Origin of the sequence: Streptosporangium sp. OZ121, from assembly GCF_051918885.1 — a bacterium.
GTDB lineage: Bacteria > Actinomycetota > Actinomycetes > Streptosporangiales > Streptosporangiaceae > Streptosporangium.
Genome location: NZ_JBPXMC010000004.1, coordinates 1 through 115343, shown reverse-complemented (window position 1 = coordinate 115343; position 115343 = coordinate 1). Strand labels below are relative to the sequence as shown.

The window sequence follows — 115343 nt, the reverse complement described above, 5'->3', positions numbered from 1 at the left end:
CCGCCCAGCACGACCGCCTCCAGCTCGCCCACGTGCGGGCCCAGGACGCGCAGCGCCACCTCGGCCGCCGCCTCGTGCGCCTGGTCCACCTGCTTCTCCCTGCGCCGGGCGAAGCGCCGCTGGGACCAGCCGCCCGCCGCGCTGCGCCCGTGGACCTGCCGCGAGCCCACCTTGGAGGAGAGCAGCTCCGCGCCCTGGAAGATCCCCGCCGCGTGGCCGCCCAGCCGTACCAGCAGCACGCCGATCCTGCGCTCGGTGCGCACGTGGGTGACCAGGCGCGCCATCGGGCCGCCCCCCGAGGAGGTCAGCGGCGGGAACGGCACCTGGCACTCGGCGACCGCGCCGTCCGCGCCCTCCAGGCGTACGACGGAGGCCGAGGCCGTCACGCTCGGCGGGCCGTGCCGGTCGACGAAGCCGTCGATCCAGCGGTTCAGGCGCTCGGGCGCCACGGAGACCCAGCGGCCTCCCCCCTTGGCCGGTCGCGACGTCATGGAACGCGACACTACCGGCTGACCTCGCCGGACACACGATCTCACTGGTCAAGCCCAACGAATGGCGAAATATCGGTGAACAGCACAGCGCGTTACTTCTGTGACGGTAGAGAATGCCCCATGCTCGGAATGTGACGACCAGAGCGCGAGCCGTCCCGCAGGCCTCCGCGGCAGGCGTGGGTGTCACGCCTGTCGTCGATCTCGACACCGGGGGCGTCATCGCCTTCCAGGCCGACGGCGAGGGACGCGGGAACATCTCCTCCACCGTCCAGACGGTGCGCGACGTCGCCGCGGGCGAGGTCCTCCTGCCCCTGGTGCTCACCCTGCCGACGGCCGCGGTGATCGGCGGCTCGGCCGCGCTCGCACCGCTGCACGAGGCCCTGCGCGCGTCAGGCCGGCGGCCTCGCGAGGTGATCCTCACCGTACGAGGCGACTTCGCCCAGTTCGAGCGCCGCTCCCTGCTCACCGGGCTGGACGGCCTGCGCGCCATCGGCTACCTCATCGCGGTCGGCGACCTGGGCACCGGGCACGTCCCGCTGGACCTGCTCGCCGACGCGGCACCGTACCTGGCGGTGATCTCGCGGGACCTGATCGACCAGGTGCCCGGCGACCCGCGCCGCGCCGCGATCGGGGAGGGCCTGGCGCGGCTCGCGCGGGGAACGGGGGCGCACGTGCTCGCCCCGGGGGTGAGGGACGAGGCGCAGCTCGCCGTGATCCGCGGCTGGGGAGTGCGGCTGGCCCAGGGCCCGCTGCTGGTCCCCGGCCCGTCGGGACGCGTGCACGTGCCGCTCCCGGTCGTCGAGCAGGAGCCCTCGCGGCTCCTGCTCGGTCCCCGCGTCCACGAGTTCCTACTGCCCGCGGTGACCCTCCCCTACGAGGCCACCGCCGAGGCCGCGATCGACGCCTTCGGCAGCGAGCCGTCCATCACCAGCGTGATCCTCGTCGACGAGTACCAGCGTCCCAGGGGCAGCCTCGACCGCAGCCGCTTCCTGCTGTCGATCGCCGGGCGCTTCGGTCACGCCCTGCACGGCAAGAAGGCCGCCGGGCGGCTGGCCGACCCCGCGCGCACGGTTCCCAAGACCACCCCCGCCATAGCGGCCATGCAGGTCGCGGGCCGCGACGCCGAGCGCGTCTACGACGACCTGGTCGTCACCGACGAGGTCGGCCGCTGCATGGGCGTCGTCCGGGTCGCCGACCTGATCCGCCAGGTGGCGGCCATGCAGCGCTGAGGGCCCCTTCGCCCGCCGCCTTCGCCCTTCGGCGGACGGTCCGTTTCATCCTGCCGGACGCCGTCGCCTTTACGTTGTAGATTCGAATATCCGCCGCGCCGGCACCGCACCCCTTGGCAGGCGCGCATGATCACGGTAGGAAGGGCACAGGGGCGAGACGACGAGGGGCGACAAGGGGCACGGAATGGACGATCGCGGACCTCGGGTCGGGCGGCGGGGGCTGCTCGGGGCGGGGCTCCTGGCCGGGGCCGGAGCCGCGCTGTCCGGATGCACCCCCGCCGACACCCCTGCCACCCCCGCCACTCCGGCCGCCCCGCAGCCTCCGCCGTTCGACCCCGCCAGCTGGGAGTCGGTGCGGGCCCAGTTCCCGCTCGACCCCTCCTACGCGCAGTTCGCCGCCTACGTCCTCGCCTCCCACCCGGCCCAGGTGCGCCGGGCGATCGAGGAGCACCGGCGCGGCCTCGACACCGACACCGACGCCTACCTGCACGGCGAGGACAGGGAGGGGACGGTGCGCGAGGCCGCCGCCGCCTACCTGGGCGCCGACGCCCCCGACGTCGCCCTCACCGACAGCACCACGATGGGCCTGGGCCTGCTCTACAGCGGCATGCGACTGCTCCCCGGCCAGGACGTGCTCACCACCGAGCACGACTTCTTCGCCACCCACGAGAGCCTGCGGCTGCTCGCCGCCAGGACCGGCGCCAAGGTCCGCAGGGTCGGCCTGTACGACGACCCGGCCAAGGCCTCCGCCGACGAGATCGTCTCCCGGCTGAAGGCCGCGCTCACGCCGAGGACCCGGGTGGTGGCGATCACCTGGGTGCACTCGGGCACCGGGGTGCGGATGCCGGTCAGGGCGATCGCCGACATGGTCGCCGAGGCCAACCGCTCCAGGGACGCCGGGGACCGGGCGCTGCTGTGCGTGGACGGGGTGCACGGTTTCGGCGCGATGGCCGACGGGGTGGAGGAGCTGGGCTGCGACTTCCTGGCCAGCGGCACCCACAAGTGGCTGTTCGGCCCCCGGGGCACCGGCATCCTGTGGGGCAGGGGTCAGGCCTGGGGCGCGCTGCTGCCGGTGATCGCGAGCTTCTCCAACGTGACCGTCGATCCGGGGACCGGCGACGAGCCGTACGGCCCCGGCGGGCTGCTGCACACCCCCGGCGGCTACCACAGCTTCGAGCACCGCTGGGCGCTGAGCGAGGCGTTCGCCTTCCACCGGGCGATCGGCAAGGAGCGGGTGGCGGCCAGGATCACCGAGCAGGCCACCCGGCTCAAGGCGGGGCTCGCGGGCCTGCCCAACGTGCGGCTGATCACCCCGGTCTCCGCCGAGCTGTCGGCCGGGCTGGTCTGCTGCGTGGTCGACGGCATGGACGCCCCCACCGCGGTGGGCAGGCTCCGCCGCGACCACCGGATCGTCACCAGCGCCACCCCGTACCAGGACGTCTACCTGCGCTTCGGTACCGGGATCGTCACCACCCCCGAACAGGTGGACCAGGCGGTGAAGGCCGTCGCCGCCCTCAGGTGACGTATGGTACGAGTTAGGTTTACCTAACTTGGACCCCCACGGAGTGACACATGGCAGACGAGAAGGCCGGGCGCCGCGCACCGAAGGTGACGAGCGGCCTGGTCCGGCGGGTCGAGCGGCTCACCCCCCACATGATCCGGGTGGTGCTCGGCGGCGAGGGTCTCGCCGGTTTCCGCGCGGACGAGTACACCGACCACTACGTCAAGCTGCTGTTCGCCCCGGCCGGGGTGAGCTACCCCCGGCCGTTCGACATGGAGGCGATCCGCCGCGACCTGCCCCGCGAGCAGTGGCCCACCACCCGCACCTACACCGTCCGCCGCTGGGACGCCGACGCGGGCGAGCTGACGATCGACTTCGTCCACCACGGCGACAGCGGTCTGGCGGGGCCGTGGGCCGACCGGGTCCGGCCGGGCGAGGAGGTCCACTTCTTCGGCCCCGGCGGCGCGTACGCGCCCGACCCCGAGGCCGGCTGGCACCTGTTCGCGGGAGACGAGAGCGCGCTGCCCGCCATCGCCGTCGCCCTGGAGAACCTCCCCGCCGGGGCACCGGCCTGGGCCTTCATCGAGGTCGAGGGCCCCGAGGAGGAGCAGAAGATCGACTCCCCCGGTGACGCGCGGATCGTCTGGCTGCACCGCGGGGGCGCCCCGTACGGCGAGCTGCTGGTCAGGGCGGTCCGCGAGCTCGACTTCCCCGACGGCGACGTGCACGCCTTCGTCCACGGCGAGGCGGGCTTCGTCCGCGACCTCAGGCGCCACCTGCGCGCCGAGCGCGGCATCCCGCTGGCGAGACTCTCCATCTCGGGCTACTGGCGCCTGGGCCGCGACGACGAGGCCTGGCGCTCCTCCAAGCGCGAGTGGAACGAGCAGATCGAGGCCGAGGAGGCCGCGACGCTCTCCTCCTGACCGCGGGTCCGGCCGGGCGGGCAGGTCCGCTCCTTCGGCCTCGGCGGCGAGCCGCCCCGGCGCCACGGGAACGCGGGGCGGGCCCGCAGGGGCACCCGGGGCACCCGGGACGCCGGGGGCTACGGGCCGGGGCGGCGGGCGAGGGCGCGGCTCAGAGACGGCAGGCGAAGATGGCGGTCACCAGGATGGCCTTGGCCCCCATCTCCCAGAGCTGGTCCATGATCTGCTGGTGTCCCTTGCGCGGGACCATGGCCCGGACCGCGACCCAGCCCTCCCGGTGCAGCGGGGAGACCGTCGGCCCCTCCATGCCGGGGGTGAGGGCGATGGCCTCCTCGATCCGCTCGGCGCGGATGTCGTAGTCCATCATCACGTAGTCGCGCGCCACCAGCACGCCCTGCAGGCGGCGGATGAGCTGCCGCAGGCCCGGGGTCTCCTCGGCGCCGACCCCCTTGATCAGCACACCCTCGGAGCGGGTGATCGGCTCGCCGAACACCTCCAGGCCGATGTTGCGCAGCGTGGTGCCGGTCTCCACGACGTCGGCCACGGCGTCGGCCACGCCCAGCCGGATGGCGGTCTCGACCGCGCCGTCCAGCTTGATCACCCGGGCCTCGACGCCCTGCTCGGCGAGGTAGGTCTCCAGCAGCCCCGCGTAGGCGGTGGCGACGCGCCTGCCCTTGAGGTCGGCGACGGAGTCGAAGTCGCCGGGGTTGGCGGCGAAGCGGAAGGTGGAGCGGCCGAAGCCGAGCGGGATGATCTCCTCGACCCGTGCCCCGGAGTCGTGGAGCATGTCGCGGCCGGTGATCCCGGCGTCCAGGGTGCCCTCGCCGACGTAGACGGCGATGTCCTTGGGCCGCAGGAAGAACAGCTCGCAGGAGTTCTCCGGGTCGGCGACCACGAGCTCCTTGCTGTCCTTGCGGACGCGGTATCCGGCTTCCTTGAGGATCGTCTGGGCACCCTCGGTGAGGGCGCCCTTGTTGGGTACGGCGAGACGGAGCATGGCGGGCTTCCTTACAGGTGGACGGGATTGCCTACGAGAACCGGAGCCGGGCGCACCGGCTCACAGATGCTTGTAGACCTCGTCCAGTCCGATCCCCTTGGCGATCATGAGGACCTGCACGTGGTAGAGGAGCTGGGAGATCTCCTCGGCCGCCCGCTCGTTCGACTCGTGCTCGGCCGCCATCCAGCTCTCGGCGGCCTCCTCCACGACCTTCTTGCCGATGGCATGGACCCCGGCGTCCAGCGCGGCCACGGTGCCCGAGCCCTCGGGCCGGGTGCGCGCCTTGTCGGACAGCTCGGCGTACAGCTCTTCGAAGGTCTTCATGATCTCTCTCGGCGTCGTCGGATGTGCCCGTCAAGCCTAACGGGCCGTCGGCCCCCGGCGCGTGCAGGTCCACGCTCTGGGACGCGCGCCGCCCGGTCGTCGTCCCCTTTCCAGCGGAGGGCCGGAAACCTTCCCGGGGCGTTCAGTCGTTGACGCAGCGCAGCACCGGGCGGCTGACGAGGGCGGCGGGGTCGGGCGAGCCGGTGACGTGCAGGGTGACGCTCTCGCCGGGCAGCAGGGTGATGAGCATGTCGTCGACCGAGGAGGCCGGGTCGAGGCGGTCGGGGAACAGGGCCAGGTCGCGCAGGAGGGTGCGGGCGGTGACGGTGACGTCCAGGCCGCCGCCCTGTGCCTCGGCCACCTCGGTGTCGTAGGCGGCGGCGGGGAAGGCGACGCGGGTGTCCTCGGCGAAGAAGTGGAGCGCGCGGTGCCCGTCCAGCCGTACCGACAGCAGCTCGGCCGACGGGTCTCCCGGGACGGCCACCGGGTCCGGGAGCGGCACGCTCGTCACCGAGCGGGGGGCCACGTCGATCCGGACGCTCTCCTTGGCCAGCGGTTCCCCGCTCAGGGCGAGCCGCTGGAGTTCCAGCTCGCCCGTCCAGGGTTCCGGGCCGTCGTTGACCACGGCCACGGCGCCGTCCTGGACGCTCAGGAGGCGGTCGGCGTAGACGCGGCGCAGCGCGTACCACAGCGGTTTGCGCCGGCCGCGGCCGTCGACGGCCGACCAGGAGGTGACCGGCCAGCAGTCGTTGAGCTGCCAGACGATGGTGCCGGCGCAGTAGGGGGCCAGGGCGCGGAAGCGCTCGATGCCGAAGGTGACCGCCCTGGCCTGGTTGAGCTGGGTCAGGTAGTGCCAGTCGTCGTAGGTCTCCGGGGCCGGCAGGTGCTCGCCCAGGCCGCGCAGGAGCTTGGCGTTGCCCTCGTGGGCCTTCTGGTGGTGCAGCACCAGGGGCGCGTCGGGGGTCAGCTCGCCGCTGACGGCGTCGCGCAGCGTGGTGTGGGCCGGCGGGCCCTGGAAGCCGAACTCGGCGGCGAAGCGGGGGGCGTAGGTGGCGTAGTGGGTGTAGTCCTCACGGTTCCACACGTCCCAGATGTGGGTGGTGCCGTGGGCGGGGGCGTTGGGCGGCAGGCCGGGGTGGCCGGAGTACGGGCTGCCCGGCCAGTAGGGGCGGGTGGGGTCGAGTTCGGCCACCAGGGCCGGGAACAGCCCGTGGTAGAAGCCCGCGCCCCAGGTGCGCCCGTCCAGCTCGTCCTGCCAGCCCCAGTCGGCGTGGCCTTCGAGGGCCTCGTTGTTGCCGCACCACAGCGCCAGGGAGGGGCGCCAGGACAGCCGGGCGAGGTTCTCGCGGACCTCGGCCTCGACCTCGGTGGCGAAGGGTTCCTCCTCGGGGTAGGCGGCGCAGGCGAAGGGGAGGTCCTGCCAGACGAGCAGGCCGAGCTCGTCGGCCAGGTCGTAGAAGTCCTCGCTCTCGTACAGGCCGCCGCCCCAGACGCGCAGCAGGTTGACGTTCGCGTCCAGGGCCTGGCCGAAGCGTTCGGCCAGGCGTTCGCGGGTGACGCGGGCCGGGAAGCAGTCGTCGGGGATCCAGTTGACGCCGCGCACGAACACCGGCACGTCGTTGACGACCACGGTGAAGCCCTCGCCGGTCCGGTCCAGGCGCACGTCGCGGAAGCCGATCCGCCGCGTCCAGGTGTCCCCCCGCGCCTCGCTGCCCTGTCCGGACAGGCCCACGGTGAGCTCGTAGCGGTCCTGCGCGCCGTAGCCGCGCGGCCACCACCTCCGGGGCTCGGGCACCCGTACCTCCAGGACGGCCTCGCGCTCGCCGGGGGCCAGCACCGTCTCCGCCACCGCCCCGGCCACCTTCACGGTCACGGTGAGGGGCGCGGCCGAGGTGTCGCCGGCGCGCTCGACCGTGACGTGCGCCTCGACCCGCCCGTCGGATCCGTCGGTGCTCACCAGCGGCCGAACCGACGCCAGCCTGGCCCCGCTCCAGCCGTCCAGGCCGATGGGCCGCCAGATGCCGGAGGTGACCACCGCCGGGCCCCAGTCCCAGCCGAAGTTGCAGGCCATCTTGCGGATGAACTGGTAGGGCGCCTCGTAGCTGCCGGGCCGGTCGCCCAGCGCGGCCCGCTGCGCCTCGGCGTACTCCACCGGGGAGGCGAAGCGCACCCGCAGCGTGTTCTCGCCCTCGCGCAGCAGCTCCCGTACGGGAAAGCGGTAGGAGCGGTGCTGGTTGGCCGTGCTCGCGACCCGGACGCCGTTGAGCTCGACCGTGGCGACCGTGTCGAGGCCCTCGCAGACCAGGTCGGTGCGGTCGTGCCCGTCGGCGTGCCAGACGAAGACCGTCTCGTAGTCCCAGCCGGAGCGGCCTATCCAGGTCAGCCGGTTCTCGTTGTCGTCCAGGTACGGGTCCTCGATGAGCCCGGCGGCCAGCAGGTCGGTGTGCGCGCACCCCGGCACCGTGGCCGGGACGCGGGAGATGTCCCCGCCCACCTGGTGAAGGGTCCAGCCGTCGTGTAGCGCCCTCAATTCACACTCCCCATGGATGCGGTGTCGCCCCGCCGGACGAGATGACCCGGTTCGGCCTCCACCAGTGTGGAGGGTCCTTCCCGCACGTCTTCGGCGGGGGCGGCGGGCTCGCCGTCCCACCGGGCGGTGAGCCTGGGCACCGACGACAGCAGCCTGGCCGTGTACGGGTGGAGGGGGTTGCCGAACACCATGCCGGTGGGACCGGACTCGACCACCTGCCCCCGGTACAGGACCACGGCCCGCTCGCTGATGTAGTTGCCCAGCGACAGGTCGTGGGTGACGAACAGCACCCCGAGGCCGCGCGACTTCAGGTCGGCGAGCAGGTTGAGGACGTCGATCCTGGTGGACGCGTCGAGCATGCTGGTGATCTCGTCGGCGACGAGGTACCTGAGGTCGAGCAGGAGCGCCCTGGCGATCAGCAGGCGCTGCAGCTGGCCGCCGCTGAGCTGGTGCGGGTAGCGGCCCAGGATCTGCCCGGGGTCGAGGCCGACGTCCTTGAGCGACGCGTCGATCCTGCCGTCCCACTCGGAGGCGGCGACGCCGGGGAAGTACTCGTCCTTGATCATCTGCAGCACCCGGTCGGCCTTGAAGATCGGGTTGTAGCAGCTGAACGGGTCCTGGAACACGCCCTGCACGTGCCGGTAGTACGCCTTGCCCGGCCTGGCGGGGGCGCCGTCGAGGGTGATCACGCCCTTCGTCGGGCGGATCAGCCCGAGGACGGTCTTGCCGAGGGTCGTCTTGCCGCTGCCGCTCTCGCCGATGAGGGAGACCACCTCCCCCGGCGCCAGGTCCAGGCTCACGTCGTCGACGGCGGTGAGGGTCGCGGTGCCGAAGGCACCCACCCTGTAGGTCTTGGTGACCCCTTCGAGTCTCAGCATCGTCCGAAATCCTTCGGGTCAGGCCTTCCAGCAGGCGACGTGGTGGCCGGGGGCGACCTCGACCGGCGGAGGGTCCTCCGCGCATCTTTCGAAGGCGAGCGGGCAGCGGTCCCTGAACCGGCAGCCGGAGGGCGGGTCGAGCAGCGAGGGAGGCCTCCCGGGGATGCCCGACAGCCTGCGCTCGGCGTGGCGGACGCCGACCTCGGGCAGCGAGGAGATCAGCATCCGCGTGTACGGATGGCGCGGCTCGTTGACGATCACCCCCGCCGGAGCCTTCTCGGCCAGCCTCCCCGCGTACATGACCATGATCGTGTCGGCGATCTGGTAGGTCAGCGAGATGTCGTGGGTGATGAAGATCATGCTGCGCACGAAACCCCGGTCCCTGAACTCCACCAGAGTCCTGGCCACGGCCTTCTGGGTCGACACGTCGAGCGCGGAGGTGATCTCGTCGGCGATGAGCAGGGACGGGTCGAGCAGGGTGGAGACGACCATGACCATCCGCTGCTTCATCCCGCCCGACAGCTCGATCGGGTAGCGGTCCAGGACGTCGCGGGGCAGCTCGACCAGGTCGAGACGACGTTCCAGCTCGGTGACGTCGAGGCGCTCGCCCCGGGAGGCGAGCAGCTCGGCGACCATCCGGCCGATCTTCCTGGTCGGGTTCAGCGCGCTCATGGAGTACTGCGGGATGAGGGAGACCCGCTTGAAGCGGAAGGGGTTCATCCGGCGGTCGTCGCCGATCGGCAGCTCCTCGCCGTCCAGCTCGGCACCGCCCCCGGCCAGCCGCATCCGGCCGTCCATCCTGATGAGGCTCTTGCCGAGGGTCGTCTTGCCGCAGCCGGACTCGCCCGCCAGGCCGAGGATCTCGCCGTCGCCGACGTCGAAGCCGACGCCGTCGAGCGCCCGCACCTCGCCGCGCAGGGTCCGGTAGTGGACCCGCAGGTCGTTCACGCGCAGAGTCATTCACAGCTCCCGCAGTTTCGGGTTGAACACCTCGTCGAGGCCGACGTTCATCACGTAGAGGGCGCCGACGATGGCGGTGATCCCGGCCCCCGGCGGGACGAACCACCACCACATGCCCAGGTGGAGGGCGCTCCAGCGGGCCGCGTTGTTGAGCATCAGGCCGAGCGAGACGCCCTCGCTGGGGCCGAGGCCGATGAAGTCGAGCGAGGCGGCGATCAGGACCGACCCGCCGAACAGCAGGATGAAGGTCATGAAGAGGTACGAGCTCATGTTGGGCGCGATCTCCCTGGCGATGATCTTCCAGGTGCGCACCCCGCTGAGCCTGGCCAGGTCCACGAAGTCGCGCGAGCGCAGCGAGAACGTCTGGGCCCTGATGGCCCTGGCCGCCCAGGGCCAGGAGGTGAGCCCGATGAAGAGCGCCTGCACGCCGACGCTGCGGACCCCGAGGTAGGCGTTGACGATCAGCAGCACCGCGAGCGCGGGCAGGACCAGGACGATGTTGGTGAGCATGTTCAGCACCTCGTCGACCAGCCCGCCCCGGTATCCGGCGGTGAAGCCGACCGTCATGCCGATGATCGCGGCCAGCCCTCCGCCGAGCACCCCCACCTGGAAGGTGAGACTCAGGCCGTAGACGAACTGGGCGAAGATGTCCTGGCCGAACATGGTGGTGCCGAACCAGTGCTCCGCCGAGGGCGGCGAGGCGGGGGTGGCGACGTAGGCGTTGGGGTCGCCTCCGGCGATCACGGGAGCGGCGACGGCCAGGACGAGCAGCGGGACCAGCACGGCCAGCCCCGCCAGCAGCTTCCCGTTGCGCATCGCGAAATACAGACCCTCGCGGCGCCTCGCGGGCACGGCCGTCACGGCGGCCTTCCCCTCCGGGCGCGGGTCCGCGGGCACGGCGGTCACGCGGCATCCCCTCCCATCCCGGTCCTGGTACGCGGATCGACCAGGACGTAGACGATGTCGATGATGAAGTTGGCGATCAGCACGCCCACGACGATGAACAGGAAGGCCCCCTGCAGCAGGAAGAAGTCCTGGTTCTGGATCGCCTTGAGGATCAGGTGACCCAGCCCCGGATAGGAGAAGACGATCTCGGTGACCAGGGCTCCGGCCACGAGCACGCCGAGCTGCAGGGCCAGGCCGGTGATCTGCGGCAGGACCGCGTTCCTGAACGCGTAGCGCCGGATGAGCCGCTGCGAGGCCCCGAGCGAGGACAGGTAGGTGGAGTAGTCGGCCTCCAGCTCGTAGATGATCATGTTGCGCATGCCGATCGCCCAGCCGCCGAACGCGACGAGGAAGAGCGAGACGAACGGCAGGAACCAGTGCAGCGCCAGGTCCCCGAGGAACTCCCACGACCAGTCGGGCCGCATGGAGAAGCTGTAGCCGCCGGATACGGGGAAGATCCCCGCGACGACGCCCAGCCCCCAGGCCATCAGGATGGCCAGCCACATGTAGGGCGTGGCGGTGAGCACGTACCCGATCGGCAGGGCCGTGTTGTCCAGCCACTTCCGCCTGGCCGCGAAGGCGCCGAACCTGTTGCCCGCCCACCAGCTGAGCAGGATGGACGGGATGAGCAGCGCCAGCGTGTACGGCACCGCCCGCACGATGACGTCGGTCACCGGGGTGGGGAACAGCCAGATGCTGGTGCCCAGGTCGCCCCGGAAGAGCGCGGCCCAGAAGTTGGCGTACTGCTCCCAGAGCGGCAGGTCGAGCCCGAACAGGTTCGTGTAGTGGGCGCGCATCGCCTCCACGGCGGCGGGCTGTGACACGTTGGCCCTGGCCAGCATGCTCTGGACCGGGTCACCGGGCATGAAGCGCGGGATCATCCAGTTGATCGTGACGGCCACGAGGAAGGTGAGCCCGTACACGAGCAGCTTCCGGCCGAAGTAGCGTCGCACGCGATCCTCCAGAATCGGCGAGATGAGCCCCTCCCCCGCGCGGCCCCGGAACGGGGCCCGGCGGGTCCGCCCGGAGTCCGGGCGGACGGTCCGGTCGGGAGTCCGGGCGGGACGTCCGGGCGGCGCGCGGGGAGAGGGATGAGGATCGCGGGGTCAGCCGCCGGCGGGCTTCAGCTCGGTCAGGGTCAGCACCCCGCCCAGCTCCAGCCAGTTGCGCCACATGGTCGGCGGGGTCTTGGGGGTGCCCGCGGCCGAGGACGGCCAGTTGGTCCAGACCGCGTTGCTGGTCTGCGCCCACAGGCCGTTGTACCAGAGCGGGATCACCGGCAGATCGTCCAGGTGGATCTTCTGGATCTCCGAGGCGACCTGCTTCATGCCCTCGGCGTCGTCGGCCTTCTTGCCGTCGAGCTCCTGGACGAGGTCCCAGACCTTCTTGTTCTCGTAGCGGCCGAAGTTGACGGTGTTCTGCTGCTTGTTGATCGGCAGCCGGAACATGTAGTCGTAGTACATCCAGGGGGTGTTGGACAGCTGCCGCTCGTTGTTGAGCAGCAGGTCGAACTTGCCGGACGTGCGCTGGTCGACCAGCGCGTTGTAGTCGGGGAAGTCGGGGGTGAGGTCGATCCCGGCCGCCTTGGCGCCCTCGGCGATGACCCGGCTCGCCTCCATCCAGTCGGTCCACCCGGCCGGCACGATGATCTTCAGCGAGGCCTTGGAGCCGTCCTTGTTCTCCACGAACCCGTCGCCGTCGCCGTCCTTGTACCCGGCGTCGGCCAGCAGCTTCTTCGCCTTCTTGGTGTCGAAGGAGAAGCCCTTCTCGCTCACCACGGCCTGGTCGACGTACTTGTCCCACTGCGGCAGCAGGCCGGTCGGGCTCGCCGCCTTGACCAGGTTGCCGTAGACGCCTTCGACGATCTTCTTGGTGTCGATGGAGTTGGCGAGCGCCTTGCGGAAGGCGGGGTCGTTCATCGGCTTCTTCGTGGTGTTGGGCACCAGGAAGGCGGTGTTGGCCGAGAGCATGTAGGGCGGTTCCGGATAGTACGTCTGGACGCCGAAGTTGCCCTTGACGAGGTTGGCCACCCCGGGCAGGAAGTTGTTGCTGAGGTCCAGGCCCTTCTGCAGCAGCAGGCCCATCGCGACCTCGTTGCTGGAGTTGACGATGTCGACGACGTACTTGGGCTTGACGTCCTTGCCCAGCGCGGCGGTGGCCCACCAGCCGTCCCGCTTGACCAGGGCCATCCGGTCCTGGTCGTGGCTGTGGTAGGCGTACGGCCCGGTGCCGACCGGCTTCTCGTTGACGCCGTTCAGCACCTCCTCCTCGGAGAGACCTTCCCAGATGTGCTTGGGGACGATCGCGTTGCCGTAGACCCAGTTGGCCCACTGCTGGTAGTTGGCCTTGGAGAAGGTGAACTTGACCGTGCCCGGATCGACCGCCTCCGCCTTCTCCAGCCAGTCCCACAGGTTGGCGTAGGGGACGGTCTTCATCTTGCCGAGCTCGACCGTGAAGACGACGTCGTCGGCGGTGAAGGGCTTGCCGTCGGCCCAGGTGATCCCCTGCCGGAGCTTGAGCTCGTAGGTCTTGTCGTCCGTCCAGGTGCCGCTCTCGGCCAGCCAGGGGGTGAACTTGTCCGTCTGGGGGTCGTACAGGAACAGGGTCTCGTAGATGAGCCCCTTGGTGCCGACGGCCGAGTCCCAGGTCCGCAGCGGGTTCCAGTTGGCCGGGGGACCCCACTGGGTGCCGCTGGTGTACAGGGTCTCGTTGCGGGGGAACGCGGCGTTCGCGTCGCCCGCCCCGCCCGCTCCGGCCGACGGGGCCGCTCCGCCGGAACCCTGCGGCGCCGCGCTCGGAGCGGACGGTGTGGTGGACCCGCCGGTGCAACCCGCCGCGGCCATGCAGGCCACGCAGGCCGCCGCCCCGAGGATCGCGAACCTTCGTCGAATCCGCATCGACAGTCTCCTCTCCAGCATGGGAGCGCTCCCAACCGATTTAAACGCGACCGCATGCGCTTGCTGAACCGGATAAGTAACGCGACCGTAAAGTCAATGTGTCTGCACTGTCAATAGGCGGCTAGACCGGTTCAGCTACAATCACCGCAGTCAGGAGGGGAGCGGCCGGGGAGAGAGGATCATGAGGAGACCGACGATCTCGGACGTCGCCAGGCGGGCCGGGGTCTCGAAGGGCGCCGTCTCGTACGCACTCAACGGGCAGCCCGGCGTCTCGGAAGGCACCCGCGCCAGGATCCTGGCGATCGCCGAGGAGATCGGCTGGCGTCCCAGCAGCGCGGCCCGCGCCCTGAACGGCGCGCGGTCCCGCACCGTCGGCCTGGCCCTGTGCCGCCCGGCGCGCACCCTCGGCGTGGACCCCTTCTTCATGGAGCTCGTCAGCGGCATCGAGGGCGAGCTGTCGGCGCGCTCGTACGCGCTCATGCTGCAGGTGGTCGCCGACCACGGGCAGGAGGTCGCGGTCTACCGCCGCTGGTGGGGAGAGGGCCGCGTCGACGGCGCCATCCTGGTCGACCTGCACGTGGACGACCCCCGGATCCCCGCCTTCGAGGCGCTGGGCCTGCCGGCCGTGGTGATCGGCGATCCGTCGGGGGCGGGGTCGCTGGTCCCCGTCTGGTCCGACGTCGGCGGCGCCGTGCGCGAGACGGTGGAGTATCTCGCCGCGCTCGGCCACCGCAGGATCGCCAGGGTCGCCGGGCCGCCGCACCTGGTGCACACCGTGCTTCGCGACCGCGCCTTCGCCGAGGCCTGCGACGGCGTCGCCGAGCACGTGACCGTGCACACCGACCACACCGGCGAGGAGGGCGCCCGCGCCACCCGGCGCCTGCTCAGCTCCCCCGTCCGGCCCACCGCGATCGTCTACGACAACGACATCATGGCCGTCGCCGGACTGTCGGCCGCCCAGGACCTGCGCCTGGACGTCCCGCGCGACCTGTCCCTCGTCGCCTGGGACGACTCCCCGCTCTCCCGGGTCGTCCGCCCGCCGCTCACCGCGCTGAGCCGCGACATCTCCGCCTATGGCGCCCACGCCGCTCGCAGGCTCCTCTCCCTCGTCGCCGGGGAGGAGGCCGGCCCGTACCAGGACGAGGCCGCCCGCCTCACCCCCAGGGGCAGCACCGCTCCCCCGCCCCCGCCGGCCGGGTCCCGGCCAGGGGCCTGACCGGCAGTACCTCGTCACGGCCTCGTCACGGCCCCGTCATGGCTTGGTCAGGGTGACGAGCAGCGCGGGGTGGTCGGTGTACCTCATGGAGATGACGTCGGTGCGTTCGAAGCCCATGCTCGCCGCGAAGACGTGCTGCACGGCCCCGTCCCCCTTCCTGAAGAAGGGAGCGGAGTTGCAGTTCTGGACGTTCTGCCCGAACAGCGGCGCGTACCTCATGTTGAAGTCACCGGCCAGGAAGGTGGGCCTGGTAGCGGCGCCCCGGTCGCGCAGCATGGCGATGGCGGCCTTGCACTGCGCCATGGCGACGCTCCCCGTGGTCGACAGGTGGGTGGTGCAACCGGTGAGGTCGGGGAACTCGGCGCACACGTAGACGCGCCTCTCGCTCCCGCCGTCCTGGGTGGCGTAGACGCCGGAGAAGTTCGTCGCCCCGGTGGCGCGGAAGAGCAGCCCGTTGCCGTACTCGTCCCCGTTGACGCAGCGCACCGGCGTGCCGTCGGGCCGCAGCGCCGGGGCGAACGCCTGGTGGCCGTTCCCCATCGAGGGGGCCAGCTGGGCCAGGTCGTCGCGGCAGATCTCGTTGAGCGTGACAGCCTGCGGCTGCCTGGCGCCGATGATGTCGCGCGCCTCCTGGATGACGTTGGCCCCGTTGAAACAGGAGGTGTTGACGCCGCTGTGGCAGAGGTTGAGCTGCAGGACGCGGTAACTCTGCGCGGCGGACGCCGAGGACGCTGGGGACGCTGGGGACGCGGCGTGGGGAACGGCGGACGTGGCGTGGGACGCGGGGGGAACGGCGGCGACGGCCCCGGCCGTGGCCGTCAGGACGACGAGGGAAAGGCGAGCGAGAACACGGAGGCTGGACCACAAAAGGCGCATTTATCCTCTTATCTCGGAGATCCCGGACGCATCAATTGATCATGCGGGCAGCCCGGCGGAGAGTGCCCGGCCCCCAGGGCATTCGAAGCTGAACGGAAATAGCGGGATATACAGCCATAATGACGGCTGAAGCTAGATCGTCAACCACGGGATCCGGCAGCCACCGGCATCGACCCCGGTCACCGTTGTCCCACCGGCCACCGGGGAGGTCCGGCCAGGACGACATGCCGCCGGCGAGCGGGCGCCAGGCGGGCACCGGCTCGGCATCGGCACGCTCGCGCGAAGCCCCGGGCAAAGCACCGGAAAACCTCGGAAGCCCCGGAGAACCTCGAAAAATCCCGGAAAGCCGAAGGGCCGGTACGGCGGATGCCGTACCGGCCCTTCAGGGTGTCGCGGTAGGACCCTCGGGCCCTACGAGGTGATCAGCGTGATCAGCGGCCGTAGCGGCTGCCGCCACCGCGCGGGGCGGAGCCGCGGCCGTCGGCGCGGAACTCCCCGCCGCGGAAGCCGCCGCCCTGGCGCTCGCCGCGGAACGGCTCGCGCTCGCCCCCGGGACGCTCGGAGCGGTACCCGCCGCCAGCCGGGGCCGGACGGTCGGCGCGGAACGGCTCGCGCCGCTCGCCACCGCGGTAGCCACCGGTGGGACGCTCGGAGCGGAAGCCACCGCCCGCCGGGCGCTCGGAACGGTAACCGCCGCCGGCCGGGCGCTCGGAGCGGTACTGACCGCCACCGGAGGCACCGCCGCCGCGGTTGTCGTCACCGAAGGAACGCTCGCGGGGCTGGGAGCCCTCACCGGCGCCGTGAGCGGGACGGTCGGAGCGGAAGCGGCGCGGGCCACGCCCGCCGCCACCGTTGCCGCCGAAGCCGCCACGGCCCTGACGCTGCTTGGCGGCCGGCGCCGAGGGCTCCCAGACCGGGATCGGCTCGCCGCTGGGCGTACGCGCTCCGGCGACCTCCTCCAGGCGCGGGTGGCCCGGGGTGGCCTTGATGCGGAACGGCTTGATGCCCGCGCGGCGGGTCATCGAGTCGGTGGAGCGGCGCTCGTTGGGGAGCACCAGCGTCATGACGGTGCCCTTCTCCCCGGCGCGGGCGGTACGGCCACCGCGGTGCAGGTAGCTCTTGTGGTCCTGGGGCGGGTCGACGTGCAGCACGAGGCTGATGTTGTCGACGTGGATGCCGCGGGCCGCGACGTCCGTGCAGACCAGGACGTTGATCGTGCCTTCCTTGAACTCGGCCAGGATGCGGGTGCGCTGGTTCTGGCGCTTGCCGCCGTGCAGGCCGCCTGCCCGGATGCCGACCTGGGCGAGCTGCTTGCACAGCCGGTCGACCCCGTGCTGGGTGCGCACGAAGATGATGGTCCGGCCCTCGCGGTTGGCGATCTCGGCGGTCACCGGGAACTTGTCGTCGCGGTGCACCTCCAGCACGTGGTGCTCCATGGTGTCGACCGAGGAGGCGGCCGGGGCCATCGAGTGGGTCACCGGGTTGGTGAGGAAGCGGCGGACGAGCTTGTCGACGTCGCCGTCGAGGGTGGCGGAGAACAGCAGGCGCTGGCTGTCGGCCGGGGTCTGCTGCAGGATCGCGCTGACGACCGGGAAGAAACCGAGGTCGCACATGTGGTCGGCCTCGTCGAGGATCGTCACCTGGACCTCGTCCAGCATGCACTCACCCTGCTGCATGAGGTCGGTCAGGCGGCCGGGGGTGGCCACGACGACCTCGACACCGCGGCGCAGCGCCTCGATCTGGCGGCCCATGGACATGCCGCCCACGACGGTCTTCATCCGCAGCGACAGGCCGCGGCCGAGCGGCTCGAGCGCGTCGGTCACCTGCATGGCGAGCTCGCGGGTCGGGACCAGGACGACGGCCAGCGGGTGGCCGGGACGGGCCTTGGCGCCGGCGATGCGGGTCATCATGGGCAGGCCGAAGGCGAGCGTCTTGCCGGAGCCGGTCTGGCCGCGGCCGAGAACGTCGTGACCGGCGAGAATGTCGGGGATCGTGGCCCGCTGGATGGGGAAGGGACTGTCGATGCCCGAACGGGAGAGACCGGTCACCAGCGGCTTCGGCAGGCCGAGGAGAGTGAACTCGGACACGCCTGCGGGGGCCTGGGAGATCTCGGTGATGTCGGTGATTTCGGGCAGAACAGCGTCAAGCATGGTCACGAAGACTCGTGCCTTTCGATAGAAGAACGGGGCACGTCACTTCTGCGAAAGGACGAGCCTGGAACGCGCGGCCTGAGGCCGCGCTGGATCAACGCCCACATGGGGGCGGTGGTGCGGTGCAAGTCGAGGCGCACCGCACGGGGCGGGTCTAGCTTACCCGCACGCAGTCAAACCACGATCAAGCATACCCGGCGTTCGCAGTGCCGAGTTCGGTCGGGGCGTCCGGCATCGGCCGGCCGCTTGTCCGTCGGTTGGAGTCAACACTCCTGGCCGGGCTTTTCTTCCCGGCCTCGGAAATCCTCTCACACAATTGGGTACGGCCCGAACCCCGGGGGGTGCGAGCCGTACCGGAAACCACTTCTCAGACGTTGAAACCCAGCATCCGGAGCTGCTCGCGCCCCTCGTCAGTGATCTTGTCCGGGCCCCACGGCGGCAGCCACACCCAGTTGATCTTCACGTCGGAGACCATGCCCTCCAGGGCCGAGTGCGCCTGGTCCTCGATGACGTCGGTCAGCGGGCAGGCCGCGCTGGTCAGCGTCATGTCGATGGTGGCGACCGGCAGAGCGGCGCCCTGGGCGCCCTCTGCGGCCTCGCCGCCCTGCTCGGCGGCGTCCAGGTGGAGCCCGTAGATCAGGCCCAGGTCGACGACGTTGATGCCGAGCTCGGGGTCCACGACGTCCTTGAGAGCCTCCATGACCTCGTCATGGGTGGTGTCCCCGTCGTAGGCCGTGGTGGGGGTCTCTACAGCCTTGCTCATTTGGTGCTCCTCACGACCGCGTCCTTGTAGGCCATCCACGCCAGTAGCGCGCACTTCACCCGGGCGGGGAACTTGGCGACCCCGGCGAAGGCGACGGCGTCGCCCAGCACGTCCTCGTCCGCCTCCACCTTTCCCCTGCCCTGCATGAGCCGGGTGAACTCGTCCACGACGCCGAGGGTGTCGTCGACGGTCGAGCCGGTGGCCAGCTCGTGCAGCACGGAGGCCGCGGCCTGGCTGATGGAACAGCCCTGCCCGTCGTAGGAGACGTCCTCGACCTTGCCGCCGTCGCCCAGCTTCACGCGCATGGTGATCTCGTCACCGCACGTCGGGTTCACGTGGTGGACCTCGGCGTCGTACGGATCGCGGAGCCCCCTCCCCTGCGGGTGCTTGTAGTGCTCCAGGATCAGCTCCTGGTACATGGACTCGGCGATCATAGGGCCGTGCTCACCTTCTCGTTCGCTGCGCCGTACGCTCGCGCGTCGCCGGGCGCCGTGCGGCGGGCGTCCGCCGCCCGCCGTCCGCCCGCTCGCCGGCTCGACTGCTCGGGCATGGCTAGGCGAACACCTTCCGCACGTGGTGGAGGCCGCGGACCAGGGCGTCGATCTCGGCCGGTGTGTTGTAGAGGTAGAAGGACGCCCGCGTGGTCGCGGGAATCCCGAACCTCAGGTGGAGCGGGCGGGCGCAGTGGTGCCCCACGCGCACGGCCACCCCGAAGTTGTCATCCAGGATCTGCCCGACGTCGTGCGGGTGAATCCCCTCCATGGTGAACGAGACCGTGCCGCCCCGGTCCTCGAGGTCCAGCGGGCCGATCACCCGCAGCCCCGGGACCTCCCCCAGGGCGTCGAGCGCGTACGCCGTGAGCTCGCGCTCGTGGCGCGTGACGGCGTCCATCCCGATCTCGGACAGGTAGTCGATCGCGGCACCGAGACCGATGGCCTCGACGATGGGCGGGGTGCCCGCCTCGAACTTGTGCGGCGCGGGCGCGTAGGTCGAGTGGTCCATCCAGACCGCCTCGATCATCTCGCCGCCGCCCAGGAACGGGGGCATCGCCTCGAGCAGCTCGCCGCGGCCCCACAGCACGCCGATCCCCGACGGGCCGAGGAGCTTGTGGCCGGTGAAGGCGAGGAAGTCGACGCCCAGCGCGGCCACGTCCACCTTCCGGTGGGGCACCGACTGGGAGGCGTCGAGCATCATCAGCGCGCCGACCTCGCGGACCCTGGCGAGCACCGGGGCGACCGGGTTGACCGTGCCCAGCACGTTCGACTGGTGCGCGATCGAGACGATCTTCGTGCGCTCGTTGACGAGCTCGCCGAGGTTGGACAGGTCCAGGCGGCCGGAGTCGGTGACGGAGAACCACCGCAGCGTCGCGCCGGTGCGCTGCGCGAGCATCTGCCACGGCACGATGTTGGAGTGGTGCTCCATCTCGGAGATGACGATCTCGTCGCCCGGGCCGAGCCGGAAGCGGGGGTCGGTGCCGATGGGGTTGCCGAAGGCGTACGCCACCAGGTTGAGCGCCTCGGAGGCGTTCTTGGTGAAGACGACCTCGTCGCGGTCGGGCGCGCCGATGAAGGCGGCGACCTTGTCGCGGGCGTCCTCGTACGCCTCGGTGGACTCCGCGCCCAGCACGTGCATCGCACGGCCGACGTTGCTGTAGTGCATCGCCATGTGCTCGCGCATCACCTCGACCACCTGGGTCGGCTTCTGCGAGGAGTTGCCCGAGTCGAGGTAGATGAGCGGCCTGCCGCCGGGAAGCTCGCGGGACAGGACCGGGAAGTCCTTCCTGATCCTCTCCACGTCAAGGCCGGTGTCCATCAGGCCGACGCCTTCGTGTAGGCCTCGTAGCCCTCCGCCTCGAGCTTCTCGGCGAGCTCGGGGCCGCCCTGCTCCACGATCCGCCCGGCGGAGAAGACGTGGACGAAGTCCGGCTTCACGTAGCGCAGGATGCGGGTGTAGTGGGTGATGAGCAGCACGCCGGTCTCGTCGGAGCGGAAGCGGTTGATGCCCTCGGAGACCACGCGCAGCGCGTCGACGTCGAGGCCGGAGTCGGTCTCGTCGAGGACGGCGATCTTCGGCTTGAGGAGCTCCAGCTGGAGGATCTCGTGGCGCTTCTTCTCGCCGCCGGAGAAGCCCTCGTTGACGTTGCGCTGGGCGAAGGCCGCGTCGATGGACAGCGCGTCCATGCCGGACTTGAGGTCCTTGGCGAACTCGCGGAGCTTGGGGGCCTCGCCGCGGACGGAGGTGACGGCGGTGCGCAGGAAGTTGGAGACGCTGACGCCGGGGACCTCGACCGGGTACTGCATGGCGAGGAACAGGCCGGCGCGGGCGCGCTCGTCGACCGTGAGCTCCAGCAGGTCGACCCCGTCGAGCAGGACCTGGCCGCTGGTGATCGTGTACTTGGGGTGGCCGGCGATCGCGTACGCGAGCGTGGACTTGCCCGAGCCGTTGGGGCCCATGATGGCGTGGGTCTCGCCGGCCCGCACGGTCAGGTTGACGCCGCGCAGGATCTCCTTGTCGGCGACGGTGACGTGCAGGTCGCGGATCTCCAGGGTGGAACCCGAGGGAACTCGGCTCGTGTCAGACACTTTATGACTCCTTCGAGAGCGAGACGAGGACGTCATCGCCATCGATCTTTACTCGGTATACGGGGACGGGCTTGTTGGCGGGCGGCCCGGTGGGCTTGCCCGAGCGCAGGTCGAAGCACGAGCCGTGCAGCCAGCACTCCAGGGTGCCGTCGTAGACCTCTCCCTCGCTGAGCTTCACCTCGGCGTGGGAGCAGACGTCGTGCAGCGCGAAGACCTCCTCGCCCCGGCGGACCAGGGCGACGGGGGTGTCGCCGACCTCAAGGCCGATCACTCCCTCGTCGGGGATGTCGGCGAGCTTGCAGACCTTCTCGAACGTCACTTCTCAAGCTCCGCCTCGACCCGGGCGAGCACCCGCTCGCGAAGCTCGGGAACCTCGATCTTCTCCAGCAGCTGCGCGAAGAAGCCCCTGATGACGAGGCGGCGTGCGTCCTCGAAGGGGATCCCGCGCGCCTGGAGGTAGAAGATGTGCTCGTCGTCGAGACGGCCCGAGGCGCTGGCGTGACCCGCCCCGGCGACCTCGCCGGTGAGGATCTCCAGGTTGGGCACCGAGTCGGCGCGGGCGCCGTCGGTGAGCAGCAGGTTGCGGTTGAGCTCGTAGGTGTCGGTGCCCTCGGCCTCGACGCGGATGATGACGTCGCCGATCCAGACCGCGTGGGCGTCCTGGCCCTGCAGCGCGCCGCGGTAGTCGACGTTGCTGCGGCAGCCGGGCTTGGAGTGGTCGACGAGCAGGCGGTGCTCCAGGTGCTGGCCGGCGTCGACGAAGTAGAGGCCGTTCAGCTCGGCGTCGCCGCCGGGGCCCTCGTAGGAGACCGACGGGGACAGCCTGACCAGGTCGCCGCCGAGGGTGACCACGAAGCCGCGGAAGGTCGCGTCCTTGGCCAGCAGGGCGTGGTGGTGGGAGACGTGCACGGCGTCGTCGGCCCAGTCCTGCAGGCTGACGACCTTGAGCGTGGCGCCCTCGCCCACGACGAACTCGACGTTGTCGGCGTAGACGGCGCTGCCCTGGTGGTCGAGGACGACCACGGCCTCGGCCATCGGCTCCAGCCGCACGACCGTGTGGCCGTACGCGGCGCCCTGCCCGGACCCGGTGAGGGTGATCACCGTCGGCTTGGAGGCGACGGCCTCGCGCGGGACGGTGAGCACGGTGGCCTTCTCGAAGGAGGCGTAGGCCTGGGCGCTGACCCGGTCGGCGGGCACGTATGCCTTACCGACCCGCTGGTCGTCGCGGCCGACGGTCTCCACGGTGACCTCGGGGGCGGCGTCGACCTGCACGACGACGTTCGCGGAGGCCGCGACGCCCTCGTGCAGGCCCTTGAGCCGGGAGAGCGGGGTGAAGCGCCACTCCTCCTCCCGGCCGGTCGGTACCGCGAAGTCGGCCACGTCGTACGAGGCCTTCTCGTGGAGGGTCGACAGGGGTTTTCCGGTGTCGAGACCCATCAGCCGACGGCCCCTTCCATCTGCAGCTCGATCAGGCGGTTCAGCTCCAGGGCGTACTCCATCGGGAGCTCGCGGGCGATCGGCTCGACGAAGCCCCGGACGATCATCGCCATCGCCTCGTCCTCGCCCATGCCGCGGCTCATCAGGTAGAAGAGCTGGTCGTCGGAGACCTTGGAGACGGTGGCCTCGTGCCCCATGGAGACGTCGTCCTCGCGCACGTCCACGTAGGGGTAGGTGTCGGAGCGGCTGATCTGGTCGACGAGGAGCGCGTCGCACTTGACGGTGCTGGCGCTGCCGTGCGCCCCCTCCTCGATCTGGACCAGGCCGCGGTAGGAGGTGCGGCCGCCGCCGCGGGCGACAGACTTGGAGATCACCGAGGAGCTGGTGTTCGGCGCGAGGTGCACCATCTTGGCCCCGGCGTCCTGGTGCTGGCCCTCACCGGCGAAGGCGACGCTGAGGGTCTCGCCCTTGGCGTGCTCACCCATGAGGTAGACGGCCGGGTACTTCATGGTGACCTTGGAACCGATGTTGCCGTCGACCCACTCCATGGTCGCGCCCTCGTACGCCACGGCGCGCTTGGTGACCAGGTTGTAGACGTTGTTCGACCAGTTCTGGATGGTCGTGTAGCGGCAGCGCGCGTTCTTCTTCACGATGATCTCCACGACCGCGCTGTGCAGCGAGTCGGAGGAGTAGATCGGCGCGGTACAGCCCTCGACGTAGTGGACGTAGGAGCCCTCGTCGACGATGATCAGGGTCCGCTCGAACTGGCCCATGTTCTCGGTGTTGATCCGGAAGTAGGCCTGGAGCGGGATCTCCACGTTGACGTTCGGCGGCACGTAGATGAAGCTGCCGCCGCTCCAGGTGGCCGTGTTCAGCGCGGCGAACTTGTTGTCGCCGACGGGGATCACGGTCCCGAAGTACTCCTTGAAGATCTCCTCGTGCTCTTTGAGCGCGGTGTCGGTGTCGACGAAGATGACACCCTTCTCCTCAAGGTCCTCACGGATCTTGTGGTAGACCACCTCGGACTCGTACTGGGCGGCGACGCCGGCGACCAGGCGCTGCTTCTCCGCCTCGGGGATGCCGAGCTTGTCGTAGGTGTTCTTGATGTCGTCGGGCAGGTCCTCCCAGGAGGCGGCCTGCTTCTCCGTCGAGCGCACGAAGTACTTGATGTTGTCGAAGTCGATCCCGCTGAGGTCGGAACCCCAGTTGGGCATGGGCTTCTTACCGAAAAGGCGCAGCCCCTTCAGACGAAGGTCCAGCATCCACTCCGGCTCGCTCTTCAGCGCGGAGATGTTGCGGACGACCTCTTCGGACAGGCCACGCCGGGCCGTCGCTCCCGCGGCGTCCGAGTCGGCCCAGCCGAACTTGTAATTCCCGAGGCCTTCCAGCTCCGGGCGGTCGGTGACAGTCACCTTCCGGTCTCCTTGCTCGATGTGTCGATCGTTTCGTGGATTGCCGGCGGTAGCGCCGGATCGGGTGCCGAAAAACCCGTCGCGGGCTCTCTGGCGCCCGGCCCGGGGGTTCTGCGGGGACTCACGTGCGTGGTGCACACGCCGTCGCCGTGGGCGATGGTCGCGAGCCGCTGCACGGGGGTGCCGAGGATGCGCCCGAACGCCTCCGTCTCGGCCTCGCACAGCTGCGGGAACTCCGCGGCCACGTGCGCCACCGGGCAGTGGTGCTGGCACAGCTGCTCGCCGCCGAGGCTGGCCTTGCTCGCCGAGGCGGCGTAGCCGTCGGCCGACAGTGCCTCGGCCAGCACGCGGACCCGCTGGTCGGCGGGGACCTCGCTCATCCTCGGCCGCAGGCGGTCGACCAGGCCGGCCACCTGTGACCTGGCGAACTCCGCCACGGCCTCCTCGCCCACACGCTCGGCCAGGAAACGCAGCGCGCTCCCGGCGAGGCCGTCGTAGGCGTGCTCGAAGGCGCTGCGGCCCGCGTCGGTGATCGCGAACAGCTTGGCCGGTCGCCCTCGCCCGCGCTGGCCCCGCGGCCTGGCGGTGCGGGCCTCGGCCATTCCCTCGGCCAGCAGGGCGTCGAGGTGCCTGCGCACGGCGGCGGGAGTGAGGCCGAGCCGCTCGCCGAGGGCGGCGGCGGTGATGGGTCCGTGCTCCAGGATGAGCCGGGCGACACGCGCTCGCGTGCTGCGCTCGGCGGACACGCCGGAGGGCCGCGCGGCGGCGGCTCCCTCGGTGCCCTGCATCCCGGTCACGTATTTCACAACATCAGTGTGCCGTAATTGCTTCCCCAGTTACAAACCCGATGTACGGTCGACCGAATGTGGTTCGTCACGCAGGTAAGCCTTACCTAAGCTGGGGAAACGCTCCGCGAGGTCCCCCGCAGCCCGACGAAGGCGGCGAGCGCTGCGAGGGTGAAACCGGCCAGGACGACGGCCATCGGCAGGGCCGATCCCTCACCGCCCAGACCAACCAGCGGGGCTGCCAGCGCGCCGAGCGCGAACTGCAGCACGCCCGTCAGCGCGGCCGCGCTCCCGGCGATCTGCTGGGGCTGGCCGGCCAGGGCGAGCGCGCCGCTGCCCGGCAGGACGAAACCCGCACCGCACATCATCACGAACAGCGCGGCGACCAGCACCGGCAGGGGCAGGTGGAACAGGGCCGCGACGAGCACCCCCGCGGCCCCGGCCACGCTCATGAGCAGCCCGGCGACGATCAGCCTGGCCGGGTCCAGCCGCCCGGCGAGGCGCCCGCCGATCTGCGCGGTGACGGTCAGGCCGAGCGCGTTCAGCCCGAACACCAGGGAGAAGGTCTGCGCCGAGGTGTCGTAGACGTCCTGGAGCACGAAGGGCGACCCGGAGATGTAGGCGAACATGGCCGCGAAGCCCAGCCCCCCGGCCAGGGTGGCGGCCATGAAGGAGCGGTCGCGGAGCAGGTGCCAGAAGATGACGAGGGTGTGCCGGAGCCCGCCGCTCTCGCGCCGGTCGGCGGGCAGCGTCTCGCGCACCCCGGACAGCGCGGCGGCCAGCAGCAGGAGTCCCGCGACGCTCAGCGCGACGAACACGCCCCGCCAGGAGGTGTGGTCGAGCAGCTGCGCGCCCGCGATCGGGGCCAGGATCGGCGCGAGGCCGGTCACGAGCATGAGGGTGGCGAAGATCCGGGCGATGGCCGCCCCCTCGTACAGGTCGCGGACGACCGCGCGGACGATCACCAGCGCGGCGCCGCCCGCGATGCCCTGCAGCAGGCGGAACCCCACCAGCCCGTACACCGACGGGGAGAAGGCGCACAGCAGGGAGGCGGCGGCGTAGGCGGCGATGCCGACCAGCAGCGGGCCGCGCCGGCCGCGCGTGTCGCTGATCGGGCCCGCGACGACCTGCCCGATGGAGAACCCGACGAGGCAGGCCGTGAGGGTGAGCTGCACCTGCGCCTGCCCGGTGCCCAGGTCGGCGGCGATGGAGGGGAAGGCGGGCAGGTACATGTCGATCGAGAGAGGACCCACCGCCGACAGCGCGCCCAGGATGAGCAGCAGCAGTGTCCTGCGCCGTGCGATCGGCGCCACCTCCGGCTCGACGACGGCCGCGGTCATACCCGTGTCCCCTTTTGGTTGCAGGCCACGCCCGCTGGTCACGGGCGACGATGAGCCCACAGGGGCCGAAGCGTCTCAACCATCAGCTGGTCATCCGAATTCCTGTATTTCGGAAATTTCCTCAGAAAAACCTTTAACAGCCAGTCGGGCGGGTCCGGCCCCGGCCGGGAAACAGGGCCGCGGCGGCCCCGGACGCGTGGTCCGGGAGCGTGACCGGCGGGCGCAGTCCCTAAACTCGTGGCCATGGACTCCCCAGCCGTCGAGATCGTCGACCTGGTCAAGAGATACGGCGGGACGACCGCGATCGACGGCCTGACCTTCAACGCCGCCCGAGGCGCGGTCACCGCCGTACTGGGCCCCAACGGGGCCGGCAAGACCTCCACCCTGGAGATCTGCGAGGGATTCCGCCGGGCCGACGACGGCACCGTGAGGGTGCTCGGGCTCGACCCGTCACGACCGGAACTGCGGGCCAGGGTCGGGGTGATGCTCCAGGCGGGCGGCGTTCCCCCCGCGTCCCGCTGCGGGCAGTGGCTGCGGCTGATGGCCCGCTTCCACGCCCACCCGCTCGACCCGGCGGCGCTGCTGGAGCGGCTGGGGCTGAGCGAGCACGCCCGCACCCCGTACCGCAGGCTCTCCGGCGGCCAGCAGCAGCGCGTGTCGCTGGCGGGGGCGGTCATCGGCCGCCCCGAGCTGGTCTTCCTCGACGAGCCGACCGCGGGTCTGGACCCGCAGGCCAGGCACGCCTGCTGGGAGCTGGTGCGGGACCTGCGCGCGAGCGGGGTCTCGGTGGTGCTCACCACCCACCACATGGACGAGGCGGAGAAGCTCTCCGACCAGATCGTGATCATCGACCGCGGCAGGGTGGTCGCCGAGGGCACGCCCTCCTCCCTCACCGGCGCCGAGCGGCAGCTGCGCTTCCGCGCCCGGCCCGGCCTCGCCCTGGACGAGCTGCTCGCCGCCCTGCCCGCCGGCAGCGCGGCCAAGGAGTCGCCGGCGGGGCACTACATCATCGAGGGGCAGGTCGCGCCCGGCCTCCTGGCCACCGTGACGACCTGGTGCGCCGCCGAGGGGGTGACCGCCGACGACCTCAGCATCGAGCGGCGCACCCTGGAGGACGTCTTCCTGGAACTGACCGGGCGTGAGCTCCGGTGACGCCCTCGAGATCCCCGGCTCCGGCGACACTCCCGCAATCCCCTGGCGCGGCGACGCTCCCGGAGCCCCTTGGCGCGGTGACGCTCCCGGAGCGGCCCCCCGCCCAGGCGGCACCCTCGAAACCCCTTCGCCACCGCTCCGCGCGCGTCCGGGCGCGGCCCCGGCCGGAGCGCGGGCCAGACCGCAGGAGAGCCCCATGACGACCCTGGACCTCACGCCGGCTCCCGGAGCCGCGCCGCTGGGCCGGATGGTGGCGGCCCAGACGGGCGCGGAGATACGGGCGATGCTCCGCAACGGCGAGCAGCTGCTGCTCACGATGATCATCCCGGTGCTGCTGCTCGTCGGCCTCTCCTCCGCCCCGATCATCGACGTGGGCGGCGGTTCCCGGATCGACTTCATGACCCCCGGGGTGCTCGCGCTGGCCGTGATGTCCACCGCCTTCACCGGGCAGGCCATCGCGACGGGCTTCGAGCGCCGGTACGGCGTGCTGAAGCGGCTGGGCGCGACCCCGCTGTCGCGGACCGGGCTGATGCTGTCCAAGACGCTCGCGGTGATCGCCGTGGAGGTCGTCCAGGTGGCGGTCATCTGCGGGGTGGCGCTCGCCCTGGGCTGGCGCCCCACGGGCTCGCCGCTCGCGGCACTGCTGCTGGTCGTGCTGGGCACCGCCGCGTTCAGCGGGCTCGGCCTGCTGATGGCGGGAACGCTGCGCGCCGAGGCCACGCTCGCCGCGGCGAACCTCGTCTACCTGCTCCTGCTCGCCTGCGGCGGGGTCGCCTTCCCGCTGGCCAGGTTCCCCGAGTCGGTGCGGCCGGTGCTGGAACTGCTGCCGATCTCGGCGCTGACCGGAGGGCTCCGCGCGGTCCTGAGCGACGGCGCGGGACCGCCGCTCGCCGCCGCGGCGATCCTCGCGGCGTGGGCGGCGGTGTCGCTCTTCCTGACCTCCCGGACGTTCCGCTGGGAGTGACCCGGCCGGAACCGTCCGGCCGGACGGCGCGGTGGCCGGTGAGGGCACGGGCCGGCGCCGCGGTCGCCACCTCTTCCGGGACGTCTCGCATCGCGGACGCCACTGAAAACGAGGGCCGCGATAAGTAAGGTGTCACAAACCACTTTGCACCTGGCATGAGGAGAGCCGTGACCGCCGAAGCCGCGCAGGGGCCCGCCGAGCCGTACAAGCAGGGCCTGCCCAGACCCGCAGCGCTGCTGAAGGCGGCCTCCGACGCCGTCCCGCCGTCCGGGCTGGTGCTGCTGGCCATCCTGTCGGTACAGGTGGGCGCGGGTTTCGCCAAGGATCTGTTCGCCCAGCTGCCACCGAGCGCCGTGGTGTTCCTGCGGATCGCGACGGGCGCGCTGATCATGGGCGCGGTCGCCCGCCCCAGGCTGCGCGGGCTGTCCAGGGCGGACGTCGGGGCGGGGGTGGCGTTCGGCGTGACGCTGGGCGTGATGAACCTGTCGTTCTACGAGGCGCTGGCCCGGCTGCCGATGGGCATCGCGGTGGCGATCGAGTTCCTCGGCCCGCTCGGCGTCGCGGTGGCCGCCTCACGCCGCCGCCTCGACCTGCTCTGGGTCGCGCTCGCCGGGTCGGGCGTGGTGCTGCTGGCCCCGTGGGGCACGGGGGCGTCCAGGATCAGCTGGGCCGGGATCGCCTTCGCCCTGGTGGCGGCGGCCTGCTGGGCCGGTTACATCCTGCTGTCCGCCTCGGTCGGCCGGCGCTTCCCCGGCACGACCGGCCTCTCCCTGGCGATGATCGTCTCCTGCGTGCTGGTCGCCCCCGTCGGGATCACCTCGGGCGGCACCGACCTGCTCCAGCCCGAGCTCCTGCTGATCGGGCTCGGGGTGGGCCTGCTGTCGTCGGTCATCCCCTACTCGATCGAGCTGGAGGCACTGCGCCGGATGCCCAAGCGGGTCTTCGGCATCCTGATGAGCGTGGAGCCCGCGATGGCGGCGCTGGTCGGGCTGGTGGTGCTGGGCGAGGTGCTCCACGTGCGGGAGTGGGCCGCCATCGGCTGCGTGGTCATCGCCAGCGTGGGCGCCACCCGCGGCAGCGGCTGACCCCGCCCCCCGCCGGGCGCCACCCGCGGCACCACGGACCGTCCCCGCCGGCCCGGCCCGGCGCTCGCGGGGCACCCGCCGGCCCGCCCTCCGAGCCGCCGCTACTCGGGCCGGCTGGCCCAGATGCCGCGGACGTGCCGGATGTGGGCGCGCATCAGCCGCTCGGCACCGCTCGCGTCCCCCTCGGAGAGCAGCGCGAGCAGGGTGAGGTGCTCGCGGGCGGAGTCGGCGAGGGTGCCCCGCCGGTGCAGGGAGGACAGGCCGTACAGGCGGGCCCGGTTGCGCAGGTCGCGGACCACCTCCACGAGGTGGGAGTTGCCCGCCAGGGCGAGCAGGTCCAGGTGGAAGCGGATGTCGGCGTCGACGTACGCGAGCAGGTCGCCGCGCTCGGCGGCGTCCACGATCGCCTGGGCCAGCGGGCGCAGCGTCTCGAAGCTCGGCGCGCGCCCGGCGTCGGCCAGTTGCGCCACCGTGGGCACCTCGATGAGCCTGCGGATCTCGGTCAGCTCGTCCAGGTCCCGGTCGGACAGCTCGGTGACCCGGAAGCCCTTGTTGCGCACCGCCTCGACCAGGCCCTCCTTGGCCAGGTCGAGCATGGCCTCGCGCACCGGGGTCGCCGAGACCCCGAACTGGGCGGCGAGGACCGGGGCCGAGTAGACCATGCCGGGCCTCATCTCACCGGTGATCAGGGCCGCCCTGAGCGCGTGGGCCACCTGCTCACGCAGGCTCTGCCGCTCGCTCACGGCCGGCAGGTCGAGCCGGCCGTCCGCCCTAGGAGCCATACCGGAGCCTCTCGTGTCGCTCGCGTCCGCGCCTGATCGGCGGAACCCGCCATTCCCACATCCTCCCAGGCCATGCGTGCGTCCCCGAACACCCGGGGGCCGATCCGGAGGGCACGACGCCGGTGGCGGGTCCGCCGGTCATCCCCCCTCGCTCCCCCGGACCCCGCCGAGGTAGGCCTCGACCACCCGGGCGTCCCGGCGGAGCTCGGCGGCGGGCCCGTCGAGGACGCACTCGCCGTTCTCGATCACGTAGCCGCGGTGCGCGATCCCCAGGGCGGCCACGGCGTTCTGCTCGACGAGCAGCACCGAGGTGCCCTGGGCGTTGATCCCCGCGATGAGCTCCATGACCGAGGCGACCACCAGGGGCGCCAGGCCCATGGACGGCTCGTCGAGCAGCAGCAGCCGGGGCCCGGTGACCAGCGCCCTGCCGATGGCGAGCATCTGCTGCTCGCCGCCCGACAGCGTGCCGCCCTGCTGGGCGCGCCGCTCCGCCAGGCGGGGCAGCAGCTCGTAGACGCGTTCGATCCGCGCGCGGATCTCCGCCTGGTCGCGGACCAGGTAGCCGCCCAGCTGGAGGTTCTCGTGCACGCTGAGCGTGCTGAAGATCCTGCGGCCCTCCGGGACGTGAACCAGGCCGCGCGCGGTGATCCGGTGCGGCTTCTCCCTGGTGATCGTCTTCCCGTCGAAGACCACCTTGCCGCCGGAGGGCCGCAGCAGCCCCGAGACCGCCGACAGCGTGGTGGTCTTGCCCGCGCCGTTGTTGCCGAGCAGGGCGACGATCTCCCCCTCGGCGACGCCGAGGGACAGGCCTCGCAGGGCGTGTACGCCGCCGTAGTGGACGTCCAGCCCGTCGATGTCAAGCATTGGCGTCTCCCCCGGCCGCGCCGTCTTTCCCCGCGGCCCCTTTTCCGGCCTCTCCGGTTTTCCCGGTGCCGCCGTCCTGCCTTTCGCCGTCTTCCACCGCGGCCTCCTCGCCCGGGCCGCCTTCCCCTGCGCCGCCCTTCCCCGCCGTCGCGGTCCCGTCGGCCTCCTCCCTCGCGGCGGCGGGGTCGCCACCGAGGTAGGCCTCGATGACGGCCGGGTCGCGCCGGACGTCCTCGGGACGGCCGTCGGCGATCTCCCTGCCGAAGTTGAGCACGACCACGCGCTCGGAGACCTCCATGACCAGGCCCATGTCGTGCTCGATGAGCACGATGGCCACCCCCAGCGCCTGGATGCGCCGGATCAGGTCGAGCATCTCGGCCTTCTCGCCGTGGTTGAGCCCGGCCGCGGGCTCGTCCAGCAGCAGCAGGTCGGGGCGGCGGGCCAGGGCACGGGCGATCTCCGTGCGGCGCTGCTCGCCGTAGGGGAGGTTGCGCGCCTGCCCGTACCGGTCGCCGCGCAGGCCGACGAAGTCCAGCCAGTGATGGGCCTGCTCGGTGCACTCGCGCTCGGAGCGCCGGTAGCGCGGGGTGTGCAGCAGGGCGTCCAGGACGCTCTGGCGCAGCCACAGGTGCGATCCGGCGCGCACGTTGTCCAGGACCGACAGCTCGCCGAACAGCCGCAGGTTCTGGAAGGTCCGCGCGACCCCCAGGCCCGCGATGGCCGAGGGCCGCATCCCCGGCAGGTCCCTGCCGCGCAGGGTGATCCGGCCGGAGGTCGGCCGGTAGAAGCCGGTGACGCAGTTGAAGGCCGACGTCTTGCCCGCTCCGTTGGGCCCGATCACCGAGACGATCTCCGCCTCGTCCACCGAGAACGACAGGCCGTCGATGGCCACCAGCCCGCCGAAGGTCAGGCGCAGGTCGGCCACGCTCAGCAGGCTCACGGGACCTCCTTGGAACGAGCCGGCCAGATCCCCTGCGGTCGCAGGAGCATGAAGACGATGAGCAGCACGCCGAACAGGAAGAACCGGTAGTCGGCGAGGTCGCGCAGGATCTCCGGCAGGATGCTGATCACGATGGCGCCGACGACGACGCCCGGCACCGAGCCCATCCCGCCGAGGACCACGGCCATGAGCACCAGCGCCGACGACAGGAAGGTGAAGCTGCCCGGCGAGATGGCCGACAGCTGCGCGGCGAACAGCACCCCGGCCAGGCCGCCCCAGACCGCCCCGGCGATGTAGGCGGCGAGCTTGACCCGGTAGGTGTGCACGCCCATCGCCTCGGCGGCGTCCTCGTCCTCCCGGACGAAGCGCCAGGCCCGGCCCAGGCGGGAACGGCCCAGCCGCGCCGCGCCGAGGACGGCCAGCGAGACGACGGCCACGGTGACGTAGTAGAAGGCCGCGGGGTGCTCGACCAGGTGCGGGATGCCGTAGATGCCGGAGGGGCCGCCGGTGACGTCCAGGTTGTTGGCGGTGATCCGGATGATCTCCCCGAAGCCGAGGGTCACGATGGCGAGGTAGTCGCTGCGCAGGCGCAGGGTGGGCGCGCCGATGACGATCCCGGCGACGACCGTGACCACGAGCACGGCGGGCACCGTGGCGAGCAGCGGCAGGTCGAAGCGGGTGGCCAGCACGCCGCTGGTGTAGGCGCCGACCGCGAAGAAGGCGACGTAGCCCAGGTCGAGCAGGCCGCAGTAGCCGACCACGATGTTCAGCCCGGCGGCGAGCATCACGGCGATGGCCGCGCTGGTCATGACCGACAGCGCGTACGGCGTGGCGTTGACGAAGGGGGCCAGCAGCGCGATCAGCAGCCCGGCGATCCCGGCCCAGCGGTTCTGCAGCAGCCTCGACGCCCGGCTGGGGGGCCTGCCGGTGCCGCGGCGGCGGACCTTGGTGCCGGTGCCGGTGCCGGTGCCGGTGCCGGCGGCTCCGGCAGGCCCGGTCGGCCCGGTGGGCTCGGTGGTCTCGTTCACACGCGCTCCGTGACGCGCTCGCCAAGCAGGCCGGTGGGCCGCACCGTCAAAAACAGGATCAGCACCCCGAAGGCGAACACGTCGCGCCACTCACCGCCCAGCCAGAACGTGCCGAACGACTCCAGCAGCCCGAGCAGCAGGCCGCCGAGCATCGTGCCGGGGATGTTGCCGATGCCGCCGATGACGGCCGCCGTGAAGGCCTTGAGCCCGATCAGGAAGCCCATCATGAAGTCGATCTTCCCGTAGTAGGCCCCGGCCATCACGCCCGCGGCCCCCGCCAGCGCCGAGCCGATGAAGAAGGTGCGGGAGATCACCGCGTTGACGTCGATGCCCATCAGCGCGCTGGTGCGCGGGTCAAGCGCGATGGCCCGCATGGCCCGGCCCTCACGGGTGCGGGTGACCAGCAGGTTGAGCCCGGCCATGAGGAGCACCGCCACGCCGACCAGGACGACCTGCTGCACGGTGAGCCGGGCCCCGAGGATCTCCAGCGAGGTGCCGCCCAGCCGCACCGGGTAGACGCGCGGATCGGCCCCGGCCACCGCGCGCATGCCGTACTCCAGGGCGAAGGAGGCCCCGACCGCGGTGATCAGCAGGGACAGCCGCGGGGCGCGGCGCAGCGGCCGGTAGGCGATCCGCTCCAGCGCCACCCCGGCCAGGCCGGTGACGGCCATGGTCGCCAGGAGCACCGCGAGCAGCAGCGGCAGGGCCATCGCGGAGGACACGCCGCCGACCGCGCCGAGGATGGCGAAGCCGGCGAACGCGCCCAGCATGTACAGGTCGCCGTGGGCGAAGTTGAGCAGCTTGATGATCCCGTAGACCATGCTGTAGCCCAGGGCCACCAGAGCGTAGAACGAGCCGACGAACAATCCGTTCCAGACGAGCTGCGTCACTGGAGGGCGTCCTGCAGGGCGAACTTGTCGCCCTTGACGACGAGGATCTGGAAGCCGCCGTTGGCCAGGGTGTGCTCGGGGGTGAACTTCAGCGGCCCGGAGAACATCGAGAAGCCGTCGATCGCCTCGAGCGCCGCGATGACCTTGTCGCCGTCGGTGGCGCCCGCCTTGGTGACCGCCTCGGCGGCGAGCCGGACGGCGTCGTAGGCCTGGTTGGAGTACGGGCCCGGCTCGGAGGAGTACTTCTTCTTGTACGCCTCGATCCAGCCCTCGGCGCCCTCGAGGGTGTCGGGGGTCTGGGTCATCGTGGCGTAGAGGCCCTCGGCGACCTCGTCCCCGGCGATCTCGATCAGCTTGGGGGAGACCGAGCCGTCGCCGACCATGATGGAGCCCTTGTACCCGGCCTGCCGTAGCTGGCGCGCGATCAGGCCGCCCTCCTGGAAGTAACCGGTCCAGTAGACGAAGTCGGGCTTCTTGGCCAGCACGTTGGTGATGTTGGCGCTGTAGTCGCTCTCCTTCGGGGTGACCGCCTCGGTGATCGCGGCCTCGGCCCCGTCGGGGGCCTCCAGGAGGGCCTGGGTGCGCAGCGCGATGTCCTTGGAGTAACTGGTGTTGTCGTGCATCAGCGCGACGCTCTTGGCCCCCTGCTTGGCGATCCACTTCTCGGCGGCCGCGGCCTGCTGGGAGCCCGTGCCGTTGATCAGGAAGACGTGCTTGAGCTTCTGGTCGACCAGTTCCTGGGAGTTGGCGGCCGGGATGATCATCGGGATTCCGGCCTTACCGAAGATCGGCAGGGTGGGTAGCGTCGCCCCGGAGCAGTAGCCGCCCACGGAGACGTCGACCCCCTCGGTGACCAGCTTGTTGGCGCCCGCCGCCGCGGACTGGGCGTCGCAGGCGTCGTCGGCGGTCCTCAGCTCCAGCTTGCGGCCGAGCACGCCGCCCTTGGCGTTGATCTCGTCGATCGCGAGCTGCGCCGCGTTGCTCATGTAGGGACCTATGGCGGCCTCGCTGCCCGACTGCGGGATCAGCATGCCGAGGACGATCGGCTCGTCCTTCGCGGCGGCCGTCTGGCCCCCGCCGCCGTCACCGAGCAGTCCCTGGCCACATCCGGTGACCATGAGACCGAGAACGGCCAGCGAGGTGAAGCACTTCAGGGGGGTGGCACGCATGTGCGGCTCCTCACGTCCGATGATGTGTGATATTGCACGTGCAACGCCGGTGCACGTCAAGGGCCGAAACAAGACCGTTAGCGTTAAGACGCCGTTTCCCCATGAGCCGCGGCCCACCGGGGGTCCCCCCGGGGAGGGCGGCGTGTGAGCAGTTCGGAGAGGGGCGGACGGCGACGGGACCGGCCTCCCCCGAGGGTTTTCCCGCGCCGGGGTTGCGGTCGCGGGCCCGCGCGGGAAACGGTCCCGTCCGCTCGGCCGGAAACCGGACGATCGGCGACCTGGCGAGCCGTCACGAGCCGGGCCGTCACGAGCCGGACCACCGTGAACCGGGCCGTCACGAGCCGGACCGCCGGAGGGCGGGACCGCGGAAAGCCCGGTGGCCGCGAGCCGGACCACCGCGAACCCGGCGTTCGGCTGTCCGGCGGCCGGAGTCAGAGAGGTCAGAGAGGGTCAGAGACAGTCAGAGGAGGAAACCTCCGGGGAACGGATCGCGGGGATCCAGGAAGTACTGGGCGGTGCCGGTGACCCACGCCCGCCCGGTGATGGCCGGAACCACCGCGGGCAGGCCCCCCACCTCCGTCTCCTCCGTGAGCCGCCCGACGAAGCGGGTACCGATGAACGACTCGTTCACGAAGGCGGTGTCCAGCGGAAGCTCGCCCCTGGCGTGCAGCTGGGCCATCCGGGCGCTGGTACCGGTGCCGCACGGCGAGCGGTCGAACCAGCCGGGATGGATCGCCATCGCGTGCCGCGAGTGCCGGGCGCCGGAACCGGGCGCGGTGAACTGCACGTGGTGGCAGCCCCGGATGCCGGGGTCCAGCGGATGGACGGGCTCGTCCTGCTCGTTGATCGCCCCCATGATCGCCAGACCTGCGTCGAGGATCGCCTGCTTGTGCGACCGCTCGAACGGCAGTCCCACCGACTCGATCGGCAGGATCGCGTAGTGGTTGCCGCCGTAGGCGAGGTCGTAGACGACCTCCCCGATCCCGGGAACCTTGACCACGCGGTCCAGCCCGGCGCTGAAGGAGGGCACGTTGGTGATGGTCACCTCCGCGGCGGCGCCGTCCTCGACCCGGACCTCGGCGACGACCAGGCCCGCGGGGGTGTCCAGCCGGATGGTGGTGACCGGCTCGGCGACCTCGACCATCCCGGTCTCGACGAGGACCGTGGCGACGCCGATGGTGCCGTGCCCGCACATGGGCAGGCAGCCGGAGACCTCGATGAAGAGCACGCCGTAGTCGGCGTCGGGCCGGGTGGGCGGTTGCAGGATGGCCCCGCTCATCGCCGAGTGGCCGCGCGGCTCGTACATGAGCAGGGTGCGGACGTGGTCCATCTCGGCCATGAAGTGCTCACGCCGCTCGGCCATGGTGGAGCCGGGGATGACCCCCACTCCCCCGGTGATCACCCGGGTGGGCATGCCCTCGGTGTGGGAGTCCACCGCGTGGAAGACCCTCTTCGTTCTCATCGACTCTCCTCACGGGGAAGGGTAAGGGGTGGATCTACCGCAGGCCCTCGGCCAGGGCCTTCTCCGTGGCGGCGCGTACGGCGGCCTCCTGCTCGGGGGCGAGGCCGAGCCTGGGCGGGCGGCACGGGCCGCCGTTGCGCCCGGCCAGGTCCATGGAGAGCTTGATGGCCTGGACGAACACCGGCCTGGAGTCCCAGCGAAGCAGCGGGTGCAGCGCGCGGTAGAGCGGCAGCGCGGTGGCCGTGTCCCCGGCGGCGGCCGCGCGGTACAGGGCCACGGTCGACTCGGGCAGCGCGTTGGGGAATCCGGCCACCCAGCCGACCGCCCCGGCGGTGACCAGCTCCAGCAGCACGTCGTCGGCCCCGGCCAGCACGTCCAGCCCGGGGGCGAGTTCGGCGATCTCGTAGATGCGGCGGACGTCCCCGCTGAACTCCTTGACCCCGACGATCAGCCCCTCGGCGTGGAGGGTGGCCAGCAACCGGGGGGTGAGGTCCACCCGGGTGTCGAAGGGGTTGTTGTAGGCCACCACCGGCAGGCCGGCCCGGGCCACCTCCCGGTAGTGCTCCACCACGGTCCTGTCGTCGGCGCGGTAGGCGTTCGGCGGGAGCAGCATCACCGCGCGGCACCCGGCCTCGGCGGCCTGCTCGGCCCAGCGCCGGGCCTCCAGGGCGCCGTAGGCGGCGACCCCCGGCATGACGCGGGCACCGCCGACGGCGGCGACCGCGGTCTCCACGACCGAGGCCCGCTCCTCGGGGGTCAGCGTCTGGTACTCGCCCAGCGACCCGTTCGGCACGACGCCGTCGCACCCGGAGGCGACCAGCCACCGGCAGTGCTCGGCGTAGCCGTCCAGGTCGACGGAGAGATCCGCGCCCAGGGGCAGCGCGGTGGCCACGGTCACACCGTGCCAGGGCTTCACGGGGGTCGTCATGGTTCATCCTTCCGAAGGGTTTTCCAGCCGGTCCGGGTCCGTGGGAGATCCCGCACGGTCCCTGCGCGGGTGAGGCTCGGGCCCCGCCCGGCTCAGGGGAGGTTTTCCGGCCGACCCGGGTCCGGGTCCGGGTCCGGCCCCAGGTCCAGGTCCAGCTCCATGTCGAGGTCCAGGTCCAGGAGGGTTTCCGGCCGTCCCGTCGCCGGGCGGTCCTCCCGCCGTTCCGGGGAGGACGGTGGCCGCGCGGCGAGATCGCCGAGTCTGACGGGCTGGGCGATCGGGCGCCGGGCCGGCGCGGGATCCTCCCCGGCGAGGCACGCGACCGCGTAACCGCACATCCTGCCCTGACACCACCCCATCCCCGGGCGGGCCAGGAGCTTGACGGAACGCGCGTCGACGGCCCCCATGGCCCGGGCCTCCCGTACGGCCGACAGGGGCACCTCCTCGCAGCGGCAGACGAGCGTGTCGTCGCGCAGCCACTCCCGCCAGCCCGGCCGTACCGGGTAGGCCTCCTGCAGGGCGCGGGCGAAGGCGGCGAGCCGGTTCCTGCGCCGGGACAGGGCCGGGTCGGGCGGCACGGGGCGGCCCAGGTCCGCGGCGGCGGACCGGCCCGCGATGCGGCCCTCCACCTCGGCGAGCGCGGCCCCGCCGACGCCGGTGGACTCCCCCGCCGCGTAGACGCCGGGCACGCTGGTGCGCATGCCCGCGTCCACCGCGACGACCGGGCCGCCGTCGGGGTCGCGGCGGGTGCCGCAGTCCAGCTGGACCGGCAGGTCGAGCTGGGGGACGAATCCGTAGCCGAAGGCGAGGGTGTCGCACTCGACGGTCCTCGTCGAGACCGGCCGCCAGTCCCCGTCCAGGCTCGCCACGGTGACGTGGGTCAGCGCGGTGTCGCCGTGCGCGGCGACCACCGCCTCGCGGCGGTGGTACGGGATCCGGTGGCGGGCCAGGCGCGCCCCGTACCCGAGGGCCTCCCCGGCCCGGCCCGCGGCGAGCAGCGGGTGCCTGGCGAGCCCGAACCCGCCGCTCGCCTCGTGGACGCCGAGCACCCGGGCCCCCGCGTCGGCCAGGCCCGCGGCGACGGGGAGCAGGAACGGGCCGGTGCCGGCGACCACGATCCTGCTTCCCGCGAGGACCAGGTCGCCCTTGAGCAGCGCCTGCGCGCCGCCCGCGGTGAGCACCCCCGGCAGGTCCCAGCCGGGGAACGGCAGCGGCCGGTCGTGCGCGCCGGTGGCGATCAGCAGCCCGCGCGCGGTCACCGCGCGGGGCCGCTCCTCACGGTCTCCCTCCAGGCACCGTACGGTGATCGCCCCGTCCGCGCGCTCGACCGCCCAGACCCGGTGGCGCAGGAGCACCTCGGCGCGCTCGCCGAGCGTCTCCCACTGGCGGGTGAACCGGTCGAGCCCGTGGTGGAGCGCGCCGGGCCGCGCGGCGCGGAAACCCTCGGCGGGGTGCCGGAAGTACTGGCCGCCCGGCCTGGCGGCCCCGTCGATCAGCACGACGTCCAGCCCGGACAGGGCGGCGGTGAGCGCGCCCGCGACCCCCGCGGGGCCCGCGCCGACGACGGCGAGGTCGTGGATCCGCGTCATCGGCCGCTCACCCCTCCGCCTCGTCGCCCTCGTCACCGGAGGCGTCGCCGGTGGTCACCAGGTCTCCGGGGAGGGCCTCGGTCAGGCAGGCGCGCAGGGAGGGGGTGCCGTTCACCGTGACCAGGCAGTCGAAGCAGACCCCGATGCCGCAGAACAGCCCGCGCGGGCGCCCGCCGAACCTGGTGGTGCGCCAGGAACGGACGCCCGCGCCGTGCATGGCGGCGCCGACGGTCTGGCCCGGGACCACCGGGACGGGCGTGCCGTCCACGCTGATCTCGAACTCCGGCTCGGGCCGCGCCCTCACCAGGCGGTACGGATCTCTCATCGGGCACCTCCGCGGGAAGGACCACGGCCGCGGCTCCGACTCTGCCTCCGGCTCCGGGAGAAGGTCACGACGCCTCCTCGGCGAAGCGGTCCGGGCGGAAGGGGGCGAGGTCCAGGCCGGGGCGGAGACCGGCCAGGAGCTGGGCGATCAGGTGGCCGGTGGCCGGGGCGAGGCCGATGCCCGCCCCCTCGTGGCCGCAGGCGTGGTAGAGCCCGGGTGCCCGGGGGTCCTCCCCGATCACCGGGAGGTGGTCCGGGCAGTAGGGACGGAAACCACAGTAGGCGCGGATCGCCCGGTACGCCGCCAGGGCGGGGAACAGCTCCACGGCCTGACGGGCGAGACGTTCGAGCACCGGGACGGAGACCGTGCGGTCGAAGCCGACCCGCTCGCGACTGGCGCCGATGAGCACCGGCCCTGACGGGGTGCTCTCCACGACGGCGGACGTCTCCAGTCCCTCCGAGTCGCTGGCCACCGCGGTGACGTAGGCGGCGGTGTAGACCTTGTGCCTGATGAGCGGCCCGGCGAGAGGCTCGGTGACCAGGATGAAGCCGCGCCTGGGCAGGATCGGGACGCGCACACCGGCCAGCGCGGCGATCTCGCCGCCCCAGGTGCCCGCGGCGTTGACGACGGCTCCGGCGAGGATGTCGCCGTGGTCGGTGGTGACGCCGGTGACCCGGCCGCCGGAACGGACGAAGCCGGTCACCGTGACGCCGGTCCGCAGCATCAGGGCACCGCGGCCGAACCGCTCGGCGCCCCTCCGGATGAGCCCGGCCGCCGCCAGCATGGGCTGGACCTGGGCGTCCTGCGGGTAGAACACGCCTCCGGCGAGCCCTTTCGCCAGGTGGGGCTCGTAGTCGCCGAGTTCCTTCGGGGCGACGGCGACGTGCTCGACGCCCTGCTTCGCCGCCAGGCCGGTGAGCGCCGCCAGGATCTCGTCCGTCTCGGCGACCACCAGGCCGCCCTTGGCCTCGAACTCGAACCCCCCGCCCGTCTCGGGCCCCTCGCCGCCCGTCGCGGGCCCTCCGGCGCGCCCCGCTCCGGCTCCGGCGCCGGGCCCCCCGGCGGGCTCGCCCTGCGTTCCGCCCTTCGCACCGTCATCGCCGCCGGCCCCGGCCAGGTCTCGCCAGAGCCGGTTGGAGAGCAGCGCCAGGTCGAGCTCGGGTCCCGGTTCCTTGTCGGAGACCAGGATGTTGCCCTCACCCGCACCCGTCGTGCCGCCCGCCACCGCACCCCGGTCGACGACCACCACGTCCAGTCCCGCGCGGGCGGCGTAGTAGGCGCAGGCGGCACCGACGACTCCGGCGCCGATGACCACGACGTCCGGCATGTCCCACCTCGCTCCCGCGCCTCGGACTCATCAGTACTATGTCACATACCCTCTATCGGATCAATGCACCAAAACGGACATCGCAGGCGTGCCGTCGGCCCACGCGCACCCCTACCCACCGGCCCGTACGGCACGCCGTCCCGCGGCGGCCCGCGCCGGCGGCCGGTACCCGGGGTCCGCGGCGGGACCGCGCACCTCGCCACCTAGCATGTGAGCCGTGAACCACCTCCTTGACCGGACCCGCAGGCATGCCGCGAAGTCGGCGCGGATCGTGGGGCCGCCGACCCTCCTCACGCTGCGCCGCTGGGCGCTGGCGGCGGTCGTCGTCAACATCGGGATCACGGTGACGGGCGCCGCGGTACGGGTCAGCGGGTCGGGCCTGGGCTGCCCCACCTGGCCCCGGTGCACGCCGGAGAGCTTCACCCCGGTGGCCCACGCCGAGATCTCCCCGGTGAACATGGCGATCGAGTTCGGCAACCGGATGCTGACCTTCCTGGTGCTGGCCGTCGGCGTGGCCTGCCTGATCGCCGCCCTGCGGCTGCCGGCCCGCCGCCCCGACCTGGTCAGGCTGGCCTGGCTGCAGCCGATCGGCGTGGCCTTCCAGGGGCTATGGGGCGGCCTGGTCGTGCGCAGCGCGCTCAACCCGGTGACCGTGAGCGTGCACTTCCTGGTCTCCATCGGCATGATCGCCGCGGCGTACGCGCTGTACGCCCGTGCCGGTCAGGGCCGGAGCGAGGGCGTGTCCCGGCAGCCGGTCCACCGCCACGTCCGCACGCTCGCCTTCGCGCTCGTCGCCGCCGTGTTCGTCCTGCTCGTCGTGGGCGTGGTGGTGACCGGCACCGGGCCGCACTCCGGGGACGAGATGGCCTCCCGGTTCGGCTTCGACATCGAGACCGTGGCGAGGATCCACGCCGACGTCGCCTACGTGGTGGTCGGCCTCACCTTCGCGCTGGCGTTCGCGCTGCACATCACCGACGCGCCCGGGTACGCCCGGCGGGCCGCGTGGACGTTGCTGGCCGTGGAGGCGGCGCAGGGGGTCATCGGATACGTCCAGTACTTCCTGGGCGTGCCCGCGGCCCTGGTCAACCTGCACGTGCTCGGCGCGACCCTGGTCTGGCTCTGCGCGCTGCGGGTGCTGTTCGCGACCGGCCCGCGCGGGCCGCGCGACGTCCCGGAGGCGGTCACCGGCGAACGCGACGCCGTCCGCGTCTGAACCCCCGTCAGCACGCCTCCGGAAGCCGTCCGCACTCGACGCGGTCCCGGTGCGGCAGGACAATGATCGGATGTCGTCGTCACGCACGATCATGCGGCGTTGCTACCAGGGCGTCGTGCTGCTGAGCGTCCTGGCCATCGCCCCGATCACCTGGGCCTGGCTGTCCAGCTCCGGCCACCGGGCGGTCGCCGACTCCTCCCCCGGCTGGGTGGCCGGGGTTCCCGAGGCCCCGGTGGCCCTGGTGCTGGGGGCGGGCGTCGTCGGGGACGTCCCCTCCCCCATGCTGGCCAGACGCCTGGACATCTCCGCGCAGCTCTACCGGGCGGGCAGGGTCGAGGCGATCCTGCTCTCCGGCGACAACAGCCGCAGGGAGTACGACGAGCCGACCGTGATGCGCGACTACCTGCTGGCGAGCGGCGTACCGGCCGGGGCGCTGGTCCTGGACTACGCGGGTTTCGACACCTGGGACTCGTGCGTACGGGCCCGTACCGTGTTCGGCGCCACCAAGGTCACCGTGGTCACCCAGGTGTTCCATCTGCCCAGGGCGGTCACCCTGTGCCGCACGGCGGGCCTGGACACCTTCGGCGTGGGCGACGACTCGTCCAAGCTGTGGGTGTCCACCTACGGCCTCGCCGCCCGTGAGTTCCTCGCCTCGGCGAAAGGGCTCGTCGACTCCGTGCTCCTCGACTCGCCCCCCGTGTTCCCCGGGCCACGCGAGACCACCTTGGAGACCGCGCTCCGGCGGGGGTGAACCCCGGGCAGGACGCCCTACAGGCGGAACGCCCCGCCCTGCGGCGGGTGACCGGGACCGGGGTGACCGGCGGAGCCGCCCTGCGGATAGGGGGAACCGCCCGCGCCGCCGGGGCCGCCGGAGGCGTGGCCCGCCGTGGCGCTCCCGGCCGCGGACGACGCGGGGAACCGGGCGCGGGCACCGGCCATGCACTCCAGCAGCGCCCGCTGCTCCTCGTTGAACGTGCGCTCGTCGATCACGTGGCCCCTGGCCCGCTCGTGGAGCAGGCCGAGCTCGGTGGCCGCGAGCTGGTAGTCGCTCATCGCCCGCAGGGCCGTCCTGCCGCCGTGCTTCCTGGCCCACTGCCGGGCCTGGCGGCGGCTGGGCAGGGAGGAGAGCATCGCCACGTCGCCCGAGGAGACCAGGCCCGTCGCCCAGTAGGCGGGCAGGTAGGTCTGGATGAGCCCGATGATGCGCTTGCGGTCGCGGAAGATGATCCAGATCAGCGCGAACAGCACGGCCATCAGCAGCAGGTAGGCGATGGCCAGGCCGCCGATGCCGACGTAGGAGGCGAAGCCGTTCCAGATGCCGTGCAGCAGCATCGCGCCGATCCACCCGGCGGCGATGACGAAGATCCGCCCCGGTCCCCGGCGCTGCGCCGCGTAGGCCACCGCGACACCGATCATGGAGGTGAACAGCGGGTGCGCGAACGGCGAGAGGATCCCGCGCAGCACGACGGTCACCGCCAGGCCCTGCGCGCCCAGCTCGTCGAGCGCGGCCACGTAGTAGCTGACGTTCTCGCTCATGGCGAAGCCGAGGCCGACCATGCTGGCGTAGATGATGCCGTCGGTGGGCCCGTCCAGCTCGGCGCGCTTGAACCTGAGCAGGCCCAGCAGGACCAGGCCCTTCATCGTCTCCTCGACCACCGGGGCGCCGAACGTGGCGGTGAGGTTGCGCGCGTAGTCGTAGCCCAGCTGGACGGTGTTCTCGATGTAGAGCAGGTTGAAGGAGTTGATCACCCCGGCGACCAGGACCGCCACGCCCGCGCCCCAGGCGAACGCGAAGAGCAGGTTGGCGCGCGGCTCGGGCTCGATGCGGTCGAGCGCCAGCACCGCGGCCAGCAGCACCGGGACGGGTGCCAGCGCGAGACCCAGGGCGATGAAGAAGTAGACCGGGTCGCCGTTCAGCACGTCGAAGGAGAACGACACCAGGGCGCACAGTCCCGCCAGGACGAGCCCGACGATCAGCGTGACCGACGGACGGTCCCTGAGCACCCAGCGGGGGTCATGGCCGGCCATGTGGCCACCGTAACCGCTGGTGCCCGCCCCACGGCTCAAACCGAGAGATTACCGCCCGAAGGTTGACGAACCCCGCGCTGATACCGGACCGCCCCCCGCCGTCGGAGCACGGCCACGCCCCACCGGCGACCCTACGGCCCCTGCGAATCCGGCGAAACCGTCCGGCCGCCGCGAATCCCGAGAGCGTACCGAGTGATGGGCCGTCGCCGCGGCCGGAGCCGGAATCCGGCTCCCAGGGTTTCCCGAAGACCACGAATCACCCTCCCCACGACCAGGCCCGCCCCGGGCCGGTCAAGAAAACGTCTTCCCCCCGGGAGACGTCTCCCCCGTGGCCGGGGCGCGGAAACGGGCGCACCGGAGGAGAACGTACGTGTGAGATGACTCAGACGGATGTCAGATGAGCGTCAGGCGGACATCAGACGAACATCGAGTCGATGGCGACGGCCAGGAACAGCAGTGCCAGGTAGGCATTGGACCAGTGGAAGAAGCGCATCGGGCGCAGATCGACACCGGTCTTGCCCGCGTTGACCCGGCCGAGGAGGCGGTGGACCTCCCACAGGCAGGCCGCGCCCAGGACGGCGGCCACGGCGGGGTAGAGGAGCGTGGTCCCGGCGATCGGCCACAGCAGCAGCGAGCAGAACACCGTGGCCCAGGTGTAGACGATGCTCTCCAGCACCACGCGGCGCTCGGTGGCCACCACCGGGAGCATCGGGACCTTCGCCGCCGCGTAGTCCTCCTTGTAGCGCATCGCGAGGGTCCAGGTGTGCGGGGGCGTCCAGAAGAACACCACGCCGAAGAGCACCACGGGGGCCCAGTCGAGGCTGCCGGTGACGCCCGCCCAGCCGATCAGCACCGGCATGCAGCCGGCGATGCCGCCCCACACCACGTTCTGCGAGGTCCGCCGCTTGAGGATCATCGAGTAGACGAGCACATAGAACAGGTTCGCGCCCAGCGACAGGCCCGCGGCGAGCCAATTCACCGTCAAGCCGAGTCCAAGAGTGGACAGCACGCCGAGGATGATCCCGAAGATCAGCGCGTTCGTCGGCGGCACCAGGTCGCGGGCGAGCGGGCGGCGCCGGGTGCGGCGCATGGCCGCGTCGATGTCACGGTCGATGTAGCAGTTCAGCGCGTTCGCGCTGCCGGCCGACAGGGTGCCGAACACCAGCGTGTTGACGGCGATCCACAGCGGCGGCAGGCCCTTGGCCGCCAGGAACATCACCGGCAGCGTCGTGATCAGCAGCAGCTCGATGATCCGCGGCTTCGTGAGGGCGACGTACGCCTTCACGACGTCGCCGAAGGAGCGCGGCGCGGCCTCGGGGACCGTCGTGCCCCCCTCGGGCGGGGCCGTCGATTGCTTGTCGGTGAGCACCATCTAAGGCGCTTCCAGCACGTGCGGGGTCAACGCGTAACCTCTGATTAGAGCGGATCCGTGAATGCGGGCACCAGCCAGCCTTGAGGACTCACTGTAGTTGCAGGGGGGGCCGGTCCCGGCACGGGGTGCGGAAGCGGCGCGAGGGGGCTCCCATCCGGGAGGCGCGTCGCCTGCGGATCCCGCGGACCCGCCCCGGGTCGACCTGCGCCACGGTGGCGAGGTCGAAACCGTTAGGGTCCGGTGTGGGCGGGAAATACCAGACCGGCGCCACCAATCAGACGATTAGATCCGGAGATCGAGCACTTGAGCAGTGAACTCGTGCCAGCCCTCGAATGGAGCGACCTGGACCGCCGCGCGGTCGACGTCGTACGGGCCCTGGCCATGGACGCGGTAGAGAAGGCGGGATCGGGTCACCCCGGCACCGCGATGAGCCTGGCGCCGGCCGCGTACCTGCTGTTCCAGCAGGTGATGCGGCATGACCCGTCAGATCCCTCCTGGGCGGGCCGTGACCGGTTCGTCCTTTCCGCGGGTCACAGCAGCCTGACCCTCTACATCCAGCTCTTCCTGTCGGGGTACGGCCTCAGCCTGGACGACCTCAAGGGGCTGCGCCAGTGGGAGAGCCTGACCCCGGCCCACCCCGAGCACGGCCACACCGTCGGCGTCGAGACCACCACCGGCCCGCTCGGCCAGGGGATCGGCAACGCGGTCGGCATGGCGATGGCCGCCCGCCGCGAGCGCGGCCTGTTCGACCCCGACGCCGCCCCGGGCGCGAGCCCGTTCGACCACAACATCTGGTGCATCGCCTCCGAGGGCGACATCGAGGAGGGCATCAGCCACGAGGTGAGCGCCCTCGCGGCCCACCAGCGGCTGGGCAACCTCACCGTCGTCTTCGACAGCAACCACATCTCGATCGAGGACGACACCCAGATCGCGCTGAGCGAGGACGTCGTCGCGCGCTACGAGGCGTACGGCTGGCACACCCAGACCGTCGACTGGACGCAGACGGGCGACTACGTCGAGGACGTCGAGGCGCTGCACCAGGCCCTGGAGGCCGCCCGCGCCGAGACCGGCAGGCCCTCCTTCATCCGGCTGCGCACGATCATCGGCTGGCCCGCCCCCAACAAGAAGAACACCGGCAAGATCCACGGCTCGGCGCTGGGCGCCGACGAGGTCGCCGCGACCAAGAAGGTCATGGGCTTCGACCCGCAGAAGAACTTCGACGTCCCCGCCGAGGTCCTGGAGCACGCCCGCGAGGTCGTCAAGCGCGGCCGGGCCGTGCGCGCCGAGTGGGACAAGCTCTACGAGAGCTGGCGCGAGGCCAACCCCGAGCGCGCCGCCGAGTTCGACCGCATCTCCGCGCGAAAGCTACCGGCGGACTGGACCGAGGCGCTGCCGTCCTTCGAGATCGGCTCCTCCGTCGCCACCCGCAAGGCCTCCGGCGAGGTGCTCAGCGCCCTCGCGCCGGTGCTGCCCGAGCTGTGGGGCGGCTCGGCCGACCTGGCCGAGTCCAACAACACCACGATGAAGGGCGAGCCGTCCTTCATCCCCGAGGAGTTCCAGACCAAGGCGTTCCCCGGCGGCCCCTACGGCCGCACGCTGCACTTCGGCATCCGCGAGCACGGCATGGGGGCGATCCTCAACGGCATCGCGCTGCACGGCGGCACCCGCCCGTACGGCGGCACGTTCCTGGTGTTCAGCGACTACATGCGCCCGGCCGTGCGGCTGGCGGCGCTGATGAAGCTGCCGGTCACCTACGTGTGGACGCACGACTCCATCGGCCTGGGCGAGGACGGTCCGACGCACCAGCCCGTCGAGCACCTGTGGTCGCTGCGCGCCATCCCCGGCCTCGACGTGGTCCGCCCGGCCGACGCCAACGAGACGGCCGCCGCCTGGCAGGTCGTGCTGGAGCACAACGACCGCCCGGCCGCGCTGGCGCTGACCCGCCAGAACCTGCCGGTCTTCGAGGGCACCGGCGACGCGGAGAAGGTCGCCCGCGGCGGCTACGTCCTGCGGGACGCCTCCGACGGGCAGCCCTCGGTGGTCCTGATCGGTACCGGCTCCGAGGTCGAGATCGCCCTCGGCGCCCGCGAGATCCTGGAGGCGGAGGGCATCGCCACCCGGGTCGTGTCGATGCCGTGCGTGGAGTGGTTCCAGGCCCAGGACGCGGCCTACCGGCAGACGGTGGTGCCCTCCTCGGTGCGCGCCCGCGTGGCGGTGGAGGCGGGAATCTCGCTGGGCTGGCGGGAGTTCGTGGGAGACGAGGGTGTGGTGGTCGGCCTGGAGCACTTCGGTGCCTCGGCCCCCTACAAGACCCTCTACGAACAGTTCGGCCTGACCGCCGAGCGCGTGGCCGCCGCCGCCAAGGCGAGCCTCGCCAAGACCGGAGCCGACAAGGGCGAGACGACGGGAAACTGATCATGAGTGAGATCCTGAAGAAGCTCTCCGAGCAGGGCGTCTCCATCTGGCTGGACGACATCAGCCGCGAGCGCCTGCGTACGGGCAACCTGCAGTCGCTGATCCGCGACAAGCACGTCGTCGGCGTCACCTCCAACCCGACGATCTTCGCGTCGGCGCTGAGCAAGGGCGACGCCTACGACGGCCAGCTGCACGACCTGAAGATCCGCGGCGTCGACGTCGAGGAGGCCGTGCGGGCCATCACCACCTACGACATCCGCTGGGCCGCCGACGTGCTGAGGCCGGTCTACGACGCCACCGGCCAGGTGGACGGCCGGGTGTCGATCGAGGTCGACCCTCGCCTGTCCAGGGAGACCGACAAGACCGTCGCCGAGGCGCGCGCGCTGTGGTGGCTGGTCGACCGGCCCAACCTGTTCATCAAGATCCCCGCCACCGTCGAGGGCCTGCCCGCGATCACCCAGGCGATCTCCGAGGGCATCAGCGTCAACGTCACGCTGATCTTCTCCCTGGAGCGCTACCGCGCCGTGATGGACGCCTGGCTGACCGGCCTGGAGCAGGCGAAGGCCAACGGCCTCGACCTGTCGGCCATCGAGTCGGTCGCCTCGTTCTTCGTCAGCCGGGTGGACGGCGAGATCGACAAGCGCCTGGACAAGATCGGCACCCCCGAGGCCCTCGCGCTGAGGGGCAAGGCCGCCGTCGCCAACGCCCGCCTGGCCTTCGCCGCCTTCGAGGAGGTCGTCGAGTCCTCGCGCTGGCAGGCGCTGGCCGCGGCCGGCGCCCGGCCGCAGCGCCCGCTGTGGGCCTCCACCGGCACGAAGAACCCCGACTACCCCGACACCCTCTACGTCGACCAGCTGGTCACCTCCGGCACGGTCAACACGATGCCGGAGAAGACCCTCGACGCGACGGCCGACCACGGCGGCATCACCGGCGACACGGTCCGCTCCTCCTACGAGGAGGCCTGGAACACCATGGCCGCGCTCAAGGAGGCCGGCATCGACTACGACGACGTCGTGCGGTTCCTGGAGGAGGACGGCCTGGACAAGTTCGAGGCCTCCTGGAAAGAGCTGCTGGAGACCGTCTCCTCCGAGCTGAAGAAGGCGTGAGGAACACATGTCAGTGTCTGTGACGTTCGGCGACGACGACCTCACCGAGCAGGCCGGGGAGACCGCCGGGCAGCTCGTCGCCGAGGGGGTCCCCCGGGCCCTGGCCTCCGGCGACTCCACGCTGTGGGGCCAGGAGGCCCAGGCCGAGGCGGCCGTCCGTCTCGGCTGGCTCGACCTCCCGGCGACGAGCAGGCAACTGCTTCCCGAGATCGGCGCGCTGGTGGAGCGGGCTCGTGCCGAGGGCCTGGACCACGTGGTCCTGGCGGGCATGGGCGGCTCCTCCCTCGCCCCCGAGGTCATCACCGCCTCCGCCGACGTGCCCCTGACCGTGCTCGACACCACCGACCCCGGCCAGGTGCGCCGCGCGCTGGAGGACCGGCTGGAGAGCACGATCCTGGTCGTCGCCAGCAAGAGCGGCGGCACGGTCGAGACCGACAGCCACCGGCGGATCTACGAGAAGGCCTTCCGCGACGCCGGGATCGACCCGGCGAGCAGGATCGTCGTCGTCACCGACCCCGGCTCGCCCCTGGAGCTGAGCGCTCGCGAGGCGGGCTACCAGGTGATCCTGGCCGACCCGAACGTGGGCGGCCGCTACAGCGCCCTGACCGCGTTCGGCCTGGTGCCCAGCGCGCTGGCGGGCGCCGACGTCGAGCGGCTGCTCGACGACGCGGCCGAGGTGGCGCCGCTGCTGTCGCGGACCGAGGGCAACCCCGGCCTCGACCTCGGCGCCGCCCTGGGCGCCGCCGCGGCGGCCGGGCGCGACAAGCTCGTGATCGAGGACAGCCTGTCGGAGATCAACGGCCTGCCCGACTGGATCGAGCAGCTGGTCGCCGAGTCCACCGGCAAGTCCGGCAAGGGCATCCTGCCCGTCGTGGGCGCCGACCCGGGTGACGCCGACGACGAGCTGCTCGCCGGGATCGACACCGACGCCACCGTGACCGTCGTCGGCCCGCTGGGCGCGCAGTTCCTCGTCTGGGAGTACGCCACGGCCGTCGCGGGCCGCGTCCTCGGCATCGACCCGTTCAACCAGCCGAACGTGGCCGAGTCCAAGGAGAACACCGCCAAGCTGCTGGACCGGGCCGAGCTGCCGGTCGGCACGCCGCTCCTGGTCGACGGCCCGGTGGAGGTGTACGGCGAGTTCCCCGGCTCCGAGGACGTCAAGGACCTGTCGGACGTGCTCACCCGGCTGCTGGAGTCGATCCCCGACCGCGGTTACCTCGCGGTGATGGCCTACCTCGACCGCGAGGCGGCCTTCGACGCCCCGTACCCCGACGGCGCCTCGTTCGAGGAGATGACGGACGTGTGGAGCGGGGCCGACCCGGCCACGCTGCGCGGGATGCTCGCGATCCGCACCGAACGCCCGGTCACCTTCGGCTGGGGCCCCCGCTTCCTGCACTCCACCGGCCAGTACCACAAGGGCGGCCCGCAGAACGGGGTGTTCCTGCAGATCACCGGGGCCGTCGAGAACGACCTCGAGGTCCCCGGCAAGCCCTACACGCTGGGCCGCCTCCAGCTCGCCCAGGCGCTGGGAGACCAGGGCGCGCTGGCCAGCCGCGGGCGTCCCACCGTACGGCTGCACCTGACCGACCGCGCCGCCGGAGTCGCGCGGCTGCTCGCCGCCGCGCGGGAGGTCTGATGGGCCGCTGGAGGTTCGTATGAGCAAGGGGAACTCCCGGACGAGCGCCGGGGAGACCGCGCACGCCGAGGAGAACGTCACGACGGACGCCTCCGTGGGCACGACGGACGCCGTCGCCGGCACGACGGACGCCCCGACGGCGGGCACGCCGGAGAAGGTGACGCCCACGGCCACCACGGCCACCGCCGCCGCGACCGTCGGCATCACCGAGGCCCTGGTCGACGCCAACCCGCTGCGCGACCCGCGCGACAAGCGCCTGCCGCGCGTGGCGGGGCCGTGCGTGCTGGTGCTGTTCGGCGTGACCGGCGACCTGGCGCGCAAGAAGCTGCTGCCGGCGATCTACGACCTGGCGAACCGCGGGCTGCTGCCCCCGGGCTTCTCCCTGGTCGGCTTCGCCCGCCGCGACTGGAAGGACCAGGACTTCGCGCAGCTGGCGCACGACGCCGTCAAGGAGTACGCGCGGACGCCGTTCCGCGAGGAGGTCTGGAAGCAGCTGTCGGAGGGCATCTTCTTCTGCCCGGGCGAGTTCACCGACGACGGCGCGTTCGACGCGCTGTCGATGATGCTCAAGGAGATCGACCAGACCCGGGGCACCGGCGGCAACTACGGCTTCTACCTGTCGGTGCCGCCGAAGTTCTTCCCGGTCGTGGTCCAGCAGCTGAAGCGGACCGGCCTGGCCGACGGCCCCGCCGGATCCTGGCGCCGGGTGGTGATCGAGAAGCCCTTCGGGCACGACCTGCGGAGCGCCCAGGAGCTCAACGCGATCACCAGCGCGGTCTTCCCGGAGAGCTCGGTGTTCCGCATCGACCACTACCTGGGCAAGGAGACGGTCCAGAACATCCTGGCACTGCGGTTCGCCAACAACCTGTTCGAGCCGATCTGGAACCGCAGTTACGTCGACCACGTGCAGATCACGATGGCCGAGGACATCGGCATCGGCGGCAGGGCGGGTTACTACGACGGCATCGGCGCGGCCCGCGACGTGATCCAGAACCACCTGCTGCAGCTGCTGGCCCTGGTCGGCATGGAGGATCCGACGTCGTTCGGGGCCGACTCGCTGCGCAGGGAGAAGGAGAAGGTCCTCAAGGCGCTGCGGCTGCCGTCGGACCTGTCGCAGGCCACCGCGCGCGGCCGCTACGGGTCCGGCTGGCAGGGCGGCGAGCCGGTCATCGGCTACACCCAGGAGGAGGGCATCCCGCCCGACTCGATCACCGAGACGTACGCCGCCATCAAGGTGGAGATCGCCAACCGGCGCTGGGCCGGGGTGCCGTTCTACCTGCGCACCGGCAAGCGGCTCGGCCGCCGGGTCACCGAGGTGGCCGTGGTGTTCCAGCGGGCGCCGCACCTGCCGTTCAGCAAGGACGACACCGAGATCCTGGGGCAGAACGCCCTGGTCATCCGGGTGCAGCCGGACGAGGGCATCACGGTGCGGTTCGGCTCCAAGGTGCCCGGCACCGCGATGGAGGTCAGGGACGTCTCGATGGACTTCGCCTACGGCGAGTCGTTCATGGAGTCCTCCCCCGAGGCCTACGAGCGGCTGCTGCTGGACGTGCTGATCGGCGACCCGCCGCTCTTCCCGCACCAGCGCGAGGTCGAGCTGTCGTGGATGATCCTCGACCCGATCGAGGAGTTCTGGAGCACCCAGGGCCCGCCGGAGGAGTATCCCGCGGGCACGTGGGGGCCGGCCTCGGCCGACGAGATGATGGCCCGTGACGGGCGCGCCTGGAGGCGGCTGTAGATGACCAGTTTCATGCTCAGCGGCACGAACGCCTCGAAGATCTCCTCGCAGCTCACCCACCTGCGTCACCAGATGGGCACCCCGGCGGTCGGCATGGTGCTGACCCTGGTGGTGGTCTGCGGCGAGAGCGACCAGTACGACGCGGTCCGGGCGGCGACCGAGGCGGCCAGGGAGCACCCCTCCCGGATACTGGTCGTCATCCCCCGCGACTCGGAGGAGCCCAACCGGCTCGACGCCGAGATCCGGTTCGGCGAGTCGACCCCGGGCGAGGTGATCCTGCTCCGCCTGTACGGGGAGCTGACCAGGCACGCCGACTCCGTGGTCAGCCCGCTGCTGCTCACCGACACCCCGGTGGTGGCCTGGTGGCCCAGCGACTGTCCCGAGGTCCCGTCCAAGGACCCGATCGGCATGCTGGCCCAGCGCCGCATCATCGACGCGCGGTCGGCGGCCGACTCGGTCCAGGCGATCACCGGCCGGGCCCGTGGTTACGTGCCCGGCGACACCGACCTGGCCTGGACCCGGCTGACGACGTGGCGGAGCCTGCTGGCCGCCGCGTTCGACCAGCCGGTGGGCAAGGTCAAGCGGGGCACCGTGGAGGCCGTGTCCGGTCACGCCAGCGCCCTGCTGCTGGCGGCCTGGCTCGGCGACCGCCTCGGCGCCTCCGTGAAGGTCTCCGAGTCCCCCGGGCCCGGCCTGACCGCGGTCAAGCTGGTCTCGGCCGAGGGTGACATCACCGTCGTCCGGAGCGACGGCCGCATGGCCACGCTGTCGCGTCCCGGCCAGCCGGACCGCAGGGTCGCCCTGACCCGGCGCCCCACGTCGGAGCTGCTCGCCGAGGAGCTCCGGCGGCTGGACCCCGACGAGATCTACGCGGCCGCGATCAAGCGACTCGCCCAGACCAAGAAGTCCTGAGCCGCGAGTGCCCCGCGGCCACGGCCGCGGGGCACCTCCTTTCGAAAGAGAAGTCCCGTGAGCGTTCCCACCGTGATCACCCACCGCGACGCCGACGTGCTCGCCAAGGCCGTCGCCGCCCGGGTGATCGTCCGAGCCGTCGACGCCCAGTCGGCCAAGGGCTCGGCCCATCTGGTCCTGACCGGCGGGACCGTCGGCATCGCCACCCTCGCCGAGATCGCCGCCTCCCCCGCCAGGGACGCCGTCGACTGGCGCAAGGTGGACATCTGGTGGGGTGACGAGCGTTTCCTGCCGAGCGGCGACGCCGAGCGCAACGAGACCGGTGCCCGCAAGGCCCTGCTCGACCACCTCGACCTCGACCCCGAGCGGGTCCACGTGATGCGCGGCCCCGACTCCGGCATGACCGCCGAGGAGTCGGCCGAGGCGTACGCCGAGGAGCTGCGCCGGGCGGCGCGCCCCGAGGACCACGGCCCGGCCCCGTCGTTCGACCTCATGATGCTGGGCATGGGCCCGGACGGCCACGTCGCCTCGCTGTTCCCCGGCCTGCCCGCCCTGTACGACACCCGCCCGGTGGTGGCGGTGCACGGCTCGCCCAAGCCTCCGCCCATCCGCGTCTCGCTGACGCTGCCGGTCATCCAGGGCTCCCGCGAGGTGTGGGTGATCGCCGCCGGCGAGGAGAAGGCGGGAGCGGTACGGCTGGCGCTGTCGGACTCGGGGACCATGCAGGTCCCGGCCGCCGGTGCCCGGGGTCGTCAGCGCACCCTCTTCCTCCTGGACAGGGCGGCGGCTTCCAAGATCCCTTCGTCCCTGAGCCGGATCTCCTCCCCCTGAGCCCTCGCTGTCGCCGTCCCTGGACCGTCAGGGCGTCGTCCCGGAGTGCCGGGCGGCGACGGCGTCGATCTCGGCGTGGAGTTCCTTCTTGTCCGCCGGGTCCATGGACGAGGCCTCGACGGCGTTGCGGGCCAAGGTGGTGAGGGTCTCGCGGTCCAGGCCCAGCCGGTCGGCGGCCACGCGATACTCGCGGCTCAGGGTGGTGGCGAACATGGGCGGGTCGTCGCTGTTGAGGGTGACGAACAGGCCCTCCTCGATCATGCGGGGCAGCGGGTGCTCCTCGACGCGGGCGACCTGTCCGGTGCAGACGTTGGAGGTGGGGCAGACCTCCAGGGGGATCTGGGTCTCGCGCAGGTGGGCGACGAGGCGGGGGTCGTCCACGCAGGAGGTGCCGTGGCCGATCCGCTCGGCGCCCAGGAGGTCGAGGGCCTCCCAGATGGTCTCCGGGCCGGTCATCTCCCCCGCGTGCGGCAGGCTGCGCAGCCCGGCGGCGGTGGCGGCGCGGAAGGCGTCCGCGAAGACGTCGCGGTACTTCGGGCGTTCCTGCTCGATTCCGGCCAGTCCGAAACCTACCAATGCCTGGGGAGGTTCCCGCAGCGCGTGGTCCAGGGTGACCCGGGCCGCCTCGGCTCCGTACTCGCCGGGGATGTCGAACACGTACGCCATCCGCACCCCGTGCTCCTCGCGGGAGCGCCGGGCGGCCAGGTCGAGCGCCTCGGTGACCTCCCGCATCGGCATGCCGACGACGTGGTGGGCGTACGGCGTGACGGTCAGCTCGACGTGGCGGCCGTTCTGCCCGGCGAGGTCGGCGGCCAGGCCGAGCACCAGGGTCGCCACGTCCTCCGGCTCGCGGACCAGGGCGTTGACCGCCTGGTAGATCCGGGCGAAGTGCGGGAAGTCGGTGAACCTGTAGAAGGCCCGCAGCTCCTCCTCGTCCGTGGGGACGCCCCCGTCGGGGTGGCGGCGGGCGAGCTCCAGCACGGTGGGGACCGAGGCGGAGCCGATCAGGTGGACGTGGAGCTCGACCTTGGGCAGGGCGTCGATGAAGGCGTCGATCGTCATGCGGGGACCCTACGCACGCCACCCCCTGACGCGAAAGCCATTTCCCACGAATCTAACTCTAAAATGTAAGCTTTCATCGACAAGGGGCTGGGAATTGCCCGGGGAGATGTCCTCCCGCTCACCGGCCGTCTGGCGCATAGTGGGGGCAGGCACCTCGACACCCCTCACGGAGGCTTCCCGTGTTCGAGCGCTTCACCGACCGTGCCCGCCGTGTCGTGGTCCTGGCACAGGAGGAGGCCAGACGACTCAGCCACGGCCACATCGGCACCGAGCACATCCTGCTCGGACTGGTCCTCGAGCAGGACGGCGTCGCCGGTCGCGCCCTGCGCGCCTCCGGCATCAGCGGCGAGCGCGTCAGGAACGACGTGGAGGAGATCATCGGCAGGGGCGACAAGAGCCCCGGCGGGCACATCCCGTTCACCCAGCGCGCCAAGAAGGTGCTCGAACTGTCCCTGCGCGAGGCGCTCGGCCTGCACCACACCTACATCGGCACCGAGCACATCCTGCTCGGACTGATCCGCGAGGGCGAGGGCGTGGCCGCCCAGGTGCTGACGGGGCAGGGCGCGCGCCTTGAGGCCGTACGCGCCCAGGTGATCTCGCTGCTCGGGCGGCGCGACCCCGAGCGCGCGGTGACGGCGGAGGAGGGCTTCCACGTCATGGGAGCGACGCTCTCCGCCAGGCTGGACCGCATCCAGGAGAGCCTGGACCGGATCGAGCGCAGGCTGGACGCCATCGAGACCTCCCGCGACACCGGCGACGTCTCCCGCGGCGGCACCACCGCCGGCGGAGACGACGGCGACGCCGGTACGCCCCGGGACGATGACGACGTCTCCGGCGCGTCTCGCGCCCCGGAGTCCCCGCCCCAGGAGGGACAGGCCTCCTGAGGCGGGAACGCGGAAGAGTGCGGCCTCCCCGCTTCGGGACCCCTGAGCGATCTCGAAACGGGAAGGCCACGCGATGGGGTCAGCTCGGGGATGCCGTCGCCATCACGCCCACGGCCAGCCTGGCCTCCACCACGCCGGGGTCCTCGGTGTAGCTCAGGGTCGCGCCGAGCGAGACCAGGAGCCTGCGCATGCGGACGTTGTCGGACAGCAGGGTCGCCCTGACCTCGGCGAAGCCCAGGTCGCGGGCCTGGCGGACGAGCATCCCGGCCAGGGCCGTCCCCAGCCCCCTGCCCTGCCAGCGGTCCTCGACCAGGAACGCCATCTCGGCGATGCCGGGATCCGGGGTGAACATCAGGTTGGCGAGACCGACGACCTGGCCGTCGTGTCCGGCGACGATCGAGTGGCCCCGGCTGCGGTCGCAGAGCCGGTCGAAGACCTTCGGCGGCAGCACCGGCATCGAGGTGAAGTAGCGGAACCTGCGGGCCTCCGGCGAGCAGCGGTCGTGCAGGTCGCGTACGGCCTCGCGGTAGAGCCGGGTGAGCGGGCGGACACTGACCTCGACGCCGTCGGAGAGCTTGATCTCGCGGTCGGTCCCGGACTGCTCGACGGGGGGCTGCGCGAGGCGGACGAAGGAGGCCGCGCGGGCGGCCTCGGTCAGGGTGAACGGCAGCTCGGCCCGGCGGATCCTGATCGCGCGGCGCGGTGCCACGGGCACGGTCAGCAGGGTCGGGTCCGGAAGATCGCTCATCTCCGAACCGTAGACCCAGCGGGAGTCGTCGGCGCGCAGCAGTTCCCCCAGCAACTCGGGCAGGCGCCAGGGCGTCATGCGCAGCCGGGAGGCGAGCAGCAGGACGCGGGTGGGCTCGTCGGTCAGCTCGTGGGCGGTGGCGGTGACGACCTGGACCCGGCGCCCGCCGGCGGCCTCCAGCGCCTCGCGCACCGCCTCGGCCCCGGCGGGGATGTCCGTGACGAACTCGTCGACCGTGCCGTCCACGTCGGTCTGCACGCTCAGACCCAGGATGTTGCCACCCTTGGCGGCGAGCGCGGCGGCCAGCGAGGCGAGCCGTCCCGGTCGCTCGTCAACGGTCGTACGAATCCTCAGAAACCCCATCAAATGCTCCCTCTGTTGAGGGATAGCCTTTCCTGACACTGTTACGGGACTGCTACACATGAGTGAGCCCATCGTTACGTCTGGGAAGATCACTCATTACTCGGCAGTACGGCGTTTCTGCAACGGTTTCCGTTGACAGGCACACCCAGATAGACGGATATAGCAGGATATGAGGCCATGAGCACGCGCGTTCCCCTGGCTGGGGACTTCGTCAACGGAGACGTCTCCTTCTGGTACCGCTCCCTCGGCATCCCCTCCCCCGGTGCCCCTCTCGCCGGGGACCTCGACGCCGACGTGGCCATCGTCGGCGCCGGCTACACGGGCCTGTGGACCGCCTACTACCTGAAGAAGGCGAGCCCCGGCCTGCGGATCGTCGTGCTGGAGAAGGAGTTCGCCGGGTACGGCGCCTCCGGGCGCAACGGCGGCTGGCTGGTCGGCGAGCTTGCCGGCACCCCCGAGCGCTACGCCAGGACGCACGGCGCGGACGCGGCCAGGCGGCTGCAGCGGGTGATGTTCGAGACCGTCGACGAGGTCGTCGCCGTCGCCGAGGAGGAGAAGATCGACGCCGACATCGTCAAGGGCGGCGTCACCACGGTCGCCACCAACATCGCCCAGGACCGGCGGCTGCACCAGCTGCTCGCCCACGAGCGCCACTGGGGCTGGACCGAGGAGGACGTGCGGCTGCTCGACCCCGCCGAGCGGGAGGAGCGCCTGCGGGTGGACGGCGCGGTCAGCGCGATCTGGAGCCCGCACTGCGCCAGGATCCAGCCCGCCAAGCTGGCCAGGGGCCTGGCCGAGACCGTGCGGAACCTCGGGGTGGAGATCTTCGAACGCACCCCGGTCACCGAGATCGCCCCGCGCGAGGCCCGCACGCCGTACGGCACCGTCCGCGCCGAGTACGTCATCCGCGCCACCGAGGGCTTCACCGCCGAGCTGAGGCAGTACCACCGGACGTGGCTGCCGATGAACAGCTCGATGATCGTCACCGAGCCGCTGGGCGCGCTGTGGGACGAGATCGGCTGGGCGGGACACGAGCTGCTCGGCGACATGGCGCACTACTACATGTACGCCCAGCGCACCGCCGACGGCAGGATCGCGTTCGGCGGGCGCGGCAAGCCCTACCTGTACGGATCCCGGGTGGACGACCGGGGCCACACCCACGAGTGGACGATCGAGGCGCTCTGGGAGCTGCTGACCGGGATGTTCCCCGCGCTCAGGGCCTCCCGGGTGGCGCACGCCTGGTCCGGGGTGCTCGGGGTGCCCCGCGACTGGTGCGCCACCGTGCACGTCGACCACACCACCGGCATCGGCTGGGCGGGCGGCTACACCGGCCACGGGGTGACCACGACCAACCTCGCCGGCCGTACCCTGCGCGACCTGATCCTGCGCGAGGACACCGAGCTGGCGTCCCTGCCCTGGGTGGACCGCAAGGTGCGAGGCTGGGAGGTGGAACCGCTGCGATGGCTCGGCGTGCACGCCATGTACGACCTCTACCGCCGGGCCGACGCCAGGGAGAAGGCCGGGCTCGGCCGCACCTCGGTGCTGGCCCGCGTCGCCGACTCCATCACCGGACGCTGAACGCCGGTGAAACGGGCCCGGACGACACCGCACGCCGGATGTCCGACGCCGGACGCCGGTGGACGCCCGGAGAAACCTCACGCTGGACCTCGGCCGGTCGAGCGTGCAATGTGAGTGATCAAGCGGCACCCCGGGGCGCCAGCGGCATCCGGGCCACCGACAGAAGGATGGTGCAACAGTGAGCGACCTGCTCTTCCGTGGCGGCCGGGTCTTCCTCGCCGCCGACGCCTTCGCCGAGGCGGTACTGGTCCGGGACGGCCGTGTCGCCGCCGTGGGCGCGGAGTCCGACGTCGCAGGCCTGGCCGCCCCCGGCCACGAGACCGTCGACCTGGACGGCGGGCTGCTCACCCCCGGCTTCACCGACGCGCACCTCCACCCGGTGCAGGCGGGCCTGGAGCGGGCCAGGTGCGACCTGTCCGCGGTCTACGGCCTGCCGGAGTATCTGGAGCGGATCACCGCCTACGCCGGATCCCACCCGGACCACGAGTGGATCGACGGCGGCGGCTGGGACATGTCGGCCTTCCCCGGCGGCCTGCCGCACCGCTCCCAGCTCGACGTCGTCGACCGGCCGGTCTACCTGATCCAGCGCGACCACCACGCCGCCTGGGTGAACAGCCGGGCCCTGGAGCTGGCCGGGATCACCCGCGACACCCCCGACCCCGCCGACGGCAGGATCGAGCGCGACGCCGACGGCACGCCGAGCGGCGTGCTGCACGAGGGCGCGATGGACCTGGTCGGCCTGCTCACCCCGCGCCCCACGGCGAAGGACCTGCACGACGCGCTGATGGAGGCCCAGGACCACCTGTTCTCCCTCGGCGTCACCGGCTGGCAGGACGCCATCGTCGGCTCCTACGCGGGCTACGACGACCAGCTGCCCACGTACGTCTCGGCGGCGGCCTCCGGCGCGCTGCGGGCCCGCGTGGTGGGCGCGCTGTGGTGGGACCGGGCGCGCGGCGCCGAGCAGATCCCCGAGCTGCTGGAACGGCGCCGCTCCGCCGAGGGCCTGGAGCGGTTCCGCGCCACCTCGGTGAAGATCATGCAGGACGGCATCACCGAGAACTTCACCGCCGCGGTGATCGAGCCCTACTGCCGCTGCGGCGGCACCGGCCTGTCGTACGTCGACCCGGCGCTGCTGAGGGAGTACGTCGCCGAGCTGGACCGGCACGGCTTCCAGGTGCACTTCCACGCCATCGGCGAGCGGGCCGTCCGCGAGGCGCTGGACAGCCTCGAGGGGACCGACCCGGCCAACCGGCACCACATCGCGCACCTGCAGATCGTCGAGCCGTCCGACGTGCCGCGCTTCGCCAAGCTCGGCGTGACCGCCAACCTGCAGCCGCTCTGGGCCACCCACCACGCCCAGATGGACGAGCTCACCCTCCCCTTCCTGGGCGAGGAGCGCTCCGCCTGGCAGTACCCGTTCGCCGACCTGCGGCGCAACGGCACCCTGTTCTGCGCGGGCAGCGACTGGCCGGTCTCCGACGCCGACCCGATCCAGGGCATGCACGTGGCCGTCAACCGCACCGAACCCGGCGGCTCACTGCACGCGGGCTACCCGACGGCGCAGACCCCCTTCCTGCCCGGCCAGAGCCTCACCCTCGCCACCGCCCTGACGGCCTACACCGCGGGCTCGGCCCGGATCAACCACGACGACGACGCGGGCACCATCGTCCCCGGCAACCGCGCCGACCTCGTCGTCCTGGACCGCGACCCCTTCACCGAACCGGCCGCCGACATCTGGCGCACCAAAGTAGCCATGACCTTCGTCGACGGCCAGGAGGTCTACCGCCGCTGACCGCTCATGCCCCGGCGGACCGCATCAGGCGTTCGACATCGCGCCAGAACTTGTCGAAGGAAGGCGCGTTCTTGCGCGCCTGCGCCATGTCGAAGATCGCGGTCAGGGCTGCCTGATCAGCCGTCGGACGGTAGGAGGTGCCGTCGGTCTTACGAGCCGAGAGCCAGCCCTTCGCATCGCGGGGCCCCTCAGGCTCTACGGGTGGTTCGAGGGGGTTCGCCAACCCCCTCTGGCCCGCGAGCGACGTGGCGGCGGCGAGGAACCACGCCTCGAACTCCCGGTTGGCGAGGACCGTCGAAATCTCCCGGTCACCGCGTGCCAGCCGGGCCCGCTCCAGGAGCGCGGGGCCGGTCGTCGCGGGGCAGTCGTCATCGGCGTCGATCAGCAACAGGATCCCGCCTCGACCGTCGACCTGGTAGGAGGCCTGGAGCACGGCGCTCTCGATCCCTCCCGGAGCGACCAGCTTGGAACGCGGAACCCGGCGCGGCGTCGGAATCCGTATCGTCCAGACCGAGAGTTCCAGCGCGATCCTGCGGAGCAGGACGGGAAGCGCGGCGACCTCTCCCTCCCCCTCGACGATGGCGGCGATGGTGACCGCCTCGGTCATTCGGCCTCCCCGGTGCCGGGCCTGAGCTGGTTGCCGCGCATCAGCTCCCCGATGGTGGCCCGCCGGTCGTCGACGAGGCGACGGCTCACGTCGTCGATCTCACCGATCGTCGTGAGCCCATCCGTCATGGTCACGACGCGTACGGACGCCGGATCGAAGTCGTCGCGGTCGAGCAGGTCCGCGCTCTGCGTGGTGACCACCACCTGGACATGCTCGCTCGCCTCGCTCAACGCGTCGAACAGCACCCCCGCGGCCGCCGGGTGCAGCGACGTCTCCGGTTCCTCGATTCCCAGCAGGGTCGCCTCGCCTTCGAGTACGGCGGGCTGGAACAGCGCGGTCAGCAGTCCCGCCGCGCGCAGCGTCCCCTCGGACATGGCCTCGGGGCCGAACACCATCTCTCGATCCGCGTGACGGGTAAGAAGCTCAACGGTGGAATAGGTGTCCAGAAGCCGCTGATCGATGCTGACGGTCCCGGGAACGATGGCTCCCATGTAGTCGTCGATCCGTGCCTTGAACGCCGGATACCGCTGCGTGAGGGCTCCGAGTACCGATCCCAGCCGCCTTCCTTCGCCATCCAGCGTGGCCCCGGCGGACCTGGACTGAACCTGTCGCATCAGGCCCGCGTCCAGGTGGTAGAAGAGCATGCGGCGCAGGCCGCGGTAGACCTCACTGAAAACGCCCTGGGTGGCGGCCAGCGGGAGATAGAGCCGGTCCGGCTCGATACCACCCTCACCTGTCTGGTTGAAGAAGCCATGAGTCATGACGAAGTTGACTTCTTCGAAACTCGACCGCGGCTGAGCGGCACGGACGAAACACCGCTCTCCGAGCACCAGAAGCGGACGGCGACCGGCGGGGTCCCCGCTGACGACGAAGCTGTACGTGACCGACAACGGCTCTTCGTCCGGCCGGATGACGAACTCCAGCAGGACGCCGAAACCCTTCGTGTCCTTCTGGCCCCGCCGGCTCACCTCGTCCAGGCCGCCGCGTCTCATCAGGGCGTCGGCGGGTGTCGTCTCCAGCGCGTCCACCACGAACCTGAGCACGTCGAGGAAATTGCTCTTCCCCGCCGCGTTGGGACCGAGCAGCACCAGGAGAGGCGTGAAGGTGACATCACACGACGCGATGCTCTTGTAGTTCTCCACCTTCACGCGTCGCAGAAACGGTACGGCCTGCCCCATCACACCCCCGCCATGTCGATCTGTCCTGTGGCGGCGGCCACAACCGGCGCCTACCCGCGTTCCACCAGGAAACCGGCGCCACCACGATAGCGGTTCGACCCGTCCGGAGATCGAAAAGGCAGTCCGGTCCCAAAGGCCCCGGGTCCCCGGGAGTTTCCTGCCCGGCCAGAGCCTCACCCTGGCCACCGCGCTGACGGCCTACACCGCGGGCTGACGGCCTACACCGCGGGCTCGGCCCGGATCAACCACGACGACGCGGGCACCATCGTCCCCGGCAACCGCGCCGACCTCGTCGTCCTGGACCGCGACCCCTTCACCGAACCGGCCGCCGACATCTGGCGCACCAAAGTAGCCATGACCTTCGTCGACGGCCAGGAGGTCTACCGCCGCTGACCTCTCCCAGCGGTGAGCAATGCGCCGGAATTGTCGCCATGGCCCGTTACGCTCTGCGGCATGACTACTCGGTTCACGGCCCGGGTCGCGGGAGTGGCGGAAGACCACGATCTGGAGTGCCTGTCCGCCGGTGTCGCCGAAAGCGATGACGGCGACGGCATGGAGCTGATCTTCATGTGCGGCCTGTTCGAGGACGAGGAGGAAGACGTCGAGGAGTCGGAGATGGACAGCCACTGCCTGGTCACCGCCGGCCAGGCGACCGCGTACGGGGCCGTCAGCGAGATCACTCTTCGTGACAGGGTGCTTCGCGTCGTCATCGCTCCGCACGCGCTGGAAGAGCTGGGTCTTGACGACCCCGAGATCGAAGCGGTCCTCGAAGTCGACGATGAGGTGATCGACCGGCTCCGGCTCGCCCTGCGACGCATCATGGCCTACGGCCCGGTTGACGCCCGCCCGGCAGTCGTTCAGCTGTGACGGTGCCGCCGAGCTTCCGTTCGGTGGTGTTCAGGACGCGGGCGACCGTCCCTCCTCCCACGCCGGATCACGGTCGGTGCCCCCTCGGGCGTACACCCGTTCGGCTTCGGCGAGCGGCTCTTCGACTCCCTTCGCTCGGCCCACCCCGAATCGGGGCCCCCGCCCGGCCCGTCTCCTTCAGGAGCCGTGAGCCCCAGGTCTACCTGCGCCGGCCGAGCGACGTCCGGAACCGTACGGGCAGCCGGTCGAAGCAGATGTGGCGGCCGTTCTCGTAGAAGCGCCGGGGTTCGCCGAAGAGCTCGTAGCCGGGGTGGCGGGCCAGCTCGCGCAGGACCACGAGGAACTCGGTGCGCGCGAGCTGGGCCCCGATGCAGAAGTGCACGCCCGTCCCGAAACCGAGGTGGCGTACCAGGCCCCGGTCGAGCCGGAACCGCTCCGGGTCGGGGAACTCGGCGGGGTCGCGATTGGCGGCCCCGGCGAGCAGGATGACCCGCGATCCCTCAGGGATGGTGACGCCGCCGACCTCGACGTCCCGGGTGGTGAACCGGGTGCCGTGGTCGACCGGCGTCCAGAGCCGCAGCGTCTCCTCGACGGCGGCGGGCATCAGCTCGGGCCGCTTGCGCAGCCGGTCCTGCAGGCCGGGTTCGCGGGCCAGCTGCCACAGCAGGTGCGACAGGGCGTTCATCGAGGTCTCGTGGCCGGCGACGGCGAAGCCGACCATCATGACGTGGAGTTCCTCGTCGGTGACGGGCCTGCCGTCGATCGTCTCGCGGACCAGCGTGGACAGGTAGTCGTCGCCCGGTTGTTCCCTGGCCCGGCGGATCTCCTCCTGGAACAGCTCCGCGAACTGCGGCCAGAAGCCCTCCGCGCTCTCGTCGCTCGGCATGCGCGCCCAGGTGTTGCTGGTCAGGTCGCGGATGCGGCGCTGCGCCGCGTCGGTGAAGCCGACCGCGAGCGACACCACGGCGAGCGGCAGCGGCACCGCGAGCTCGGCGACGAGGTCACCGCAGCCCCGCGCGACGATCGGCTCGACCAGGTCCGCGACCAGGCGGCGCAGTTCCGGTTCGAGCTGCCGCGCCCGGGCCGGGGTGAACGGGGGTTTCATCAGGGTGCGGAACGCGGTCTGCCGGGGCGGGTCGTACTCCAGCGGCGCGAAGGGCGGCGTGCCGGCGGCGCGGGGGAAGAAGACCCCCGACGCCGAGCTGAAGGTCTCGTGGTCGCGCAGCGCCGCCTCCACGTCGCGGTAGTGCGACAGGATCCACACGCCGCCGTACGCGCGGGAGAAGGCGACCCGCGACCGGTTGCGGATGCCGCGGTGGACCAGGCAGGCCAGGTCCGGGTCGAAGCGCGGATGGTGGTGGTCGAAATCGGAGATCAGCTGCTCGACGACGTCCTCTTCCCGCTCCGCCTTCACTGCCGCTCCCTGTGGTCGAAGATCACCGAATGTCGCGGGGACAGGAGCCGGAGACTCCGGACGCCTGCCGCGAGGTGAGGACGGCTCATCGCACGTCCCACGAGGAAGCCCCGGGGTGCAGGTGGCCGAAGGGGTGGACGTCGGCGGGGTCGTAGGTCTCGTCCACGATCCACTTGACCATCCTGCGCAGCGGCTCGATGGCGTCCTGCGGCAGCTCGGCCCGCACCCGGGTGGCGTAGCCGAGGGACACCAGCCGCTGGGCGCCGTAGAGCGGCACGACGTCTCGCAGCTCCCGCTTGAGCGCCTCGGGATAGACGCCCACGGTCTGCGTGTAGGCGTTCATGCCGCGCACCGCGTCCCAGGCCGAGCCGACGGGCACCACGTTGACCACCCGGCCCGACAGCGAGGGATGGAACTCCACCGGCTCGGGCAGCCGCGAGACGATGACCGCGCCCTCGTCGCGGCGCCCGCCGATCACGTCGTACCAGTCGGCGCTCGCCCGGATCGCGAGCAGGTCGGCGCGCAGCCCCGGGTCGAACCGCCTGGCCGCCGTGCTGACCTGCTCGGGCAGCCGGAGGATCTCCTCGTACAGCAACCTGCCCCAGCGGGCGGCCCGGTCGACGTCGGTGACCGCGTAGACGACGCGGGCGTTGAAGCAGCCGAGCTGGTTGAGCGCGCCGACGTCCACCGCCGCCAGCCGGGCGGTCTCGGCCATCCGCTCGTCGTCGGAGAACGCCTCGGGGCCGATGACGGTGGCGCTCAGCTTCGGGTCGAGGGAGATCAGCTCCAGGCCCGGCCTGACGTAGCCGGTGACGTGCCGGATGGAGGCCAGCCCGCCCCAGGCCACGATCTTCTCGACATGGGCCGGCTGGTAGAGCCGCCGCTCGAACGCCTCGGAGCCGCCCTTCCAGTAGACGACCGCGAGATGGCGGGTGAGCGGGTGGTCGGGGGCCATCTCTGCCATGGTCCGCGCGATCGCGAGCGCGGTCAGCGGGTCGTTCGACGGCGTCTTGACGATGGCGTCGCCACGGGTGACGGCGTTGCGGATCACGGTGAGCGCGGCGATGATCGGGCTGTTGCCGGCGATGACGTGCACGGTCCGCGCGCCGAGGGCGCGGACCGCCGCGCGGCCCCCGTCCGCGGTGGGCACCTCGTGCCACCCGTCCAGGTGCCCGGCCCCGACGGTCCGCTCCACCACGGCCCGCACCGCCTCCGGGCGGAACAGGCCGGGCAGCTGCTCGTACGACGCGGCGAGCAGCGGCGGGGTCATGTCCGACCACGCGGCCGACCGTTCGAGGGCCTCCCTCAGCAACGCGTTGCGCGACGGCGCGAGGCGCGGCCCGAGCTCGGCGAGGAAGCCGACGATGTCGTCGACGCGCAGCGCGTTCAGGTCCCGCATGCGCGCCGGGTCCCCCAGCGGCAGCCGGTCGAGCAGGCCCATCGGGTCGGGGGCGAGGAAGGACGCCTCCGGTCCCCGGCCGGTGAAGGGGACCAGGCCGGTGTCGACCGTCTCGCCCCGGATGAAGGCCGGGATCGTCAGGTCGGCCCTCGCGGCCCCTGCGGCCCCCGCGGGCTCCCGCCGTGGCCCGTCGTTCCCTGCCCGCGTCTCCCCTCGCGTCCGGTCGTCTCCGGTCCGGGTCTCCCGCCGTGGCCCGTCGTTCCCGGCGAGGGTCTCCTCCCGCCCCGCGCTCATGACAGCGCCCCGTTGAGGAACTCGAGGGCCTCGGTGAGCGCCTCCGGGGTCGCGGCACATGTGATCTTGTCGTCGCCGCCGTTGCCGCCGAACCTGCCGATGGCGGTCGACAGGCCCGGCGTGGTGCGCCCGCACCGGCACGCCGACCAGTCGACCGTGACCTCGTCGCCGGAGACGAACCCGCCCCAGTGCACGTCGGCCATGAGGTCGAGGAAGGCCGCCCGTCCCGTCCGCACCCCGCTGCGCGGCAGCGGATCCCCGGTCTCCGGGTCGAGGACGTAGAGGATCACCCAGGGCTCGATGTGGTAGCGATCCGCGTCGCAGAGCAGGTTGACCGCCATCACCTCGGTCATCGCGTAGCAGAGCCGCGGCCGGGGCACCCCGAAGAAACGCCCGACCGGCTCCGCCCAGTCGGCCGGCAGCGCCGTGCCCTTCGCTCCCCCGCCGGAGAAGACGAACGAGTCCGGCGCGAAGACGGCCTCGATGCCCCGGACCAGCCCGGCGGTCGCCATGGCGTGGTGGACGCTCCACAGGCCGAGCGAGGCCACGCGCCGCCCGCCGAGCGTGTCGGCCAGCTCCTCGACGAACCGCGCCATCCCGGCGCCGGTGGCCCGCTGCGCCTCCTCGAACTCCGCGCGGCGCGCCTTCAGCGCCGGCGGGATCTCCAGCCGGTCGACCTCGCCCCTGGCCGCCGCGGCGCGCAACCGGCCGGCGAGGAACATGACGTCGGCGCTGAGCGAGCCGGGGTGCAGGGCGTGGAACCGGTCGGGGGTGTCGGCCATCTGCTCCGCCATCGCGCCCGCGTGCCGGTCTATCCCGCCGCGCCCGGTGCGGAATCCCGGCCAGACCACGTCCATGGGTTCCCGCCACGGCACGCCGTCGGGAAGCGCGTCCAGGCGCACCGTGCGGTACAGGGCCGCGTACTCCTGGCGGGTGTGCGGGATGAACGACATCGTGCCGGACGTACCGGATGAGTGGGCCAGCCGCAGGTCGGTCCGGGCGTCGAGGAGGTCCAGCCACGCGTCGATCGAGTCGCAGCCGGAGAAGTCGACGCCGCCGAGGTCGACGGTGGTGAGCCTGCCGAGCCAGGTCGCCAGCTGGTCGAACCGGTTGTCCAGGAGCAGGGAGACGGGATACGACTTGTAGACCGTGTGCGGGAAGAGCAGGGGCGCCGCGTCGTCCAGCGTCCCGATCTCCCCGATGCGCTGCTCGTCGGCGATGGTGCGCAGCACCGGGATCCGGTCGCGGAGCTCGGCGTAGCGCATCCGCAGCGCGGCGAGCTGCAGCGCGGCCAGCCGGTCGGGGGCGAGCGTGTGCATCCGCCATCGCGAGGGCCCGAAGAACCCGACGGGATCCTCCGCGAACAGGCGTACCTCGGTGTCCGCCGTCATGGGTCACTCCTTCGCTGCTCGGCCAGATAGTCGGTGATGTCGGAGACCGTGGGGCGATTCCACAGCAGGCTCATCGGCAGGCTGATCCGCAGCCGCTCGGAGAGCGTCCGGCGCAGCATGACCGCCAGCAGCGAGTCGACGCCGATCTCCGCGAGCGGGCGCCGCACGTCCACCGCCTCGGGGTCGGTGCGCAGGGCGGCCGCGACCGCCCGCCGCACCTCGCCCCGCAACAGGTCGGCGAGGGGGGCGCCGGACAGGTCCCGCCAGTCGGGGCCCTGGTCCGCGCCGGGGGCCGGAGACGGGCCGGGGTCGCCGGCCAGGTCGCGCAGCAGCGGCGGCCGGAGGATGCCGGGGGTGACGGGCAGGACCCGCAGCACCGCCAGCTCGGCGTTGCCGGCCGGCCCTTCCGCGACCAGCGACTCCCACGCCAGGAGCGCCTCCCCCGGGGTGATGTCCGCCGTGCCCCGGGCACGCAGCTCCGCGTCGACGACCGCCGAGGAGGCCGACATGCCCAGGCCGCGCCAGCTCGTCCAGGCGAGGGAGAGGACCGTGTCGTCTCCCCCGGCCCGCCGGTGCCTGGCCAGACCGGACAGGAAGGCGTTCGCCGCCGCGTACGAGGCCTGCCCCGGGAGACCCAGAAGCTGCCCGGCGGAGGAGAAGAGCACCAGGAAGTCCAGCGTCCCCGGCGGGAACGCCTCGTGGAGCGCGAGTGCCCCGGCCACCTTGGGCCGCATCACCGCCCGCAGCGCCTCCTCCTCGTACGCGCGCAGCAGCCGGTTGTCGACCACGCCCGCCGCGTGCACCACCCCGCGGACCGGTGGCAGGCCGAGCGTGCCGGGGTCGGCCAGCCGGGCGAGGCCGGCGGTGTCGGCGGTGTCGGCTATGTCCGCGGCGACCGTCCGCACGGTGACGCCCCTCGCCTCCAGGGACCTGACCGCGTCGATCGCGTGCCGCGTCACCGGCTCGCGGACGGCGTCCCACCGGTTTCGGGGAGGCAGGGCGGTACGGCCCAGCAGGAGCAGCCTGCGGGCCCCCCGGTCGGCCAGCCATCCCGCGACGCGCAGGCCGAGGGCGCCCAGGCCCCCGGTGACCAGGTAGGTGGCCCCGGCCCGGCAGAGCGGACCCGGCCGCGCGGGCCGCCGTCCCGTGACACGCTCTCGCGCCTCGGGGCGGTAGGGCACCAGGCGGGCGCCGCTCACGGCACCGTGCTCGACGGCGACGACGTCCTCCCCGCACCGGCTCCCCAGCAGCCGGACCAGGGCCGAGAGGTCGTCGTCGCCCGGTTTCCCCGGCAGGTCGACGAGACCGCCCCACACCTCGGAGTACTCCGTGGCGGCCACCCGCGCCAGTCCCCACAGCGCCGTCTGCGCCAGTCCCGCCGCGCTCTCCGGCTCCCTGGCCGAGGAGGTGACGCACCACAGCCGGGCCCGGCCCGCCTCGCCCAGCAGCCGCGCGGTCTCCGCCAGGCGCGCGGCCAGCCGGGTCGCGGTCGCCGCGATGTCCTGACCGGTCTCCATCGGGTCCGTCACGGACGGCGCGGGCGGCAGCAGGACGACCGCGTCGTCCTCCGTCAGGCCGAAAAGCAGCTCGCGGAGCCCGTCGCGTCCGGCGGGCCCATCAGAGTCGTCACTCCCGTCACGCCCGTCACGCCCGTCGCGTCCGGGGACCGTGTCGAACCGGATGCCCCGCCGCGTGAGAAGTCCGCCGAGAGCGTGCGCGAGGCCGTCCCCGTCATCCGGCGCCGTGCTCGTGCCTGTCCCGACCAGCACCACCCGGTGCGGCGCCACGCCGGGCGCGCCGTCCGGTGCCGGGGCCAGCGGTTTCCAGACCACCTCGTGCAGGAGGTCGCCCGTCCCCGTTCCCGCCGCCGGGTCCGGCTCGGGCTCGGGGGTGGTGTAGCGCACCTCGCGCAGGACGGCCACCGTCCGTCCGCCGAGGGTGGCGACGCGGATGTCGACCGTGTCCGGCCCGGTGGTGGTCACGCCGACCAGGACCCTCTGCTCCGCGGGCGGGTCCGTGACCAGGGTCGCCTCGGCGATCCGCACCGGCATGCGCAGCTCGGCGCGGCCCGCCGGGGCGACGGCCGCGACGCCTCCGGCCGAGAACGCGGCGTCCAGGATCGACGCCCAGGTCGGCCGGGGCAGGGTGCCTTCCGGGTCCGCCGCCACCAGTGCCGTCAGCGTGCACGGGCCACGGCGCAGTTCCTCGATCCGCCAGGGGAAGCCCATCGCCGCCACACCGGCCCCGGCGAGCGTGTCCACCACCCAGCCGGCGTCGACGACCTCGTCCTCCGGCCCCCCGCCCGGCCCGTCGCCCGGCGTGCCCGCCGGTTCGCCGGCCGACCCTGCGTCCGGCCCCTCGTCCGGCTCGCCACCCGGCGCGCTCACCGGTCCACCGGCCGGTCCGTTCTCCGGCCCGTCACCCGGTCCGGCGTCCGGCCCGCCGCCCCGCCAGGCCGCCTCCACGTCGCCGGACGCCTCGGGCCCGTCGCCGAGCAGGGCGGCGCAGTGGGTGAGCCACCCTTCGCCGGGATCCCGGTGGCCGTGGTCCGCGCCGGGTTCCGAAGGGTGGTCCCGGCGGCCGGCGCCGGGGCGGGAGGAGAGCCTGAGCGTCCCGTCCTGGTGAACCACCTGGAGCTCGCGCGACACGGCCGTGGTGACGGGAACCCGCATCTCCACCTCCCTCAGGGTGCCCGCCCCGCCCCGCCCGGCCCCCTCGGCCTCGCGGATCGCCGTGGCCGCCTCGAGGAAGGTGTTCAGCAGCACGGCCGCGGGCACGATCTCCGTACCGCGCACGGGATGGGCGCCGGGGAACGGCCGGGTGGAACGGTCCAGCACCGTCCGCCACACATCGGCCCGTGAGGTGGCGAACACCGCCGTCCGCGCCCCCAGCAGGGTGTGGCTCTCCGGGGCGTGAGGTCTCCCTGCCGTCTCGGGAAGCTCGTGCCCGGCCCAGTGGGGCACGTGCAGCCAGGCGTTCGCCGGCAGGTCGACGAGCTCGCCCGCCCCCTGGAGCGCGGTCCAGTCCACCGGTACGCCATGGCAGTGCAGCAGGGCGACGTTGCCCGCCATGGCGCGGAGCCCGTCCTCGCCACGACGGAGGCTGTGCGCCACGACGGCGTCCTGGATCCCCGCCGACCCGAGCGTCTCCACGATTGAGTGGCACACCACCGGGTGCGCGGAGACCTCCAGGAACGTCCGGTGGCCGTCCTCGGCCGCGGCGAGGACGGCGTTCGCGAAGAGCACCGGGTCGCGCAGGTTGGTCTCCCAGTAGGGGGCGTCCCGCGCGGCCGGGTCGCGGGGGTCGGGCAGCGCGGTCGTGTAGAGCGGGACGGCGGGCCCGGCCGGGCGCAGGCCGGCGATCGCCGCGCGCAGGCCGGCGCGGAGCGGGTCCATCTGCGGGCTGTGGAAGGCGACGTCGGAATCGACCCGCCGGACCTCGACGCCGTCGCGCGCCCAGCACGCGGCCAGCCGTTCCAGCGCCTCCGGCGTACCGGCCACCACCGTGGAGTACGGCGAGGCGGCGACGGCCGCCGACACCGTTCCGACGCCCGCCACCTGGTGGGCCACCTCCTCGTACGGCAGCGAGACCATGGCCATCGCCCCGCGTCCGGTGACCCGCGACAGCAGCCGCGAACGGCGGCAGACCAGCCGGGCCCCGTCCGCCACGTCGAGCACGCCGGCGGCCACGGCGGCGGCGATCTCCCCCACCGAATGGCCGATCACGGCCGCGGGCCGGACACCGGCGGAACGCCAGAGCGCGGCGAGCCCCGCCTGGACGGCGTACAGCAGCGACTGGACGCGCCCGGTGCCGCCCAGCTCGCCCGCCCGGATCGCCAGAACCGGGGAGAAGCCCATCTCCACCTGGTAGATCGGGTCCAGCCGTTCGATCACCTCCGCGAAGGCGGGCTCCGCGTCCAGCAGGTCCCGGCCCATGCCCGCCCACTGGGCACCGTGGCCGGAGAACACCCACACCGGGTCGCGTCTCCCCCGCGGCGGCACCCGGGCGGAGACGACGCCCCGGGGCGTGCCGGGGGTGTCGCGGGCCAGGGAGCGCAACCGCTCGACGAGCTCCGTCCGGTCCGCGGCCACCACGGCCGAGCGGGCCGTCAGGTGGGACCGGTGACGGGCCAGCGTCCCGCCCACGGACGCCAGGTCGGCCCGGTCATGGGCGTCGAGCCAGTCGGCGAGCCGTCCGGCGGCCAGGCGCACGGCGGCCGGGTTCGCGCTCGACAGCGGGTACACCCGCACCGGCGCGCACCGCGGGACCGGCCCGGAGGCCGGGTGGCGGGTCTCCGGGACGTCGCGGGTCTCCGGGAACACGGCGTGGGCTGCGGGGGCGGCATCCTGGACTGCGCCTCGGACTGCGCCTCGGACGGTGCCTCGGACGGTGCCTCGGACGGTGCCTCGGACGGCGCCTCGGACGTCTTCTTGGAGAACGAGGTGCGCGATCGTTCCGCCGTACCCGTATCCGGCGACTCCCGCGAGCCGGGGACGGCCGGTGGAGGGCCACGGCGTCGTCGCGGTGACCAGCCGAAGGCCGTTGTCACCCCATGGAATGGCCGGGTTCGGCCCGGACAGCATCGGGGTGGCCGGGATGACGCCGTGCCCGATCGCGAGCACCGCCTTGATGAACCCCGCGACCCCGGCGGCGGCCTCGAGGTGCCCGATGTTGGGCTTCACCGCGCCGACCAGGCAGGGCACTCCGGTCACGCGGCCGGCGCCGAGCACCGAGGCCAGCGCGCCCGCCTCGACGGGATCGCCGACCGGAGTGCCCGTTCCGTGGGCCTCGACGTAGTCGACCGTGTCCGGGCGGACGCCCGCGCTCCGGTAGGCGCGGCGCAGGAGATGCTCCTGGGCCTCGCGGCTGGGAGCCATGATGCCCTCGGTCCGGCCGTCCTGGTGCACGGCGCCACCGATGATCACGGCGAGGACCCGGTCTCCGTCGCGTCGGGCGTCGCCGAGCCGCTTGAGGACCACGACCCCGGCTCCCTCGCCCCGCCCGTATCCGTCGGCCCGCGCGTCGAACGCCTTCGAGCGCCCGTCGGGGGAGATCGCTCCCGCGGCGTCCAGGACCACGCTGTATCCGGGGCCGGCCAGCACCACGACCCCACCGGCGAACGCGAGCGGGATCTCGCCGAGCCGGAGGCTCTGGCACGCCTGGTGGATCGCCACCAGGGAGGACGAGCAGGCCGTGTCCAGCGCCACGCTCGGGCCGCGGAGATCGAGCGCGTGGGACACGCGGTTCGCGACGCCGCAGTGCGAGGCGCCGACCCCCGTCCACGCCTCGATCCGCGGCAGGTCCTCCAGCAACCGGCGCCCGTAGTCGTCGGCGGCGACGCCGGCGAAGACGCCGGTGTCGGATCCGGCGAGGTCCGCGGGCGGGATGCCGGCGTGCTCCAGCGCCTCCCAGGCGACTTCGAGAAGGATGCGCTGCTGGGGGTCCATCAACCGCGCCTCACGCGGCGAGATGCCGAAGAATTCACTGTCGAACCCCGATATGTCGGCCAGGAAGCATCCGCGGGCCGTGGTCCGGCGGAGGACCGCCGCGTCCTCGGGGCCGCGGTCCGCGTAGCGAGCCCACCGGTCGGCGGGAACCTCGCCGACCGCGTCGCCCTCGTCGAGCAGGAATCTCCAGAAAGCCGCCGGAGAGTCGATCCCCGCGGCGAACCGGCATCCGAGGCCGATCACCGCTATCGGTTCGTGGGCGGTGGGCACACGAGCCTCCCTTCCGGGGGTTCCGACGGAGACGAAAGGCTCCTGGCGTGGCCGGAGAATCACGCCAGGAGCCTTTTCGACGTCAACGGTTCGCCAAACCCGGGCGGACCGTCAAAGGGCCTTCAAAGGGCCGCCAACAGGTCAGAGCTTCACCCGGTTGCCGTCCCAGATGTCCTTCTCCCAGATATCGCCGAAAAGCCAGTTTCCCGGGGCGTCGGGGTCGAGGCTCGTGTAGAACTCCTTCCACGCGATGACGAGTTCGTCGACCGAGAGATTTCCGTTTCCGTTCACGTCGAGCCTCGCGAAGGAGATGCGGCTGTTCTCCTCGGACGTGCCGAACGCCTTGTGGAACTTGGCGAACTCCTCCGCTCCGACCGTGCCGTTGTCGTTCTTGTCGCAGAGGTTCCACAGGGCCTGCGCGGCCGGCCGGAACGCCGTCTCGAAGCCGCTGGGATCGTCGATCCAGGCCTGCCGCATGCCCTCCCTGAACTCCTCCGGGGTGATCTTGCCGTCGTGGTCGGCGTCGAGCTTGCCGGTGAGATGCTGCCAGAACTGGCCGAAGCTGCGGAGCAGCTCAAGGGCCTTGGGCGAGTCGAAGGGCTCCTCGAGGTAGGCGATGACGCGCGCGCCGAGCGCGATGCAGTCGGCCATCTCCAGGATGCCGTCGTCGTTCTGGTCGCCGTGTCCGAAGCACACGTCGTACTTGCGCTCGATGAGGTCGCGTTGCAGGAGTTCCACCACCGTGACACCACTTTCTCGCCGATGGCCGCGAAGAATGGCGGCCGATTTGAATTCGACGACGGCTTGTCGCCGCCGGTATTGCCAGCGATGAATAATGAGCACAGGGGGGACGCCCATGGTTCATGTCATTTCCGTGAGCATTGAGTTTCCCCTGATCAGCGGCACCTACGGTTGATTATTATTGCGTCAAACGGGCGCCGTCAAGACGGCTGATGCATTTCTTTTGCGGGTCAGAAAGGACGCGTATCGCCCGATATATCACTACAAAGAATAGAAATTAAATGGACGTTCATCGCAGCCCTCGGGCGCGCCGACCGGCCACGCCCGCGACCGGTCCCGCCGCCCGTACGGCCCTCGCCGCCCCCGGCGGGCACGGCGATCCTATGGTGGGGACGAGCCGCGACCCGAGGAGCCTTCGTGAACGACCTGCCCATCTGCGCCACCTGCGGGGTCCAGTACGCCGCCCCCCGGGAGAACTGCCCGATCTGCGAGGACGAGCGGCAGTACGTCGGCTGGGAGGGGCAGCGCTGGACCTCCCTGAACGAGCTGCGCGCCACCGGGCACCGGTCACTGGTCGCCGAGGAGGGCACCGGGGTGGTCGGGGTCGGCACCGATCCCGCCACGGCCATCGGGCAGCGGGCGCTGCTGGTCCGCACGCCCGGTGGCAACGTGCTGTGGGACATGGTCACCCACCTCGACGACGAGCTGGTCAGGCAGGTCACCGAGCTCGGCGGGATCGACGCCATCGCGATCAGCCACCCGCACTTCTACGGCTCGATGGTGGAGTGGGCGCACGCCTTCGACGCGCCGATCCACCTCCACGCGGCCGACCGCGAGTGGGTGGGCCGCCCCGACGACTCCGTCGTGTTCTGGGAGGGCGACACCCACGAGATCCGCGAGGGGCTGACGCTGATCAACGCGGGCGTCCACTTCGACGGCGGCCAGGTCATGCACTGGCGCGACGGCGAGGAGGGTCGGGGCGCCCTGTTCTCCGGCGACATCCTCCAGGTGGTCCAGGACCGCCGCTGGGTGAGCTTCATGTACAGCTACCCCAACCTCATCCCCGAGCGGCCCGGCACGATCCGCCGCGCCCTGTCGCTGTTGGAGCCGTACTCCTTCGAACGCGTCTACGGCGGCTGGTGGAAGCGGATCGTGCACACCGACGGCGCCGAGGCCGTCCGCCGCTCCGCCGACCGCTACCTCTCCCACGCCCTGGACGACTCCCATGCCCTGGACGACCGACCGAGGTGAGCGGGGCCTCTCGCCGATGAGGCACCGGAACGCGACCCCCGGGCGAGGCTCCGGAGCGGGATCCCGCCCTTCCGCGAGCCGCCGGCCATGAAAACACGCCCGTGCGCGCGGTCTCCTACTCGAAAAGGGTGTGCCGCTCACCGCGCCGGCGTCTGCGGGCGATCCGGATCCCGACCACCACGATGTCCACCACGGCGACGACCGCCGGCACGGCCAGGGCCACGGCGAGCGCGGTGATCCCGGCCCACGCCGACAGGAGGGCCAGAGCCGTGCACACCACCAGGCCGAAGACCGCCAGGAAGAGCCGCAGATTCAGCGCGCTCTTCGGGTGGTCGTGCGTTCCCGTCTTCTCGTCCATAAGGTCACCTCCGGGCAACCTCGCTCCCCTCGGCTCTCGTGTTCGCGCGAGGGGGTGTGACCCGTCTCGTACCCAGGACGTCCCGCGCCACCCCCGTGGCGCCGTCGTGGCGACCGCGCCGGTTCACGGCGGGTTCCCCTCCTCCACCGCCTCCACCACAAGGGGTCACGACGTGGCGGGCCCGCCGGAGCCGACCGCCGGATTCCGTATCCCGGCGATGTCATTAGACAATCTTGCCCTCTTTTGGGCTCTTTGGTGCTTATGTCGGGTATATCACCATAAATACGCTTTGGCGGGACATCGAAAACTACGGGACACCGGTAAGGGGGAATGGGGCATGACGAGACCCACAAGTCTGGAACACCACCCCGATCTCATCGAGATGCGGGAAAGGTACGAACGAGCAGGCTCCAGTTCGATAGCCCAGGTCATCGAAGGCCTGAGCCTCCTGGCGGGCCTGTATCTGGCGATCTCACCCTGGGTGGTCGGCTTCAACGGCCTGTCCAGACTCACCGTGAGCAACCTCGTCACCGGCATCGCGGTCGCCGCCCTGGCCCTCGCCTTCGCGTCCGCCTACGGCCGGACGTACGGGATCAGCTGGGTCGCGCCGGTCATCGGGATCTGGACCATCCTGGCTCCCTGGATCACCGGCTCGGCGACGAGGGGGAGCATCTGGAACAACGTCATCACCGGCATCGTCATCCTGCTGCTCGGCCTGGGAGCCGCGGCGATGGCCTCCAAGAAAATGACCAACATGTCGCAAAGAAGAGGCATGTCCCACATGGGCGACACATCCAATAGGTCAGACATGCCGCACAGGCCCGACCTGCCCAACAGGCCCTAGTCGGGGCGCGGCGCGCGGCGGAGGCCGCCCCGGGAGCGCTTGGCCCCGCCCCGCAGGCTCCCGACGAGTCGCGGCCACGGCACGCGAAAGACCCCCGTGAGGATCTCCCACGGGGGCCTTTCAGGCGTGCGTGCCGGTGCCGCCGGACCGTAGACCCGGCTAGTAGATGGGGCGCGAGGAGGAGCGCAGCCGCTCCAGGGCCTCGGCCAGGATCTGCGCACCGTCCTTGTCGCTGCGGCGTTCCTTCACGTACGCGAGGTGCGTCTTGTAAGGCTCGTTGCGCGGCGGCGCGGGCGGGTTGGCCTCGTCCTGACCGGCGGGGAGGCCACACCGGGGGCAGTCCCAGAACTCGGGAACGGCCGCGTCGCTGGCGAAACTGGGGCGCGTCTCATGCATGTTCGCGCACCAGAAAGGCACCCGAACACGGGGGGCCGCCTCGCCGCGCTCCGCCTCCCCCATCGGGCCGGCACCGACACGGCTGCCACGGATCGCGTTGCCACTACCCACGGATGAACTCCTTGCTCGATGGCCCCGACGCTTGGGGATGCGGGGACTGAACCACTGTCACGCCTGTTGAAGCAGCCGGGTCAGGGCCGCAGAAGCAGGCCCAGCGCGATGATGCAGACGAACCAGACGACACCGGTGATGACGGTGAGCCTGTCAAGGTTGCGCTCCACCACGGAGGAGCCTCCGAACGACGACGAGAAACCGCCACCGAACAGATCCGAGAGACCACCGCCCTTGCCCTTGTGGAGCAGGACGAGCAGCATCATCAGCAAGCTCGACAGGATGAGGGCGATGGAGATTCCGATTGTCACCGTTGACCTGTTCCCTATGTGCGCGTGACCCGCGTCCGGGCACGACCCGTGATGTACGCCGAAGGCGTGACGATTCAAACTTGCTCTAAGAGGGTATGACGTGCTGTCAAGTCGTACCCACCGAATGGCTCAGTCAGCTCGACAATTCGCCAAAACGGCAAATCTTGACGAACTCCCCGGGGTCGAGGCTCGCGCCACCGATCAGGGCACCGTCGACATCAGGCTGTGCCATGATGCCGGCGATGTTGTCAGACTTGACCGACCCACCGTAAAGGATACGGACACCGGCGGCCACTTCGGCGTCGTACAGCTCGGCGAGTCGTGACCGGAGTGCCCCGCAGACCTCCTGCGCGTCGTCCGGGGTGGCCACCTCGCCGGTGCCGATAGCCCACACCGGCTCGTAGGCGAGCACGACGGAGGCGGCCTGCTCGGCGGTGACCTTGCGGAGCCCGCCGTCGAGCTGGGCGACGCTGTGGGCCACCTGGCCACCGGCCCGGCGGACCTCCAGGCCCTCTCCCACGCACAGGATGGGGGTGAGCGAGTGCCGGTAGGCAGCCTGCACCTTGGCGTTGACGACGTCGTCGTCCTCGCGGTGGTACTGGCGGCGCTCGGAGTGGCCGGCGAGCACGAAGGTGCAGCCGATCTTGGCGAGCATGGCCCCGGAGATCTCTCCGGTGTAGGCGCCGCCGTCGTACTGCGACAGGTCCTGCGCGCCGTAGACGATCCGCAGCTTGTCGCCGTCGACCAGGGTCTGCACGCCGCGCAGGTCGGTGAACGGCGGCAGCACGGCCACCTCGACCCGGTCGAAGTCCTTGTCGTTCAGCGCGAAGGCGAGCTTCTGGGTGTGCGCGATGGCCTCAAGGTGGTTGAGGTTCATCTTCCAGTTGCCTGCCATGAGCGGTTTACGAGGTGTGCTCATCGTTCGCTCACCACTCCCTGTTGACTACGCGGACGGCGTCGGTCGTCGACCGGCCACTCCGCTCACCGCGTGGGTTCACTTCTACCGCTCCAGCGCCACGAGTCCGGGGAGGGTCTTGCCCTCCAGGTATTCGAGGCTGGCCCCGCCACCGGTGGAGATGTGCGAGAACCCGTCCTCGGCCAGGCCGAGCCTGCGCACGGCGGCGGCCGAGTCTCCGCCGCCGACGACGGTGAAGGCCTGCGAGGCGATCAACGCCTCGGCGACCGCGCGAGTTCCGCCGGAGAAGGCCTCGAACTCGAAGACGCCCATCGGGCCGTTCCAGAACACCGTCCTTGCGTCGGCCAGCTTGCCCGCGAACAGCTCGCGGGTGCGCGGGCCGATGTCGAGTCCCTCGCGGTCGGCCGGGATCGCGGTGGCGTCGACCACCTCGTACTCGGCGTCCTCGGCGAACTCGACGGCCGCCAGGACGTCGACCGGCAGGACGATCTCCACGTCGCGCTTGGCCGCCTCGTCGAGGAAGCCCCGCACCTTGTCGAGCTGGTCCTCCTGGAGCAGCGACTTACCGACCTCGTAGCCCTGGGCCTTCAGGAAGGTGTAGGCCATGCCGCCGCCGATGAGGAGCCGGTCGACCTTGGTGAGCAGGTTGCCGATGACGCCGAGCTTGTCGGAGACCTTGGCACCGCCGAGCACCACGACGTACGGTCGCTCGGTGTCGTCGGTCAGCTTCCTGAGCACCTCGACCTCGGCCAGGACCAGCCGGCCCGCGGCGTGCGGCAGCAGGCCGGGCACGTCGTAGACGCTGGCGTGCTTGCGGTGCACCGCGCCGAAGCCGTCGCCCACGTAGACGTCGGCGAAGGCGGCCAGCCTGGCGGCGAACTCCGCCCGCTCCGCGTCGTCCTTGGACTCCTCGCCCGGCTCGAAGCGCAGGTTCTCCAGGAGGGCCACCTGGCCGTCCTGGAGGGCCTCCACGACCCCTTGGGCGGAGGTGCCGACCACGTCGGTCGCGAAGGCGACGTCGGCGCCCAGGAGCTCACCCAGCCGCTTGGCGACGGGGGCCAGGGAGTATTCCGGGTTCGGCTTGCCCTTGGGGCGTCCCAGGTGCGCGACGACGACCACGCGGGCGCCCCGGCCCGCGAGCTCCTTGATCGTCGGCACCGAGGCGCGGATGCGGCCGTCGTCGGTGATGACGTCCCCCTCCAGGGGGACGTTGAGGTCGGCGCGTACCAGGACGCGCCGACCATCCACGTCGAACTCGGAGATGTCCTTCATCAGAGGTCGGCGCCGACCAGCTCGATGAGGTCGACGAGACGGTTGGAGTAACCCCACTCGTTGTCGTACCAGCCGACGACCTTGACCTGGTTGCCGATCACCTTGGTGAGGGGCGCGTCGAAGATGCAGGACGACGGGTCGGTGACGATGTCGGAGGAGACGATCGGGTCCTCGCTGTAGGTGAGGTAGCCCTTGAGCTCGCCCTCGGCCGCGGCCTTGAGCGCGGCGTTGACCTCCTCGACGGTGGTCTCTCGGCCGACCTCGACGGTGAGGTCGGTGGCCGAGCCCGTGGGGATCGGCACGCGCAGCGCGAAGCCGTCGAGCTTGCCCTTGAGCTCGGGCAGCACCAGGCCGATGGCCTTGGCGGCGCCGGTCGAGGTCGGCACGATGTTGATCGCGGCGGCGCGGGCGCGGCGCAGGTCGCTGTGCGGGGCGTCCTGCAGGTTCTGGTCCTGCGTGTAGGCGTGGATCGTGGTCATCAGACCCTTCTCGATACCGAAGGTGTCGTTGAGGACCTTGGCCATCGGCGCCAGGCAGTTGGTGGTGCAGGAGGCGTTGGAGATGACCGTGTGGCTGGCCGGGTCGTACTTGTCGTGGTTGACGCCCATCACGACGGTGACGTCCTCGTTCTTGGCCGGGGCCGAGATGATGACCTTCTTGGCGCCGTTCTCGGCGTGCACGCGGGCCTTGTTGGCGTCGGTGAAGAAGCCGGTCGACTCGACGACGACGTCCACGCCCAGGTCGCCCCAGGGCAGCTTGGCGGGGTCGCGCTCGGCGAACGCCTTGATCGTCTTGCCGTCCACGATGATCTCGTCGGCGGTGCTCTTCACCTCGTACGGCAGGCGGCCGAGGATGCTGTCGTACTTCAGCAGGTGGGCGAGCGTGGCGTTGTCGGTCAGGTCGTTGACCGCGACGATCTCGATGTCCTTGCCGCTGGCAGCGACCGCGCGCCAGAAGTTGCGGCCGATGCGGCCAAATCCGTTGACGCCTACGCGGATGGTCACGGTGCCGATCTCCTCGTACGTCGGTGCGCCGGTCTCTCGGATCGGCGACTTGGGGCGGGCTGAAACCTCAACCACGAACCTTATCGGACCCAAATTGGCCTAGACCACTTGAGGGGGTGCTCCGTTATTCGTTAACCCACGAACAGGTATCGCACCATTCAAGTAAAGTGCCCGACTCGTCACCGTAAATGCCTCCAACCCCAAGAGGAACTGCCATGACAGACAACGATCCGCACCTGGCGAACGGGCTCCTACCAGGCATTGTCGCCGGTCTTCTGGCCACCGTCGCCGGTGCCGCGGCCTACGGCGCGCTCATCGCCTTCAGCGGGTACGAGATCGGATTCGCCGCCGTCGGCGTCGGTCTCCTCGTCGGCCTCGCCATGATCGCGGTCAGGCCGACCAGCCCGGTACTGCCGCCGCTGGCCGCCTTCCTCTCCCTCGCCGGCGCCGCGCTCGGCCAGATCGCCGGGGCCGTCATCGTCTGGGTGCGGCTGTCCGGCGAGGACTACGGCTCCGCTGTCGTCCGGGTCCTCGACGCCTTCCCCGACGCGATCAGGAGCGCCCCCATGGCGCTGCTGTTCTGGGTGGTCGCCGCCTACGCGGGCTTCGGCTTCGTGAACAGGCGCGTCAAGGCCGCCCGCGCGGCCCACGACGCCTCGTCCGTCCCGCAGCCGGACGAGGCCGGCCGGGTGAACTACTTCGAGCCCAGGAAGCAGCCGTGAGCGGCGGGCCCTTCCGCGGCCCGATCCGGAAGGGGGCCTACGGGGCCAGCATGTCGACGGTGAGATTGGCCTCGGTGTTGGGGATGCCGATGTCCTGGGCGCGCTTGTCGGCCATGGCCAGCAGGCGGCGGATGCGGCCGGCGATGGCGTCCTTGGTCAGGGGCGGGTCCGCGAGCTGACCGAGCTCCTCCAAAGAGGCCTGCTTGTGCTCCACCCGCAGGCGGCCGGCGATCACCAGGTGCTCGGGGGCCTCCTCCCCGAGGATCTCCAGGGCCCGCTGGACCCTGGCCCCCGCGGCGACCGCGGCGCGGGCCGAACGGCGCAGGTTGGCGTCGTCGAAGTTGGCCAGCCGGTTGGCCGTCGCACGCACCTCGCGGCGCATCCGCCGCTCCTCCCAGGCCAGCACGCTGTCGTGGGCGCCCAGCCTGGTCAGCAGCGCGCCGATGGCGTCGCCGTCACGGACCACCACCCGGTCGACGCCGCGCACCTCGCGGGCCTTGGCGTGGATCTTCAACCGCCGCGCGGACCCGACCAGCGCGAGCGCCGCCTCCGGCCCGGGACAGGTGACCTCCAGCGACATCGAGCGCCCCGGCTCGGTGAGCGAACCGTGCGCCAGGAACGCCCCCCGCCAGGCCGCCTCGGCGTCGCAGGTCGCCCCCGCGACGACCTGGCGGGGCAGGCCGCGGACCGGGCGCCCGTGGTTGTCGATCAAACCGGTCTGGCGGGCGAGCGCCTCCCCGTCGCGGTAGACCCGCACGAGGTAACGCGAGCCCTTGCGCAGTCCGGCGGGGGCCAGGACGAGCACCTCCGCCTTGTGCCCGAAGACCTCACCGATGTCCTTGATCAGCCGCCGGGCGGTGACGTTGGTGTCAAGCTCGGCCTCGATCACGATCCGGCCGCTCACCAGATGCAACCCGCTCGCGAACCGCAGCAGCGTCGACACCTCGGCCTTACGGCAGCAAGGCTTCAGGACCGGCAGCCTGCTCAGCTCGTCCTTGACCACACCTGTCATCGCCATGCGCGTTCGTCCTCCCCCATACAGACCCCATGCGGCCCGAGATAAATCGGGCTCACAGAAGTTTCTCGCACTCCTGAGCACCGCTGACCAGGATCAACGCTTCTCACGGAAAATCTCGTCCAGGACGGAGGCAAGACGTTGTGCATCGTGTCGCGGGGAGCCGTCCTCGTCCGCCACGGAGGCGAGGACCAGCCGCCCGCCGAGGTCGGCCGCGGCCTTCTCCAGCTCGTCGCGGTCCTCGATCACCCCGGTGTCGGCGATGACGACGTCGATCTCCAGGGAGGGCGCGTGCTGGCGCAGCACCTCCAGGTGCTTCTGGGGGGAGAAGCCGTCGGTCTCCCCCGGCTGCGGGGCGAGGTTCAGCGTGACCAGGCGGCGCGCGCGGGTGGTGTGCAGCGCCTCGGCCAGCTCGGGCACCTTCAGGTGGGGCAGCACGCTGGTGAACCAGGACCCGGGACCGAACACCACCCAGTCGGCGTCGAGGACCGCCTGGACGGCCTCGGGACACGCCGGCGGATCCTCGGGGAGCAGCGAGATGGCCCGGACCCTGCCGGGGGTGAGGGCGCAGGCCACCTGGCCGCGCACCGTGCTCACCTCGCCGTCCAGCTCGACCTCGGCGGCGATGTCGAGCGGCACCGAGGACATCGGCAGCACCCGCCCGTGCGCGCCGAGCAGCCGCCCGAGCCAGTCGAGCCCGGAGACCGTGTCGCCGAGCCGTTCCCACAGCGCCACGATCAGCAGGTTGCCGATCGCGTGGCCGTGCAGGTCGCCCTCGCTGCGGAAGCGGTGCTGGACGACCTCGCTCCAGGTGCGCCCCCACTCGTCGTCACCGCACAGGGCGGCCAGGGCCATCCTCAGGTCTCCCGGGGGGAGCACGCCGAGCTCACGACGGAGACGGCCGCTCGACCCTCCGTCGTCGGCGACGGTGACCACCGCCGTCAGCCGGGAGGTGACCCTCCGCAGCGCCGACAGCGAGGCGTACAGCCCGTGTCCTCCACCCAGTGCGACGATCTTGAGACCTTCGTTCACTCCCGGCCCACATCCCGATGGCTCACCTGCACCTCCATGCCACCCCTGTCGCGCAGCCGGCCGCCGAGCTGCTCGGCCATGGCGACACTGCGATGCTTGCCGCCGGTGCAGCCGACGGCGAGCGTGGCGTAGCTCTTGCCCTCGCGGGTGTAGCCGGAGGCGATGATGGCGAACACCTCCTCGTAGGCGTCGAGGAGTTCCTTCGCACCCGCTTGGTTGAGAACGTACTCCCGTACGGGAGCGTCCAGTCCGTTCATGGGGCGAAGTTCGGGAACCCAGTGGGGATTGGGCAGGAACCGGCAGTCGACGACCAGGTCCGCGTCGACGGGCAGGCCGTACTTGTAGCCGAAGGAGACGACGTTGACCCGCAGGCCGGGGCGGTCCTCGCCGCCGAAGAAGGCGACGATCTTCCCGCGGAGCTCGTGGACGTTGAGGTTGGAGGTGTCGATCACCAGGTCGGCGTTGGCCCGGACCTCGCGCAGGATGCCGCGCTCGCGGGCGATCCCGTCGACCAGGCGGCCGTCGCTCTGCAGCGGGTGCGGGCGGCGGACGTTCTCGAACCTGCGGACCAGCTCCTCGTCACTGGCCTCCAGGAACACCACGCGCACGGCGACGCCGCGCCCCTCCAGCTCCTCGATCGCGCTGTTGAGGTCACTGGTGAAGGCCAGGCTGCGCACGTCGACCACCGCGGCCACCTTGTCGGCGGCCAGCTTGACCCGCCCCGCCTCCTCGGCCATGGCGAACAGCAGCCCGGGCGGCAGGTTGTCGATGACGAACCACCCCAGGTCCTCCAGGGCCTTGGCGGCGGTGCTCCGCCCCGCCCCCGACATTCCGGTGACGAGGACGAACGCGGGCTCTCTTTCGCTCATGGGTTCTGCCCCTTCAAGGCCGACACGATCGTCTCGGCCGTCGAGGGGCCGATCCCGGGAACCTCGCAGATCTGTGCCGCGGTCGCCTCCCGCAGCCGTTTCACCGATCCGAAATGCTTGATCAACGCCTGCCTGCGGGCCGGGCCGAGACCGGGGACCTCGTCCAGAGCGCTTTCCTTGACGCTCTTCGACCGTTTGGATCGATGGTAGGCGATGGCGAAGCGGTGGGCCTCGTCGCGTACCCGCTGGAGAAGGTAAAGGGCCTCGCTGGAGCGGGCGAGGATCACCGGCAGGTCCTCGCCGGGCAGCCAGACCTCCTCCAGCCGCTTGGCCAGGCCGCACACCGCCACGTCGTCCACGCCCAGCTCGTCGAGCGCCCTGCGGGCCGCCGCGGCCTGCGCGGGACCGCCGTCGACGACGACCAGGTTGGGCGGGTAGGCGAACTTGCGCGGCTTGCCGGTCTCCGGGTCGATGCCCGGTGCCCGCGACCCCTCCCCCGGCTCTCCCGCGGCCTCTTCGGCGGGATCGGCCCCGGTGGCCGCGTCGAGCTCCCCGGTGGCGGAGCGCTCCTCCAGATAGCGCTTGAACCGGCGGGAGATCACCTCGTGGATGGAGGCGACGTCACCCTCGGTGGAGCGCACGGAGAACCTGCGGTACTCGCTCTTGCGGGCCAGGCCGTCCTCGAACACCACCATGGAGGCCACCACGTTGGTGCCCTGGATGTGGGAGACGTCGTAGCACTCGATGCGCAGCGGCACCTGGTCGAGGTCGAGGGCGTCGGCGACCTCCTGCAGCGCCCTGCTGCGCGCGGTCAGGTCGCTGGCCCGTCTCAGCTTGTGCTGCTTCAGGGACTCGAGGGCGTTGCGCTCGACGGTCTCCATCAGCGACCTCTTGTCGCCGCGCTGGGGGACCCTGATCTCCACCCGTGCCCCGCGGTGCTCGCCGAGCAGCTCGGTGACCGCCTCGGCGTCGGGGGGCAGGACGGGCACCAGCACCTCCCTGGGCAGCGCCTCGGCGGCCGCGTCGCCGTACATCTGCAGCAGGAACTGCTCGACCAGCTCGCCCGGCGCGACCTCGTCGACCTTGTCGACCACCCAGCCGCGCTGCCCCCTGATCCGCCCGCTGCGAACGTAGAACACCTGGACGGCGGCCTCCAGCGGATCCTCCGCCAGGGCGATCACGTCGCAGTCGGTGTTGTCGCCGAGGACCACGGCCTGCTTCTCCATCGCCCGCTGCAGCGCCTGGATGTCGTCACGCAGCCTGGCGGCCCGCTCGTACTCCTGCGCGAGGGCGGCCTCGCGCATCTCGCGCTCCAGCCGCTTGATGAACCGGCCGGTGTTGCCCGCCATGAACTCGCAGAAGTCGTCGGCCAGTTCCCGGTGCTCCTCGGCGGTGACCCGGCCGACGCAGGGGGCCGAGCACTTGTCGATGTAGCCCAGCAGGCAGGGGCGGCCGATCTGCGCGGCCCGCTTGAACACCCCGCCCGAGCAGCTCCTGATCGGGAAGACCCGCAGCAGCAGGTCGACGGTCTCCCTGATCGCCCAGGCGTGGGAGTAGGGGCCGAAGTAACGGGTGCCTTTGCGCTTGGCGCCGCGCAGCACCTGGACCCGGGGGAACTCCTCCCCCATGGTGACCGCGAGGTAGGGGTAGGACTTGTCGTCGCGGTACTTGACGTTGAACCGGGGGTCGTACTCCTTGATCCAGGAGTATTCGAGCTGGAGCGCCTCGACCTCGGTGCCGACGACCGTCCAGTCGACGTCCACGGCCGTCGTGAGCATGGTCTGGGTGCGCGGGTGCAGGCCCGCGAAGTCGGCGAAGTAGGAGTTGAGCCGCTGGCGCAGGCTCTTGGCCTTGCCGACGTAGATGACCCGGCCCTCGGCGTCCTTGAACCGGTAGACGCCCGGGGACTCGGGGATGGACCCCGGCTTCGGCCGGAAACTCAACGGACCACCCACAGATCTCGCCACACGGAAAGACTATCGGCCCGGACCGACAGGTTTCCTTACAGCTTTCCCCGCCGGCCTCCCCGCCCTGCCTTCGTGGCGGCCTTCCGGCTTCCCCCGCCTGGCCTTCCCAGCCTGGCCTTCGTGGCGGCCTTCCCGCCCGGCCGGCGGCCGGGACACGGCGCGGCCGGGGCGGGCCACACCCTCATGCGAAGCCCGTCGCTTCGCGAGGTGACCGGGCCGTACGGGAGCCGCCGCGTGACACCCGGCCCCCCGCCGGGACGTTCCTCCCGGCGGCGGGCCCGCGGCCGGGTTCAGGCGAGGACGATGGAGTCGCCGTCCACCTTGATCGCCTTCTCCTCCAGCGGCTTGTCGGCCGGGCCGTTCGCCACGGAACCGTCAGTGATCTTGAACTTGCTGCCGTGGCACGGGCAGTCGATGGTGCCGTCCGCGATCTTGTCGACGTCGCACCCCTGGTGGGTGCAGACGGAGCTGAACGCCTTGAACTCCCCCGCGGTCGGCTGGGTGATCACGATCTTCTCGTCCTTGAAGACCTTGCCGCCACCCTCGGGGATGTCCGCGGTCTTGGCCAGGGCGTTCGCCCCGGAGTTCCCTTCCGCGCCCGCACTCGTCTCGGCCGCCTCCGGCGCCTGCGAGGCGGCGGTCGCGGATGTGTCCCCGCCGTCCGCCGCAGGCTCTCCGTATCCCGCGCACGCGGTCAGCACCGCGGCCATCCCGGCCCCACCGGCGCTCAATATCACGGTACGACGTGTCGTCTCAGTCATGAATATCCTCCAGGATCATCATCTTCAGGTACGGCTGGAACCCCGATGACGGTTCAGCATGCCGTACCACTTGTCAGGAGACTGTGAAGAATTACCGCCTCAGCCCTCTTTCCGGGCCATCCGGAGGATCCCCCTGGAAGCCCTCGGGGCGGGCTTCGGACCCGGCGAATCCGGCTCCGGCGCTCCCGACAGGACCCGCGCCGCCCCCGAGGGGAAGACGGCACGAACTATCAGACCATGACGATCCCGTCGCCCTCGACCTTCAGCGCGTACTGGACCAGCGGCGCCTCCGCCGGGCCCTTGAGGCACTTGCCGGAGTCGGCGGCGAACTCGCTGCCGTGGCAGGGGCAGCGGATCACGCCGTCACCGACCCTGCCGACCGCGCACCCCCGGTGTGGGCAGCTCGCGGTGAACGCCCTGAACACCCCCGAGGACGGCTGGGTGATCACGATCTTCCACTTGGTGATCACCTTGCCGCCGCCCACCGGGATGTCGGTGGTCCGCGCGATGACCTTCCCCTTGATCCCCGGCGGCACGATGGCGGCGGCGGACTCCCCGCCGCCGCACCCGGCCAGCGCCGCCCCGCACGCCACGGCCCCCGCCGCGGCGATCACCTGCCTGCGCGCGGGCACGGCGGAGGCCTCCTGCGTGCTCATCTCGGCCCTTCTCGCAACGTCGTCCCCGGATCGGAACCGGGCTCCGCGTCAAGGGTATTGACGGGGTGGCCCGGTCCGGAATCCGGCCTTCAGCTGCCGAGGATCTTGCGCAGGAAGCGGCCGGTGTGACTCTCGTCGACCAGGGCGACCTCCTCGGGCGTGCCGACGGCGAGCACGCTGCCGCCCCGGGAGCCGCCCTCGGGGCCCATGTCGATCAGCCAGTCGGCGGTCTTGATCACGTCGAGGTTGTGCTCGATGACGATGACCGTGTTGCCCCCGTCGACGAGCTTGCCCAGGACGCCCAGCAGCCTGCGGATGTCCTCGAAGTGCAGGCCGGTGGTGGGCTCGTCGAGCACGTAGATCGTCCGGCCGGTGGAGCGGCGCTGCAGCTCGGAGGCGAGCTTGACGCGCTGGGCCTCGCCGCCGGACAGGGTCGTGGCGGGCTGGCCGAGCCTGACGTAGCCCAGGCCGACGTCGTTGAGCGTCTTCAGGTAGCGCTTGATGGCCGGGATGGAGTCGAAGAAGTCCAGGGCCTCCTCGATCGGCATGTCGAGCACCTCGGAGATCGTCTTGCCCTTGTAGTGGACCTCCAGGGTCTCCCGGTTGTAGCGCGCCCCGTGGCAGACCTCGCAGGGCACGTAGACGTCCGGCAGGAAGTTCATCTCGATCTTGAGGGTGCCGTCTCCCGAGCAGGCCTCGCACCGGCCGCCCTTGACGTTGAAGCTGAACCGGCCCTTCTGGTAGCCGCGGACCTTGGCCTCGGTGGTCTGCGCGAACAGGTCGCGGACCTTGTCGAAGACACCGGTGTAGGTGGCCGGGTTGGACCGGGGCGTGCGGCCGATCGCCGACTGGTCGACGTGCACGACCTTGTCGACCAGGTCCATCCCGTTGACCCGCGCGTGGCGGCCGGGGACGGTGCGCGCGCCGTTCAGCTCCTTGGCCAGCGCGTTGTAGAGGATGTCGTTGACCAGGGTGGACTTGCCGGATCCCGAGACCCCGGTGACCGCGGTCAGCAGCCCCAGCGGGAACTCCACGTCGACGCCCTTGAGGTTGTGCTCGCGGGCGCCCTTCACGGTGATCTGCCGCTTCCTGTCACGCTTGCGGCGGGTGGCGGGGATCGCGATCGTCTTGCGGCCGGACAGGTAGGCGCCGGTCATCGAGGTCTCCGAGGCCAGCAGGTCGGCCACGGTGCCCGAGACGACGACCTGGCCGCCGTGCTCACCCGCCCCGGGGCCGATGTCGACCACCCAGTCGGCGGCGGCGATGGTGTCCTCGTCGTGCTCGACCACGATGAGCGTGTTGCCCATGTCACGCAGCCTGATCAGGGTCTCCAGCAGCCGCTGGTTGTCCCGCTGGTGCAGGCCGATGGAGGGCTCGTCCAGCACGTACAGCACCCCGACCAGGCCCGAGCCGATCTGGGTGGCGAGCCGGATGCGCTGCGCCTCGCCACCGGCGAGGGTGCCGGAGGCCCGGTCCATGGTCAGGTAGTCGAGACCCACGTCGAGCAGGAAGCCCATCCGGGCGTTGATCTCCTTGACCACCCGCTCGGCGATGTGCATGTCGCGGTCGGACAGCTTCAGCCCCGCCAGGAACTCCGCGCAGTCGCCGATCGACATCGACGAGACGTCGGCGATCGAGCGGCCGTCGACCGTGACGGCGAGCGAGACCGGCTTGAGCCTGGCCCCCTCGCAGGCCGGGCACGGGATCTCCCGCATGTAGCCTTCGTACTTCTCGCGCATGCCGTCGCTGTCGGACTCGCCGTGGCGGCGCTGCACCCAGGGGATGACCCCCTCGAAAGTGGTGTAGTAGGAGCGCTGGCGGCCGTAGCGGTTGCTGTAGCGGACGTGGACCTGCTCGTCGTGGCCGTACAGCAGGGCCTTCTGCGCCTTCTTGGGGAGCCGCTCCCACGGGGTGTCGAGACCGAAGCCCATGGTCAGGCCGAGCGCCTCGACCAGGCGTACGAAGTAGTCGCTGGTGTGGCCGCCGGCCCACGGGGAGAGCGCGCCCTCGCCCAGCGGCCTCTCCGGGTCGGGTACGACCAGGTCGGGGTCGACCTCCATCCGGACGCCCAGGCCCGTGCACTCCGGGCAGGCGCCGAAGGGCGAGTTGAACGAGAACGAGCGAGGCTCCAGCTCCTCGAACGACAGGTCGTCGTAGGGGCAGTAGAGGTGCTCGGAGTAGAAGCGCTCGCGGTTGGGGTCGTCCTCCGGCAGGTCGACGAACTCCAGGGTGATCGTCCCGCCCGACAGGTTCAGGGCGGTCTCCACCGAGCCGGTCAGGCGGCTGCTCGCGCCCTCCTTCACGGCCAGCCGGTCGACGATCACCTCGATGTCGTGCTTCTCCTGCTTCTTCAGCGTCGGCGGGTCGTCCAGCCGGACCACCGTGCCGTCGACGCGGGCGCGGGCGAAGCCCTTCGCCTGGAGCTGGGTGAACAGCTCGGCGTACTCGCCCTTGCGGCCGCGGACCACCGGGGCGAGCACCTGGAAGCGGGTGCCCTCCTCCAGCTCCATGACCCGGTCGACGATCTGCTCGGGGCTCTGCCTGGCGATCGCCCGCCCGCACTGCGGGCAGTGCGGCTTGCCGATCCGCGCCCAGAGCAGGCGCAGGTAGTCGTACACCTCGGTGATCGTGCCGACGGTGGAACGGGGGTTGCGGCTCGTCGACTTCTGGTCGATCGACACCGCGGGCGAGAGCCCCTCGATGAAGTCGACGTCGGGCTTGTCCATCTGCCCGAGGAACTGCCGCGCGTACGCCGACAGCGATTCGACATAGCGCCGCTGGCCTTCGGCGAAGATCGTGTCGAAGGCCAGGCTGGACTTGCCCGAGCCGGACAGTCCGGTGAAGACGATCAGAGAGTCTCGCGGCAGCTCCAGCGAGACGTCCTTGAGGTTGTGTTCACGTGCACCACGCACGATGAGGCGGTCAGCCACAGCAGTCCCGACGTCGTTGATAGAGGGTTGGAAGCGGTCGCGGGAAGACTAGCGAGAGGGGCCGACAATTTTCCGGACCGGCGTCCGGAGTCGTTTTCCCGCCCTCTCCAGACTACGGCCTTCACCCAGACCTGGCAGGTGGCCCACGGTTTCAACGATGCGAACACCCCCCTTATGCCCCAACCTGCCCGCCGGGCGGAATGATGAGGGTGACGGGGGCAGGGCGCGCACCGCCCTGCCCTCCCGCGACCCCGTGCGAGGAGAATCCGTGACGTACACCGGTGATGTTCAGGTCGGCGGCCCCGCCGACCTGCGCGAGCTGCCCGCCCTGACGATCGCCAAGCTGGCCGTCGGCCCGTTCGACAACAACGCCTACCTGGTCCGTTGCACCCAGACCGGCGACGGCGCGCTCATCGACGCGGCCGCCGAGCCCGACCGGCTGCTCGAACTCATCGGCGACCAGCCGATCAGCAAGATCGTCACCACCCACCAGCACGGCGACCACTGGCAGGCCCTGGAGGAGGTCGCCAGGGCGACCGGCGCCTCGGTGATCGCCCACCCGCTCGACGCGGGTGCGCTACCGGTGCCGGTGGACCTGGAGGTGGAGAACGGCGACGGGATCACCGTCGGCGTGGTCAGCCTGGAGGTGATCCACCTGCGCGGGCACACCCCCGGCTCGATCGCCCTGTACTACCCGGGCCACCTGTTCACCGGCGACTCGCTCTTCCCCGGCGGCGTCGGCAACACCAACAAGGATCCCGAACGGTTCGCCCAGCTTTTCGCCGACGTGTCGGAGCGGATCTTCGACCGGCTGCCGGACGACACCTGGGTCTACCCGGGCCACGGCAAGGACACCACGCTCGGCGCCGAGCGCCCCTCGCTGCCCGAGTGGCGCGAGCGCGGCTGGTGACACCCCCCGGCCGGCGGGGAGTCCGGGCCCGTACGGCCGACTCCCCGCCGGCCGGGGGCCCGAGCGCGGCGGGAAGGCGGGCGTCAGCCGCCGAAGACCCGGAGGATCCGATCCGCGGCCTTGGCCGGATCCTCCACCCGCTCCACCAGGTCACCCCAGGACCAGCGGTAGAACCAGCCCTCGGCCAGCGGGACGCAGTCGAGGGTCTCGTTGAACATCGCCGCCTCGGGATCGCTGACCCGCAGCGACGGCGGGCTCCGTTTGAGCGTCACGCTCATGCCTCTCAGCTCCAGCTCGCGGGCGAGCATGCCGAGGAAGTAGGTACGGGTGTGCTCGTGCGGCTCAGCTCCCATGAGGCAATTGAACGCAGCCACGCCGGACATGGGAAGCGGGCCGGGGCATTCCGGGACGAGAACGGATCCGGGCATGGCGTACCGGCGACCATCCGCCATGCCCGCGGGGAAACGGCGTGAGCGCGCCGCGGGCGGTCAGCCGACCTCGGCGGACGCCTTGCGCTGCTCCTTGCGCTTCTCCCTCTTGAACATCAGGACCCGCAGCGGGATGGTCGCCACGATCGTCATCTGCATGACGGCCCCGACCTTGATCAGCGTGTCGCCACCGGCCAGGCCAGCGACCCAGATGGTCAGGCAGGCGACGTTGATCATCATCCAGGCGAGCACGGCGGCGGCCAGATTGCCCTTGGGCTTGGGGTACTCGATCCGGCTCACCATGAGGTACGCCACCCCGAAGACGGGCAGGATCGTCCAGATCGACGGGGGGAACAGCAGCACGACCGAGACCACGGTCATCGCGCCCATCGGGATGGGCAGCCCCATGAAGTCGCCGCTCTTGGTCTTCACGCAGGCGAAGCGCGCGAGCCGGATGACCCCGGCCAGCAGCACCGACGACGCCGCGGCCATCACCAGCAGAAAGGGGATCTGCTGGTTGAACCCCGCCCAGATGACCACCATGAAGGCGGGCGCGAAGCCGAAGCTGATCACATCGGCGAGGTTGTCCAGCTCGGCGCCCATGGCCGAGGCGCGGAACTTGCGGGCCACCAGGCCGTCGAACAGGTCGCAGGTGGCGCCGATCAGCAGGAGCACCACGGCGGTGCCGAAGAACCGGGGGTCGGCCGCGAAGGGCTTGTCCTGCTGCAGCGCGCTGATGGCCGACCAGGCCAGCACGCAGACCGCGAGGAAGCCGCAGAGGGCGTTGCCGAGGGACAGGGAGTCCGCGGCCGACAGGCGGAACGCCTTGCCCACGGGTCCTCGTGGCTCGTCGTCCGTCTCGTCCATCGGCCAGCTCGCGTCAGCCGTGGTCAAGACCCGTCACCCCCGCGACCGTCTTCTGGCCCACGGAGACGGCCGGGGCGATCCCCTCGGGAAGGTAGACGTCGACCCGCGAGCCGAGCCTGATCAGGCCGATCCGCTCGGCCCTGGCGACCTTCGCCCCCGCGGCCACGTAGGGCACGATGCGACGCGCGACCGCGCCGGCGATCTGGACCAGCTCGACGTCGCCGAGCGCGGTGTCCAGGTGCCAGACGACCCGCTCGTTGGTGTCGCTGTCCTTGTTGAACGCGGGCAGGTAGCCCCCGGACACGTGTTCCACCGAGGTGACCGTGCCGGCCAGCGGCGCCCGGTTGACGTGCACGTCGAGAGGGCTCATGAAGATCGCGACACGGGTGCGGCCGTCCGGCCACGGGTCGATGCTCTGCACCACGCCGTCCGCGGGCGACAGGATCCGCCCGGTGCCCGGAGTGCGATCTGGATCGCGGAAGAACCAGAGCATCCCGCCGGTGAGCGCGGTCAGCGGGACCGCCGCCAGCGCCCAGCGCCGGTCACGACGGCTGAGCAGGGAGGTTACGGCGGCGGCGGCCACGGTCGGGAGCAACCACGGGGAGACGCCACGTGCCAGGCCCAGCGGGCCTGGCATGTGGCTTGCTGAATCGTGGGACACAGGGAACCTTTGTGATGTCTTGCGGCATTAGACCGGTATGTCTACCCGCTCTGGGGCAGGATGTTACCCATCTCTCAGCCCTTATAAGGCGCAATGAGACAAGCAAAGCGCCTCACACGCTGATTCGCTAGCCCTGCTCGACACTCGCCGGGGTGGTGTTTTCCTTGCCCGCGCGGTTGTCACGCCGGGCCTTGATCAGGCTGACCACGGTGGTGACGACCATCGTGACGACGATGACCGACAGCGACACCCAGATCGGCACCTCAGGGGCCCAGGAGACACCGCTGGAGTGCAGAGCCTCGAGGATCAGCTTAACCCCGATGAAACCGAGGATGAACGCAAGACCGAAGCTGAGGTAGACCAGCTTCTGGAGCAGACCGCCCAGCAGGAAGTACAGCTGGCGCAGGCCCATCAGGGCGAACGCGTTCGCGGTGAAGACGATGAAGGCGTCGGTGGTCAGGCCGAAGATCGCCGGAATCGAGTCGAGCGCGAACAGCAGGTCGGTGGTGCCGATGGCGATCATGACGATCAGCAGCGGGGTGACCAGTCGCTTGCCGTCGACCTTGACGGTGATCTTGGAACCCACGTAGTCGTCGGTGTGCGGCAGCACCCGCCGCGCCCAGCGCAGCACCGCGTTCTCCTCGAGGTGCTCCTCCTGGCCGAACTGGCGGACGAGCTGGACGGCCGTGTAGATCAGGAACACGCCGAAGACGTAGAACAGCCAGCCGAAGTTGGCCAGGGCCGCCGCGCCGATCGCGATGAAGATGCCGCGCATGACCAGCGCCATCAGGATGCCGATCAGCAGCACCTTGTGCTGATGCATCTTCGGCACCGCGAAGCGGGTCATGATGATGTAGAAAACGAAGAGGTTGTCGATGCTCAGGCTGTACTCGGTGAGATACCCGGCGACGAACTGGCCCGCGGGGGTGGGACCCGCGAAGACCAACAGCCCGATGCCGAAGAGCACGGCGAGGGTGACGTAGAAGCCGACCCAGAACCCGGCCTGCTTGAGGGAGAACTCCCGGGGCTCGCCTCGATCGACGATCCACAGGTCGAAGGCGAGGATGACCAGGAGTCCGCCGATGACGGCGAACCATGCCCAGACAGGAACATTCACAACTGATAAACCTCCGGCGGCGCGCACGACAGACTGCCGGAGGTCTCTCCCGCCCGCGTGAAGACAGGTCGACGTGAAGCGGGTCGACAATGCGGACCGACAGCCCCGGGGGCCTCGTGGGGCGAGGCAACACCGTGATGACGAGACTGTCGCGAAGGGATACTCCCCCCCTAACCACGCCAGTATAGGTGTCCGGCATGGCGGCGCCTAATCCAACATCGCGACGCCCCCGCTTGTTCCTCCCGGCTCGGGAACCGCCCGCCACCGGCCCCTCAACGCCCTCCAGGCCTCCGGAAGACCACGAGCACTCCTTCTCCGACGTCAGGGAGGAGTCCGGCACAAGCCGCGAATCTCCGCACAGTCCCGGGGAGGACCCGGTGCGGCCCGCTCAGAAAAGCTTCGGTCACCACCGCTCGGGGAAACCCGGTCACCACCGCTCAGGGGAGCCCGGTTCGCCACCGCTCAGGAGAGCCCGGCATAGACCGCGAGCACCGCCGCGAGCGCCTCCGGCTCGCCCGGCAGCCCACGGCCCCGCCTGGCCGCGGCCCCGGCCAGTTCCCCGGCGAGACCGTCGTCGGCGAGCACCCTCGCGACCGCGTCGCGCATCGCGGCGATGTCCCCGTACGGCACCAGCAGCCCGGCCTCGCCCACCATCGCCGGGATGCCCCCCACCGCGGTGGCGATGACCGCCGTGCCCGCCCGCAGGGCCTCCTGCACGGTGAGCGGCTGCCCCTCCCAGCGGCTCGGCACCACCAGCGCCCTCGCCACCCCGAGCAGGTCCCCCACGTCGGCCCGGTCGCCGAGCAGCCGCACCGGCAGGTCCTCCCGGTCGATCCGCTCCTGCAGCTCCCCCCGCAGCGGCCCCTCCCCCGCCACCAGGAACACCGCCTCGGGCGTCCGCTCCCCCGGGCCCCGGCCGCCTGCGGGTCCGGCGGATGCCCGGCCCGGGACGGGTCCCGCGTCCCCGCGAGCCTCCCGCAGGGCCTTCGCGACGTCGAGCAGGGTCTCCAGCCCCTTCTGCTGGGCGAGCCTCGCGACCGTCAGGAAGATCACCCGATCACCCGTGCCGAGCTCTCGCCGCACATCGCCGGGCTCGCGCCCCGACGGGGGCAGCGAGGGCGCCGGAACGACGGCGGCCTCGACCCGCCCGGCCCCCAGGCGGGTCATCCGCTCCCCCAGGTCGGGGGAGACGACCAGGATCCGGTCTGCGCGGCAGGCCACGATCCGTTCCAGGAGACCGTAGACGGCACCGACGGCACCGCCCGCGGTGGCGGCGTTGTGCAGGGTCACCACCAGGCCGGTCCCGGTCCCGGCCAGCGCGATCGCCGCCAGGGCCCCGGCCCGTAGCCCGTGGGCGTGCACCGCGTGCGCCCCGCGCAGCGCCCGGAGCGCCAGGACCGCCCGCAGGTCGTCGAGCGGGCGGGGCCGGTCGGAGATCGGCACGGGCGCGAAGCGCGCGCCGAGGGCGGCGAAGCCGAAGGCGCGCTCCGTACTCGGCGGGCCCGCCACGACCACCCGATGGCCGCCGCGCACCAGCCCGCCGGCCAGCATGGCCACGTGCCGGCCGACCCCTCCCGCGCTCGTCCCCAGCACCAGTGCCACGCGCCTACCCTGGTCAGCCATCGGAACGGCTCCCCTCCCTCGCATCCCTCACAGCCCCCCGGCGGAGCCTCACCAGCAGCGCCCGGGCGTCCTTCCTGTCGATCACCACCGCCACGGACGCGAACGCGGCCACCCCGACCGCGCCCGCGGCCAGCCCGACCGCCACGGACGCCCAGGTGGACACCGCGCCGAAGGCGCCGACCAGGGTCAGGCCCGCCCCCCAGGCCGCGGCGCCGCCGGCCAGGGTCGCCAGCAGGGTGCGCGGCGTCCCCGCCAGCGCGGCCGCCCCCCTGCCACGGAGCACCGCGACGGCCAGGAGCAGCCCGCCGACGGTCATGCCGACGGTGCTGCCCAGTGCCAGCTGCCCGACCACGTCGGGCCGATCCCCCGCGGTGTGGGCGAGCACGATCTGGGCCAGCAGCGCGACGGCCCAGCCGGCCACCGAGGCGACGGCCGCCGACCGGCCCCGCCCGCAGGCGTACAGGACGCGGGCCAGGTGCAGCATGAGCGCGTACCCGACCAGGCCCGGCGCGAACAGCGCGACGGCCCTCGCCATCTCGGCGGGGACGCCGCCCGGGGTGCCCTCGAGGAACACCCTCGACACCGGTACGGCGACCGCCGCCATCACCCCGGCCGCGAGCCCCGTCATCAGGAGCACGGCCCGGGTGGTGGAGGCGGTCAGGGCGTCGAAACCCGGCGTGTCCCCCTCGGCCGCCCGGGTGGACAGCACCGGGAACGAGCTGGTGGCGATGGGCATCACGAGCACCGCGTACGGCAGCTGGTACAGCGCCCAGGCGTAGGTGTAGGCGGCGATCGCGCCCTCGCCGCCCAGGCCGTTGGCCAGGCGGATGACGACGATCAGCGCGATCTGCTGCGCGACCAGCACGGCGAGACCCGCGGTGGCGAGCCTTCGCGCCTTGGCCGCGACGCCGGGCGGGAACGACAGCGAGGGCCGCAGCCTGAGCCCGAGGCGGGAGACCGGGCCGACGACGGTGAGCACCATCGCGGCGGCGGCGACGGTCGCGCCGAGGGAGAGCGACAGCTGCCCGGCGCCGCTGAGCTTCGACAGGTTCTCGGCGGCATCCTCGTTGACCGCCTCGAACAACAGGTTGGAGGCGACGATGAGCAGGCTGGAGACCAGCGGCGCCATGGCCGGGCCCATGAACCGCCGGTGGGCCTGGAGCACCCCGTACAGCACCACGGCCAGCCCGAAGAAGATCATCCGAGGGGCGAAGACGACGAGCATGCCGGTGCCGGCCTCGACGACGCCGGCCGGGTCGCATCCGTGCGGATCGCCCATGAGCAGCGCGACGATCGGCCCGGCGAACGCGACGATGAGCAGCGTCAACGGCACCAGGACGAGCATCGCCCAGGTGAGCAACGCCGAGGTGGTCCTGCTCACCTCGGCCCTGGCCTCGGGGTCGTCATCGGACCTGGCGGCCGCCGAGGCCAGCACCGGCACCACCATCCCGGCCAGCACGCCGCCCGCGACCAGCTCGAAGACGATGTTGGGCACGTAGTTGGCGGTGTTGTAGGCGGTGCCCAGGCAGCTGTTGCCGACGCTCTGCGACTGGACGAGATAGCGGCCGAACCCGACGAGCCGGGCCAGGACGGTCACGACTCCGATGAGAAGTGCCGCTCCCGCGACCCCCCGCGCGATCCTCGTGCTCATCGGGGGGCGGGTGCCTGCTCCACAGGGCGACGGCCGAGCATGTCGACGCGGTGCAGGAGGGAGTTGCCCGCGATCACCTTGGTGAAGCTGATCCTCTCCGAGGCCGCGGTCAGCGCGACCACGGTGCCGAGCACGGCCATCCGTCCGGGACGGCCCAGGGTGACGGCGGCGGCCAGGCCGAGGAGCGCGCCCAGCGCGTTGGCCCCCGCGTCGCCGAGCATCGCCCGCTCGCCGAGGTCCTCGGGCAGCAGCGCGGCGGCGGCTCCCATCGGGAGCGCGACCAGGGTGGCCGGGACCGGGTCGTCCTTGAGCAGCCCCGCGGCGAGCAGGGGCGCCCCCGCGAGCAGGCCCACCTTGACGGCGCGGCCTGGCCGCAGGTCGAAGAGATTGGCCAGGTTGGCGCTCCCGGCGATCAGCCCGCCGTTGACGATGACGTCGAAGGGGTCGCGGGAGGTGACGGCGGCGGCGGCCAGGCCGGTCGCGCCGATGCCGAGGATCTTCACGGCCCCGCTGGTGACCTCGCCCTTGGCCAGGGCGCTCAGATGCCCCTTGAACCCCTTGGACGAGGTCGCGCCGTACAGGTCGTCGTAGGCTCCGAGGCCACCGCCACCCGCCACCGCCAGCAGCGCGGCCACCCGGACCCCGCCGGGCAGCCCGGGGACCACGGCCGCGGCGGCCCCGGCACCGGCCACGAACGCCGGGCCCTCCAGCAGGGTGATCGGCTCGCCCCGGTGGTTCGTCCGGGCCCAGGTCTCCGCGTCGCCCACCGGGGGTCTGCGGGTGAAGGCGGCGTACGCGGCACGCGCGGCGACCGCGCCGAGGAACGCGCCGGCGAGGGCGCCCGCGAGGGCGCGGGGAAAAGCGCGACGAGCCATCGGGTCATCCTCCGGAGGTGGCCGTGGCGGCCGTGGGGACGGCCGTGGGGGTCGGCGTCGCACTGGGCTCGATGCCGGAGACGCCGGGGCCGATGCCGTACTGGCCGGCCAGCCCGGTGAGTTGCTCTCGGAGAGCGTAGACCACCACGACCCGTCCCGCGGGCATATCGGCGGTGTCGACGCTGGAGACCTTCTCGGTGAGGGCCGCGTCCTCGCGGAGCGCGGCGATGACCCCGCCGGTCGCGACCGAGGTCTGCGTACCGGCCAGCACGGTGCCCTGGCCCGCGTCGTCCAGGCCGACCGCCAGCGTCACGAGCGCGCTCGCCTGCTCGCCCGCGGTCTCCCCGGTGTACGCCTCCGCCGGGGCGATCACCAGGGCCACCTCGGCGCGCTTGGCGGGTTCGCCGGTGACGGTGAGCAGTCCGCCGCGCTGGAAGGCGTCGAGAATGCCGGCTCCGGCCGGGTGCTCCTTGCCCACCTGGCTGGAGTCACTGGTCAGGATCGCGCCGGCGAGCACCTCGGCCGCCTTGGCGTACGCCGTGTCCTCGACGGAGAAGACGGTCTCGGGGGCCTTGGCGCCGACGGCCAGCTTGTCGAGGAAGCCCGCCTGGGCGGGATCGGTGTATCGCTCGGCGAGGGTGATCCGGCCGGTCACGGTCGCCCCCGCCTCCTCGATCACCTGCTGCGCCCCCTCGCGCACGCTCGCCGTGCTGCCCGGGGCCTCGACGATCACGACGCTCTGGCCGGCGAGCGCGTCCCGGACCAGCCGGGGGGTGTCGGCGGCCACGAACGCGTCGTTGGCGGCCTCGCGCTTCTGCAGGGCCTCGACCTCGTCGCGGAGCTCGTTGTTGCCCTCGCGGAACTGGTTGACGGCCAGCTCGCTCGCCTTGATGACGGGGTCTTCGAGCAGGGTGGTGCCCAGCACGATGCCCACCGACAGCGCGAGGAAGATCGCGACGATGGAGACGAGGTGATAGCGGAAATCGATCACGAGAAGAGTCCGACCAGCCAGAAGATGAAGCCGCTCCAGACGTCGCGCATGCTGTCCAGCCAGATCTTGCCCACCGGGGAGACGACGATCGCCACCCCCATGGTGATCAGCGTGGTGGCGACGAGCAGGAGCAGGGACGGTGTGGAGATCCGGCTGCGGTAGAGCCGGCTGACGCCTTTCGCGTCGATGAGCTTGCTGCCCACCCGCAGGCGGGTGAGGAAGGTGCTGGCCATGCCGGAGCGGCCCTTGTCGAGGAACTCCACCAGGGTCGCGTGGGTGCCGACGGCGACGATGAGGTCGGCGCCCTTGTCGTCGGCGAGCAGCATCGCGATGTCCTCGCTGGTGCCGATCGCCGGGAAGAGCACCGCGGTGCGGCCCAGCTGCTGGACCCGCTCCAGCCCCGGCGCCCTGCCGTCGCGGTAGGCGTGCACGACCAGCTCGGCGCCGGTGGTGAGCGCCTTGGTGGAGACCGAGTCGAAGTCCCCGACGATGATGTCGGGCAGGTATCCGGCCTCCAGCAGCGCGTCCGCGCCGCCGTCCACCCCGATCATGACCGGGCGGTACTCGCGGATGTAGGGACGGAGGGCGGCGATGTCCTCCTTGTAGTGGTAGCCGCGCACCACGATGAGGACGTGCCTGCCCTCCATGACGGTCCGGACGTCGGGAACGCCGATCCCGTCGATGAGGAGGTCGCGCTCGCGGCGGACGTACTCCATGGTGTTGGCCGCGAACGCCTCGATCTGCACCGTCAGCCCGGCCCGCGCCTCGCTCATCGCGGCCTGGACGGACTCGGCCGTCTGCACGTCGCCCTTGCCGACCGCCTCGTCGTCGAGGTAGATGACGCCCTCGTGCAGCCTGACCAGGTCGCCGTCCTTGATCCGCTCGAACAGCTCGGGGGTGGCGTTGTCGACGAACGGCACACCGGCGTCGACGATGATCTGCGGGCCCAGGTTGGGATAGCGGCCGCTGATGCCGGAGGCGACGTTGACGACACCCGCCGCGCCGCACGCGACAAGCGCCTCCGCGCTCACCCGGTCAACGTCAACGTGATCGATAATCGCGATTTCCCCGGCCCTGAGGCGCTTGGTCAGCCTCTTGGTCCGCCGATCGATTCTCGCCACTGCCGTCACCCCGGGAAGGTCAGTGACCTTCCTGCGGCGGAGGTACCCGGTGAGCCCGTTTTTCAGCCCGTCAATCGGCACCTTCATCACGACCATCCTGCCAGAGGGAACGACCGGGAGAGCCAAACAGCCGGCAGCGTGTCAGATCCGTCACCCGAAATCCCGGGCACCTACTCCCCCGGACCATACGAATTACTCCTTCAACCCATCACGCGCTCCATCACTTCTTTATCCGGCCTGTTCGGCCCGTTTCAGCCGTCCGGTCACGCCTTGTCGGCGGCGGCGATCGACAGCAGCTCCTCGGCGTGCGCGCGGCCCAGCTCGGAGTCCTCGAGCCCGGCGAGCATGCGGGAGAGCTCGCGCGCCCGGCCGTCCTGGTCGAGGGCGATCACGCCGCTGCGCACCACGCTCCCGTCATCGGCCTTCTCCACGACGAGATGCTGGTCGGCGAAGGCCGCGACCTGCGGGAGGTGGGTGACGACGATCACCTGGGAGGTGCGGGCCAGCCGTGCCAGCCTGCGGCCGATCTCCACCGCGGCCTTGCCGCCCACGCCCGCGTCGACCTCGTCGAAGACGAACGTCGGGACCGGGTCGGCACCGGCGAACACCACCTCGATGGCGAGCATCACCCGGCTCAGCTCGCCGCCGGAGGCGCCCTTGTTCAGCGGCAGGAGCGGCGAGGCCGGGTGCGGCGCCATGCGCAGCTCGACCTCGTCGACGCCCTGCGGGCCGAACTCGGGGGCGGCGGCGATGGTGACCACCACCCTGGCGTGCGGCATGGCCAGCGCGGTGAGCTCCTCGGTCACGGCCCGCCCGAACCGCTCCGCGGCCGCCGTCCTGATCCGGGTCAGCTCGGCGGCCAGCTCGGTGAGACGCTCGGTGAGCTCCTCGTGCTCGCGGGTGAGCTCGCCGATGCGATCGTCGTCGCCGTCGAGCTCCGCCACCCGGGCCGCGGCCCGCGCCGCCCAGGCGAGCACCTCCGCGGTGTCCTGGCCGTACCTGCGGATGACGTGGATGAGCACGGCCCGCCGCTCCTGCACGACCGCGAGCCGGCCCGGGTCGGCGTCGACCGACTCGAAGTACGCGGCCAGCTCGGTGGCGACGTCGGAGATCAGATAGCCCGCCTCCGCGAGCCGGTCGGCGATCCCGGCGAGCGCGGGGTCGAAGTCGCGCACCGCCTCGACGGCCGCGCGGGCCTCGCCGACCAGCGCGATGGCGTCCGGCATGGCCTGCTCGCCGGACAGCGGATCACCGAGCAGCGCCCGGTGCGCCGTCTCCGCGGCGCCCCTGAGGGAGTCGGCGTGGGAGAGCCGCTCCTCCTCCTCGCGCAGCTCGATCTCCTCGCCGGGCTTGGGGTCGGCCTTCTCGATCTCGCCGAGCCCGAACCTGAGCTGGTCGGCCTCCTGGGCGCGCTCCCTGGCCCTGGTGGTCAGCTCGTCCAGCTGCTCCGCGATCTTCCTGTGCCGCTTGTAGGCCTGCTCGTAGGCGCGCAGCGGCTTGACCAGCTCCTCGCCGGCGTAGCGGTCGAGGGCGGCCCGCTGGCGGCCCGGCTGCAGCAGCCGCTGCTGGTCCATCTGACCGTGCACGGCCACCAGGTCCTCGGCCAGGTAGGTGAGGGTGCCGACGGGGACGGTGCGCCCGCCCAGCCAGGCGCGGCTGCGCCCCTCGACGGAGACCGTCCGCGAGATGATCAGCTCGCCGTCCTCGACCACGCCGCCCACGTCCTGCACCTGCTGGGCGACCCGTCCCGCCGGGTCGACGATCAGCGTGCCCTCGATGGTGGTCTTGCCGGAGCCGGGGCGGACCCGGGCGGGATCGGCGCGGCCGCCGAACAGCAGTCCCAGACCGGTCACCACCATGGTCTTACCCGCGCCCGTCTCGCCCGTGACCACGGTGAATCCCGGCGCTAGCACCAGGACGGCCTCGTCGATCACGCCGAGCCCCTGGATGCGGACCTCCTCGACTCTAGGTCGCACTGGTCCCTCCCGTCACATCGAATTCACCGAACATCAGTGCGGTGCGCGGGCACGATCCTACGCGCTCGAGGCGTCGCCCGCCCGGACGAACTAGGGCCTCACACGGCCACGCCACCCTTGTACAGGGAGATCGAACTTGGCGACCAGCCTGTCGGTGAACGGCGCCCCGGTGTCCTCCAGACCGTGCAGCCGCGCCAGCCGTACCGGCAGCGCGGCCCGCTTGAGCTCCACCCTCGCCCCTGCGGGCAGGTCGAACCTGCGGCGGCCGTCGCACCACAGCACCGCTCCCGCCGTCTCCGGCTGGATCTCCAGCGCCAGCTTGGAGCGGGGCGAGACCACCAGAGCGCGGGCGAACAGGGCGTGGGCGCTGATGGGCACCAGCAGCAGAGCCTCCACCTCGGGCCACACGACCGGGCCTCCGGCGGAGAAGGCGTACGCGGTCGAACCGGTCGGCGTGGCGCAGATCACCCCGTCGCACCCCCAGCGCGACAGCGGACGCCCGTCGATCTCGGCGACCACCTCGAGCATCCGCTCGCTCTTCTCGACCGTGGCCTCGTTCAGCGCCCAGCTGTCGGCCAGCAACTTGCCGTTGAGGCGGGCGGTGACCTCGATGGTCATCCGCTCCTCGACGTCGTAACGGCCGTCCACCACGCTGTCGACCGCGTCCGCCAGGTCCTCCACCTCGGCCTCGGCCAGGAAGCCCACATGGCCGAGGTTGACCCCCAGCAGCGGCACTCCCGCCGGCCGGGCGAGCTCGGCGGCCCTCAGGAGGCTGCCGTCCCCGCCGAGCACGATCATCATCTCGGCGGCGTCGACCGCCGCCGAACCGGCGGGCACCACGTCGGCCCCCGCGCAGGCGAGCTCGTCGGCCTCGGCACTGAGAACGCGCACGATCAACCCGGCGTCCGCGAACCGCTGGATCACCATCCGGGCGCTGTCGACGGCCGCCGCCCGCCCGGTGTGCGCGGTGACCAGCACGGTGCGCTTGGCAGTCATCGATTCTCCTTGAACGTGGAGACCCTCGCCCCGAGGAGGGAACCGAGGCGGGAGAGGAGACGCGGCGTGGCGCCGCACGTTTCGGTACCGTGCCCGGCGGTGGCGATGGCCGGGCCGCTACGGGTGTGCCCGGCGGTGTCCCCGCCGGACCTGCGAAGAGGTGAGACGCCTGTGGAGCTGGAGTAGGACCTCAAGGAATTTCTCCTGGCGGGCGACCGGCGGTGAATCGGGAACTCTCATGGATGATCGCGGGAATTCCCTCCGTCCGGGGAGTGAATTCCGGGGAGGGACTTCGGGGACGGTGAGAAGGATGTCAGGTCCACTCTCCCGGGTCGCCCAGGCGCCGATGGCGCCCGGGTAGCCGGAAGCCTGGAAGGCGGGGAGCCGGGGAGACCCGGGGCGTGGGAGGCGTGGAGCCCGGGAGCCGGGGGCCCAGGGCCGGGAATGACCTACCGGGGGCCTTCGGCCACCGCCCGCTCGATCTCCGCGTCAAGGTCGGGGACCGGCGGGGCGCCCTCTCCCTTGCCCAGCCAGATGACGTACTCGACGTTGCCGGACGGACCAGGCAGCGGGCTCGCGGTGACCCCTCGCACGCTCAGGCCGAGGGTTCGAGCGGCTTCGGCCACATCCCGTACGGCCCCGGCGCGAAGTCCCGGGTCCCGGACGACCCCGCCCGCACCGACCCGCTCCCTGCCGACCTCGAACTGGGGTTTGACCAGCATCGCGAAATCGGCCCGCCCCGCGGCGCACAGGGCCAGGGCAGGCAACACCAGACGCAGGGAGATGAAAGAGAGATCACCGACGATCAGCGTGGGAGCCTCGCCGACCATGTCGGGTTTCAGGTCCCTGACGTTGACCCGCTCCATGACCGTGACCCTGTCGTCGGTCCGCAGCGACCAGGCGAGCTGGCCGTACCCGACGTCGACGGCCAGCACGTGGGCCGCTCCGGCGCGCAGCAGCACGTCGGTGAAGCCTCCGGTCGAGGCACCCGCGTCCAGGCAGCGACGTCCTTCGACGGTGAGGCCGAGGGGTCCGAAGGCCTCCAGCGCGCCGAGGAGCTTGTGCGCGCCCCGCGAGACGTAGTCGGGTCCCTCCGCCGCCTCCGCGACCACGATCGCCGAGGCCGTGTCGACCTGGGTCGCGGGCTTGGCCGCGACCTGGCCGCCGACGCTGACCCGGCCGGCCTCGATGAGCTGGGCCGCCTGTTCCCGGGACCGCGCCAGTTTCCGGCGGACGAGCTCGCTGTCAAGGCGGGTACGCCGGCTCACGGGCGCCGGTCCGGGGTGCCGTCCGCCGGGGCCGTCCCCTGCCCGGAGACACCGTGCGCCGGGGCCGGCCCCTGTCCAGAAAGGCCCTCCGCCCCCGCAAGGGCGTCCACTCCCGAAACAGCGTCCGCCAGGATCGGCCCCCGCCCCGGGACGCCGTGCGCCGGGGTGATCACCCGCCCCGGGATGTCGCCGGCCGCGGCGAGCTCCCGTCCTGAGACGTCGTTCACCGCGGCGAGCGCCTGCTCCAGTCCGGTGAACACCTCCTCGAAGACGTCCGCGTGCGCCGAGACGGGCAGGGCACCGAGGCGGGCGAGCCCGCCCAGCGCGGCCTCCACCCGCTCGTCGCCCGTCTCGCCCATCTCTTCCAGCAGGTCCGTCATGCGCCCCCTCCGGCACCGCTCCTGGCCGCCTCGGCCCTGGTGGCCGCCTCCGCGGCCCTTTCTCCGTACGAACACGGCCGCCGCCGCACGAGCACGACGCTCGCCGGCCTCGCGCCCGTGGATTCCCCGACCGTATCGGAACCCGCGCCCCTCGTCGCCCCGGCGGGCTTTCTCCCCTTTTCCGGCTTTACCGTGCCCACGCCGCGGCCTCCCCGCCTCCGTGTCCGGGTTTCCCGCGCCACCCGGGGAACCCGGACGCCGGCGCCTCCCTCCTGCTCGGGCCGGTCCGGCGCAGGGCGATCCGACGTCGCCCCGTCCAGCGTGGGCCAGAAGGGAAGGGGTTCTCCAAAAATGGGTAAACCGTGAACTATCGCGGGGGCCTCGCTCGTTGTCATCCCATTAATGTCGGCGACCGCCAACGCATACCCGCGTGACGTTCGGCGCCATGGCAGAAGCCTCTTTCTCCGGCACCCCCGCGCCGGATTGCATGCCGTACCCATGTGGAACGCTACCGTCCGTACCTGAAAAGGATTCGGATCGGTCAGGGAGAGAAGGGAGCGCCACGCGATGGCGACCGTCGACGAGTGCCGGGTGGCACTGCGCAAACTCGGCGAGCAGTTCGACGAGGTTGACCAGGAAAGCCGCGCCAAGCACGTGGTCGAGCGCAGCATCAGCTGCCATGTCAAGGATCTCGGCGTCACCTTCTACGGTCGCATCCACCATGGCGGCCTCGGCCCCTTCGAGGATCTGCCCGCGAACGACGGCAGGCAGGTCGACGTGAAACTGACCATCGGCAGCGACGATCTCATCTCCCTGGTCAACGGGGAGCTCGACATGGGACGGGCCGTCTTCAGCGGGCGGGTCAAGGTCGACGCCAGCTTCAGCGACCTTCTGCGCCTGCGCAAACTTCTTTGAGGATGCCGCCCTCGGGCGGGATCACGCGGGAGGCTCGGGCGGGATCACGCGGGAGGAGAGCCACCGGGGCCGACGGCGGCCGGTCCGGCTACGGCCTTCCGGTCATCGTCGCGACGTCGCCCGGGATCCATGTGGATCCCGGGCGAGATCCGCTTGGCTCCCAGGCGGGAGGGGCCAGAGGGCTGGGGCGGCCGTCTCAGCCGGAGTGCGGGGTGGGCGGCGAGGGTCAGCGTGACGTTGCCCGCGCGGGCGTTGGTGAGGCGACCGCCTCAGCCGGAGTGCGGGGTGGGCGGCGAGGGTCAGCGTGACGTTGCCCGCGCGGGCGTTGGTGAGGCGACCGCCTCAGCCGGAGTGCGGGGTGGGCGGCGAGGGTCAGCGTGACGTTGCCCGCGCGGGCGTTGGTGAGGCGACCGCCTCAGCCGGAGTGCGGGGTGGGCGGCGAGAGCACGACGTCGAGTGCAGCCTTCACCACGTCCTCGTCCGCCCGGCCCTCGCCCGCCGCCTCCCAGGTGGCGGCGGATGCGGCGCGGAGCCCGTCGAGCGGCTCACCTCCGCCCTCGAGGGTGAGCGCGCCCTCCTCCCAGCGGGCCGTCCACCCCTCGCAGGTCCACCCGTTGCCGGCCCGCCGCACCTCGGGGTAGGGCCGGTGCAGGTCGGACAGATCACCGGCGATGTAGGTGGGCCGGTGCCGTGGAACGGCGGTCAGCACGTCGAGCGGGCTCGCCACCCCGGTCAGGACCAGCAGGCTGTCCACCCCGGCGTTGTTCGCCCCCTCGATGTCGGTGTCGAGCCGGTCACCGACCACCAGGGGCCGCCGCGATCCGGTACGGAGCATCGACTCCCGGTGCAGGGGCGGCTCGGGCTTTCCCGCGACGATCGGCTCCACCCCGGTCGCCGTGGCGATGACCCTGATCATCGCACCGTTGCCGGGAAGCTCGCCCCTGCCGGTCGGCATGGTCGAGTCGGCGTTGGCCGCGACGAAGAGGGCTCCCTCTCTCACGGCGAGTGTTCCCTCGGCCAGCAGGCCGTAGGACAGATCGGGAGCGATGCCCTGGACGACCGCGGCCGGGGCGTCCAGGGCGGTGCTGACCGGACGCAGTCCGTGGGCGCGCAACGCGGAGCGCAGGCCCATCCCGCCGACCACCAGCACCGCGGCGCCCGGTTCGATCCGCTCGGCCACGAGTCGCGCGGCGGCCTGGGCGGAGGTCACGACATCCTCGGCGGCCGCTGGAGCGCCCAGCGCACGCAGGTGCTGGGCGATGGCGGCGGGGGTGCGTGAGGCGTTGTTGGTGACGTAGGCGAGGCGCACACCACGCTCCGCCGCCCGGCTCAGGGCCTCGGGAGCCGCCGGTACGGCGTCGCGCCCGAGATACACCACCCCGTCGAGGTCAAGGAGAAGAGTGTCGTACGGGTCGATCAGCGTATTCGTGTCCACTGGCCCATTTCATCACCCGCGTTCCACCACCCGCGCGGGTCCATGCGACGGAGCGGTCCGGATCACATCCGGCGAACCCATCCAGATCACATCTGGCGAGCATCCGCGGGCCGCACCGGCAGACCGGGGTGAATTCACATGCGACGGACGCCTGTGGCCACATCGGCGCTCTCGCATGGACCACATGGATCACATCCTGCGGGCGCGCAACGTGGCGCGAACGCTTTTCAGCGCGGAAACGTAGTGCCGCAGGTCGGGGCGCATCGCGACGGCGATGGCCAGCGGCTCCTGAGCCCCTTCCATGTCCCCGGTGCGCCAGAGAGCGAGTCCGAGCCCGAAATACGCATAGTCCTCAGCCGGATTGGCATCGATGATCCAGCGAAAGCTGTCGACGGCGTCGGCGTACTGCCGGGAGTTGAACTGCGCTCTGGCGAGGGCCTCCCGGATGCTTCGTGACTCCGGCTCCGCGTCGGCCGCCCGTTCCAGCAGCGCGGCCGCCGCCGCCGGACTACCCTCGGCCAGCAGCCTCATCCCTCGTTGAAACCATTCGTAGACGTCCCCGACCGGAGCGCCCGTCTCGGGGTTGGGGGAATCAGACGGACCGCCACGTCCTTGGACCATTATGTGAGGCCTCCTTCATCGACAGACGACAGATCTGGCCGATTCCCTGACGGACCGGGCACCATGGACTCGAAGCGGCCCCCGGCCGTTTCAGGCCTTTATGGCAGCATGCCCTCTATGGCGAATCCTGAACTGCCGATACCCGGCGGGCTGGTGCTACGCCCGTTTCGCGGCGTACGGTTCACGGTCGACGATCTGGCCGGGGTCACCTCACCGCCTTACGACCTCATCGACGAGGCCGGCGTGCGAAAGCTGCTCGACACCCATCCCAACAACGTGGTGCGTTTGATCCTTCCCGGCACCGACCAGCACAGATACGTCGAGGCGCGAGAGACGCTTCACCAATGGCTCTCCTCAGGGGTGCTGGCCGCCGACGAGACGCCCGCGGTCTACGTCTATGAGCAGTCGGGTCCCGGGGTCCTGCAGCGCGGAATCATCGGCGACGTGGGCCTGGCCGGTCCGGAGCTGCATATCGTCCTGCCTCACGAGGACGTGATGCCAGGACCGGTCGCCGACCGGCTGGCACTGATGAGCACCACGGAAGCCAACCTCGAGCCCATCTTCCTGCTCTACGACGGCGCGGGCGGCGCCACCACCCGCCTCGTCGACCATGTCGCCGCGACCCGGCCCCCGCTGGCGGAGGCGAAGACCGAAGACGAGGTCAGGCACCGGCTGTGGGCCGTCACCGACAGTGAGGAACTCGCCTCCATCGACGCCGACCTCCGCCCCCACCAGGCCCTCATCGCCGACGGGCACCACCGTTACGCCACCTACCTCGCGCTCCAGCGGGAACACCGTGCCGCCACCACACGTGGTGCGACGGACACCGCCGACGCGGCGGGGACGACCGGGGAGCAGGCGGAGACCGTGAAATCGGCGACGCCGCCGAGTTCCATGGAGCCCGAACCGTGGGACTTCGGTCTTGCGCTCCTGGTGGACTCCAGCGCCTACCCGCCGGATCTGAAGGCCATCCACCGGGTCATCCCCGAACTGCCGCTTGAAGAGGCGCTGGCCAAGGCCAAGGGTTCGTGGCGGGTACAGGAGTACGCGGACCTGACCGAAGGCCTGGCCGCGTTGGACGAGACCAGCGGACCGGCCTATCTGCTGTCCTCCGGCGAGCTCACCCACCTTCTCACCGATCCTGACCCCGCTCAGCTTGAACATGCCATGCCGGCCGAGCGCTCGGCCGGGTGGCGGGCGCTGAACACCTCCATCCTCGCGGAGTTTCTCCTGCCGAAGGTCTGGGGGATGCGGGACGACGAGTTGTCGGTGCGCATCGTCCACCACGACCCCGAGGCCGCCGTACGGCTCGCACGGGCCTCCGGGGGGACCGCGGTGCTGTTGCGCCCGCTTGCCGTCGACGATGTGCTCGCGGTCGCAGCTCAGGGAGAGCGGGTGCCTCGCAAATCCACCTCTTTCGGCCCGAAGCCCAGGACCGGTCTGGTCCTGCGCCTGCTCACCCCGGCGGGGACACCGCCCACGGGCAACCCGCCCTTCGAGAAGCCCGGTTCCTGAGGGTTCGAGGAGACCGAAGCCTGAGAGGAAGCCAGGTCTCTGAGAGACTCCGGGATCCCGGGGTGCTGGACGCGGGGAAAGAAGGACATCGCTCACTTGCCCGCTCCAAAGATCGCGCCTGCGCGCGTCATGGGGTGAGGCACCTTCGAGCGGCCCGAAATCGACGCCTCCACGGCTCGCGGAACCGTTTCCGGTTCCGGCACACCTTCCGGAGCGAGGTCCGGTCGGACCAAGGTGAGGGGGTCAGGCCCGGCCGAGGCGAGATCCCGCTCAACCGAGGTGAGATCCGGACCGGCCGGAGTCGAATCCCGCCCGACCGGAACGAGACCCGGCCCGATCGGGACCGAATCCAGCCCGATGAGATCCGGTCCGGCCGGAGTGGAATCCGCTCCTCCGACCGAGGTGACATCCGGTCCGGTCGGAGCGAGACTCGACCCGGATGAGGTGGGGTCATGCTTGACCTGGGTGAGCCGCGGCTCCGCGCCCTGCCCGGTATCCCCCTGCCCCGCGTGCACGAGTGAGCGCACCGACCGAGGCGGGGCGGGCGCCGGAACTCCCTCGTCGCCGGTCAGGATCATGGTGACCTTGCGCTCGAGACGTCTCACCGAACGCACCTCGACCTCGTACCCGGATGACTTGGCCCCCTCACTTCCCCACCAGCGGCGGCGCAGCGAACCCGTCACCTCGACGATGTCATCGGGCAGCCAACCGGCCACAGCCTCGATCACCTCGAGCTCGAACGACGCGCACGGAATGGTGTCGACCCGGGCTCCACGCCCACGGTGCTGCCGACGGACGACCAGGCGCCAGGTGCAGAGCCTGCTCCCGCTCTGCAACGACCTGATATGGGCCGCCTCAGGTAGGCGGCCCACGAGAATGACCTCGTTACGATCCATGCGATCCTCCTCGATCCTGCCGGTCGAGAAGGACTCTCTACGATGTTGAGCTGCGCCGAAATGGCCGAATACTGTTCTGTGGACGCCGGTTCCAGTTATGAGGTGGCCTGTGGAAAACATCACCGCCCTCGGTGGGGACGTCTATGAGATCGACACGAGGATGGCCGGATACTCGAGCATCACGGCCGGATACCTGATCCTCGGAGACCGTCCCTGTCTGGTGGAGACCGGCACCTCCACCTCCGCTCCCGTGGTGCGCGACGCCCTTACCTCACTGGGCGTCGGCCCGGGAGATCTCGCCACGGTCGTTGTCACGCACATCCACCTGGACCACGCGGGCGGGGTCGGCGACATCGCTGGTTTCTACCCGGATGCGGAGATCGTGGTTCACGAGAAGGGTGCCCGGCATCTCGCCGATCCGTCCAGGCTGATGGCCAGCGCGCGGATGGTCTGGGGCGACAAACTGGACACCCTGTTCGGCGAGCTCTCCCCCACGGAAGCCTCACGGATTCGCGCCCTCGGCGACACCGACACGATCGACCTCGGCAACGGACGTACCCTGAACAGCCATTACTCACCGGGCCACGCCAGACACCATGTGGGACTCATCGACTCCGGCACCGGAGACCTCTACGTCGGCGACGCGGCCGGGGTCTACCTTCCGGAGACGGGTGACCTGCGCCCCGCCACGCCCCCACCGGACTTCGACCTGCGTACCGCGCTGGACTCGATCGCCCTGTTCAGGGCGCTGGGCCCGCAGAGGCTGCTCTTCAGTCACTACGGACCGGTCGCGGACGTGGAGGAGATCCTGGGACGCTCCGCCGAGGAGCTTCGCGTCTGGGTCGATCTGACCCGTCAGGCCCACACGGAAGGCATGGATCTGGATCACGCTGTCGCCATGGTCAGGGAGCGCACCCGCGACCGCTACGCGGCCCTGAAAGCGGACGAGGCGACCGCCGAGCAGTTCGAACTGCTGAGCGGCGCCCCGTCCAACGTGGCCGGCATCCTGCACTGGCTGGACCGGGTCCAGCCGTAAGAAGGTGTCCCGTAAGGTCCAGGATCACGCTGGAGGCGCCTTCCGCATTCCGGGCGCACAACTCGCCCACCCGGAATGCGGTGAAGGCCCCCGGGAACTACTTCTTCTCGGACTTGCCCTGGCGATCCCGGCCCTGCTCGTCCCCGTCCCGATCCTCGTCCAGGTCGTCTCCGTCGGCGTCGACATCGGGAGCGTCACTGAGAATGTCGCCGAAGTCAGGCTCGATGAAGGCGGGGCCGACGGCGCGCTCCACCTTGCCGGGCTTCTCCTCAACCTTCCGCTCGGCATCGACCGTCTCGTTCCTGGAAGAGCCGGTCTCGGAGGAGACGTTCTCGGGTGAGCCCTCTTCGTCGGAGGAGCCATTGTCAGGAGCATCGCCGGCGACGGGCCGGTTCGCGCTGAACTCGTCGTCAAAGAGATCGTCTTCGTCTTCGATCTCCGCGTCCAGAGCCGCGACGTCGTCGATGTCGGCGTCGTCGTCGACATGGATCTCATCGTCGACATGGACGTCACCGATGACATCGCCGTCACCGATGTCATCGGTGTCGATCTCGTCATCGATCTCGGCATCGGCACCACCCCGAGGGCGGGTGTCATCGTCGATGACTTCCCCGTCCTCGTCGTCGTCCTCTTCCAGATCCTCGATGACAGCGCCCGTCAGCTCCGCGTAACGCTCGGCCGCGTCGGTCTCGCCGTCCTCGTCGAAGGCCATCGCCCGGCCGAACCACTCGGTGGCGGGCCCTTCGTGACCGGCCACCGACAATGCGTCGGCGTAGGCGAAGGCGAGGCGGGCCGACCAGGGCTGGGGACGGGTGTCACGCAGCTCAGGAAGGCGCTGGAGGGTGATGACCGCGGCGTCGTTCTGGCCGAGATCCCTCCGGGCACCGGACTCCACGATGGCGAGTTCGATCTTGCCGACGCGGTCGAGCCGCTCTGCCTCCTTGGAGCGGACCAGATCAAGGGCGCGCTCGGGACGGCCAAGGCCACGCTCGCAGTCCGCCATGATCGGCAGGAACGAGTCGGAACCCGTCATCCGGCGAGCCGCGCGCAGATCGCTGAGCGCCTCGGAGAAGTGGCCGGCACGGTAGGCCGCGATGCCGACGGCCTCGCGGATCACCCCGATCCTGGCCGCGAAGCGACGTGCGACCTTCGTGTGCTCGTACGCCCGCTCCGCGTCGTCCTCGCCGAGAGCCCTCTCGGCCGCCACAAGGTGGCGGGAGATCAGCTCCGCGAGGTCGAGGGGAAGGGAACGCAGTTCCTCGCGGATCTCCTTGTCGAGCTCCTCCGCGGTGATGTCCGGGGCGAGCTCCGGCAGCTCCTCACGCTGGCCGCTGGGAGCCTCGTCGCGGCCGCCGGACCGGTCATCCCGGCCGTAGCGGGTGCGGGACCCCTCACCGTCGCGGTCACGGTTCCCGAAGGGACGCCCCCCGCCGGGACGGTCGTCACGGTTGAACGGCCTGCGCTCACCACGGTCATCGCGGTTGAACGCCGGACGGTCACCACCGCGATCGTCACGGTTGAAGCCGGGACGGTCGCCACGGTAGCCACCACCGGGACGGTCATCACGATTGAACGGCCTGCGCTCACCATCCGGGCGCGAACCATAACGACTACGGGTCTGGTCGCGGTCACCGTACGAACGACGCTCACCACCGCGATCATCACGGTTGAACGAGGGACGATCACCGCGGTCATCGCGATTGAACGGCGGACGACCCCCACCGGGACGGTCGTCACGGTTGAACGGCGGACGACCCGAACCACGGTCGTCACGGTTGAACGAAGGACGATCACCGCGATCACCGCGATAGCCACCACCGGGACGGTCGTCACGATTGAACGGCGGACGACCCCCACCAGGACGGTCATCACGATTGAACGGCCTGCGCTCACCACGGTCATCGCGGTTGAACGCCGGACGGTCACCACCGCGATCGTCACGGTTGAAGCCGGGACGGTCGCCACGGTAGCCACCACCGGGACGGTCATCACGATTGAACGGCGGACGACCCCCACCAGGACGGTCATCACGATTGAACGGCCTGCGCTCACCACTGTCGGGACGCGAACCATACTGACCGCGCGACTGATCACGGTCACCGTACGAACGACGCTCACCACCGCGATCATCGCGATTGAACGGCGGACGACCCCCACCAGGACGGTCATCACGATTGAACGAAGGACGATCACCGCGATACCCACCGCCGGAGCGATCGTCCCGATTGAAGGACCTGCGCTCACCACGGTCGTCGCGGTTGAACGGGGGACGACCCGAACCACGGTCGTCACGGTTGTAAGACGGCCGGTCCCCACGGTCACGAGAGCCGTAAGAACCACCGCGGGACTGGTCGCGGTCACCATAAGGACGCTGACCCTCGCCACGCGGCCCTGAGGGCCTCTGCCCGCCACTCGGACGGTCGTCACGGTTGAACGCAGGGCGGCCGGAACCACGGTCGTCACGGTTGTAAGACGGCCTGTCGCCACGATCACGAGAGCCGTAAGAACCACTCGAGCGCCCCTCTCGGCGCTCACCATATCGGGGACCGTCGCCCGGACGTCCCCTGTCACCACCTGCGCGATCGCTGCGGTGGCCTCCCTGGCCACCAGATCCGCGGTTTTCGCCCTCTTCGCGTCGGCCGGCGCCCTCAGGCCCGTTGTCACTGTTCACTTCTGGTCCATTCGTTGGCTCACTCTGCGAGCGCGTCCCGTCTCTTCGATCGGATGGGACGATTCGCTGTGCGGGCGGTCTCCGGCCGCGGGGTGCGCCCCGTTCGCTATCGCTGCCCCGCCCTATCGTGGTCTGGCGCGACGAAGGCCACCCGCAGGTGGGGTGGCCCGGCCTGTCCAGCCTAGCAAGCCTCTGAAAGTCCACACGCCCTTCCCTCGGCACCCACAAATGATCATGGCCACAGCAGTGGAGCCTTTGTGAGCAGTTTTTGAGAGAACCAGGAGACCGTCTGACCCGACGGTTGCCGCACTGCCATGAGAGTCTAGGCAGGGCCGAAAATCGCTCAGAGAACGCCTCACAACGCGAAAGGGGCCTCCGCCTGTGGCGGAGGCCCCTCCCGGGCATACCGGAAACCTCGAAACCAGGGAGGCCGGGGCTCCCGAAACTCCCTGGAAAACCAGGAATCCCGAGAAACCAAGCGTCTCGAGTAAGCCTTGTGGAAATCAAGGGACCTCGGAGAAAGCCAGGAGGCCTCGGGAGTTTCCTGTTGGGAAGGCCCCGAAGAGAGTCCTGCAACAGACCCCGGAACGCTCCCGGAAAGGGCCCCGAAGAGAGCCCCGAGCAGACCCCGAAACGGGTCGCGGACAGATCCCAGAAAAGGGGTTCGAAAAGGGTCGCGGGCAGATCCCGACACAGCCCCGGGAACAGCCCCGGGAAACGGGCCGGGACATGACTGAGGGCCCCCACCAACGGTGGAGGCCCTCAAAAGATTGTCCGGCGGTGACCTACTCTCCCACACCGTCCCCGGTGCAGTACCATCGGCGCTGAAGAGCTTAACTTCCGGGTTCGGAATGTAACCGGGTGTTTCCCCTTCGCCATAACCGCCGTAACCCTATGAAACACACAAACACTGTTTGCTGTCTCAGAATTGCCTAGTGGACGCGAGCA

At 71.3% G+C, this 115343-nt stretch carries 99 protein-coding genes, 1 rRNA gene and 1 pseudogene (1 of these 101 running past the window's edge); 28 read left to right on the top strand and 73 right to left on the bottom strand.

The window, feature by feature from the left end; genetic code table 11:
- Positions 1 to 491, bottom strand: the 5' portion of a protein-coding gene (locus ACTOQ1_RS10485) for an acVLRF1 family peptidyl-tRNA hydrolase (protein ID WP_440066068.1). It extends 166 nt beyond the left edge of the window; only the first 491 of its 657 coding nucleotides appear in the window; the start codon lies at positions 489 to 491; its stop codon lies beyond the left edge, outside the window.
- A gap of 131 nt (positions 492 to 622) precedes the next feature.
- On the opposite strand from ACTOQ1_RS10485, the gene ACTOQ1_RS10480 reads away from it, so the two are divergent.
- From ACTOQ1_RS10480 to ACTOQ1_RS10470, 3 genes are all read left to right on the top strand, one after another.
- A complete protein-coding gene (locus tag ACTOQ1_RS10480) occupies positions 623 to 1720 on the top strand; it encodes an EAL domain-containing protein (RefSeq protein WP_440066067.1) in 1098 nt (365 codons plus the stop codon).
- A gap of 184 nt (positions 1721 to 1904) precedes the next feature.
- Entirely contained in the window at positions 1905 to 3242 is a 1338-nt protein-coding gene (locus tag ACTOQ1_RS10475; RefSeq protein WP_440066066.1) for an aminotransferase class V-fold PLP-dependent enzyme, read from the top strand.
- 50 nt (positions 3243 to 3292) lie between these two features.
- Entirely contained in the window at positions 3293 to 4144 is an 852-nt protein-coding gene (locus ACTOQ1_RS10470) for a siderophore-interacting protein (RefSeq protein ID WP_440066065.1), read from the top strand.
- A 151-nt stretch (positions 4145 to 4295) separates the two neighbouring features.
- Here the strand turns inward: ACTOQ1_RS10470 and hisG are convergent, their stop codons facing one another.
- The 8 genes from hisG to ACTOQ1_RS10430 form a co-directional block, all read right to left on the bottom strand.
- Positions 4296 to 5141: an ATP phosphoribosyltransferase gene (hisG, locus tag ACTOQ1_RS10465; protein ID WP_440066064.1), complete on the bottom strand. Its 846-nt coding sequence runs from the start codon at positions 5139 to 5141 to the stop codon at positions 4296 to 4298.
- Between the two features lie 60 nt (positions 5142 to 5201).
- Positions 5202 to 5465: a phosphoribosyl-ATP diphosphatase gene (locus ACTOQ1_RS10460; RefSeq protein WP_012892448.1), complete on the bottom strand. Its 264-nt coding sequence runs from the start codon at positions 5463 to 5465 to the stop codon at positions 5202 to 5204.
- A gap of 142 nt (positions 5466 to 5607) precedes the next feature.
- Entirely contained in the window at positions 5608 to 7995 is a 2388-nt protein-coding gene (locus tag ACTOQ1_RS10455; protein ID WP_440066063.1) for a glycosyl hydrolase 2 galactose-binding domain-containing protein, read from the bottom strand.
- Positions 7992 to 8873: an ABC transporter ATP-binding protein gene (locus ACTOQ1_RS10450; RefSeq protein ID WP_440066062.1), complete on the bottom strand. Its 882-nt coding sequence runs from the start codon at positions 8871 to 8873 to the stop codon at positions 7992 to 7994. Before ACTOQ1_RS10450 ends, ACTOQ1_RS10455 begins: the two co-directional genes overlap by 4 nt.
- An 18-nt stretch (positions 8874 to 8891) precedes the next feature.
- Positions 8892 to 9833 (bottom strand): ABC transporter ATP-binding protein, encoded by a 942-nt coding sequence (locus tag ACTOQ1_RS10445; protein ID WP_440066061.1) that lies wholly within the window; start codon positions 9831 to 9833, stop codon positions 8892 to 8894.
- The gene (locus ACTOQ1_RS10440; RefSeq protein ID WP_440066060.1) at positions 9834 to 10739 is read right to left on the bottom strand and encodes an ABC transporter permease; all 906 of its coding nucleotides are present in this window, start codon (positions 10737 to 10739) and stop codon (positions 9834 to 9836) included.
- On the bottom strand, positions 10736 to 11731 hold the full coding sequence (locus ACTOQ1_RS10435) for an ABC transporter permease (protein WP_440066059.1): 996 nt from the start codon (positions 11729 to 11731) through the stop codon (positions 10736 to 10738). Before ACTOQ1_RS10435 ends, ACTOQ1_RS10440 begins: the two co-directional genes overlap by 4 nt.
- Before the next feature lie 153 nt (positions 11732 to 11884).
- Positions 11885 to 13675 (bottom strand): ABC transporter substrate-binding protein, encoded by a 1791-nt coding sequence (locus tag ACTOQ1_RS10430; RefSeq protein ID WP_440066058.1) that lies wholly within the window; start codon positions 13673 to 13675, stop codon positions 11885 to 11887.
- Between the two features lie 181 nt (positions 13676 to 13856).
- Here ACTOQ1_RS10430 and ACTOQ1_RS10425 point away from each other — a divergent pair, with 181 nt between their 5' ends.
- Entirely contained in the window at positions 13857 to 14891 is a 1035-nt protein-coding gene (locus ACTOQ1_RS10425; RefSeq protein ID WP_440066057.1) for a LacI family DNA-binding transcriptional regulator, read from the top strand.
- Positions 14892 to 14927: 36 nt separating this feature from the next.
- Here the strand turns inward: ACTOQ1_RS10425 and ACTOQ1_RS10420 are convergent, their stop codons facing one another.
- From ACTOQ1_RS10420 to ACTOQ1_RS10370, 11 genes are all read right to left on the bottom strand, one after another.
- Positions 14928 to 15767, bottom strand: a complete 840-nt coding sequence (locus tag ACTOQ1_RS10420; RefSeq protein WP_440066055.1) for a hypothetical protein — start codon at positions 15765 to 15767, stop codon at positions 14928 to 14930.
- A gap of 431 nt (positions 15768 to 16198) precedes the next feature.
- A complete protein-coding gene (locus ACTOQ1_RS10415; protein WP_440066054.1) occupies positions 16199 to 17917 on the bottom strand; it encodes a DEAD/DEAH box helicase in 1719 nt (572 codons plus the stop codon).
- A gap of 367 nt (positions 17918 to 18284) precedes the next feature.
- Entirely contained in the window at positions 18285 to 18680 is a 396-nt protein-coding gene (locus tag ACTOQ1_RS10410) for a metal-sulfur cluster assembly factor (protein WP_440066053.1), read from the bottom strand.
- On the bottom strand, positions 18677 to 19114 hold the full coding sequence (gene sufU, locus ACTOQ1_RS10405; RefSeq protein ID WP_362685821.1) for a Fe-S cluster assembly sulfur transfer protein SufU: 438 nt from the start codon (positions 19112 to 19114) through the stop codon (positions 18677 to 18679). The genes ACTOQ1_RS10410 and sufU overlap by 4 nt, the downstream gene beginning before the upstream one ends.
- Positions 19115 to 19232: 118 nt before the next feature.
- Entirely contained in the window at positions 19233 to 20492 is a 1260-nt protein-coding gene (locus tag ACTOQ1_RS10400; protein WP_440066052.1) for a cysteine desulfurase, read from the bottom strand.
- Positions 20492 to 21262, bottom strand: a complete 771-nt coding sequence (sufC, locus tag ACTOQ1_RS10395; protein WP_440066051.1) for a Fe-S cluster assembly ATPase SufC — start codon at positions 21260 to 21262, stop codon at positions 20492 to 20494. The genes ACTOQ1_RS10400 and sufC overlap by 1 nt, the downstream gene beginning before the upstream one ends.
- A gap of 1 nt (position 21263) precedes the next feature.
- Positions 21264 to 21581 (bottom strand): Rieske (2Fe-2S) protein, encoded by a 318-nt coding sequence (locus tag ACTOQ1_RS10390; protein WP_362685816.1) that lies wholly within the window; start codon positions 21579 to 21581, stop codon positions 21264 to 21266.
- Positions 21578 to 22699 (bottom strand): Fe-S cluster assembly protein SufD, encoded by a 1122-nt coding sequence (gene sufD, locus ACTOQ1_RS10385; protein WP_440066050.1) that lies wholly within the window; start codon positions 22697 to 22699, stop codon positions 21578 to 21580. The genes ACTOQ1_RS10390 and sufD overlap by 4 nt, the downstream gene beginning before the upstream one ends.
- Entirely contained in the window at positions 22699 to 24111 is a 1413-nt protein-coding gene (gene sufB, locus ACTOQ1_RS10380) for a Fe-S cluster assembly protein SufB (RefSeq protein WP_350967904.1), read from the bottom strand. Before sufB ends, sufD begins: the two co-directional genes overlap by 1 nt.
- The gene (locus ACTOQ1_RS10375) at positions 24108 to 24899 is read right to left on the bottom strand and encodes a helix-turn-helix transcriptional regulator (protein ID WP_440066539.1); all 792 of its coding nucleotides are present in this window, start codon (positions 24897 to 24899) and stop codon (positions 24108 to 24110) included. Before ACTOQ1_RS10375 ends, sufB begins: the two co-directional genes overlap by 4 nt.
- 104 nt (positions 24900 to 25003) lie before the next feature.
- The gene (locus tag ACTOQ1_RS10370) at positions 25004 to 26236 is read right to left on the bottom strand and encodes a multidrug effflux MFS transporter (RefSeq protein WP_440066049.1); all 1233 of its coding nucleotides are present in this window, start codon (positions 26234 to 26236) and stop codon (positions 25004 to 25006) included.
- Positions 26237 to 26479: 243 nt separating this feature from the next.
- Here ACTOQ1_RS10370 and ACTOQ1_RS10365 point away from each other — a divergent pair, with 243 nt between their 5' ends.
- The 3 genes from ACTOQ1_RS10365 (at position 26480) to ACTOQ1_RS10355 (ending at position 29437) form a co-directional block, all read left to right on the top strand.
- The gene (locus ACTOQ1_RS10365) at positions 26480 to 27388 is read left to right on the top strand and encodes an ABC transporter ATP-binding protein (protein ID WP_440066048.1); all 909 of its coding nucleotides are present in this window, start codon (positions 26480 to 26482) and stop codon (positions 27386 to 27388) included.
- Positions 27389 to 27584: 196 nt separating this feature from the next.
- Positions 27585 to 28352: an ABC transporter permease gene (locus ACTOQ1_RS10360; protein WP_440066047.1), complete on the top strand. Its 768-nt coding sequence runs from the start codon at positions 27585 to 27587 to the stop codon at positions 28350 to 28352.
- Positions 28353 to 28519: 167 nt separating this feature from the next.
- Positions 28520 to 29437 (top strand): EamA family transporter, encoded by a 918-nt coding sequence (locus tag ACTOQ1_RS10355; protein WP_440066046.1) that lies wholly within the window; start codon positions 28520 to 28522, stop codon positions 29435 to 29437.
- A gap of 101 nt (positions 29438 to 29538) precedes the next feature.
- On the opposite strand, the gene ACTOQ1_RS10350 is transcribed toward ACTOQ1_RS10355, so the two are convergent.
- The 11 genes from ACTOQ1_RS10350 to ACTOQ1_RS10300 form a co-directional block, all read right to left on the bottom strand.
- Positions 29539 to 30219: a GntR family transcriptional regulator gene (locus tag ACTOQ1_RS10350; RefSeq protein WP_362685797.1), complete on the bottom strand. Its 681-nt coding sequence runs from the start codon at positions 30217 to 30219 to the stop codon at positions 29539 to 29541.
- 138 nt (positions 30220 to 30357) lie between these two features.
- A complete protein-coding gene (locus ACTOQ1_RS10345; protein ID WP_440066045.1) occupies positions 30358 to 31083 on the bottom strand; it encodes an ABC transporter ATP-binding protein in 726 nt (241 codons plus the stop codon).
- The gene (locus ACTOQ1_RS10340; RefSeq protein ID WP_440066044.1) at positions 31076 to 32023 is read right to left on the bottom strand and encodes an ABC transporter ATP-binding protein; all 948 of its coding nucleotides are present in this window, start codon (positions 32021 to 32023) and stop codon (positions 31076 to 31078) included. Before ACTOQ1_RS10340 ends, ACTOQ1_RS10345 begins: the two co-directional genes overlap by 8 nt.
- On the bottom strand, positions 32020 to 33051 hold the full coding sequence (locus ACTOQ1_RS10335; protein WP_440066043.1) for a branched-chain amino acid ABC transporter permease: 1032 nt from the start codon (positions 33049 to 33051) through the stop codon (positions 32020 to 32022). The genes ACTOQ1_RS10340 and ACTOQ1_RS10335 overlap by 4 nt, the downstream gene beginning before the upstream one ends.
- Entirely contained in the window at positions 33048 to 33941 is an 894-nt protein-coding gene (locus tag ACTOQ1_RS10330) for a branched-chain amino acid ABC transporter permease (protein ID WP_386157454.1), read from the bottom strand. The genes ACTOQ1_RS10335 and ACTOQ1_RS10330 overlap by 4 nt, the downstream gene beginning before the upstream one ends.
- Positions 33938 to 35110 (bottom strand): branched-chain amino acid ABC transporter substrate-binding protein, encoded by a 1173-nt coding sequence (locus ACTOQ1_RS10325; protein ID WP_440066042.1) that lies wholly within the window; start codon positions 35108 to 35110, stop codon positions 33938 to 33940. Before ACTOQ1_RS10325 ends, ACTOQ1_RS10330 begins: the two co-directional genes overlap by 4 nt.
- Before the next feature lie 460 nt (positions 35111 to 35570).
- Positions 35571 to 36572 carry a proline racemase family protein gene (locus tag ACTOQ1_RS10320; RefSeq protein ID WP_440066041.1) on the bottom strand — a complete coding sequence of 334 codons (1002 nt, stop codon included), beginning with the start codon at positions 36570 to 36572 and terminating at the stop codon, positions 35571 to 35573.
- A gap of 34 nt (positions 36573 to 36606) precedes the next feature.
- Positions 36607 to 37500: a dihydrodipicolinate synthase family protein gene (locus ACTOQ1_RS10315; RefSeq protein WP_440066040.1), complete on the bottom strand. Its 894-nt coding sequence runs from the start codon at positions 37498 to 37500 to the stop codon at positions 36607 to 36609.
- A gap of 92 nt (positions 37501 to 37592) precedes the next feature.
- Positions 37593 to 39089 (bottom strand): FAD-dependent oxidoreductase, encoded by a 1497-nt coding sequence (locus ACTOQ1_RS10310; protein ID WP_440066039.1) that lies wholly within the window; start codon positions 39087 to 39089, stop codon positions 37593 to 37595.
- Positions 39090 to 39096: 7 nt separating this feature from the next.
- Positions 39097 to 39414, bottom strand: a complete 318-nt coding sequence (locus tag ACTOQ1_RS10305) for a (2Fe-2S)-binding protein (protein ID WP_440066038.1) — start codon at positions 39412 to 39414, stop codon at positions 39097 to 39099.
- Between the two features lie 64 nt (positions 39415 to 39478).
- The gene (locus ACTOQ1_RS10300; RefSeq protein WP_440066037.1) at positions 39479 to 40741 is read right to left on the bottom strand and encodes an NAD(P)/FAD-dependent oxidoreductase; all 1263 of its coding nucleotides are present in this window, start codon (positions 40739 to 40741) and stop codon (positions 39479 to 39481) included.
- A gap of 217 nt (positions 40742 to 40958) precedes the next feature.
- Here ACTOQ1_RS10300 and ACTOQ1_RS10295 point away from each other — a divergent pair, with 217 nt between their 5' ends.
- Together ACTOQ1_RS10295 and ACTOQ1_RS10290 are read left to right on the top strand one after the other, a co-directional pair.
- Positions 40959 to 41954, top strand: a complete 996-nt coding sequence (locus tag ACTOQ1_RS10295; RefSeq protein WP_440066036.1) for a COX15/CtaA family protein — start codon at positions 40959 to 40961, stop codon at positions 41952 to 41954.
- Between the two features lie 70 nt (positions 41955 to 42024).
- Positions 42025 to 42705: a SanA/YdcF family protein gene (locus ACTOQ1_RS10290; RefSeq protein WP_440066035.1), complete on the top strand. Its 681-nt coding sequence runs from the start codon at positions 42025 to 42027 to the stop codon at positions 42703 to 42705.
- A 17-nt stretch (positions 42706 to 42722) separates the two neighbouring features.
- On the opposite strand, the gene ACTOQ1_RS10285 is transcribed toward ACTOQ1_RS10290, so the two are convergent.
- A complete protein-coding gene (locus tag ACTOQ1_RS10285) occupies positions 42723 to 43982 on the bottom strand; it encodes a PrsW family intramembrane metalloprotease (protein ID WP_440066034.1) in 1260 nt (419 codons plus the stop codon).
- Between the two features lie 415 nt (positions 43983 to 44397).
- Entirely contained in the window at positions 44398 to 45354 is a 957-nt protein-coding gene (locus tag ACTOQ1_RS10280) for a heme o synthase (protein ID WP_440066033.1), read from the bottom strand.
- Positions 45355 to 45735: 381 nt separating this feature from the next.
- On the opposite strand from ACTOQ1_RS10280, the gene tkt reads away from it, so the two are divergent.
- Genes tkt through pgl form a run of 6 tightly spaced genes read left to right on the top strand, consistent with a single transcriptional unit; the run spans position 45736 to position 53992 of the window.
- Positions 45736 to 47769 carry a transketolase gene (tkt, locus tag ACTOQ1_RS10275; protein WP_440066537.1) on the top strand — a complete coding sequence of 678 codons (2034 nt, stop codon included), beginning with the start codon at positions 45736 to 45738 and terminating at the stop codon, positions 47767 to 47769.
- A 2-nt stretch (positions 47770 to 47771) separates the two neighbouring features.
- The gene (gene tal / locus ACTOQ1_RS10270; protein WP_440066032.1) at positions 47772 to 48875 is read left to right on the top strand and encodes a transaldolase; all 1104 of its coding nucleotides are present in this window, start codon (positions 47772 to 47774) and stop codon (positions 48873 to 48875) included.
- Between the two features lie 7 nt (positions 48876 to 48882).
- Positions 48883 to 50511, top strand: a complete 1629-nt coding sequence (locus tag ACTOQ1_RS10265; protein WP_440066031.1) for a glucose-6-phosphate isomerase — start codon at positions 48883 to 48885, stop codon at positions 50509 to 50511.
- 19 nt (positions 50512 to 50530) lie between these two features.
- Complete coding sequence (gene zwf / locus ACTOQ1_RS10260) at positions 50531 to 52249, top strand: glucose-6-phosphate dehydrogenase (protein ID WP_440066030.1); 1719 nt, start codon at positions 50531 to 50533, stop codon at positions 52247 to 52249.
- On the top strand, positions 52250 to 53161 hold the full coding sequence (locus ACTOQ1_RS10255; RefSeq protein WP_440066029.1) for a glucose-6-phosphate dehydrogenase assembly protein OpcA: 912 nt from the start codon (positions 52250 to 52252) through the stop codon (positions 53159 to 53161).
- A gap of 57 nt (positions 53162 to 53218) precedes the next feature.
- Positions 53219 to 53992 (top strand): 6-phosphogluconolactonase, encoded by a 774-nt coding sequence (pgl, locus tag ACTOQ1_RS10250; RefSeq protein ID WP_440066028.1) that lies wholly within the window; start codon positions 53219 to 53221, stop codon positions 53990 to 53992.
- Positions 53993 to 54019: 27 nt separating this feature from the next.
- Here pgl and add read toward each other — a convergent pair whose 3' ends face one another.
- Positions 54020 to 55054, bottom strand: a complete 1035-nt coding sequence (gene add, locus ACTOQ1_RS10245; protein ID WP_440066027.1) for an adenosine deaminase — start codon at positions 55052 to 55054, stop codon at positions 54020 to 54022.
- Between the two features lie 179 nt (positions 55055 to 55233).
- Between add and ACTOQ1_RS10240 the strand changes: the two are divergent.
- Positions 55234 to 55659 (top strand): annotated as a pseudogene (locus ACTOQ1_RS10240) (Clp protease N-terminal domain-containing protein); the annotation flags it as partial.
- Between the two features lie 358 nt (positions 55660 to 56017).
- Here the strand turns inward: ACTOQ1_RS10240 and ACTOQ1_RS10235 are convergent.
- Entirely contained in the window at positions 56018 to 57049 is a 1032-nt protein-coding gene (locus ACTOQ1_RS10235) for a GNAT family N-acetyltransferase (protein ID WP_440066026.1), read from the bottom strand.
- Between the two features lie 177 nt (positions 57050 to 57226).
- Between ACTOQ1_RS10235 and ACTOQ1_RS10230 the strand changes: the two genes are divergently transcribed.
- On the top strand, positions 57227 to 58627 hold the full coding sequence (locus ACTOQ1_RS10230) for an NAD(P)/FAD-dependent oxidoreductase (RefSeq protein WP_440066025.1): 1401 nt from the start codon (positions 57227 to 57229) through the stop codon (positions 58625 to 58627).
- 178 nt (positions 58628 to 58805) lie between these two features.
- Complete coding sequence (locus ACTOQ1_RS10225; protein ID WP_440066024.1) at positions 58806 to 60419, top strand: amidohydrolase; 1614 nt, start codon at positions 58806 to 58808, stop codon at positions 60417 to 60419.
- Positions 60420 to 60423: 4 nt separating this feature from the next.
- Here the strand turns inward: ACTOQ1_RS10225 and ACTOQ1_RS10220 are convergent, their stop codons facing one another.
- Both ACTOQ1_RS10220 and ACTOQ1_RS10215 read right to left on the bottom strand, forming a co-directional pair.
- Positions 60424 to 61026, bottom strand: a complete 603-nt coding sequence (locus ACTOQ1_RS10220) for a DUF4276 family protein (RefSeq protein WP_440066023.1) — start codon at positions 61024 to 61026, stop codon at positions 60424 to 60426.
- Complete coding sequence (locus ACTOQ1_RS10215) at positions 61023 to 62174, bottom strand: AAA family ATPase (RefSeq protein WP_440066022.1); 1152 nt, start codon at positions 62172 to 62174, stop codon at positions 61023 to 61025. The genes ACTOQ1_RS10220 and ACTOQ1_RS10215 overlap by 4 nt, the downstream gene beginning before the upstream one ends.
- 240 nt (positions 62175 to 62414) lie before the next feature.
- Here ACTOQ1_RS10215 and ACTOQ1_RS10210 point away from each other — a divergent pair, with 240 nt between their 5' ends.
- A complete protein-coding gene (locus ACTOQ1_RS10210; protein WP_440066536.1) occupies positions 62415 to 62597 on the top strand; it encodes an amidohydrolase family protein in 183 nt (60 codons plus the stop codon).
- Between the two features lie 60 nt (positions 62598 to 62657).
- Positions 62658 to 63071 carry a hypothetical protein gene (locus tag ACTOQ1_RS10205; RefSeq protein WP_440066021.1) on the top strand — a complete coding sequence of 138 codons (414 nt, stop codon included), beginning with the start codon at positions 62658 to 62660 and terminating at the stop codon, positions 63069 to 63071.
- Between the two features lie 199 nt (positions 63072 to 63270).
- Here the strand turns inward: ACTOQ1_RS10205 and ACTOQ1_RS10200 are convergent, their stop codons facing one another.
- The 5 genes from ACTOQ1_RS10200 to ACTOQ1_RS10180 form a co-directional block, all read right to left on the bottom strand.
- Positions 63271 to 64485 (bottom strand): cytochrome P450, encoded by a 1215-nt coding sequence (locus ACTOQ1_RS10200; protein ID WP_440066020.1) that lies wholly within the window; start codon positions 64483 to 64485, stop codon positions 63271 to 63273.
- Between the two features lie 85 nt (positions 64486 to 64570).
- Complete coding sequence (locus ACTOQ1_RS10195) at positions 64571 to 66178, bottom strand: acyl-CoA reductase (protein WP_440066019.1); 1608 nt, start codon at positions 66176 to 66178, stop codon at positions 64571 to 64573.
- A complete protein-coding gene (locus tag ACTOQ1_RS10190; protein WP_440066018.1) occupies positions 66175 to 67569 on the bottom strand; it encodes a hypothetical protein in 1395 nt (464 codons plus the stop codon). The genes ACTOQ1_RS10195 and ACTOQ1_RS10190 overlap by 4 nt, the downstream gene beginning before the upstream one ends.
- Positions 67566 to 73286 carry a type I polyketide synthase gene (locus ACTOQ1_RS10185; protein WP_440066017.1) on the bottom strand — a complete coding sequence of 1907 codons (5721 nt, stop codon included), beginning with the start codon at positions 73284 to 73286 and terminating at the stop codon, positions 67566 to 67568. The genes ACTOQ1_RS10190 and ACTOQ1_RS10185 overlap by 4 nt, the downstream gene beginning before the upstream one ends.
- Before the next feature lie 141 nt (positions 73287 to 73427).
- Positions 73428 to 74024, bottom strand: a complete 597-nt coding sequence (locus ACTOQ1_RS10180; RefSeq protein WP_440066016.1) for an EF-hand domain-containing protein — start codon at positions 74022 to 74024, stop codon at positions 73428 to 73430.
- Between the two features lie 420 nt (positions 74025 to 74444).
- Here ACTOQ1_RS10180 and ACTOQ1_RS10175 point away from each other — a divergent pair, with 420 nt between their 5' ends.
- Positions 74445 to 75278: a hypothetical protein gene (locus tag ACTOQ1_RS10175; protein WP_440066015.1), complete on the top strand. Its 834-nt coding sequence runs from the start codon at positions 74445 to 74447 to the stop codon at positions 75276 to 75278.
- A 115-nt stretch (positions 75279 to 75393) separates the two neighbouring features.
- On the opposite strand, the gene ACTOQ1_RS10170 is transcribed toward ACTOQ1_RS10175, so the two are convergent.
- Positions 75394 to 75636, bottom strand: coding sequence for a DUF6343 family protein (locus ACTOQ1_RS10170; RefSeq protein ID WP_440066014.1), 243 nt, complete (start codon positions 75634 to 75636; stop codon positions 75394 to 75396).
- Positions 75637 to 75973: 337 nt separating this feature from the next.
- On the opposite strand from ACTOQ1_RS10170, the gene ACTOQ1_RS10165 reads away from it, so the two are divergent.
- Complete coding sequence (locus ACTOQ1_RS10165) at positions 75974 to 76480, top strand: SPW repeat protein (RefSeq protein ID WP_440066013.1); 507 nt, start codon at positions 75974 to 75976, stop codon at positions 76478 to 76480.
- A 159-nt stretch (positions 76481 to 76639) separates the two neighbouring features.
- Here the strand turns inward: ACTOQ1_RS10165 and ACTOQ1_RS10160 are convergent, their stop codons facing one another.
- The 5 genes from ACTOQ1_RS10160 to gap all read right to left on the bottom strand — a co-directional run bounded on the left by ACTOQ1_RS10160 (position 76640) and on the right by gap (position 80490).
- Positions 76640 to 76987, bottom strand: coding sequence for an RNA polymerase-binding protein RbpA (locus ACTOQ1_RS10160; RefSeq protein ID WP_012892502.1), 348 nt, complete (start codon positions 76985 to 76987; stop codon positions 76640 to 76642).
- An 80-nt stretch (positions 76988 to 77067) separates the two neighbouring features.
- Entirely contained in the window at positions 77068 to 77298 is a 231-nt protein-coding gene (gene secG, locus ACTOQ1_RS10155) for a preprotein translocase subunit SecG (RefSeq protein ID WP_030905020.1), read from the bottom strand.
- A 133-nt stretch (positions 77299 to 77431) separates the two neighbouring features.
- Positions 77432 to 78217, bottom strand: coding sequence for a triose-phosphate isomerase (gene tpiA, locus ACTOQ1_RS10150; protein WP_440066012.1), 786 nt, complete (start codon positions 78215 to 78217; stop codon positions 77432 to 77434).
- Positions 78218 to 78298: 81 nt separating this feature from the next.
- Positions 78299 to 79486, bottom strand: a complete 1188-nt coding sequence (locus ACTOQ1_RS10145) for a phosphoglycerate kinase (protein ID WP_440066011.1) — start codon at positions 79484 to 79486, stop codon at positions 78299 to 78301.
- Complete coding sequence (gap, locus tag ACTOQ1_RS10140; RefSeq protein WP_362685673.1) at positions 79486 to 80490, bottom strand: type I glyceraldehyde-3-phosphate dehydrogenase; 1005 nt, start codon at positions 80488 to 80490, stop codon at positions 79486 to 79488. The genes ACTOQ1_RS10145 and gap overlap by 1 nt, the downstream gene beginning before the upstream one ends.
- 215 nt (positions 80491 to 80705) lie before the next feature.
- Here gap and ACTOQ1_RS10135 point away from each other — a divergent pair, with 215 nt between their 5' ends.
- Positions 80706 to 81212: a hypothetical protein gene (locus ACTOQ1_RS10135; RefSeq protein WP_440066010.1), complete on the top strand. Its 507-nt coding sequence runs from the start codon at positions 80706 to 80708 to the stop codon at positions 81210 to 81212.
- 37 nt (positions 81213 to 81249) lie between these two features.
- Here ACTOQ1_RS10135 and whiA read toward each other — a convergent pair whose 3' ends face one another.
- From whiA to uvrA, 7 genes are all read right to left on the bottom strand, one after another.
- Positions 81250 to 82230, bottom strand: coding sequence for a DNA-binding protein WhiA (whiA, locus tag ACTOQ1_RS10130; RefSeq protein WP_329079024.1), 981 nt, complete (start codon positions 82228 to 82230; stop codon positions 81250 to 81252).
- A gap of 93 nt (positions 82231 to 82323) precedes the next feature.
- The gene (locus ACTOQ1_RS10125; protein ID WP_440066534.1) at positions 82324 to 83241 is read right to left on the bottom strand and encodes a gluconeogenesis factor YvcK family protein; all 918 of its coding nucleotides are present in this window, start codon (positions 83239 to 83241) and stop codon (positions 82324 to 82326) included.
- A 14-nt stretch (positions 83242 to 83255) separates the two neighbouring features.
- On the bottom strand, positions 83256 to 84128 hold the full coding sequence (rapZ, locus tag ACTOQ1_RS10120; RefSeq protein ID WP_440066009.1) for an RNase adapter RapZ: 873 nt from the start codon (positions 84126 to 84128) through the stop codon (positions 83256 to 83258).
- Complete coding sequence (gene uvrC, locus ACTOQ1_RS10115) at positions 84125 to 86083, bottom strand: excinuclease ABC subunit UvrC (RefSeq protein WP_440066532.1); 1959 nt, start codon at positions 86081 to 86083, stop codon at positions 84125 to 84127. The genes rapZ and uvrC overlap by 4 nt, the downstream gene beginning before the upstream one ends.
- Positions 86084 to 86385: 302 nt before the next feature.
- Positions 86386 to 86856, bottom strand: a complete 471-nt coding sequence (locus ACTOQ1_RS10110; protein ID WP_440066008.1) for a Rieske (2Fe-2S) protein — start codon at positions 86854 to 86856, stop codon at positions 86386 to 86388.
- Positions 86857 to 87086: 230 nt separating this feature from the next.
- The gene (locus ACTOQ1_RS10105) at positions 87087 to 87512 is read right to left on the bottom strand and encodes a Rieske (2Fe-2S) protein (protein WP_440066007.1); all 426 of its coding nucleotides are present in this window, start codon (positions 87510 to 87512) and stop codon (positions 87087 to 87089) included.
- A gap of 89 nt (positions 87513 to 87601) precedes the next feature.
- Positions 87602 to 90442: an excinuclease ABC subunit UvrA gene (gene uvrA, locus ACTOQ1_RS10100; protein ID WP_440066006.1), complete on the bottom strand. Its 2841-nt coding sequence runs from the start codon at positions 90440 to 90442 to the stop codon at positions 87602 to 87604.
- A gap of 268 nt (positions 90443 to 90710) precedes the next feature.
- On the opposite strand from uvrA, the gene ACTOQ1_RS10095 reads away from it, so the two are divergent.
- The gene (locus ACTOQ1_RS10095) at positions 90711 to 91352 is read left to right on the top strand and encodes an MBL fold metallo-hydrolase (RefSeq protein WP_440066005.1); all 642 of its coding nucleotides are present in this window, start codon (positions 90711 to 90713) and stop codon (positions 91350 to 91352) included.
- 83 nt (positions 91353 to 91435) lie between these two features.
- On the opposite strand, the gene ACTOQ1_RS10090 is transcribed toward ACTOQ1_RS10095, so the two are convergent.
- From ACTOQ1_RS10090 to ACTOQ1_RS10030, 13 genes are all read right to left on the bottom strand, one after another.
- Positions 91436 to 91705: a hypothetical protein gene (locus ACTOQ1_RS10090; RefSeq protein ID WP_440066004.1), complete on the bottom strand. Its 270-nt coding sequence runs from the start codon at positions 91703 to 91705 to the stop codon at positions 91436 to 91438.
- A 135-nt stretch (positions 91706 to 91840) separates the two neighbouring features.
- Positions 91841 to 92674, bottom strand: coding sequence for a CDP-diacylglycerol--serine O-phosphatidyltransferase (pssA, locus tag ACTOQ1_RS10085; protein ID WP_440066003.1), 834 nt, complete (start codon positions 92672 to 92674; stop codon positions 91841 to 91843).
- Positions 92661 to 93308, bottom strand: coding sequence for a phosphatidylserine decarboxylase (locus ACTOQ1_RS10080; RefSeq protein WP_440066002.1), 648 nt, complete (start codon positions 93306 to 93308; stop codon positions 92661 to 92663). Before ACTOQ1_RS10080 ends, pssA begins: the two co-directional genes overlap by 14 nt.
- Positions 93309 to 93435: 127 nt before the next feature.
- Positions 93436 to 94425 (bottom strand): TerC family protein, encoded by a 990-nt coding sequence (locus tag ACTOQ1_RS10075; RefSeq protein WP_440066001.1) that lies wholly within the window; start codon positions 94423 to 94425, stop codon positions 93436 to 93438.
- A gap of 462 nt (positions 94426 to 94887) precedes the next feature.
- Positions 94888 to 96048 carry a glycosyltransferase family 4 protein gene (locus ACTOQ1_RS10070; protein WP_440066000.1) on the bottom strand — a complete coding sequence of 387 codons (1161 nt, stop codon included), beginning with the start codon at positions 96046 to 96048 and terminating at the stop codon, positions 94888 to 94890.
- Positions 96041 to 97699 carry a murein biosynthesis integral membrane protein MurJ gene (gene murJ, locus ACTOQ1_RS10065; protein ID WP_440065999.1) on the bottom strand — a complete coding sequence of 553 codons (1659 nt, stop codon included), beginning with the start codon at positions 97697 to 97699 and terminating at the stop codon, positions 96041 to 96043. The genes ACTOQ1_RS10070 and murJ overlap by 8 nt, the downstream gene beginning before the upstream one ends.
- Positions 97696 to 98574, bottom strand: a complete 879-nt coding sequence (locus ACTOQ1_RS10060; protein WP_440065998.1) for a hypothetical protein — start codon at positions 98572 to 98574, stop codon at positions 97696 to 97698. The genes murJ and ACTOQ1_RS10060 overlap by 4 nt, the downstream gene beginning before the upstream one ends.
- 4 nt (positions 98575 to 98578) lie before the next feature.
- Positions 98579 to 99565: a copper transporter gene (locus ACTOQ1_RS10055; RefSeq protein WP_440065997.1), complete on the bottom strand. Its 987-nt coding sequence runs from the start codon at positions 99563 to 99565 to the stop codon at positions 98579 to 98581.
- On the bottom strand, positions 99562 to 100773 hold the full coding sequence (gene steA / locus ACTOQ1_RS10050) for a putative cytokinetic ring protein SteA (protein WP_440065996.1): 1212 nt from the start codon (positions 100771 to 100773) through the stop codon (positions 99562 to 99564). The genes ACTOQ1_RS10055 and steA overlap by 4 nt, the downstream gene beginning before the upstream one ends.
- Before the next feature lie 176 nt (positions 100774 to 100949).
- Complete coding sequence (gene recN / locus ACTOQ1_RS10045; RefSeq protein ID WP_440065995.1) at positions 100950 to 102662, bottom strand: DNA repair protein RecN; 1713 nt, start codon at positions 102660 to 102662, stop codon at positions 100950 to 100952.
- 90 nt (positions 102663 to 102752) lie between these two features.
- Positions 102753 to 103658 (bottom strand): NAD kinase, encoded by a 906-nt coding sequence (locus ACTOQ1_RS10040; RefSeq protein WP_440065994.1) that lies wholly within the window; start codon positions 103656 to 103658, stop codon positions 102753 to 102755.
- 449 nt (positions 103659 to 104107) lie between these two features.
- A complete protein-coding gene (locus tag ACTOQ1_RS10035) occupies positions 104108 to 104926 on the bottom strand; it encodes a TlyA family RNA methyltransferase (RefSeq protein ID WP_440065993.1) in 819 nt (272 codons plus the stop codon).
- Positions 104923 to 105306: a hypothetical protein gene (locus ACTOQ1_RS10030; protein WP_440065992.1), complete on the bottom strand. Its 384-nt coding sequence runs from the start codon at positions 105304 to 105306 to the stop codon at positions 104923 to 104925. The genes ACTOQ1_RS10035 and ACTOQ1_RS10030 overlap by 4 nt, the downstream gene beginning before the upstream one ends.
- 567 nt (positions 105307 to 105873) lie before the next feature.
- On the opposite strand from ACTOQ1_RS10030, the gene ACTOQ1_RS10025 reads away from it, so the two are divergent.
- Positions 105874 to 106221, top strand: a complete 348-nt coding sequence (locus ACTOQ1_RS10025) for an SCP2 sterol-binding domain-containing protein (RefSeq protein WP_440065991.1) — start codon at positions 105874 to 105876, stop codon at positions 106219 to 106221.
- 415 nt (positions 106222 to 106636) lie between these two features.
- On the opposite strand, the gene ACTOQ1_RS10020 is transcribed toward ACTOQ1_RS10025, so the two are convergent.
- Both ACTOQ1_RS10020 and ACTOQ1_RS10015 read right to left on the bottom strand, forming a co-directional pair.
- Entirely contained in the window at positions 106637 to 107656 is a 1020-nt protein-coding gene (locus tag ACTOQ1_RS10020) for an HAD-IIA family hydrolase (RefSeq protein ID WP_440065990.1), read from the bottom strand.
- 189 nt (positions 107657 to 107845) lie between these two features.
- Positions 107846 to 108277, bottom strand: coding sequence for a tetratricopeptide repeat protein (locus ACTOQ1_RS10015; RefSeq protein ID WP_362698617.1), 432 nt, complete (start codon positions 108275 to 108277; stop codon positions 107846 to 107848).
- Between the two features lie 108 nt (positions 108278 to 108385).
- Between ACTOQ1_RS10015 and ACTOQ1_RS10010 the strand changes: the two genes are divergently transcribed.
- The gene (locus ACTOQ1_RS10010; RefSeq protein WP_440065989.1) at positions 108386 to 109792 is read left to right on the top strand and encodes a DUF1015 family protein; all 1407 of its coding nucleotides are present in this window, start codon (positions 108386 to 108388) and stop codon (positions 109790 to 109792) included.
- A 92-nt stretch (positions 109793 to 109884) separates the two neighbouring features.
- Here the strand turns inward: ACTOQ1_RS10010 and ACTOQ1_RS10005 are convergent, their stop codons facing one another.
- The gene (locus tag ACTOQ1_RS10005; protein ID WP_440065988.1) at positions 109885 to 110688 is read right to left on the bottom strand and encodes a single-stranded DNA-binding protein; all 804 of its coding nucleotides are present in this window, start codon (positions 110686 to 110688) and stop codon (positions 109885 to 109887) included.
- Between the two features lie 97 nt (positions 110689 to 110785).
- Between ACTOQ1_RS10005 and ACTOQ1_RS10000 the strand changes: the two genes are divergently transcribed.
- Positions 110786 to 111724: an MBL fold metallo-hydrolase gene (locus ACTOQ1_RS10000; RefSeq protein ID WP_440065987.1), complete on the top strand. Its 939-nt coding sequence runs from the start codon at positions 110786 to 110788 to the stop codon at positions 111722 to 111724.
- Between the two features lie 97 nt (positions 111725 to 111821).
- On the opposite strand, the gene ACTOQ1_RS09995 is transcribed toward ACTOQ1_RS10000, so the two are convergent.
- Complete coding sequence (locus ACTOQ1_RS09995) at positions 111822 to 112436, bottom strand: hypothetical protein (RefSeq protein ID WP_440065986.1); 615 nt, start codon at positions 112434 to 112436, stop codon at positions 111822 to 111824.
- A 33-nt stretch (positions 112437 to 112469) separates the two neighbouring features.
- On the opposite strand from ACTOQ1_RS09995, the gene ACTOQ1_RS09990 reads away from it, so the two are divergent.
- Positions 112470 to 114119, top strand: coding sequence for a hypothetical protein (locus ACTOQ1_RS09990; protein ID WP_440065985.1), 1650 nt, complete (start codon positions 112470 to 112472; stop codon positions 114117 to 114119).
- 1048 nt (positions 114120 to 115167) lie between these two features.
- Here the strand turns inward: ACTOQ1_RS09990 and rrf are convergent.
- Positions 115168 to 115284: ribosomal RNA gene (rrf, locus tag ACTOQ1_RS09985) — 5S ribosomal RNA — on the bottom strand.
- Positions 115285 to 115343: the final 59 nt, after the last annotated feature.

Bases quoted from the DNA above. Each gene is read 5' to 3' on its own strand.
- ACTOQ1_RS10110 (WP_440066008.1), bottom strand. From the start codon at position 86,856: ATGACTGAGACGACACGTCGTACCGTGATATTGAGCGCCGGTGGGGCC.
- ACTOQ1_RS10000 (WP_440065987.1), top strand. From the start codon at position 110,786: ATGAGGTGGCCTGTGGAAAACATCACCGCCCTCGGTGGGGACGTCTAT.
- ACTOQ1_RS10305 (WP_440066038.1), bottom strand. From the start codon at position 39,414: ATGAGAGATCCGTACCGCCTGGTGAGGGCGCGGCCCGAGCCGGAGTTC.
- zwf (WP_440066030.1), top strand. From the start codon at position 50,531: ATGAGCAAGGGGAACTCCCGGACGAGCGCCGGGGAGACCGCGCACGCC.
- ACTOQ1_RS10220 (WP_440066023.1), bottom strand. From the start codon at position 61,026: ATGACCGAGGCGGTCACCATCGCCGCCATCGTCGAGGGGGAGGGAGAG.
- ACTOQ1_RS10285 (WP_440066034.1), bottom strand. From the start codon at position 43,982: ATGGCCGGCCATGACCCCCGCTGGGTGCTCAGGGACCGTCCGTCGGTC.
- ACTOQ1_RS10015 (WP_362698617.1), bottom strand. From the start codon at position 108,277: ATGGTCCAAGGACGTGGCGGTCCGTCTGATTCCCCCAACCCCGAGACG.
- ACTOQ1_RS10170 (WP_440066014.1), bottom strand. From the start codon at position 75,636: ATGGACGAGAAGACGGGAACGCACGACCACCCGAAGAGCGCGCTGAAT.
- ACTOQ1_RS10205 (WP_440066021.1), top strand. From the start codon at position 62,658: ATGACTACTCGGTTCACGGCCCGGGTCGCGGGAGTGGCGGAAGACCAC.
- whiA (WP_329079024.1), bottom strand. From the start codon at position 82,230: ATGGCGATGACAGGTGTGGTCAAGGACGAGCTGAGCAGGCTGCCGGTC.
- ACTOQ1_RS10410 (WP_440066053.1), bottom strand. From the start codon at position 18,680: ATGAGCAAGGCTGTAGAGACCCCCACCACGGCCTACGACGGGGACACC.
- ACTOQ1_RS10445 (WP_440066061.1), bottom strand. From the start codon at position 9,833: ATGACTCTGCGCGTGAACGACCTGCGGGTCCACTACCGGACCCTGCGC.
- ACTOQ1_RS10415 (WP_440066054.1), bottom strand. From the start codon at position 17,917: ATGCTTGACGCTGTTCTGCCCGAAATCACCGACATCACCGAGATCTCC.
- ACTOQ1_RS10190 (WP_440066018.1), bottom strand. From the start codon at position 67,569: ATGACGGCGGACACCGAGGTACGCCTGTTCGCGGAGGATCCCGTCGGG.
- ACTOQ1_RS10005 (WP_440065988.1), bottom strand. From the start codon at position 110,688: ATGGATCGTAACGAGGTCATTCTCGTGGGCCGCCTACCTGAGGCGGCC.
- ACTOQ1_RS10425 (WP_440066057.1), top strand. From the start codon at position 13,857: ATGAGGAGACCGACGATCTCGGACGTCGCCAGGCGGGCCGGGGTCTCG.
- ACTOQ1_RS10350 (WP_362685797.1), bottom strand. From the start codon at position 30,219: ATGGCTCCTAGGGCGGACGGCCGGCTCGACCTGCCGGCCGTGAGCGAG.
- ACTOQ1_RS10345 (WP_440066045.1), bottom strand. From the start codon at position 31,083: ATGCTTGACATCGACGGGCTGGACGTCCACTACGGCGGCGTACACGCC.
- ACTOQ1_RS09995 (WP_440065986.1), bottom strand. From the start codon at position 112,436: ATGGCCTTCGACGAGGACGGCGAGACCGACGCGGCCGAGCGTTACGCG.
- ACTOQ1_RS10165 (WP_440066013.1), top strand. From the start codon at position 75,974: ATGACGAGACCCACAAGTCTGGAACACCACCCCGATCTCATCGAGATG.
- ACTOQ1_RS10470 (WP_440066065.1), top strand. From the start codon at position 3,293: ATGGCAGACGAGAAGGCCGGGCGCCGCGCACCGAAGGTGACGAGCGGC.
- ACTOQ1_RS10375 (WP_440066539.1), bottom strand. From the start codon at position 24,899: ATGCAGGGCACCGAGGGAGCCGCCGCCGCGCGGCCCTCCGGCGTGTCC.
- ACTOQ1_RS10310 (WP_440066039.1), bottom strand. From the start codon at position 39,089: ATGACGCGGATCCACGACCTCGCCGTCGTCGGCGCGGGCCCCGCGGGG.
- ACTOQ1_RS10040 (WP_440065994.1), bottom strand. From the start codon at position 103,658: ATGACTGCCAAGCGCACCGTGCTGGTCACCGCGCACACCGGGCGGGCG.
- ACTOQ1_RS10400 (WP_440066052.1), bottom strand. From the start codon at position 20,492: ATGGACACCGGCCTTGACGTGGAGAGGATCAGGAAGGACTTCCCGGTC.
- tkt (WP_440066537.1), top strand. From the start codon at position 45,736: ATGGACGCGGTAGAGAAGGCGGGATCGGGTCACCCCGGCACCGCGATG.
- steA (WP_440065996.1), bottom strand. From the start codon at position 100,773: ATGAAGGTGCCGATTGACGGGCTGAAAAACGGGCTCACCGGGTACCTC.
- ACTOQ1_RS10235 (WP_440066026.1), bottom strand. From the start codon at position 57,049: ATGGGGTTTCTGAGGATTCGTACGACCGTTGACGAGCGACCGGGACGG.
- ACTOQ1_RS10030 (WP_440065992.1), bottom strand. From the start codon at position 105,306: ATGACGGACCTGCTGGAAGAGATGGGCGAGACGGGCGACGAGCGGGTG.
- ACTOQ1_RS10090 (WP_440066004.1), bottom strand. From the start codon at position 91,705: ATGGGAGCTGAGCCGCACGAGCACACCCGTACCTACTTCCTCGGCATG.
- sufU (WP_362685821.1), bottom strand. From the start codon at position 19,114: ATGATCGCCGAGTCCATGTACCAGGAGCTGATCCTGGAGCACTACAAG.
- ACTOQ1_RS10070 (WP_440066000.1), bottom strand. From the start codon at position 96,048: ATGGCTGACCAGGGTAGGCGCGTGGCACTGGTGCTGGGGACGAGCGCG.
- ACTOQ1_RS10010 (WP_440065989.1), top strand. From the start codon at position 108,386: ATGCCCTCTATGGCGAATCCTGAACTGCCGATACCCGGCGGGCTGGTG.
- ACTOQ1_RS10105 (WP_440066007.1), bottom strand. From the start codon at position 87,512: ATGAGCACGCAGGAGGCCTCCGCCGTGCCCGCGCGCAGGCAGGTGATC.
- ACTOQ1_RS10135 (WP_440066010.1), top strand. From the start codon at position 80,706: ATGACAGACAACGATCCGCACCTGGCGAACGGGCTCCTACCAGGCATT.
- ACTOQ1_RS10420 (WP_440066055.1), bottom strand. From the start codon at position 15,767: ATGCGCCTTTTGTGGTCCAGCCTCCGTGTTCTCGCTCGCCTTTCCCTC.
- ACTOQ1_RS10060 (WP_440065998.1), bottom strand. From the start codon at position 98,574: ATGGCTCGTCGCGCTTTTCCCCGCGCCCTCGCGGGCGCCCTCGCCGGC.
- ACTOQ1_RS10145 (WP_440066011.1), bottom strand. From the start codon at position 79,486: ATGAAGGACATCTCCGAGTTCGACGTGGATGGTCGGCGCGTCCTGGTA.
- ACTOQ1_RS10325 (WP_440066042.1), bottom strand. From the start codon at position 35,110: ATGCGTGCCACCCCCCTGAAGTGCTTCACCTCGCTGGCCGTTCTCGGT.
- ACTOQ1_RS10475 (WP_440066066.1), top strand. From the start codon at position 1,905: ATGGACGATCGCGGACCTCGGGTCGGGCGGCGGGGGCTGCTCGGGGCG.
- murJ (WP_440065999.1), bottom strand. From the start codon at position 97,699: ATGAGCACGAGGATCGCGCGGGGGGTCGCGGGAGCGGCACTTCTCATC.
- ACTOQ1_RS10460 (WP_012892448.1), bottom strand. From the start codon at position 5,465: ATGAAGACCTTCGAAGAGCTGTACGCCGAGCTGTCCGACAAGGCGCGC.
- ACTOQ1_RS10450 (WP_440066062.1), bottom strand. From the start codon at position 8,873: ATGCTGAGACTCGAAGGGGTCACCAAGACCTACAGGGTGGGTGCCTTC.
- ACTOQ1_RS10315 (WP_440066040.1), bottom strand. From the start codon at position 37,500: ATGACGACCCCCGTGAAGCCCTGGCACGGTGTGACCGTGGCCACCGCG.
- ACTOQ1_RS10230 (WP_440066025.1), top strand. From the start codon at position 57,227: ATGAGCACGCGCGTTCCCCTGGCTGGGGACTTCGTCAACGGAGACGTC.
- ACTOQ1_RS10370 (WP_440066049.1), bottom strand. From the start codon at position 26,236: ATGACCGCGGCCGTCGTCGAGCCGGAGGTGGCGCCGATCGCACGGCGC.
- rapZ (WP_440066009.1), bottom strand. From the start codon at position 84,128: ATGAGCGAAAGAGAGCCCGCGTTCGTCCTCGTCACCGGAATGTCGGGG.
- ACTOQ1_RS10025 (WP_440065991.1), top strand. From the start codon at position 105,874: ATGGCGACCGTCGACGAGTGCCGGGTGGCACTGCGCAAACTCGGCGAG.
- tpiA (WP_440066012.1), bottom strand. From the start codon at position 78,217: ATGAGCACACCTCGTAAACCGCTCATGGCAGGCAACTGGAAGATGAAC.
- hisG (WP_440066064.1), bottom strand. From the start codon at position 5,141: ATGCTCCGTCTCGCCGTACCCAACAAGGGCGCCCTCACCGAGGGTGCC.
- ACTOQ1_RS10320 (WP_440066041.1), bottom strand. From the start codon at position 36,572: ATGAGAACGAAGAGGGTCTTCCACGCGGTGGACTCCCACACCGAGGGC.
- ACTOQ1_RS10195 (WP_440066019.1), bottom strand. From the start codon at position 66,178: ATGAGCGCGGGGCGGGAGGAGACCCTCGCCGGGAACGACGGGCCACGG.
- ACTOQ1_RS10365 (WP_440066048.1), top strand. From the start codon at position 26,480: ATGGACTCCCCAGCCGTCGAGATCGTCGACCTGGTCAAGAGATACGGC.
- ACTOQ1_RS10430 (WP_440066058.1), bottom strand. From the start codon at position 13,675: ATGCGGATTCGACGAAGGTTCGCGATCCTCGGGGCGGCGGCCTGCGTG.
- ACTOQ1_RS10360 (WP_440066047.1), top strand. From the start codon at position 27,585: ATGACGACCCTGGACCTCACGCCGGCTCCCGGAGCCGCGCCGCTGGGC.
- ACTOQ1_RS10265 (WP_440066031.1), top strand. From the start codon at position 48,883: ATGTCAGTGTCTGTGACGTTCGGCGACGACGACCTCACCGAGCAGGCC.
- sufD (WP_440066050.1), bottom strand. From the start codon at position 22,699: ATGGGTCTCGACACCGGAAAACCCCTGTCGACCCTCCACGAGAAGGCC.
- tal (WP_440066032.1), top strand. From the start codon at position 47,772: ATGAGTGAGATCCTGAAGAAGCTCTCCGAGCAGGGCGTCTCCATCTGG.
- ACTOQ1_RS10290 (WP_440066035.1), top strand. From the start codon at position 42,025: ATGTCGTCGTCACGCACGATCATGCGGCGTTGCTACCAGGGCGTCGTG.
- ACTOQ1_RS10280 (WP_440066033.1), bottom strand. From the start codon at position 45,354: ATGGTGCTCACCGACAAGCAATCGACGGCCCCGCCCGAGGGGGGCACG.
- ACTOQ1_RS10300 (WP_440066037.1), bottom strand. From the start codon at position 40,741: ATGCCGGACGTCGTGGTCATCGGCGCCGGAGTCGTCGGTGCCGCCTGC.
- ACTOQ1_RS10255 (WP_440066029.1), top strand. From the start codon at position 52,250: ATGACCAGTTTCATGCTCAGCGGCACGAACGCCTCGAAGATCTCCTCG.
- add (WP_440066027.1), bottom strand. From the start codon at position 55,054: ATGACGATCGACGCCTTCATCGACGCCCTGCCCAAGGTCGAGCTCCAC.